At 64.2% G+C, this 115343-nt stretch carries 86 protein-coding genes (2 of these 86 cut by a window edge); 31 read left to right on the top strand and 55 right to left on the bottom strand.

Annotation, left to right across the window (positions count from 1 at the left end; genetic code table 11):
• Positions 1–510, bottom strand: the 5' portion of a protein-coding gene (gene htpX, locus HU752_RS24025) for a protease HtpX (RefSeq protein ID WP_186681364.1). The gene continues 378 nt to the left of window position 1, outside the view; 510 of the gene's 888 nt are visible here — the first part of the coding sequence; its start codon is at positions 508–510; its stop codon lies off the left edge, out of view.
• Between the two features lie 317 nt (positions 511–827).
• A complete protein-coding gene (locus HU752_RS24020) occupies positions 828–2039 on the bottom strand; it encodes a pyridoxal phosphate-dependent aminotransferase (protein ID WP_186681363.1) in 1212 nt (403 codons plus the stop codon).
• 228 nt (positions 2040–2267) lie between these two features.
• Between HU752_RS24020 and msrB the strand changes: the two genes are divergently transcribed.
• The 3 genes from msrB (at position 2268) to HU752_RS24005 (ending at position 3828) form a co-directional block, all read left to right on the top strand.
• The gene (msrB, locus tag HU752_RS24015) at positions 2268–2669 is read left to right on the top strand and encodes a peptide-methionine (R)-S-oxide reductase MsrB (protein WP_186681361.1); all 402 of its coding nucleotides are present in this window, start codon (positions 2268–2270) and stop codon (positions 2667–2669) included.
• 222 nt (positions 2670–2891) lie between these two features.
• Entirely contained in the window at positions 2892–3383 is a 492-nt protein-coding gene (locus tag HU752_RS24010; protein ID WP_186681359.1) for a glutathione peroxidase, read from the top strand.
• On the top strand, positions 3376–3828 hold the full coding sequence (locus HU752_RS24005; protein WP_186681357.1) for a MarR family winged helix-turn-helix transcriptional regulator: 453 nt from the start codon (positions 3376–3378) through the stop codon (positions 3826–3828). Before HU752_RS24010 ends, HU752_RS24005 begins: the two co-directional genes overlap by 8 nt.
• Here the strand turns inward: HU752_RS24005 and HU752_RS24000 are convergent.
• Positions 3821–6139, bottom strand: a complete 2319-nt coding sequence (locus HU752_RS24000; RefSeq protein WP_186681356.1) for a hybrid sensor histidine kinase/response regulator — start codon at positions 6137–6139, stop codon at positions 3821–3823. The genes HU752_RS24005 and HU752_RS24000 overlap by 8 nt on opposite strands.
• Positions 6140–6317: 178 nt before the next feature.
• Here HU752_RS24000 and HU752_RS23995 point away from each other — a divergent pair, with 178 nt between their 5' ends.
• Entirely contained in the window at positions 6318–7208 is an 891-nt protein-coding gene (locus HU752_RS23995) for an ATP-binding protein (RefSeq protein ID WP_186681354.1), read from the top strand.
• Positions 7205–7687: a GAF domain-containing protein gene (locus tag HU752_RS23990; protein ID WP_186681352.1), complete on the top strand. Its 483-nt coding sequence runs from the start codon at positions 7205–7207 to the stop codon at positions 7685–7687. Before HU752_RS23995 ends, HU752_RS23990 begins: the two co-directional genes overlap by 4 nt.
• Positions 7688–7694: 7 nt before the next feature.
• On the opposite strand, the gene HU752_RS23985 is transcribed toward HU752_RS23990, so the two are convergent.
• The 9 genes from HU752_RS23985 to HU752_RS23945 form a co-directional block, all read right to left on the bottom strand.
• Positions 7695–10646 (bottom strand): HD domain-containing phosphohydrolase, encoded by a 2952-nt coding sequence (locus HU752_RS23985; protein ID WP_186681350.1) that lies wholly within the window; start codon positions 10644–10646, stop codon positions 7695–7697.
• Positions 10647–10776: 130 nt separating this feature from the next.
• Positions 10777–14460 (bottom strand): transporter substrate-binding domain-containing protein, encoded by a 3684-nt coding sequence (locus tag HU752_RS23980; RefSeq protein ID WP_186681348.1) that lies wholly within the window; start codon positions 14458–14460, stop codon positions 10777–10779.
• Positions 14461–14469: 9 nt separating this feature from the next.
• The gene (locus tag HU752_RS23975) at positions 14470–15099 is read right to left on the bottom strand and encodes a response regulator transcription factor (RefSeq protein WP_186681347.1); all 630 of its coding nucleotides are present in this window, start codon (positions 15097–15099) and stop codon (positions 14470–14472) included.
• Positions 15100–15394: 295 nt separating this feature from the next.
• Positions 15395–15823 (bottom strand): response regulator, encoded by a 429-nt coding sequence (locus tag HU752_RS23970; RefSeq protein ID WP_186681345.1) that lies wholly within the window; start codon positions 15821–15823, stop codon positions 15395–15397.
• 258 nt (positions 15824–16081) lie between these two features.
• On the bottom strand, positions 16082–17413 hold the full coding sequence (locus HU752_RS23965) for a deoxyguanosinetriphosphate triphosphohydrolase (RefSeq protein ID WP_186681343.1): 1332 nt from the start codon (positions 17411–17413) through the stop codon (positions 16082–16084).
• Between the two features lie 89 nt (positions 17414–17502).
• On the bottom strand, positions 17503–18666 hold the full coding sequence (locus tag HU752_RS23960; RefSeq protein ID WP_186681341.1) for an EAL domain-containing protein: 1164 nt from the start codon (positions 18664–18666) through the stop codon (positions 17503–17505).
• Positions 18667–18796: 130 nt separating this feature from the next.
• Complete coding sequence (locus tag HU752_RS23955; RefSeq protein ID WP_186681339.1) at positions 18797–19138, bottom strand: hypothetical protein; 342 nt, start codon at positions 19136–19138, stop codon at positions 18797–18799.
• Positions 19135–19512, bottom strand: coding sequence for a phage holin family protein (locus HU752_RS23950; protein WP_186681337.1), 378 nt, complete (start codon positions 19510–19512; stop codon positions 19135–19137). The genes HU752_RS23955 and HU752_RS23950 overlap by 4 nt, the downstream gene beginning before the upstream one ends.
• A 2-nt stretch (positions 19513–19514) precedes the next feature.
• On the bottom strand, positions 19515–19829 hold the full coding sequence (locus HU752_RS23945; protein WP_186681336.1) for an ElaB/YgaM/YqjD family protein: 315 nt from the start codon (positions 19827–19829) through the stop codon (positions 19515–19517).
• A 326-nt stretch (positions 19830–20155) separates the two neighbouring features.
• Here HU752_RS23945 and HU752_RS23940 point away from each other — a divergent pair, with 326 nt between their 5' ends.
• Positions 20156–21364 carry an ammonium transporter gene (locus HU752_RS23940; RefSeq protein ID WP_186681334.1) on the top strand — a complete coding sequence of 403 codons (1209 nt, stop codon included), beginning with the start codon at positions 20156–20158 and terminating at the stop codon, positions 21362–21364.
• Positions 21365–21375: 11 nt separating this feature from the next.
• Here HU752_RS23940 and HU752_RS23935 read toward each other — a convergent pair whose 3' ends face one another.
• Positions 21376–23331, bottom strand: coding sequence for a monovalent cation:proton antiporter family protein (locus HU752_RS23935; protein ID WP_186681332.1), 1956 nt, complete (start codon positions 23329–23331; stop codon positions 21376–21378).
• Between the two features lie 174 nt (positions 23332–23505).
• On the opposite strand from HU752_RS23935, the gene HU752_RS23930 reads away from it, so the two are divergent.
• From HU752_RS23930 to HU752_RS23905, 6 genes are all read left to right on the top strand, one after another.
• Positions 23506–24612 (top strand): acyltransferase family protein, encoded by a 1107-nt coding sequence (locus HU752_RS23930; protein WP_186681330.1) that lies wholly within the window; start codon positions 23506–23508, stop codon positions 24610–24612.
• A gap of 6 nt (positions 24613–24618) precedes the next feature.
• Positions 24619–25590: an acyltransferase family protein gene (locus HU752_RS23925; RefSeq protein ID WP_186681329.1), complete on the top strand. Its 972-nt coding sequence runs from the start codon at positions 24619–24621 to the stop codon at positions 25588–25590.
• A gap of 76 nt (positions 25591–25666) precedes the next feature.
• Positions 25667–25903 (top strand): glutaredoxin family protein, encoded by a 237-nt coding sequence (locus HU752_RS23920; protein WP_186681327.1) that lies wholly within the window; start codon positions 25667–25669, stop codon positions 25901–25903.
• A 149-nt stretch (positions 25904–26052) separates the two neighbouring features.
• Positions 26053–26253, top strand: coding sequence for a hypothetical protein (locus HU752_RS23915; protein ID WP_026145429.1), 201 nt, complete (start codon positions 26053–26055; stop codon positions 26251–26253).
• 147 nt (positions 26254–26400) lie between these two features.
• On the top strand, positions 26401–26736 hold the full coding sequence (locus HU752_RS23910) for a transcriptional regulator (protein ID WP_186681325.1): 336 nt from the start codon (positions 26401–26403) through the stop codon (positions 26734–26736).
• An 80-nt stretch (positions 26737–26816) separates the two neighbouring features.
• Positions 26817–27707: a pseudouridine synthase gene (locus tag HU752_RS23905; protein WP_186681323.1), complete on the top strand. Its 891-nt coding sequence runs from the start codon at positions 26817–26819 to the stop codon at positions 27705–27707.
• Here the strand turns inward: HU752_RS23905 and HU752_RS23900 are convergent.
• The 3 genes from HU752_RS23900 to mobA form a co-directional block, all read right to left on the bottom strand.
• Positions 27691–28164: a type II 3-dehydroquinate dehydratase gene (locus HU752_RS23900; protein ID WP_186681322.1), complete on the bottom strand. Its 474-nt coding sequence runs from the start codon at positions 28162–28164 to the stop codon at positions 27691–27693. The two genes, HU752_RS23905 and HU752_RS23900, sit on opposite strands and share 17 nt — an antisense overlap.
• 150 nt (positions 28165–28314) lie before the next feature.
• A complete protein-coding gene (locus HU752_RS23895; protein WP_010447001.1) occupies positions 28315–28536 on the bottom strand; it encodes a YgdI/YgdR family lipoprotein in 222 nt (73 codons plus the stop codon).
• 64 nt (positions 28537–28600) lie between these two features.
• Positions 28601–29200: a molybdenum cofactor guanylyltransferase MobA gene (gene mobA, locus HU752_RS23890; RefSeq protein WP_186681576.1), complete on the bottom strand. Its 600-nt coding sequence runs from the start codon at positions 29198–29200 to the stop codon at positions 28601–28603.
• Positions 29201–29308: 108 nt separating this feature from the next.
• Here mobA and moaB point away from each other — a divergent pair, with 108 nt between their 5' ends.
• The 3 genes from moaB to HU752_RS23875 all read left to right on the top strand — a co-directional run bounded on the left by moaB (position 29309) and on the right by HU752_RS23875 (position 32547).
• The gene (moaB, locus tag HU752_RS23885; RefSeq protein ID WP_186681320.1) at positions 29309–29848 is read left to right on the top strand and encodes a molybdenum cofactor biosynthesis protein B; all 540 of its coding nucleotides are present in this window, start codon (positions 29309–29311) and stop codon (positions 29846–29848) included.
• 22 nt (positions 29849–29870) lie between these two features.
• On the top strand, positions 29871–31058 hold the full coding sequence (locus HU752_RS23880; RefSeq protein WP_186681574.1) for a molybdopterin molybdotransferase MoeA: 1188 nt from the start codon (positions 29871–29873) through the stop codon (positions 31056–31058).
• Between the two features lie 340 nt (positions 31059–31398).
• The gene (locus HU752_RS23875) at positions 31399–32547 is read left to right on the top strand and encodes an acyl-CoA dehydrogenase family protein (protein WP_186681318.1); all 1149 of its coding nucleotides are present in this window, start codon (positions 31399–31401) and stop codon (positions 32545–32547) included.
• Between the two features lie 12 nt (positions 32548–32559).
• On the opposite strand, the gene HU752_RS23870 is transcribed toward HU752_RS23875, so the two are convergent.
• Both HU752_RS23870 and fnr read right to left on the bottom strand, forming a co-directional pair.
• The gene (locus HU752_RS23870; protein WP_186681316.1) at positions 32560–33108 is read right to left on the bottom strand and encodes an adenine phosphoribosyltransferase; all 549 of its coding nucleotides are present in this window, start codon (positions 33106–33108) and stop codon (positions 32560–32562) included.
• A gap of 58 nt (positions 33109–33166) precedes the next feature.
• On the bottom strand, positions 33167–33901 hold the full coding sequence (gene fnr / locus HU752_RS23865; protein ID WP_186681314.1) for a fumarate/nitrate reduction transcriptional regulator Fnr: 735 nt from the start codon (positions 33899–33901) through the stop codon (positions 33167–33169).
• A gap of 155 nt (positions 33902–34056) precedes the next feature.
• Here fnr and HU752_RS23860 point away from each other — a divergent pair, with 155 nt between their 5' ends.
• Positions 34057–34596, top strand: a complete 540-nt coding sequence (locus HU752_RS23860; RefSeq protein WP_186681312.1) for a hypothetical protein — start codon at positions 34057–34059, stop codon at positions 34594–34596.
• Here HU752_RS23860 and hemN read toward each other — a convergent pair.
• The 15 genes from hemN to HU752_RS23785 all read right to left on the bottom strand — a co-directional run bounded on the left by hemN (position 34589) and on the right by HU752_RS23785 (position 56526).
• On the bottom strand, positions 34589–35971 hold the full coding sequence (hemN, locus tag HU752_RS23855; RefSeq protein WP_186681310.1) for an oxygen-independent coproporphyrinogen III oxidase: 1383 nt from the start codon (positions 35969–35971) through the stop codon (positions 34589–34591). The genes HU752_RS23860 and hemN overlap by 8 nt on opposite strands.
• Before the next feature lie 305 nt (positions 35972–36276).
• Entirely contained in the window at positions 36277–36960 is a 684-nt protein-coding gene (locus tag HU752_RS23850) for a sulfite exporter TauE/SafE family protein (RefSeq protein ID WP_186681308.1), read from the bottom strand.
• Positions 36953–37171, bottom strand: coding sequence for a cbb3-type cytochrome oxidase assembly protein CcoS (ccoS, locus tag HU752_RS23845; RefSeq protein ID WP_186681306.1), 219 nt, complete (start codon positions 37169–37171; stop codon positions 36953–36955). Before ccoS ends, HU752_RS23850 begins: the two co-directional genes overlap by 8 nt.
• Positions 37172–37193: 22 nt before the next feature.
• Entirely contained in the window at positions 37194–39644 is a 2451-nt protein-coding gene (locus HU752_RS23840; RefSeq protein ID WP_186681304.1) for a heavy metal translocating P-type ATPase, read from the bottom strand.
• 238 nt (positions 39645–39882) lie between these two features.
• A complete protein-coding gene (locus HU752_RS23835) occupies positions 39883–40422 on the bottom strand; it encodes a FixH family protein (RefSeq protein WP_186681303.1) in 540 nt (179 codons plus the stop codon).
• Between the two features lie 11 nt (positions 40423–40433).
• Positions 40434–41849 (bottom strand): cytochrome c oxidase accessory protein CcoG, encoded by a 1416-nt coding sequence (ccoG, locus tag HU752_RS23830; RefSeq protein WP_186681301.1) that lies wholly within the window; start codon positions 41847–41849, stop codon positions 40434–40436.
• 312 nt (positions 41850–42161) lie between these two features.
• Positions 42162–43136, bottom strand: a complete 975-nt coding sequence (ccoP, locus tag HU752_RS23825) for a cytochrome-c oxidase, cbb3-type subunit III (RefSeq protein WP_186681299.1) — start codon at positions 43134–43136, stop codon at positions 42162–42164.
• Positions 43133–43318: a CcoQ/FixQ family Cbb3-type cytochrome c oxidase assembly chaperone gene (locus HU752_RS23820; RefSeq protein ID WP_026145428.1), complete on the bottom strand. Its 186-nt coding sequence runs from the start codon at positions 43316–43318 to the stop codon at positions 43133–43135. Before HU752_RS23820 ends, ccoP (HU752_RS23825) begins: the two co-directional genes overlap by 4 nt.
• Positions 43319–43324: 6 nt before the next feature.
• Complete coding sequence (ccoO, locus tag HU752_RS23815; protein ID WP_186681297.1) at positions 43325–43933, bottom strand: cytochrome-c oxidase, cbb3-type subunit II; 609 nt, start codon at positions 43931–43933, stop codon at positions 43325–43327.
• Positions 43933–45375 (bottom strand): cytochrome-c oxidase, cbb3-type subunit I, encoded by a 1443-nt coding sequence (gene ccoN, locus HU752_RS23810; protein WP_186681296.1) that lies wholly within the window; start codon positions 45373–45375, stop codon positions 43933–43935. The genes ccoO (HU752_RS23815) and ccoN (HU752_RS23810) overlap by 1 nt, the downstream gene beginning before the upstream one ends.
• 334 nt (positions 45376–45709) lie before the next feature.
• The gene (ccoP, locus tag HU752_RS23805; protein WP_186681294.1) at positions 45710–46648 is read right to left on the bottom strand and encodes a cytochrome-c oxidase, cbb3-type subunit III; all 939 of its coding nucleotides are present in this window, start codon (positions 46646–46648) and stop codon (positions 45710–45712) included.
• Positions 46645–46839: a cbb3-type cytochrome oxidase subunit 3 gene (locus tag HU752_RS23800; RefSeq protein WP_275959756.1), complete on the bottom strand. Its 195-nt coding sequence runs from the start codon at positions 46837–46839 to the stop codon at positions 46645–46647. Before HU752_RS23800 ends, ccoP (HU752_RS23805) begins: the two co-directional genes overlap by 4 nt.
• 3 nt (positions 46840–46842) lie before the next feature.
• The gene (gene ccoO, locus HU752_RS23795; RefSeq protein ID WP_186681293.1) at positions 46843–47451 is read right to left on the bottom strand and encodes a cytochrome-c oxidase, cbb3-type subunit II; all 609 of its coding nucleotides are present in this window, start codon (positions 47449–47451) and stop codon (positions 46843–46845) included.
• Between the two features lie 10 nt (positions 47452–47461).
• A complete protein-coding gene (gene ccoN / locus HU752_RS23790; RefSeq protein ID WP_186681291.1) occupies positions 47462–48886 on the bottom strand; it encodes a cytochrome-c oxidase, cbb3-type subunit I in 1425 nt (474 codons plus the stop codon).
• Positions 48887–49098: 212 nt separating this feature from the next.
• The gene (locus tag HU752_RS23785; RefSeq protein WP_186681289.1) at positions 49099–56526 is read right to left on the bottom strand and encodes an Ig-like domain-containing protein; all 7428 of its coding nucleotides are present in this window, start codon (positions 56524–56526) and stop codon (positions 49099–49101) included.
• Between the two features lie 148 nt (positions 56527–56674).
• On the opposite strand from HU752_RS23785, the gene HU752_RS23780 reads away from it, so the two are divergent.
• The gene (locus HU752_RS23780; protein ID WP_186681287.1) at positions 56675–57334 is read left to right on the top strand and encodes an alpha/beta family hydrolase; all 660 of its coding nucleotides are present in this window, start codon (positions 56675–56677) and stop codon (positions 57332–57334) included.
• A gap of 39 nt (positions 57335–57373) precedes the next feature.
• Here HU752_RS23780 and HU752_RS23775 read toward each other — a convergent pair whose 3' ends face one another.
• The 3 genes from HU752_RS23775 to HU752_RS23765 all read right to left on the bottom strand — a co-directional run bounded on the left by HU752_RS23775 (position 57374) and on the right by HU752_RS23765 (position 61962).
• The gene (locus HU752_RS23775) at positions 57374–58105 is read right to left on the bottom strand and encodes a hypothetical protein (protein ID WP_186681285.1); all 732 of its coding nucleotides are present in this window, start codon (positions 58103–58105) and stop codon (positions 57374–57376) included.
• Positions 58106–58145: 40 nt separating this feature from the next.
• Complete coding sequence (locus HU752_RS23770; protein WP_186681283.1) at positions 58146–59933, bottom strand: addiction module component; 1788 nt, start codon at positions 59931–59933, stop codon at positions 58146–58148.
• Between the two features lie 103 nt (positions 59934–60036).
• Positions 60037–61962 carry a hypothetical protein gene (locus tag HU752_RS23765; RefSeq protein WP_186681281.1) on the bottom strand — a complete coding sequence of 642 codons (1926 nt, stop codon included), beginning with the start codon at positions 61960–61962 and terminating at the stop codon, positions 60037–60039.
• Positions 61963–62342: 380 nt separating this feature from the next.
• Here HU752_RS23765 and HU752_RS23760 point away from each other — a divergent pair, with 380 nt between their 5' ends.
• A complete protein-coding gene (locus HU752_RS23760; protein WP_186681570.1) occupies positions 62343–64538 on the top strand; it encodes an autotransporter outer membrane beta-barrel domain-containing protein in 2196 nt (731 codons plus the stop codon).
• A 67-nt stretch (positions 64539–64605) separates the two neighbouring features.
• Here HU752_RS23760 and HU752_RS23755 read toward each other — a convergent pair whose 3' ends face one another.
• The 4 genes from HU752_RS23755 to acnA form a co-directional block, all read right to left on the bottom strand.
• Entirely contained in the window at positions 64606–65964 is a 1359-nt protein-coding gene (locus HU752_RS23755) for a hypothetical protein (RefSeq protein ID WP_225920064.1), read from the bottom strand.
• Between the two features lie 828 nt (positions 65965–66792).
• Entirely contained in the window at positions 66793–68358 is a 1566-nt protein-coding gene (locus HU752_RS23750; RefSeq protein ID WP_186681278.1) for a methyl-accepting chemotaxis protein, read from the bottom strand.
• Positions 68359–68570: 212 nt separating this feature from the next.
• Positions 68571–69362, bottom strand: a complete 792-nt coding sequence (locus HU752_RS23745) for a CPBP family intramembrane glutamic endopeptidase (protein WP_186681276.1) — start codon at positions 69360–69362, stop codon at positions 68571–68573.
• 120 nt (positions 69363–69482) lie between these two features.
• Positions 69483–72224 carry an aconitate hydratase AcnA gene (gene acnA, locus HU752_RS23740; protein ID WP_186681274.1) on the bottom strand — a complete coding sequence of 914 codons (2742 nt, stop codon included), beginning with the start codon at positions 72222–72224 and terminating at the stop codon, positions 69483–69485.
• A gap of 189 nt (positions 72225–72413) precedes the next feature.
• Between acnA and rlmM the strand changes: the two genes are divergently transcribed.
• Complete coding sequence (gene rlmM / locus HU752_RS23735; RefSeq protein WP_186681272.1) at positions 72414–73481, top strand: 23S rRNA (cytidine(2498)-2'-O)-methyltransferase RlmM; 1068 nt, start codon at positions 72414–72416, stop codon at positions 73479–73481.
• A gap of 26 nt (positions 73482–73507) precedes the next feature.
• The gene (gene tusA, locus HU752_RS23730) at positions 73508–73759 is read left to right on the top strand and encodes a sulfurtransferase TusA (RefSeq protein WP_017905604.1); all 252 of its coding nucleotides are present in this window, start codon (positions 73508–73510) and stop codon (positions 73757–73759) included.
• A 15-nt stretch (positions 73760–73774) separates the two neighbouring features.
• Here tusA and HU752_RS23725 read toward each other — a convergent pair whose 3' ends face one another.
• The gene (locus HU752_RS23725; protein ID WP_186681271.1) at positions 73775–75178 is read right to left on the bottom strand and encodes an MATE family efflux transporter; all 1404 of its coding nucleotides are present in this window, start codon (positions 75176–75178) and stop codon (positions 73775–73777) included.
• A gap of 192 nt (positions 75179–75370) precedes the next feature.
• Between HU752_RS23725 and pdxB the strand changes: the two genes are divergently transcribed.
• Positions 75371–76513 (top strand): 4-phosphoerythronate dehydrogenase PdxB, encoded by a 1143-nt coding sequence (pdxB, locus tag HU752_RS23720; protein WP_186681269.1) that lies wholly within the window; start codon positions 75371–75373, stop codon positions 76511–76513.
• A 147-nt stretch (positions 76514–76660) separates the two neighbouring features.
• Here the strand turns inward: pdxB and HU752_RS23715 are convergent, their stop codons facing one another.
• Positions 76661–76837 carry a PA1571 family protein gene (locus tag HU752_RS23715; protein WP_054060385.1) on the bottom strand — a complete coding sequence of 59 codons (177 nt, stop codon included), beginning with the start codon at positions 76835–76837 and terminating at the stop codon, positions 76661–76663.
• Positions 76838–77086: 249 nt separating this feature from the next.
• On the opposite strand from HU752_RS23715, the gene HU752_RS23710 reads away from it, so the two are divergent.
• Positions 77087–78871: an ABC transporter transmembrane domain-containing protein gene (locus HU752_RS23710; RefSeq protein ID WP_186681267.1), complete on the top strand. Its 1785-nt coding sequence runs from the start codon at positions 77087–77089 to the stop codon at positions 78869–78871.
• A 58-nt stretch (positions 78872–78929) separates the two neighbouring features.
• Here the strand turns inward: HU752_RS23710 and ppnP are convergent, their stop codons facing one another.
• From ppnP to HU752_RS23670, 8 genes are all read right to left on the bottom strand, one after another.
• Positions 78930–79211 (bottom strand): pyrimidine/purine nucleoside phosphorylase, encoded by a 282-nt coding sequence (ppnP, locus tag HU752_RS23705; protein ID WP_017905599.1) that lies wholly within the window; start codon positions 79209–79211, stop codon positions 78930–78932.
• Between the two features lie 149 nt (positions 79212–79360).
• On the bottom strand, positions 79361–79903 hold the full coding sequence (locus tag HU752_RS23700) for a 3'-5' exonuclease (protein ID WP_186681265.1): 543 nt from the start codon (positions 79901–79903) through the stop codon (positions 79361–79363).
• A gap of 69 nt (positions 79904–79972) precedes the next feature.
• Complete coding sequence (locus HU752_RS23695; RefSeq protein ID WP_186681263.1) at positions 79973–81934, bottom strand: acetyl/propionyl/methylcrotonyl-CoA carboxylase subunit alpha; 1962 nt, start codon at positions 81932–81934, stop codon at positions 79973–79975.
• A 133-nt stretch (positions 81935–82067) separates the two neighbouring features.
• Positions 82068–82859, bottom strand: a complete 792-nt coding sequence (locus tag HU752_RS23690; RefSeq protein ID WP_186681262.1) for an enoyl-CoA hydratase/isomerase family protein — start codon at positions 82857–82859, stop codon at positions 82068–82070.
• Positions 82856–84013, bottom strand: a complete 1158-nt coding sequence (gene atuD / locus HU752_RS23685; RefSeq protein ID WP_186681260.1) for a citronellyl-CoA dehydrogenase — start codon at positions 84011–84013, stop codon at positions 82856–82858. The genes HU752_RS23690 and atuD overlap by 4 nt, the downstream gene beginning before the upstream one ends.
• 23 nt (positions 84014–84036) lie before the next feature.
• A complete protein-coding gene (gene atuC, locus HU752_RS23680) occupies positions 84037–85653 on the bottom strand; it encodes a geranyl-CoA carboxylase subunit beta (RefSeq protein ID WP_186681258.1) in 1617 nt (538 codons plus the stop codon).
• A 3-nt stretch (positions 85654–85656) separates the two neighbouring features.
• Positions 85657–86526, bottom strand: coding sequence for an SDR family oxidoreductase (locus tag HU752_RS23675; RefSeq protein WP_186681256.1), 870 nt, complete (start codon positions 86524–86526; stop codon positions 85657–85659).
• Between the two features lie 12 nt (positions 86527–86538).
• Positions 86539–88329, bottom strand: a complete 1791-nt coding sequence (locus HU752_RS23670; RefSeq protein WP_186681254.1) for an acyclic terpene utilization AtuA family protein — start codon at positions 88327–88329, stop codon at positions 86539–86541.
• A gap of 173 nt (positions 88330–88502) precedes the next feature.
• On the opposite strand from HU752_RS23670, the gene HU752_RS23665 reads away from it, so the two are divergent.
• Both HU752_RS23665 and HU752_RS23660 read left to right on the top strand, forming a co-directional pair.
• Positions 88503–89126, top strand: coding sequence for a TetR/AcrR family transcriptional regulator (locus HU752_RS23665; protein ID WP_186681252.1), 624 nt, complete (start codon positions 88503–88505; stop codon positions 89124–89126).
• A 164-nt stretch (positions 89127–89290) separates the two neighbouring features.
• A complete protein-coding gene (locus HU752_RS23660) occupies positions 89291–90043 on the top strand; it encodes a substrate-binding periplasmic protein (RefSeq protein WP_186681249.1) in 753 nt (250 codons plus the stop codon).
• A 34-nt stretch (positions 90044–90077) separates the two neighbouring features.
• On the opposite strand, the gene HU752_RS23655 is transcribed toward HU752_RS23660, so the two are convergent.
• Positions 90078–90626, bottom strand: coding sequence for an RNA polymerase factor sigma-70 (locus tag HU752_RS23655; protein WP_186681247.1), 549 nt, complete (start codon positions 90624–90626; stop codon positions 90078–90080).
• 305 nt (positions 90627–90931) lie between these two features.
• On the opposite strand from HU752_RS23655, the gene HU752_RS23650 reads away from it, so the two are divergent.
• Positions 90932–91690 carry a thioesterase II family protein gene (locus HU752_RS23650; RefSeq protein WP_186681245.1) on the top strand — a complete coding sequence of 253 codons (759 nt, stop codon included), beginning with the start codon at positions 90932–90934 and terminating at the stop codon, positions 91688–91690.
• A 216-nt stretch (positions 91691–91906) separates the two neighbouring features.
• Entirely contained in the window at positions 91907–104935 is a 13029-nt protein-coding gene (locus HU752_RS23645) for a non-ribosomal peptide synthetase (RefSeq protein WP_186681244.1), read from the top strand.
• 1236 nt (positions 104936–106171) lie between these two features.
• Here the strand turns inward: HU752_RS23645 and dsbG are convergent.
• Genes dsbG through dsbD form a run of 3 tightly spaced genes read right to left on the bottom strand, consistent with a single transcriptional unit; the run spans position 106172 to position 109554 of the window.
• Positions 106172–106951 (bottom strand): thiol:disulfide interchange protein DsbG, encoded by a 780-nt coding sequence (gene dsbG, locus HU752_RS23640; protein ID WP_186687596.1) that lies wholly within the window; start codon positions 106949–106951, stop codon positions 106172–106174.
• On the bottom strand, positions 106927–107796 hold the full coding sequence (locus HU752_RS23635; RefSeq protein ID WP_186687595.1) for a TlpA disulfide reductase family protein: 870 nt from the start codon (positions 107794–107796) through the stop codon (positions 106927–106929). The genes dsbG and HU752_RS23635 overlap by 25 nt, the downstream gene beginning before the upstream one ends.
• Positions 107797–109554, bottom strand: coding sequence for a protein-disulfide reductase DsbD (gene dsbD / locus HU752_RS23630; protein ID WP_186687593.1), 1758 nt, complete (start codon positions 109552–109554; stop codon positions 107797–107799). It lies immediately after the preceding gene.
• Between the two features lie 179 nt (positions 109555–109733).
• Between dsbD and HU752_RS23625 the strand changes: the two genes are divergently transcribed.
• The 5 genes from HU752_RS23625 to HU752_RS23605 all read left to right on the top strand — a co-directional run bounded on the left by HU752_RS23625 (position 109734) and on the right by HU752_RS23605 (position 114213).
• The gene (locus HU752_RS23625; RefSeq protein ID WP_017905453.1) at positions 109734–110408 is read left to right on the top strand and encodes a response regulator; all 675 of its coding nucleotides are present in this window, start codon (positions 109734–109736) and stop codon (positions 110406–110408) included.
• On the top strand, positions 110405–111736 hold the full coding sequence (locus tag HU752_RS23620; protein ID WP_186687591.1) for an ATP-binding protein: 1332 nt from the start codon (positions 110405–110407) through the stop codon (positions 111734–111736). Before HU752_RS23625 ends, HU752_RS23620 begins: the two co-directional genes overlap by 4 nt.
• A 90-nt stretch (positions 111737–111826) precedes the next feature.
• Positions 111827–112303: a GNAT family N-acetyltransferase gene (locus HU752_RS23615; RefSeq protein WP_186687590.1), complete on the top strand. Its 477-nt coding sequence runs from the start codon at positions 111827–111829 to the stop codon at positions 112301–112303.
• 195 nt (positions 112304–112498) lie between these two features.
• Positions 112499–113911, top strand: a complete 1413-nt coding sequence (locus HU752_RS23610) for an aspartate aminotransferase family protein (RefSeq protein ID WP_186687589.1) — start codon at positions 112499–112501, stop codon at positions 113909–113911.
• Positions 113912–113994: 83 nt separating this feature from the next.
• The gene (locus tag HU752_RS23605; protein ID WP_017905458.1) at positions 113995–114213 is read left to right on the top strand and encodes an MbtH family protein; all 219 of its coding nucleotides are present in this window, start codon (positions 113995–113997) and stop codon (positions 114211–114213) included.
• A 193-nt stretch (positions 114214–114406) separates the two neighbouring features.
• On the opposite strand, the gene HU752_RS23600 is transcribed toward HU752_RS23605, so the two are convergent.
• A protein-coding gene (locus HU752_RS23600; RefSeq protein WP_186687588.1) for a metal ABC transporter solute-binding protein, Zn/Mn family crosses the window boundary here: on the bottom strand, positions 114407–115343 show its 3' portion. 26 nt of this gene lie beyond the right edge of the window; 937 of the gene's 963 nt are visible here — the last part of the coding sequence; the start codon falls outside the window, past its right edge; the stop codon is at positions 114407–114409.

Raw genomic sequence — 115343 nt, 5'->3', positions numbered from 1 at the left:
GAAAGTGTTCACCACGCCCTGGACCAGTGCCAGGGTCACCATGTCGCCGTTGGCCACGTGGCCGATCTCGTGGGCCAGCACGGCCTTCACTTCATCGGGCGAGAAGCGTTCCAGCAGGCCCTGGCTGACCGCGACCAGTGCGTCGTTCCTGTTCCAGCCGGTGGCGAAGGCGTTCGCTTCGTAGGCCGGGAAGATCCCGACTTCCGGCATCTTGATCCCGGCTTCGCGCGACAGTTGTTCGACGGTTTGCAGCAGCCACTGTTCGTGACGGGTGCGTGGCTGGGTAATGATCTGGGTACCGGTGCTCATCTTCGCCATCCATTTGGAGATGAACAGCGAGAACAGCGAACCGGCAAAACCAAAGACCGCACAGAAGACCAGCAGCTGATTGAGGTTGAGGTCAACCCCATTGGCTGCCATGAACCCGTTGAAGCCGAAAAGGCTCAGGGTGATGCTGGCAATCAGCACGACCGCCAGGTTGGTAGCCAAGAACAGCAGGATGCGCATCATGGTTGAAAGTTTCTCCTCATCTAAAGATGTCGCTTTATGCGGGGTATATAAGGTGCCGCCAACGCCTATTCAACCGAGTGACTATTTCAAACTGTGTCCTACAGCTCGATTGTAGATTCCTGCCGGTCATTTCCGAATCGTACAGGGCGGTATTTTTCGGCCGGCAGCCGGTCGCAATCCCCGAAAACTGCGCTGCAGAGCCTTTGACAGCGTTGCGCAGGACAGTTCGGCGAATGACGTATGTGCATACAAAAAACAGCTGATGAGAGAGCGGCGCATAGCGACTCCCTTTCGGAGTCGCTATGGAGCGTAGGATATTACTGACGGTAGGATTTCAGGAAGTGACCGATGCGGCCGATCGCCTGCTCCAGGTCGTCGACCCGCGGCAGGGTGACGACGCGGAAATGATCCGGCCACGGCCAGTTGAAGGCGGTGCCCTGTACCACCAGCAGTTTTTCCGAGAGCAGCAGGTCGAGGACGAACTTCTCGTCGTTGTGGATCGGGCAGATCTTCGGGTCGATCCGCGGGAAGGCATACAGTGCACCCATCGGTTTCACGCAGGTGACGCCGGGGATGTCGTTGAGCAGTTCCCAGGTGCGGTTGCGCTGCTCCAGCAGGCGGCCCGGTGGCAGCACCAGGTCGTTGATGCTCTGGTAGCCGCCGAGGGCGGTCTGGATCGCGTGCTGGCTCGGCACGTTGGCACACAGGCGCATGTTGGCCAGCATGTCGATGCCCTCGATGTAGCTCTGGGCGTTGTGCTTGGGACCGGAGATGGCGATCCAGCCGGAGCGGAAGCCCGCGACCCGATAGGACTTGGACAGGCCGTTGAAGGTCAGGCACAGCAGGTCCGGGGCCAGCGAGGCGGTGCAGATGTGCACGGCATCGTCGTAGAGGATCTTGTCGTAGATCTCGTCGGAGAACACCACGAGGTTGTGCTGGCGGGCCAGTTCGAGCATGCCCAGCAGGACTTCCTTCGAGTACACCGCCCCGGTCGGGTTGTTCGGGTTGATGATCACCATGGCCTTGGTATTCGGGGTGATCTTGGCCTTGATGTCGGCCAGGTCAGGCCACCAGTTGGCCTGCTCGTCGCACAGGTAGTGCACGGCCTTGCCGCCGGACAGGCTCACGGCGGCGGTCCACAGCGGATAGTCCGGTGCCGGGACCAGCACTTCGTCGCCGTTGTTGAGCAGGGCCTGCATCGACATCACGATCAGCTCGGAAACGCCGTTGCCCAGGTAGATGTCCTCGATGCCGACACCTTCGACCTGCTTCTGCTGGTAGTACTGCATCACTGCCTTGCGCGCGCTGAACAGACCCTTGGAGTCGCTGTAGCCCTGGGCGGTCGGCAGGTTGCGGATCACGTCCTGGAGAATTTCGTCTGGCGCTTCGAAACCAAAGGGTGCCGGGTTGCCGATGTTCAGCTTGAGGATGCGATGGCCTTCCTCTTCCAGGCGTTTGGCGTGCTTGAGCACTGGGCCGCGAATGTCATAGCAGACGTTGGCGAGCTTGTTCGATTTGCTGACCTGCATGGTGATGTGATCCCGAAAATGGACGATCCAGGCGACCCGCCAGGGCCGCTGTGGCAATACGGCGTTTGCGGCGCGTCCCGTGGCCCCTTGCCACCGCTTCCGGAAAATCCGATTTGAATGCGGTTCAAGCGGGTGCCAGACTGGCGTTCAACGAGGCGCAATCATACGTGCCACCCGATCCGTGGAAAAGGTACAGATCGGGGTTTTATCTGCCGCCGAGGTGCATCGATGGAAAAGCTGGAGAAAACCCTGGACGAATGGCGTGCCATGCTCGATCCGGAGCAGTACAACGTCTGTCGCCTGAAAGGCACTGAGCGGCCGTTTTCGGGGAAATACAATGGCACCAAGACCGATGGTGTCTATCATTGCATCTGCTGCAACGAGCCGCTGTTCGACTCGAAGGCCAAGTTCGACTCCGGTTGCGGCTGGCCGAGCTTCTACGAGCCGATCGACGGCCATGCGATGGTCGAGATCCGCGATACCAGTCACGGCATGATCCGTACCGAGGTGGTCTGTGCGCGCTGCGATGCGCATCTGGGGCATGTGTTCCCCGATGGTCCGCCGCCGACCGGCCTGCGCTACTGCATCAACTCGGTGTGCCTGGATCTGGTGCCGCGGGTTCAGGACTGAATGCGAACCTGCAGGAGCAGGGTGTGCCCGCGAAGCGTCTGGTGGCCATGAGGGCCCCTTCGCAGGCAGGCCTTGCGCCTGCAGGTCTGGTGATGTTCTTGCAGGCTTCGTGGATATCCCGGGGGATTTGCAGGGTGTATGGCTGTACATAAGTCCGGGCAATTGAATTGTGTGCAATTCAATTGCCCGCTATCTTGATTGGCATTCAATGGAGGAACCGTCATGAGCGCAAACCTGCTGAACATTCCATGCACCACCATCAAGGGCGAACAGAAGACCCTCGCCGATTTTTCCGGCAAGGCCCTGTTGGTGGTCAATACCGCCAGCAAGTGCGGTTTCACCCCGCAGTACAAGGGGCTGGAAGAACTGTGGCAGCACTACAAGGACCAGGGGCTGGTGGTCCTGGGCTTTCCCTGCAACCAGTTCGGCAAGCAGGAGCCGGGCAACGAAGCGGCGATTTCCGAATTCTGCGAGCTGAACTATGGCGTCAGCTTCCCGCTGTTCAAGAAGGTCGAGGTCAATGGCGATGGCGCGCACCCACTGTTCGTGCAACTGAAGAAGGACGCTCCCGGATTGCTGGGCTCCCAGCGCATCAAGTGGAACTTCACCAAGTTCCTGGTCAGCCGGGACGGCAAGGTGGTCAAGCGTTTTGCCCCGCTGACCAAGCCCGATGACATGGTTCGCGAGATTGAAGACCTGCTCGAGCATGAATGACCGCCCCAGCGACTCGCTGCGACTCGACCGCCAGTTGTGCTTCAAGCTCTACGCGGCTTCCCGGGCGGTCATCCGTGGCTACAAGCCGATGCTCGACCGGTTGGGGCTGACTTATCCACAGTACCTGGCGATGCTGGTGCTGTGGGAGTGGCACGACAGCCCGCCGGAACAGCCCACGGTCAAGGCGCTGGGCGGGCGGTTGTTGCTCGACTCGGGAACGCTGACGCCACTGCTCAAGCGCCTGGAACAGATGGAGCTGGTGCAACGCCGGCGCTCGCCGGATGACGAACGCGAGGTGCACCTGAGCCTGACACGGGCCGGTTGGGCCCTGCGCGAGCAGGTGGCGCCGCTCAAGGCCCAGTTGCTTTGCGACAGTGGCATCGACCTGGCCAGGCTCGATGAACTGCGCGACGGCCTGGACCAGTTGTTGGCGTACGTCAGGTGATCCGGGGCGCGACCCAGAGTTCGAGCAGCGCCATCAGTTCCTCGCGCCGGAACGGCTTGGCCAGGTAGTCGCTCATGCCGGCGGCCCGGCAACGCTCGCGTTCCTCGGGCATGGCGTTGGCGGTCAGCGCCACGATCGGCAGGTTCGGCCAGCGCCCGCTGCGGCGTATCTGCCGGCTGGCTTCGTAGCCATCCATGACCGGCATGTTGCAGTCCATCAGCACCATGTCGAAGTCCTGCTGTTCCAGCTGGCTCAACGCTTCGCCGCCGTGGGCCGCGACGCTGACTTCGCAGCCCAGCTTGCCGAGCATGCCCTTGGCCACCAACTGGTTGACCGGGTTGTCCTCGACCAGCAGGATGCGGCTGCGCCGTTGTGGCGGGCTGTCCTGGGCCTGGACCGCCTGGTCCTCGGCATCGTCCCGTTGCAGCGTTCGCTGCAGGATCTGGTACAGCGCATTGCGGGCCAGTGGGCGTGCCTGTTGTTGCAGGGGCGCCAGGGCCGTGGCCTCCTCATTGGGCATGAAGTTGCCATAGGCGGTCACCAGCAGGATCGGTGCGGTGATGGCCGGGCGCAGGCCGAACAGGCATTCCGGGCAGTCGGTGATCAGCAGGTCGATCTGCAGGCCGGCCAGGCTTTCGTCGAGCCCGTAGCGCTTGTATTGCAGGCCCCATGCCGGCAGTTGGCTATCGAGTAATTCGCTCAGGCCGCTGCCTGACGAGCTGACCGCGATGATCCGGCCCTTGAGCGGTTTTGGCGTGGCGGCAGGGGTATGGCTGGGCAGTGGCAGCTCGGCACAGAACTGGCTGCCGAAACCGACTTCGGAACTGATGGTCAGGCGGCCCTTCATCGCTTCGCAGAGGTTGTAGGTCAAGGCCAGGCCGAGCCCGGTGCCGCCGTACTGGCGGGTGATCCCAGCTCCGGCCTGGGTGAACGGCTGGAAAATTTTCGCCTGGGCTTCCTGGGCAATGCCGATACCGGTGTCGCAGACTTCGATCCGTACGCCACCATCACGGGCGCCCAGGCGCACGTCGACGCGACCGAAACGGGTGAACTTGAGGGCGTTGGACAGCAGGTTGCTGACGATCTGCCGCACGCGGGTCGGATCACCGAGCACCAGCGCCGGAAACTGTGGCTCGATCAGGCAGGCCAGCTCGACCCCCGGCGCGGCATTCTGCGAGAGCAGGTTGGCGGTGTCCTCGACCAGCGCGCCGAGGTCGAACGGGATCTTCTCCAGCTCCAGTTGCCCGGCGTCGAACTTCGACAGGTCGAGGATATCGTTGAGCAGTTCGACCAGGACCTTGCCCGAGTCATGGGCAATCGACAGTTGTTGGCGTTGCTCGGCATTCAGCGAGCTGTCCAGCGACAGGGCGATCATCCCGAGCAGGCCGTTCAGCGGCGTACGGATTTCATGGCTCATGTTGGCGAGGAAGGCCGAGCGTGCCTGGGCCATGTTCAGTGCGGTGCTGCGGGCCACTTCCAGTTCCTGGTTGGACTGGCTCAGGCGGGCGTTGATCGCCTTGAGTTCGGTGGTGCGGGCCGAGACGATGTTCTCCAGTTGCCCGAGGTAGTCGGTCAGGCGGTTCTCGGCGTTGCGTCGCTGCTGGATCTCGGTGGCCATGGTATCGAACTGCTGGTTGGCGACCTTGACCAGCACACCGATCTCGTCCTTTTCATGCCCGGGCGGAAACTCCAGTCGCGCCTGCCTGGGGGAGCCCGGCTGGTTGCCGGCAAGCGCGTGGATGACCCTGACCAGTGGCTTGGTCAGCATGACGTAGAACAGGGCCAGGAGGATGCCGGTCAGGATCAGGCCGCGGACGAAACCGTTGAGCAGGGTGATTTCGGCGCGCTTGAGGAAGCGGATGCCGAAGGTGTAGGTGTCGACATCCAGGTGCAGGGTTCCCAGGGATTCGTTCGGCAGGTGGCTGAGGAACAGGCGATCCTCGAACTGCCGGTCGGCGCCGAACAGAAAGTCGCTGATCGTCCGGTAGCGGCCACTCTGGCGGGGACGCTCGACGCTGGCCAGTACCGAATTGTTATTGTCGATCAGTTGGGCGCGCAGCACCGCCGGTGAGCGCAGCAGCCCCATCGCCAGTTCCTGGGCCAGCTCGGCATCGATGTTGTAGGCGATGCGCGAGGCCGGATTGTGGCTGATTTCCAGCAGGGAAAGGATTTCGCGATTGATGGAGGCGTTTTCGCTGGCATAATCGAGACCGATCTGCAGCAGGCTGAGCAGCGTCCCCAGAATGAACCCGACTACCACGGTCAATCGGGCTTGCTTGTAGGACAAGCGCTGGGTGAATTTTATATCCATGGGATGATGTACCACATTCGTTTCCCTTCGCCGGGCAAGCATAGCTGATCAATCGACAGCACCGGCAGACAAGTGGTGGCGCCCTGATCGGGTGCTTGCCAAGACAGCCTGCTGGATTTTCAAGCGCCCTTTGGCGCCGACGCGACATCATGAGTGTGAACTTGCCCGAGGAAAAGTCGTGGATGCTCGATTGAATGCCTTTCTGGAACGCGCCGACGCGTTTCTCTCCCGTCTGGAACCGTTGTTGCCTGCCACCCGCCAAGTGATCGACTGGGATCGTTGCCTGGCCGCACGCTGGCAGCGCGAGGGCCGCACGGGGTTTCTACTGCCGCTCGAGGTCAGCCTGGACATGCGCCTGTCCGACCTGATTGGAGTGGACAAGCAACGTGAGCAACTGGCGCGCAACACCCGCCAGTTCATCGATGGCCTGCCGGCCAACCATGCGCTGCTCTGGGGTTCGCGTGGCACCGGCAAGTCGTCGCTGGTGCGGGCCCTGCTGGCCGAACATGCCGGCGCCGGCTTGCGCCTGATCGAGATCGAGCGCGATCACCTGGCGGACCTGCCGCGGGTGGTGGAGCAACTGACGAAGCTGCCGCAGCGTTTCGTCCTGTTCTGCGACGATCTGTCGTTCGAGTCCGGCGAGGGTGACTACCGGGTGCTCAAGAGCGTGCTCGACGGCTCGCTGGAGCAGGCGCCGGACAACGTGCTGCTGTACGCCACCTCGAACCGCCGGCACCTGGTGCCGGAGAAGGAGAGCGACAACGAGAACTGGAAGCGAGTGGATGGCGAGCTGCACCCCAGCGAGGCGGTGGAGGACAAGATCGCGCTGTCCGACCGTTTCGGCTTGTGGCTGTCGTTCTATCCGTTCACCCAGGAGCACTACCTCAGTGTGGTCGAGCACTGGATCGGCGAGTTGGCACGCAAGGCTGGCCTGGCGTGGCAGCGTGATGCCGAGCTGGATGTGCAGGCGGTGCGCTGGGCCACCGGGCGGGGCAATCGCAACGGTCGTTGCGCCTATCAGTTTGCGCGGTATTGGGTTGGATTGAAGTTGTTGGAGCAAGCACCATGATTGATTTGCAAACGGCGGGCGCAGGGCTTGAGGGCTACGGGCTGCTCTGTGCGCAACTGGAGTCGCTGTTGGCGGACGAGCGCGATTTCATCGCCAACTCGGCGCAGTTCTCGGCATTCCTGTTCAACCAGTTGGAGGACCTGAACTGGGCCGGTTTCTACCTCAACCGTGACGGCGAGCTGGTGCTCGGTCCGTTCCAGGGACAGATCGCCTGCGTGCGCATTCCCTTCGGTCGTGGGGTCTGCGGTGCGGCGGCGGCCAGCCTGCAGACCCAGCGGGTCGAGGACGTGCACGCGTTCCCCGGGCACATCGCCTGCGACAGTGCCTCGAACAGCGAACTGGTGGTGCCATTGGTCAAGGAAGGTCGCCTGATCGGCGTGCTTGACCTCGACAGCCCGCGCCTGGCGCGTTTCACCGTCGAGGACCAGGCAGGCATCGAGCAGTTGGCGGCGATCTTCCTGCGCCTGACCGACTGCTGATCGCGCGTCAGGTCTTCAACCCGGCCTTGGCCATCAGCCCCGGCACGTCGATCGCGTCGATCTGCTGGGGGTGCAGGTAGTTGTTGGCGTAGTGCAGGTAGATTTCCTCCTGCATGAACAACTCGAACAACTGCGGATCGATATGGGCGTCACGGCACATCGCGGCCATGATGCCCAGCGCCTCGCTCAGTGACTTGGCCTTCTTGTAGGGGCGATCGGCAGCCGTCAGCGCCTCGAAGATATCGGCGATCGCCATCATTCGCGCCGGCAGGCTCATCTGCTCGCGCTTGAGCCGTTTCGGATAACCGGTGCCGTCCATTTTCTCATGATGCCCGCCGGCTATTTCCGCGACCATCGACAGGTGGCCGGGGAAGGGCAGGCGGCTGAGCATGATGATGGTCTGCACCATGTGGTCGTTGATGATGTAGCGTTCCTCACGGGTCAGGGTGCCCCGGGTGATGCCCAGGTTGTACAGCTCGCCACGGTTGAACTTGTAGGCCGGCACGTCGAGCTGGAAACCCCACGGGTTGTTGGCCGGCATCCTTTCGCTGTCGCTGCGTTCGATCAGGTGCTCGGGCTTGTCGGCCAGCAGAGGCTCGGTGACCGGCAGACTTGGCGCCGGCGTGCGTGCCTGGCGCCGGCTCTCTTCCCAGGAGACGCCGAGACGATCATCCAGGGTTCGGCTCCAGGTACGTTGGGCAATGCCGCGCAGGCGATCGAGGTCGGTCTCGGCCATGGCTTCGCTGCCCAGGTTGCACTGGGCGACGAAGGCAAAGTCTTCGTCCAGGGCCTGCAGTCGAGTATCCCGTGTCGCGGCCAGCGCCTGTTCATCGCTGTCCGTCGTGGCCCGTGCCTGCCAGTAGTCGACCCAGGCATCACGCTTGAGCACTTCGAAACGGGTACGTATTTCGTGGATGCGATCGTGGATGGTTTCCAGCTTGGTCGCCTTGTCGACCACGTACTCCGGGGTCGTGACCTTGCCGCAGTCATGCAGCCAGGCTGCCACGTGCAGGGCCTCCCACTCGTCTTCCGAGGGGTTGTAGTCGCGAAAGGCCGGCTGCTCGCTGGCAGCCGCGGCCTTGGCCAGCATCTGCGTCAGCACCGGCACGCGCTGGCAGTGGCCTCCGGTGTAGGGACTCTTGGCGTCGATGGCACCGGCCAGCAGTTGGATGAAGGCATCGAGCAACTGTTTCTGCCGCACCTGCAGGTGCTGGCTCTCGATACAGGCTGCCGCCGTGCCGGAGACCGCGCTGATGAAGGCGATCCGGTCGGGCCTGAGGTTTTCCAGGTCGGCTTCGGTTCCGCTGTCGGGCAGCAGCAAGGCCAGCACTCCGACGGTCTCGCCGTGGCGGTTGTGCAGGCGGATACCAATCAGGTGAATCCTTGGAGTCTCCAGGGCGATCATCACCCTTTGCAGGTCATCGGCCTGCTCGAAGCCGAGGGTGTGGACCGTGCTGTTGTGCTGGTCGAGCTGGCTCAGCCAGTCCGCCCGCCGGCTGTCCGTGCTGGCGTCGCTGCGGATGTCGTATTGCTGCGGGTCGTGCTGGACACCGTCGATGATCAGTCCCTGGGGCTCCAGTCGCTGGCTTTCGCTGTTGACCAGGTAGAGCAGGCCGGCACGGGCCTGGCCGATCTTCATCGTCTCGTTGAGCACCAGTTGCAGCAGTTGTTCGAAGCGGGTTTCCGCCGACAGGCTGGCGGAAATCTCGAAGAAACTGGCGAGGGTGCCCTTCATGCGGCTCATCGACACGGTCAGTTGGTCGACCTCCAGCACCGGTGAATTCGGCGTGGCCGGGTAGTTGAAGTTGAAGCTGCGGATCGCGTCAGCCTCGCGAACCAGTGCATGCAGTGGCTTGACCAGGATTCTCGAAGTCAGCCAGCCCAGGGGCAGGCACAGCAGCAGGGTCGCCAGGGTCAGCAGCGCACCTTGCCAGCGCATCCGGTAGGCGTCGGCCAGCAGTTGGTCCTCCGGTACCAGCAAGGCCAGGTGCAGGCCCGTCGGGCCGCCTTCGGCGAGGTCGCTGCGGGCGACGATCCAGCGGCGGTCCCGGGTCTGCATGTGGCGGCCGGGCTTGTTGGTCGGGTCCATGAATTGCTGCAGGGCAGGGCTCAGGTCGCGGGCCGGGGTCAACCGGTCGCCGCCCTGGGCGGTCAGCCTGGCGTAGTCGGGGTAGGCCACGGCATTGCCCTGGTCGTCGAACAGGACGATCTCGGTGTCGGGCGTGACCTTGTGCTTGCCCAGGGTTGCCGACAGGTCCGCCAGGGTCAGGTCGGCGGCCACCACCACCGTCGGGGAACTGCGGCGGGCCAGTGTGGTACCGACATTGTGGGTCGAGAAGAAGACGTAGGGCGCGGTGGTGATCTGGCCGACCTCGCCCAGAGCCGTGCCGAACCAGGCGCGGGTGCGCGGGTCGTAGATTTCCTCGGGATTTTCCTGCCGGCTGATCAGGGCCAGGTTGGCGTCGTAGAACAGCGATTGCGACTGTACGCTGTCATTGGCGGCATCGCGCTCGATGCTCCAGACCTGGAAGGCCGCGTTCTCCGGCCCCTTGACGTAGGCCCGCAGCGCCGGGTCGCGCAGCGGGCGGACCATGAAGAAATCTCCATCGGTGTAGCCCAGGTACAGCGAAGCGAGGTTGGGATTGTCGTTGAGGGCCTGGGTAAACGGCTTGAGCAGGGCCAGGCGTTCCTGCAGGGTGGTTGCCGAGTTGCATTGATCGATGGCCAGCAGGCTCAGCAGGTGGCGAATTGGCTGGTAGGTGTGCTGCAGGTCCAGTTGGACATCTTCCTGGATCTTGCCGAAGAGCTTTTCGCTGCTGGAGAGGATGATGCGGGTGGTGTGCTGGTAGTTGAAGATGCCCAGCAGCGTGCCGGTCAGCAACAGCAGGCAGGTGAACAGGATGCTGATATGGATGTGCAGGGGAAACCGGCGCTTCTGGACGGGCGTCGAACTGGGCATCGCAGCTATCTCCTTGGTGATGCGGTGCACTGCTCAGCGTCCAGGGGCAGCCGATGGCTCGCTGAAGCGGCGACGGTGGCCCTGCCTGAGTTGGGGCTGCGCACGGGAAACTGCCCAGCCCAAGGCTGTTTTACTCCATTTCGGGGGGATTTGTCTGGTCGGTGATGGCGTTTTGGTTTGATTTTTTTTCGCCCATTTCGCCAAGGTACAGTCGCAAGGCTTGCTCCAGCGCCGACAAGGTCCGGATGATTGCTTCCCGGGCCTCTTCGATGGTGTTCACCGGAGCGTTCTGCTCGCAGGCGGTTTCCAGGTTCTCGCACTGCTCGACCAGCGTGCCGGCCTGGATGATACGGGCCGCGCCCTTGATCTTGTGCGCCAGGTCGATGAACGCGGTCATGCCCAGGCCCAGTGGCAGCACCTGCAAGGCCTGCCGGTCGGCCTCGCAACTGCTGAGCAGTTCATCCAGCAGCCGGCGGATCAACTGCGGTTCGCCGCCGGTCAGCGCGTTCAGGCCGTCGATGCTGAACGGCGGTTCGAGGGGCAGGGCATGCAACTCGGCCAGTTTTTCGTTCAATGCGGTCAGGCTGATCGGCTTGAACAGGCAATCATCCATTCCGGCCTGCAGGCAGCGGTTGCGCTCTTCCGGTTGGGCGTTGGCGGTGAAGCCGAACACCGTGCAGCGCGGTTGCCCCTGGGCCGTTTCATGGGCGCGCAGTTGGCGGGTCAGGTCATAACCGTTCATGACCGGCATGTTGCAATCGACGATCACCAGGTCGAAGCGCCCGTCCTTCCAGGCCTGCAAACCGATAGCGCCGTTTTGCGCGGTGCTGTAGCGATGGCCGAGGTAGCCCAGTTGCTGGCACATCAACAGGCGGTTGGCGGGGTGGTCGTCGACCACCAGCACGTTCAGCTCATGGCGTGCCGGGGTGAGTTCCGGTTCGCGTGCAACCGGTCCTTGCTGCGGCTCCAGGCTGTCCAGCCTGAGGGTCACGCTGGCCTGGGTACCCTGGCCGGGCGCACTGGTCAGGGTCAGCGTGCCGCCCATCATCTCGCAGAGGCTGCGGCAGATCACCAGCCCCAGTCCGGCGCCGGTACGCGCCAGTTGCCCGGAATCGTCGGCCTGGGCGAACGGCTGGAACAGGCGCATCTGGTCGGCCTCGCTGATGCCGATACCGGTGTCCTCGACGTTCAGCCGCACGTCGACCTGCTGCGCCACTTCGCCAGGCTGGATCAGCAAGTCGATGCTGACCTGGCCCTGCTCGGTGAACTTGATGGCATTGCTGACCAGGTTGGACAGGATCTGCTTGAAGCGCAGCGGGTCGACCAGGACATCACGACGACGCTCCCCACTGGTGGCCTTCACCACCAGGCCCAGGCCCTTCTGGCGCGCCAGGCCATCGAAGACGCGGACGACCGAATTCACCAGGTCCTCCAGGTTGACCCGTTCAGGAGAGAGGCTCAGGCGTCCGGATTCGATGCGGGCGATATCGAGGATGTCGCCGATCAACTCCAGCAGGTCCCGGGCCGAGCTGTAGGCGACCTCGATGGCCGGGCGATCGAGGTGGCCCTGGTCGGCACGCTTGAGGGTCAACTCCAGCATGCCGATCACGGCGTTCATCGGGGTGCGGATCTCGTGGCTCATGGTCGCGAGGAACGTGCTCTTGGCCCGGTTGGCATCATCGGCCTGTTCCTTGGCCGTGCGCAGATCCTCAAGTAGCTGGCGCCGCTCACTGACGTCGATCCAGCCGCCGATGATGCCCTGCACCTCGCCCAGCGAGTTCCGGTAGGGCAGGATCCAGTGGTAGAGGGTCAGTTCGCGGCCCCTGATATGCAGGGTGCGATCACAGACCAGCGGTTTGCCTTGCGCCATGACCTTCTGGTAGTCGGCCTGGTACTCGCGGGCCTCCTGTTCGTTGCCGAGCGCTCGCGCACCTTCCAGCGCACTTTTGCCGACCAGGTCCTCCAGCTTCGCCGAAAAGGCCTCCAGATAGCTGTCGTTGCAGGTCTGCAGCAGGCCCTGGCGGTCGCGCACGTAGATCGGGTGCGGGGTACCGTTGACCAGGGCACGCATGAATTCGAACTGGTCGCTCAGGGCCCGCTCCGCCAACTGGCGCTGTCGGATCTGCCGGCGCATGTAGGCATTCCAGGTCAACGACAGCAGCAACAGCACGCTGGCGCCGACGATGATCTGGATGATCAGGCGGTGATAGTTGCGCCAGTAGCTGTCGGAGGCTGGCGTGTAGCCGCGCCAGCGACTGTTGACGATGCCCAGCTCGTCCGGGGCGATGCTCAGCAGGGCCTTGTCGAGTATCGACGCGAGCTCGGTCGCCCCGCGGGCGGTGGCGAGGGCATAGACCGCCTGTTGGGTACCGATGGTGGCGCTGATCTGCAAGCGGTCATCGAACACCTGCGAGGCGATCAGGTAGTTGGCGATCACCAGCGAGCCGACCGCGCCCTCCACCTGGCCCTGGGCGAGCAGCTCGATCGCCTTGACGCTGTCATCGGCTTCCACCAGGCGGATCAGCGGGAACTCGCGCCGCAGGTAGTCGCTCAGCGGGTTGCCGCGGGTAATGGCCAGGCGCTTGTCCTGCATCTGTTCGAGGTTGGCCGGGCTGTCCTTGCCTTTCGCGGTGAGCAGGACGAAGGAGTTCTCCATGTAGGGCCGGCTGAAGTGCAGGCGGTCCTCGCGGGCATTGGTCGGGCTGATGGCGGCGATGACATCGGCCTTGCCGCTGCCGATCCGGTTGATCATGTCATCCAGGCTGCGCGAGCGCTGGATCTCGAAACGCAGGCCGGTACGCAGGCGGATCAGTTCCAGCAGGTCGGCCGTCACCCCGCGGAAATTGCCGTCGGCATCGAAGAAGGTGATGGGGGCCAGCGCCTCGTTGACCACCACGCGCACCTGCGGGTTGGCCTTGAGCCACTGCTCTTCGCGGGGGCTCAGTTGCAGCTTGTGGTCGGTCAGCAGGATATCGCTGCCGGCGCTCCAGCGCTGTGCGATGCTTTCGCGTTCGCCGGTGGGGATGGCCTTGAGCACGGCATTGACGATACCCAGCAGCAGGGGCTCGTCGCCGCGTACGGCAAAGCTGAAGCCATAGGCTTCATGCTTGCCGAAGTTGGCCATTTTCACATTGCGCAGGTAGCCCTTGTTGATCAGGTAGTGGGTCGAGATGGTATCGCCCAGGAACACGTCGGCCTGGTCGAAGGCCACGGCGTTGATGGCATTGAGGTAGGAGGGGTGGAACTGGATGATCGCCTCGGGGTACTGCGCCTTGATCTCGTCCAGCGGCAGGTAGTGATAGACCATGCTCAGGCGCATGCCGGCCAGGCCGTCGGTGAGCGAGCGGGTTTCGCCCTCGCGGGTGACCAGCACCGGCTGGTCGACGGCGTAGGGAGTCGACAGCGCGATGTTCTTGTTCACGGCCTCGAAACCGTTGGCGCTGCCCAGCAGGTCGATCTGCCCATCCTCGAGGGCCTGGATGGCCTCTTCCCGGCTGGCGAAGCTGCGCACCTTGATGGGCAGGCCGAGGACGCCGGAAAGAAGGCCCGCATAGTCGGCGGTGATGCCTTCGTAGTCACGCCCGCTGGCGGTGATGTCGAACGGTGGATAGTCCGGAGAGGAGGTGCCCAGAACCAGCAGGCGCCTGTCCTGCAGCCAGCGGCGCTGTTCCTTGTCGAGCTGTACCTCCATGTGTCCAGCATTCGAGCGGCTGAGCAGGGCGAGGTGTGTCACATCGCCGGGTGTTGCATGCGCTGACAGACACAGGAGTATTCCCGTAATGATTGTCAGATAATCCTTCAAGCGCGTGGGCATCCGTCTTTCTCACACTACCGCGTTGCGTTTGGCCATTTCGATCAGTTCGACGAGAGTCTTGGCTTTCAGTTTCTGCATCAGGCGTTTCTTGTAAGTACTGACGGTCTTGTTGCTGAGAAACATGCCCTTGGCGATTTCCTTGTTTGTCCTGCCCTGGGCGAACAGTTGCAATACCATCAGTTCCCGGTCGTTGACCAGTTTGAAGAGTTCCATTTCCGGATTGATCACGTCATCTTTGCGACCACTGATCAATGCCTGGCTGGGGAAGTAATTGTAGCCGGATAATACTGCCTTGACCGCACTCATCAATTCGCCCAGGTCTTCGGTCTTGCAAACATATCCGGCGGCGCCCGACTGCATGCAACGAATGGCGAACAATGAAGGTGATTGTCCGGTCAGTACCAGGGTTTTCAGCGACAGGTTCATTCCGTCCAGGCGGGCCAGTACTTCCAGGCCATCGAGCTTGGGGATGCTGACGTCGAGGATGACCAGGTCCGGCATGCACTCGCGGACCATCTGCATCGCGTCCACGCCATTATCCGTTTCACCGACTATTTCATAACAATCTTCCTGTTCCAGCAATATCCGGATGGCGAGACGGACGACGGGGTGGTCGTCGACGATAAAAACCGAGTTCATTATAAGTCCCCTGTGAGCTGCTTAGAAAGCGCGCACATTAGCTCACTTGTCTCCCGGGACGCATGAATAGAGAGGCCTACAGAAGCTGTATAGGAATATTCCTACTTTAATTGAGCTGTCGACTTACATTCTGAGGATGCTTGAGTGGGAGTATTTCCTGCTTTTATAATTTTTTGTTATTAACGGAGGTTGTTTGTTTGTGGGTGTTTAATAGTGTTTTGGATAATTCCTACACAGTATTTGTACTATTTTTGTAGTCCTGTATAGCGTCGTTTGAGATGTGGGTGACAGTGACCTAAGTGTTTTTCCGACAAGATGTACGGGTTCCCCCTGAGACTTGATTTGTACCCAATACGTTTTCCAGGACCAGGCCATTGAGCGGCTTGCTCAGGCAGGCCAGCAGGGGGATATGGCGCGACAGGGCGGTCTGGTTGAGTATTCGCAACTCCTCGAGGCTGAGGCTGCTGAGCAGGATCGCCTGCCTGATCTTGCCGCGCTGACTGGCTGCATGGATCAGTTCGAGCCCCGGGATGTCGGGCAGGCACTGGTCGCAGAGCAGCAGGTCGAAGGGGGTGTGCACGGCTTCCATCGCCCGCAGGGCTTCAGCTGCGTTCGCAGCCGGGGTGAGATGGTGAAAGCCGTAGCTGTTGAGCAGGCTCTGTGTAGCGACCATTTGAAAGGGATGGTCCTCCACCAGCAATACGCGCAGGTTTTCTTTGGGCATGTGATTTTCCAGGCGGGCTACCTGCTTCGAACAAGGCCTCAGGTGCAGGCCGTGAAATGTCGGACCTGAAGATCGGGCCTGTTGAGCGAGGAGATGGAATGAGTCCAGGCGGCAGACTAAGAGGGTAAGGGATTATTTCAGCGGGCTGAACGAACGCTCCATCAGTTGATTCCGCGGCCCATGTAGGCTTCCTCCGCGCGGCTCGCGAGGTGCCGCGCTTCGACAAGGGGGGATGCCATGCCGAGGCGCGGGGCGATGTCACTGCGGACTGGAGCGTCCAGTCATTTCCCGGGCCATTTCACTGGCGTAGCTGTCGGTCATGCCAGCGATGAAATCGATCATGCGCAGGAACGAGGCATGCAGCGGCCAGTCGGGGTGCGGGGCGTTGTTGCCGAGCAGGTCGAGAATCCGCCGGTTCTTGAACGAGGGCGTACGACCGCCATGCTGTTCCAGGGCGGCGCCGCAGAAGGCGTTGAGGAGGATTTCCAGGGTCGTATAGGCACCGATTTCGTGCAGTGTCTTGCGCTTGTCCTGGAAGATTTTCCTGCGGGCGATGTCCTTGGCGTTGAGCACGCAGCGCTTGGCCGGGCCGTGCATGTGCTCCACCAGGTCACCCGGCAGGGTGCCGGCCAGCAGCGCGTCCTGCTGCTCGACAAAGGCCCGCGCGGCGGCATTGGTCAGGTGCTCGATGGCCTTGCCGCGCAGGATCGCCAGCTTGCGTCGACGTGAGTCCTGTGGGCCCAGCAGCCGGTAGGTTTCCGGCAGGTCGTCGCCGACCAGGTCGAGCAACAGCGATTCGACCTGCTCATAGTCGAGCAGGTCCATCTCCAGGCCGTCCTCCAGGTCGATCAGGGCGTAGCAGATGTCGTCGGCGGCTTCCATCAGGTACACCAGCGGATGCCGGGCCCAGCGCTGTTCCTCCAGTTGTGGCAGGCCGAGCTTGTGAGCGATCTGCTCGAGAATCGGCAGCTCGCTCTGGTAGCAGCCGAACTTGTGCTTCTTGTAGCCCAGCGAGTCGGCGTGACGGGCGCTCCAGGGGTACTTGAGGTAGGTGCCCAGCGTCGCGTAGGTCAGGCGGGTACCGCCATCGAATTGATGGTATTCCAGCTGCGTCAGGACCCGGAAGCCCTGGGCATTGCCCTCGAAATTGAGGAAGTCGGCCCGTTCGGCAACGCTCATGGCGTCCAGCCAGCCACGCCCGGCGGCCTGCTGGAACCAGTGGCGGATCGCATCCTCGCCCGAGTGGCCGAACGGTGGATTGCCGATGTCATGGGCCAGGCAGGCCGATTGCACGACCATGCCCAGGTCGCTCGGCTCGCACCAGTCGGGCAGGGCACCGCGCAGGGTCTCGCCGACCCGCATGCCCAGCGAACGGCCGACGCAACTGACCTCCAGCGAGTGGGTCAGGCGGGTGTGGATGTGGTCGTTGCTCGAAACCGGATGCACCTGGGTCTTGCGGCCCAGTCGGCGGAACGCGCCGGAGAAGATGATACGGTCATGGTCCTTGTGGAACGGGCTGCGGCCCAGCTCTTGCGGGCTGTGCAAGGGCTTTCCCAGGCGTTCGCGGTTAAGCAGGGTTTGCCAGTCCAAGGCGGGTTCCCTCCGTCGAATGATCGAATCGCCAGCTTCCCGGTTAGCTGGCGCGCCTGCAAGCAAAAACTGGTGACGCGGGCAAATGGCTAGAGGACGGCGGCATCGATATCGATGAGCAGCAGGCGCCGGCCATCATCGAAGAATTGCCCGGCGGTCAGGCAGTACTGGTTGGTGGTGGCGTCGCGATAGGTACCGGACAGGGTCAGGCGTCGTCCATCCCAGCCTTCGGCGAGCAGGTGATAGAAGTACGGGCGCCATGACCAGTTGTGTCCCACGTAGCTGTTGTCGGCCTGCCAGGCCTGGTTGCGCCATTCCAGGTTCGGCGTGAGCTGCGTGCCGTGGCGGTCGCACTGGTAGAAGCGCAGCAGCCAGGGGTAGCTGTCCAGCTGTGGCAGCTGGCTGAGCGGTGCCTGTGCCTGGGCCCAGGCCTGGAGAATAGCCATCAGTTCGCCCAGCTGCAGGCGCAGTTTCATCAACTGTGCCCGTTCGGCGAGCTTGCGCTGCACGTAGCGTTCGCGCAGTTCGGCGAATTGCCCGACGAAGGCGTCGCTGGGGAAAAATGTCGGCTCGGCCCGGGCGAACAGGTAGCCCTGGACGTAGCGTGAACCGCATTCCAGGGCGAAATTCAATTCCTCCTCGGTTTCGACGCCCTCGGCAATGATCCAGCAGCCGGTCTTTTCCGCCATTTGCGCGAGCGCCTTGACCACCTCGCTGCTGGGGCCGCCGCGGGCCGCGGCCTGAAACAGGCGCATGTCGAGCTTGAGAATGTCCGGTTGCAGCGACAGGACCCGGTCCAGTTGCGAGTAGCCGGCACCGAAGTCGTCGATGGCGATGCGCGCCCCGGCCTGGCGATAGCGTTCGACCACCTGCGCCAGCTGCTGGCTGTCGCCGTCCAGCTCGGTGATCTCGAAGACGATGCGGGCCGGGTCCACGCCGTGCTGTTCCAGTTGTGCCAGGCTTGGCAGGGCCTGCCCGGGTTTCAGCAGGCTGATCCAGCGAGGGGAGATGTTGAGGCTCAGGAACCACTCGTCCGGGGCTTCATACAGGCGGCCCAGGGCGTTGTCGCGCAGTTGCCGGTCCAGGCGCAGCAGGGCGATCGCGGGGGTGTGCGGGTCGGCGAACAGCGGTCCGACGGAGGTCAGTTGCCCATCCGCCTGGCGCAGTCTGCCCAGGGCCTCGACGCCGGCGATTCGACCGGTCGCGGTATCGATGAATGGCTGAAAGCAGGCGAGCGGTTGCCCATCGATCACGGAGCCTCCTGGGGCGGTGTTGTCGGCTGGTTGCACGGAGGCCGGACCCTGAGTCGCCAACCGCCGAAAACAACCGGCGGTCATTGTTCGATCCGTTGCCATTGCAAGAATGTAGCCAGCTCCGCCGTTATCAACGTTTTCCGGATGAGCCCTGCATGACCAGCCTGATCAGCGGCAGCAGGCTGCTGCCCAGCCGCACCAGGCGAGACAGTCCACTCACGCCCGCCCCCTTGGCGCCCTTGCCGCCGAGAAAGCCCAGCAGCGTGACCACGGCGATCCCCCACAACGGGGCATGCCGGATGCCGAGATTATCCTGCCAGTTGCGACCCAGGCCGCGTACGCGCTGCAGCGGCTCCAGCAACTGCCGGGATTCATGGCGGATTTCCTGTCGATGCATTTCCATGCGCAGGCGGATCAGTGCCTTGCGCATTTCCCGGGGGGAGCGGCTCTGTGGCAGTTCTGGCAGGCTCATGGCAGCAGTCGCTTACGGTCGTTGGCCAGCTCTTCGAGCGTGGCATGGAAGGGTGAGGACTCATCGAAGACTGCCGCTTTCAGGCGCAGGCCACAAAACAGTGCGGCCAGGCTGTAGAAGACGCACAGGCCGATGATGCCGGCCAGGCGATAGCTGTCCCAGACCAGGATCAGCACCAGCGCCGACAGGCCGATCAGCAGCAGCAGGGCGAAGACCAGCGCCAGCCCGGCGAACAGCAGCAGGCTGACGGTACGCGCCTTCTGCTCCTGCAACTCGATGCCGAACAGTTCGACATGGCTGTGCAGCAGGCCGAGAACCGCCGCACCCAGTCGCCGGCTGGAGGAACCGGTGTTTTCCGCTTCGTCGATAGCCATGATCAGCGCCGTGTAGCCAGCAGGCCCAGGATAAAGCCGATACCGGCGGCGATACCCACCGATTGCCAGGGGTTGGCCTGGACGTAGTCCTCGGCGGCCACCACGGCCTCCTTGCCGCGTTCGCGCAGCGAGGCCTCGGTCAGTTGCAGGGTTTCCCGGGCTTTCGACAGGCTGTCGTGGATCTGTGCACGCAACTCGTCAGCCTGTTCGCCGGCCAGGCCCGCGGTGTGCTCCAGCAGGCGCTCCGTGTCGCTGACCAGGGCCTGAAAATCCTCCATCAGTATCTCCTGAGCAGTCTTTGCCGTTTTGCGGGCCATGGGGGCATATCTCCTTGGTGACGTGTGAAAGTTTCGAGTGCGGGTCCTGTTCGAAGGTTCACTGCAATCGACTGGTACAGCTTTTGCTGTGTGCTGGTGCGTGGTCGTGGGTTCATGCGCCGAATCTGGGCGTTTGCCGGCGCAAACCGCGAAAACCATACCCTAAATAATCGAAACACGCGGAAAAAACCAAAGCGGCCACCGGCCCGGTTTTTCGTGCTGCGCCAAAGCGGTTCGCCGTCTGTCTGGCGTGCGCCAATAGAGTGCGAAAAACCGATGCCCCTGACAGCAGCGGTGCTTTTCCCTGACTTCAGGTCTGCCGTCCCATGGAAAATTTGCAAAGTGCTGTGGATAGTCTGGTCCATGGTTCCAACACCCTGTTCATCCTGATCGGCGCGATCATGGTGCTGTTCATGCACGCCGGCTTCGCCTTCCTGGAAGTCGGTACCGTGCGCCAGAAGAACCAGGTGAACGCGCTGTCGAAGATTCTCAGCGATTTCGCCATTTCGACCCTGGCCTATTTCTTCATCGGCTACTGGATCGCCTACGGTGTGAGTTTCCTGCATCCGGCAGCGCAGATCAGCGGCGATCACGGCTACGGGTTGGTGAAGTTCTTCTTCCTGCTGACCTTCGCCGCCGCCATTCCCGCGATCATTTCCGGGGGCATCGCCGAGCGGGCCAGGTTTGCCCCGCAATTGTGCGCCACCGCGTTGATCGTCGCCTTCGTCTACCCGTTTTTCGAAGGCATGGTCTGGAATGGCAACCTTGGCCTGCAGGCCTGGCTGCTGGCGCGCTTCGGTGCCAGCTTCCACGACTTCGCCGGCTCCGTGGTGGTGCACGCCATGGGTGGCTGGCTGGCGCTGGCTGCAGTGCTGTTGCTGGGGCCGCGCCAGGGGCGCTACCGCGAGGGGCGGCTGGTGGCGTTCGCGCCGTCGAGCATTCCGTTCCTGGCCCTGGGGTCGTGGATCCTGATCGTCGGCTGGTTCGGCTTCAACGTGATGAGCGCCCAGACCCTGCAGGGCGTCAGTGGCCTGGTTGCGGTGAACTCGCTGATGGCCATGGTCGGTGGCACCGTCGCGGCGCTGGTCATCGGGCGCAATGACCCCGGCTTCCTGCACAACGGCCCGTTGGCCGGGCTGGTGGCGGTCTGCGCCGGCTCCGACCTGATGCACCCGGTGGGAGCCCTGGTGACCGGGGCGGTGGCGGGTGGCCTGTTCGTCTGGTGCTTCATTGCGGTCCAGAGCAAGTGGAAGATCGACGACGTTCTGGGGGTCTGGCCGCTGCACGGCTTGTGTGGCGTCTGGGGCGGGATCGCCTGTGGGATCTTCGGCCAGCAGGCACTGGGTGGCCTGGGTGGCGTCAGCCTGGTCAGCCAGCTGATCGGTACGGCGCTGGGCGTGGTCGTGGCGCTGGCCGGCGGATTTGCGGTGTATGGGCTGATCAAGGTCGTGCATGGCCTGCGGTTGAGCCAGGAGGAAGAGTACTACGGTGCCGACCTGTCGATTCACAAGATCGGCGCCGTGAGCCAGGACTGAGCCGCTGTTCATCAGCCTCCCAGCAACCGTGCTTCGCAGGCCTCGATGGCGGCCAGCGTTCCGGACATCCGCACGGTGTCCCCGGCATGCAGCGTGGTATCGGCGTCGACCTCGAGTTCGTTGCCGCCACGTTGCAGGCCCTGGATCTCGACCCCCAGTTGTTCGAGCGCCAGATCGGTGACCGAGCGGCCACAGGCATGGGCGTCGGCGCCCAGGTTCACCGCATGCATCAGCACCCTGGGCTGGCCCTGGGTGCCCAGCAGGTTGGTCTGGGCACCGTGATAGAAACCGCGCAGCAGCTTGTAGCGCGAGTGTCGCACTTCATTGACCCCGGCCCGCACCCGCTGTTCCTCGACCCCGAGCATGACCAGCGCATGGGAGGCGAGCATCAGGCTCGACTCCAGCAGCTCAGGTACCACCTCGCTGGCCCCCGCTTCCTTGAGTTCCGCGAGCAGGCTGTCATCGCGGGTCCGGACCAGGATCGGCACCGTGGCGCTGAGCCGGCGGGCCTCCTTGAGCACCTGCATGGCGATATCGGTCTTGTCCACCGCGACCACCAGCAGGCGCGCCCGCTCCAGCCCCACGGCGCTGAGCAGGTCGCCACGGCGTGAGTCGCCATAGTGCACGCAACTTTCCCCGGCGGCGGCTTCGGTGACCCGCACCGGGTCGTCGTCGAGGGCGACGAACGGCTGTTGCTCGCGACGCAGGAAGCGACCGATGGACTGGCCGACACGGCCGTAGCCGCAGATCACCACATGTCCATGCAGCTCGGCGTTCAGTGCGCTGATCTCTTCGAGGTGGGCTTCCTGGTTCGGTTTGCGGTGCAGACTGGCGGCGATACGGGGCGCGGCGCGCAGCAGCAGGGGCGTCATGACCATCGAGCAGAAGGTCGCGGCCAACAGCGGTCCACTGATCTCCGCGGGCATCAGCTGATTCTGTTGCATCTGCGCCATCAGCGCGAAACAGAACTCGCCGCCCTGGGCCAGGGCCAGGCCACTGCGCCAGGCGGTTTCCGCATCGCTGCCGCGAACCTTGACCAGCAGCGCCACCACCGATCCCTTGATCAGCAGCAGTGCCAGGGTCAGGCCGAGGATCAGCAGGCCGTGATGGGCGAACAGCTGCAGGTCGATCAGCATGCCGATGCTGACGAAGAACAGCCCCAGCAGGATATCGCGAAACGGGCGGATATCGGCCTCGATCTGGTGGCGATAATGGCTTTCCCCCAGCAACATGCCGGCAAGGAACGCGCCCAGGGCCGGTGACAGGCCCAACAGGTGGGTGAGCCAGGCGGTCAGCAGCACGATCACCAGGGCCAGCAGGACGAACAGCTCCGCCGAGTGCGACGCGGCGACTTCATGGAACAGTCGCGGCAGCAACCAGCGGCTGGCCAGCAGCAGGCCGACGAACAGCACGACGGTCTTGCCCAGGGTCAGCGGCAATGCCCAGTACCAGGCCTGGTCACTGCTGCCGGCGAACACCGGGACCAGGGTCAGCAGCAGGACCGCGATGACATCCTGGAACAGCAGCACGCCAATCGCGTTCTGGCCATGGCTGCTGAAGATTTCCCCGAGGCTGGTCAGTTCCTTGCTGACGATCGCCGTCGAGGACAGCGCCAGACCCGTGCCGAGCATCAGCGCCGCCGCCAGCGACATGCCGAAGAATGCCAGCAGGCCACCGAGCACGGCACCGGTGCAGAGCACCTGCAGGCTGCCCAGGCCGAAGACCACGCGCCTCAGGGCGAGCATTTTCGACAGGGAGAACTCCAGGCCCAGGGAGAACAGCAGGAACACCACGCCCAGCTCGGCCAGGTCCGGCAGCGCCTCGTTATCGTTGACCCAGTCGAAGGCGGTCGGTCCCACCAGCAGCCCGACGCACAGGTAGCCCAGCACCGGTGGCAGTTGCAGGCGCCGGAACAGCGCAATCACCACCAGCGACGAGGCGAGAATGATCAACAGGTTGGCAAACACGGGTATCTCCACACGGGTCCGGAAAAGGCGCCGGAAAAAAGCCGCCAGTCTCTCGCGGCAAGGCAAGACGTCGATTGATGGAAATCATCAATTGATGGCAATGTCTCATATCTCGCACGGTTCGCTATGCTCAATCTCGGAAGGCTGGGGCCAAGGCACGACAACGGAGGATGCATGGAGCGGCTGTATTCGCTGCAGGGCCTTAGGGGTGTGGCAGTGATTGGGGTGGTGCTGTTTCACATGGCGGCGGTGGAGCTCAAGTACTCTGGCGGCGATACGTTGCTGCCGGCGCTGGTGGATTTTTTCCAGCTGGGGGTCGACCTGTTCTTCGTGATCAGTGGTTTCGTCATGGTGATCGTCACCCGTGGCCGCTTCCAGGACAAGGTCCAGTTCCAGCGCTTCCTGTTCAACCGTGTGTCACGGATCTATCCCAACTACTGGCTGTATTTCTTCATCACCCTGTCGGTCTACCTGGTCTCGCCGGCGCTGGTCAACAGTTCCCATGGGGGCTCCAACCTGTTGATGTCGTTCCTGCTGCTGCCCAACGAGCGTGTGCTGCTGGTGATGGTGGCGTGGTCGCTGGTGTTCGAGTTGTGGTTCTACCTGGTGTTCAGCGTGCTGCTGGCCTTTCGCGAGCGCTGGCTGCCGCTCCTGCTGCTGGCCTGGGCGCTGGCGCTGGTGGCGTTCAACCTGCTCGGCTCCTGGCAGGACCATGGGCCGGCGCTGAAAATCATCCTGCACCCCTATGCGCTGGAGTTCATCGTCGGCAGCGCCCTGGCGCTGTTCTTCTATGCTCCGCACAGTGCCAAGGTGCCGACCCCCGCGGTCTGGCTGCTGCTGGCGGCGAGCCTGCTGGTGGGTATCCCGCTGATCCATCATTACCAGTTGTTCCAGCAGGAAGGGCTGCTGCGGATGCTCACGGTGGGCCTGGTATTCGGTGCCCTGGTGCTGTCGCTGGTGTTGCTCGAACGACGTCAATTGATCCGCTTTCCACAGCCGCTGGTGTTCACCGGCGATATGTCCTACACCCTCTATCTCTCGCACCTGCTGGTGCTGGGCGTGATCGGACGGGCCTGGCTGGTGATGGGCAACTGGCCCGGCAGCCTGCTGGACAACCTGCTGTTCCTGCTGCTGATGATGGCGGCGGTGCTGTGCTACGGCTGGGTCGGCTACTCGTTCTTCGAGAAGCCGGTGCTCGATCGGGCGACCGACTACTGCAACCGCCGGTTCCGCCGTGCCTCGTCGCGCAAGTCGCCCGATTCATTGCCGGAAAGCAGGTGAGTGCCGATGTCCAAAGTTCTCAACGGTAACCTGGATGCCCTGAAGGTCCTGCTGGCGGTGTTCGTGGTGGTGCTGCACTGCCACTTCATGGGCGGCAACTACACGACGGTGGGCTACCTGCTGTGCAACGGGCTGTTCCGGGTCGCGGTACCGACGTTCTTCGTGATCAATGGCTACTACTTGTGGAAGACCCTGGACGGCGGCCACTCGTTCGCGGTCTGGTTCAAGCGTGGGCTGCTGCTGTACCTGTTCTGGATGCTGGTCTACAGCCCGACCTACGTCAGCCTCGAGGCGCTGGGCAGCGTCGGTGGGGTGTTGTGGATCGTGAAGCAGTTCGTGATCGGCTACTTCCACCTCTGGTATCTGCTGGGCATGCTCGGTGGCGGGCTGATCCTGTTCCTGTTGCGTGGTCGCCCGACTGCGCTATTGGTGGTCCTGGCGCTGGCGGCGTTCACGATCGGCCTGGTGCTGCAGTACGCCCGGGTCTATTTCGAACTGCCCAACGCCTTTCTCCAGCACTTCAACCAGAACGACTACACGGCGCGCAACTTCCTGTTCATGGGCTTCCCGTTCATGGCGCTGGGCTTCCTGCTGGCCCGTCACCAGGTGCCGGAGCGGGTGACCCGCCCCCAGGTGTGTGCGGCCCTGGTGGTCAGCCTGGTGCTGGTGTTCGCCGAGGCCTGGCTGAACTACTCGCACCAGGCCGATGCCCGGCAGAACTTCGATTTCCTGCTGTCGCTGCCGCTGATCACCCCCGCGTTGTTCCTGCTGCCGTTCGTATTTTTCCGCGCGTCCACCAGCAGTCGCAACGCCAAGCTGTCCTCGGCGCTCTACTACGTGCACCCGCTGTTTCTCTATGGCGCGCTGTCGCTGGGTATTCCGTATGGGAACCTCATGACGGCGGTGGTGCTGCTCCTGGCACTTGCCGCGGCGCCGCTGTTGATCCTGCTCAGCCGCCGCCTGCGCTTCGTGCTCTGAGCGCCGCGTCGTTGGCTCGACGGGGGCGGGAGGCGAGCCTAGAATAAGGTTTTCCCCCGCCCAGGACCCCTTTGCCATGCTGCCTGAATGCCAACTCTTCGGCACCCTGGGTTGCCACCTCTGCGAAGTCGCCGAAGCGGTGTTGATGCCCCTGGTCGAGCATGGCCTGCTGGTGGAACTGGTGGACATCGCCGACGACGAATCCCTGTTCGAGCGCTATGGCCTGCTGATTCCGGTACTGCGGCGCGTGGACACCGGCGCCGAGCTCGGTTGGCCCTTCGATGCCGAGCAGGTCGTGGCCTTCGTGCGCTGAGCGCAGTGTCCTGGCGCCTTGCGGATACACACTTCCCGACCCTTCTGTTTCATCAGATTACCCTGGCTTGCACCTGCAAAACGGCTGTGCTTACGTCGAAGCATGACGTTTTGGCGCAGCACGTATCCGTGGTGCAGGGAGGAAGTGAAATGAAAGGGAGACAAGTGTTGCTGGTCAACCAACTGGGGGGACGCAAGTTTCTCGCGATGCTGGTGGTTGGTATGAGCACCGCGACCCTGACATGGTATGGAAAGATTGATGGCGCAACCTACGCCATGGTGATCCTGGGGACGGTGGGCTCGTTCATCGGCGGCAACGTCTATGGCAAGGTCCACCCCAGGGAGTCCTGACCGCACACGCGGCGGGTAATCCGTTGGCGAATTGCGTAAAATTCAGTTACTGTATATTTATACAGTTTTGTCCCGGTGTTGGTGACAGGATGTCCACCACGACATGCGCACCCAGGGACGAGACCAGGAAGATCAAGAGGGTAAAGCATGGTCAATGTCGAACAATTGAAATCCAGCGTGAATCGCATGTCCGCCGAGGTGGTGCGCGAAGCGGTGCTGGAATTGCGGCTCGATGGGCTGGTGACGGAAGGCAAGACACCGTTCAACAAGCTGCATTTCAACACCTGTTTCGCGGAAATCGAAGCGCTGTTCCAACGCGCGGGCTACCACCGCCAGCTGGATGTGGTGGGCTACCAGGGGTTGCTCTACGCGCTGTACGACCCTGGGCGTTGGGAAGCGGTGGATGTGCTGCGCTGGTTGAAGGACTACACCGAGGCGGCCAGTGGCTCGCCACTGCTCAAGAGCCAGCTGGCCGCCAGTTGAGCCCAGGCGGCACGATCGATTGACGGGACGGCGGGGTCTTGCCGGATAATATCGGCCCAGCCCGCCGCTCGAGCCCCGTCATGTCCGCTTCACCGTTCAATGCCGCTGAAAACCAGGCCAGCACCCTGTACCTGCCACCGGGCAACTGGCCGACTGTGCTGGATTGCCTGTGCGGGCACTTTCCGGCCATCGGGCGCGAGCAGTGGCTCGACCGGATCGCCCGCGGGCGGGTACTCGATGCCCAGGGGGCCCCGATCACCCCGCAACTGGCCTATCGCGAAGGGTTGAAGATCTATTACTTTCGCGAGGTGCCGAACGAGGTGCCGATTCCGGTCACGGAGACGATTCTGCATGCTGACGAACACCTGGTGGTGGCGGACAAGCCGCATTTCCTGCCGGTGACCCCGGCCGGCGAGTACGTCGAGCAGACCCTGCTGCGCCGGTTGATCCGCCGCCTGGACAATCCGCACCTGGTCCCGCTGCACCGCATCGACCGGCACACCGCCGGGCTGGTGCTGTTCTCGGCGAACCCCGCGACACGCTCGGCCTACCAGTCGCTGTTCCCGACCCGGCAGATCGACAAGTATTACGAGGCGATTGCCCCGGCCCTGCCCGAGCTGTCCTTCCCTCGAGTACACAAGAGCCGGCTGGTCGACGGCGAGCCGTTCTTCCGCATGTGCGAAGGCGAGGGGCCCAGCAATACCGAGACGTTGGTCGAGGTCGCCGAGAAGAACGGCGAGCTCTGGCGCTATGCCCTGTCTCCGGTGACCGGCAAGAAGCACCAGTTGCGGGTGCACATGGCCGCCCTGGGGGCCGCGATCTGCAATGACCCGTTTTATCCACAGGTGCTCAAGGACGCCGAGGATGACTACGCGAACCCGCTCAAGCTGCTGGCCAAGGGGCTGCGTTTCGTCGACCCGGTGACCGGGCAGGAGCGCCGGTTCCAGAGCGAGATCAGCCTGCGCTGGTAGCCCTTGGCATCCGGCTTGGCATGCGGTGTGCCGCGTTCACCACCGCGCGCAAGCCGAGCAGGTAGCTGTCGACCCCGAATCCACAGATCTGCCCCATGCTGACGTCGGCCAGTACCGAGGCCTGGTGCAGGGTTTCCCGGCCGTGGATGTTCGACATGTGCACTTCCACCACCGGGACCCTCAGGTCCGCCAGGGCATCGCGGATGTCGTAGCTGCTGTGGGTCCAGGCCCCCGGGTTGATCAGCACCGCGTCGACATGGTCGCGGGCAGCCTGCTGAATCCGTGCGCACATCGCTCCTTCATGGTTGGTCTGGTAGCTGGTGATATCGATCTCCAGCTCCCTGGCCAGTTTCAGCAAATGGGCATCGATCTGCCTGAGCGTGATACCGCCATGGCGGATCGGTGCGCGTTTGCCGAACAGGTCGTGATTGATGCCGTGGAGCATGAGCACTTTCATGGTTCGTCTTCCGCAAGCGAGCAGGCCCCGATAAGGGGGACACCTACAGAATAGGCTGGGTCGGCGCTACCTGCCCGGTGCCGGATTTTCTCGTCGTCGGAAACGACAAAGCCCGCGCGGGGCGGGCTTTGCGGGGGACTGCAAAAGGGCTTACAGCTCTTTGACGGTACGCACCTGATCCTTGTTGATACGGGTGTTCTTGCCGTCCAGTTGCTTGAACTCGTAGAAGCCCGACGATGAATCGTACTTCGGAGTGTCCACCGCCTGGATTTCACGCCCGTCGTTCAGGGTAATCACGGTCGGCGTCGAGCAACCGGCGAGGGTGGCCAGGCCTACAGTCAGCATGAGTGCGGCGAGGGTCCGTTGGGTCATGGTGCTTCTCCAGAAAAAATACGGATGGATTACTGGTAGGACGCCTGTATTTTCGGCAAGTTCCTTACGGCTGTCCATCGAGGCGGCTGTCGCAATGCTGAAGCAACTGCGGAGTGTTGAGGTTGGCCAACCTCGCGTCGCCTTCCGGGCACTGCAGGGCCTGGGCCTGTAACGGTAGCATGATCTGGCGCGGGCTGCGTTCGCCGGCTGCCCAGGCGCTTTCGAAGATCCCCGCCAGGGCGACGGGGATCACGCAGAACAGCGGCTCCCAGTGTTCACCCTGACGTACCATCAGCGGTTGTCCGGGGTGCGCGCCGGCTTGTTCGAGCATGTCCAGCAGCAGCGACCGGTCGACCTGCGGCGCATCGCAGGGTAGCACCAGCAGGTGGGGATGGCGTGCCACCGCGAGGCCGGCGCGAATCCCGGCCAGGGGGCCGGGGAAGTCCCTGCTGTCGTCGCCTACCAGGCGATCGGCATAGGCCGCATAGCGGGCCTGGTTGCGGTTGCAGGAAATGATCAGGTCGTCGGTCAGGGGGCGCACCGTGGCATGCAGGTGGGCGATCAGTGGCTGGCCGCGAAAGGGCAGCAGGCCCTTGTCCTGGCCACCCATGCGTTGGCCCCGGCCGCCGGCCAGGAGCAGGATGGAGAAGTCGGTCAGCGGCATGCAGGTCTCACAGGTGTCGGTCATGACCGCACTTATAACAAGCAACGCTGTGATATAACACCGGCCTGTTTCCCCTTCAACATTCTCCTGGAACATTGGACCGAGCCTATGAAAGCCAAGGCCGATACACCTTTCGTACCGCTGAACATCGCGGTCCTGACGGTCAGTGACACCCGTACCTTCGAAACCGACACTTCCGGGCAGGTCTTCGTCGACCGCCTGACCGCCGCCGGCCACCGCCTGGCCGAGCGCGTACTGCTCAAGGACGACCTGTATCGCATCCGTGCCCAGGTCGCCACCTGGATCGCCGAGGATATGGTCCAGGTCGTGCTGATCACCGGCGGCACTGGCTTCACCGGCCGTGACAGCACACCCGAGGCGGTCGCCTGCCTGCTGGACAAGCAGGTCGACGGTTTCGGCGAGTTGTTCCGGCAGATATCGGTGGCCGACATCGGCACCTCCACCGTGCAGTCGCGGGCCCTGGCCGGCCTGGCCAATGGCACGCTGGTCTGCTGCCTGCCCGGCTCGACCAACGCGGTACGTACCGGCTGGGACGGCATCCTCGCCGAACAACTGGACTCGCGTCATCGTCCATGCAACTTCGTCCCACACCTGAAACAGGCGGCGCCTTGTGAATCCCGCGGGTAAGCCGGGCAAGGGCGGGGCGCTGATGCCGGTCGAAGCGGCCTTGGCCCGGTTGCTGGAACTGGCCGGGAGCGCACCGATTCGCGAGGCCGAGCGCCTGCCGCTGGCGGCAACCGAAGGCCGGGTGCTGGCCGAGGACCTGGTGTCGAGTCTCGACCTGCCGCCGTGGCCCAACAGCGCCATGGATGGCTATGCGCTGCGCCTGGCCGACTGGCAGGGCGAGCCGTTGCCGGTCAGCCAGCGGATTTTCGCCGGGCAGGCTCCGCAGCCGTTACTGCCCGGAACCTGTGCGCGGATCTTCACCGGCGCGCCGGTACCGGCGGGTGCCGACTGCGTGGAAATGCAGGAAAACGCCGAGTTGCAGGACGACCAGCGCGTGCGTTTCACCCAGCCATTGAAGGCGCAGCAGAACATTCGGCCCCAGGGCCAGGAAACCACGGTCGGTGAGTTGGTGTTGCCGGCGGGAACGCGCCTGGGCTCGGTGGAACTGGGACTGGCCGCTTCGCTGGGTTGCGCCGAGCTGGCAGTGATCCGTCCGGTGCGGGTCGCGGTGCTGTCGACCGGTGACGAACTGGTCGAGCCGGGCCAACCGCTGGGGCCGGGGCAGATCTACAACAGCAACCGGGTCCTGCTCTGCAGCTGGCTCAAGCGCCTGGGCTGTGCGGTCGTCGACGCCGGCATCCTGCCGGATGACCTGCCGACCACTCGCCAGCGCCTGGCAGAGCTGGGCGATGTCGACCTGATCCTGTCCACCGGTGGTGTTTCGGTCGGCGAGGCGGACTTCCTTGGCATCGCCTTGCGCGAAGAGGGTGAGCTGGACCTGTGGAAGCTGGCGATCAAGCCGGGCAAGCCACTGACCTTCGGGCATTTCCGTGGTGTGCCGGTGATCGGACTGCCGGGTAACCCGGCGTCGACCCTGGTGACCTTTGCGCTGCTGGCGCGTCCCTACCTGCTGCGTCGCCAGGGCGTCCAGGACGTCGAGCCATTGCGCTTCCAGGTGCCGGCCGGCTTCGCCTGGCCCAAACCGGGCAACCGCCGCGAATACCTGCGGGCGCGGATGGAGAATGGCCGGGCGATCATCTATCGCAACCAGAGCTCTGGCGTGCTGCGCAGTGCGTCCTGGGCCGAAGGGCTGGTGGAAGTGCTGGAGGGCACGACGCTGGCCGAAGGCGACTGGCTGAATTTCATTCCCCTGAGTGAAGTGCTCGGCTAGGTGCCTCCAAGAGCTTCGTGGGCAAGCCACGCTCCTGCAAGGTGCGCATCTTCGTAGGAGCCGGCTTGCTGGCGATCCGCCAAAGGCGGCCATTCAAACAAATCCATGGTGTCTGCCACATCGCTATCGCCAGCAAGCGGAGCGCCGCCCGGCCGTCTCCCACCGTGACCGCGCCCCTCTGTAGGAGCGTGGCTTGCCCGCGAATAGGCCCTCAAGTCTTGCCCACAACCATGGAATCTCCCACGGGAGCGAGGGCGCTCTCAAGACGCCGCCCTGCAAGGGGCTTGAAAACCAAGCAAGCGCTAGGTAAGTTCTCTGGGTCTTCCCAGGGAGCTCGTCCATGTCTGCCTTTCAGGAATACTTCGATCCCAGTCACCAGTTGATACGTGACAGCGTCAGGCGTTTCGTCGAACGGGAGATCCTCCCGGACATCGAGCATTGGGAAGAAGCCGAAGGCTTTCCCCGCGAGCTCTATCTCAAGGCCGGCGCTGCCGGCATCCTCGGCATCGGCTATCCCGAGGCACTGGGGGGCAGCCATGAAGGTGACCTGTTCGCCAAGATCGCAGCCAGCGAGGAGCTGATGCGCTGTGGCTCCGGAGGCCTGGTGGCGGGCCTCGGCTCCCTGGATATCGGCCTGCCACCCATCGTCAAGTGGGCCCGCCCCGAGGTCCGCGAACGGGTGGTGCCGGCGGTGTTGGCCGGGGAGAAGATCAGCGCCCTGGCCGTGACCGAGCCGGGCGGCGGTTCGGATGTCGCCAACCTGCAGACCCGTGCCGTGCGCGAGGGTGACTGTTATCACGTCACTGGCAGCAAGACCTTCATCACCAGCGGCGTGCGTGCCGACTATTACACCGTGGCCGTGCGCACCGGGGCGCCGGGTTTCGGCGGCATCAGCCTGTTGCTGATCGAGAAGGGCACGCCGGGTTTCATCGTCGGCCGGCAACTGAAGAAAATGGGCTGGTGGGCATCGGACACCGCCGAGTTGTTTTTCGACGACTGCCGGGTTCCGCTGGGCAACCTGATCGGTGTCGAGAACATGGGTTTTGCCTGCATCATGGGCAACTTCCAGAACGAACGCCTGGCCCTGGCGATCATGGCCAACATGACTGCCCAACTGGCCCTGGAAGAAAGCCTGAAGTGGGCGCGAGCACGCGAGGCCTTCGGCAAACCGATCGGCAAGTTCCAGGTGATTCGACACCGGCTGGCCGAAATGGCGACGGCGCTGGAGGTGTCACGCGAGTTCACCTATCGCCAGGCGGCGAAGATGGCGGCGGGGCAGAGTGTGGTCAAGGAAGTGTCGATGGCGAAGAACTTCGCCACCGACACCGCCGAGCGGATCACCCACGATGCGGTGCAGATACTCGGCGGCCTTGGCTACATGCGCGAGAGCCTGGTGGAGCGCTTGTATCGCGACAATCGTATTCTCTCCATCGGCGGGGGGACCCGAGAGGTGATGAACGAGATCATCGGCAAGCAGATGGGGCTTTGATCCGCTGGCTGGTTACTTTTCCGACAGCGAGAACTGGGTCAGGCAGTAGGTCGGCACGTTCATGTCGTTCAGCCGCTGGGAGCCACCCAGTTCCGGCAGGTCGATGATCGCCCCGGCCTCGAAGACCTTGGCCCCCATGCGGCGGACCAGATTGGCTGCGGCGATCAGGGTGCCACCGGTGGCGATCAGGTCATCGAAGATCAGCACCGAGTCGCCTTCGCACAGGCTGTCGGCGTGCACTTCGAGGAACGCTTCGCCGTACTCGGTCTGGTAGCCCTCGGACAGCACGTCCGCCGGCAGCTTGCCCTGCTTGCGGAACAGGATCAGCGGCTTGTTCAGTTGGTGGGCGATGATCGAACCGATCAGGAAGCCACGGGCATCCATCGCACCGATGTGGCTGAAGTCGGCCTCGACATAGCGATGGATGAAACTGTCGGCCACCAGCCGGACTGCCCGTGGCGACTGGAACAGTGGCGTGATGTCGCGGAAGATCACTCCCGGTTTCGGAAAGTCGATAACCGGGCGGATCAGGGATTTGATGTCGAAGGTGTCGAAAGCCATCGTCGCGGGTTTCCTGGAAAGCTGTAGGCGCCCAGTATACCCGCGACGAGCCTCTGGATCAGCCTTCCAGCGAACCGCCGGCGAGGGCGCAGAGCTGGATCGGATCGAGAATGTGCACTTCCTTGCCCTCGGCGGCGATCAGCTCGCTGGCCTGGAAGCGGGTGAACACCCGCGAGACGGTTTCCACCGCCAGGCCCAGGTAGTTGCCGATCTCGTTGCGCGACATGCTCAGGCGGAACTGGTTGGCGGAGAAACCACGGGCACGGAAGCGCGCCGAGAGGTTGACCAGGAAGGTGGCGATCCGTTCGTCGGCGGTTTTCTTCGACAGCAGCAGCATCATCTGCTGGTCGTCGCGGATTTCCCGGCTCATCACCCGCATCAGCTGGCGGCGCAACTGTGGCAGTTGCAAGGCCAGCTCATCGAGGCGTTCGAAGGGAATCTCGCAGACCGAGGTGGTCTCCAGGGCCTGGGCTGAAACCGGATAGGTCTCGGTGTCCATGCCCGACAGCCCGACCAGTTCGCTGGGCAGGTGGAAGCCGGTGATCTGTTCTTCGCCACCGTCGCTCAGGCTGAAGGTCTTCAGCGCACCGGAGCGCACCGCGTAGACGGAGCCGAAGGTATCGCCCTGGCGGAAGAGGAACTCGCCTTTCTTCAGGGGGCGGCCGCGTTTGACGATTTCGTCCAGCGCATCCATGTCTTCCAGATTCAGTGAAAGTGGCAGGCAGAGAGGCGCCAGGCTGCAATCCTTGCAGTTGGCCTGGCTGTGGGCGCGCAGCTTCACGGGCTCGGACATTTCTTAAATCCTTGTGGGAAAACACACATAAGGCGTAAGGGTACCCCAGCAAGGGTCGTTCAGGCCAGTCTGCGCCAAAATGGCGCACCCCTACTTAAGTTGTGCGTATCAATGTCGATACAAAGTGAAATAATTCATTGCATGGAGCATTCGACATGACCGTGATCGGCAATTCCCCCTTGGCCTATGGCCTCGGCGACAGCGCTATGAGCCCGAACAGCCGTGCTGCCCTGGCAGCGGACAAGGCCGGCGCTGCGCAGCAGGACAACAACCAGGCCAAGGCAGCCGACCAGGACCAGGAAAAGGCCACGGCGCCGGAGGGCGTCAAGGTCAGCCTGTCCGAAGAGGGCAAGCAGAAGGCCGGTGATCCCGTCATGTTTGGCGTGAGCTCGGAAGAGTATGGCGACATCGAGGAAAGTGGTCTGCCGGGCAAGACCCAGTCGATGCTCAAGAACATCCGCGACCTGCAGCGCAAGATGGCGCAGTTGCGCGCCGAGCTGGAGAAGATCCGCAACGACAAGGACCTGGATCCGGAGATCGCCCAGATCAAGATCGCCAACGTCACCGCGGCCCTGAGTGGCCTCAGTGCCGCGCTGGTCAAGGCCAATGGCGCGCTGGAGAAGGTCATGGACCAGGACAACCTGCGTCCGGATGCACGCAGACTGGCGCAGCAACTGGCCAGCCCACCTAGATAACCCGCGAGAACCGCTGGCGGTTCTGCTGTTCCAGGTAGGCATCGAACACCATGCACACCGAGCGAACCAGCAGGCGCCCAGCGGGCAGGACGGTGAGCCGCTCGTTGTCCAGCTCGATCAGGCCATCGTCGGCCATGTCCACCAGGCGTGGCCAGAGTTCGGCGAAGTAGCCACGGAAGTCGATGGTGAACTGCTGCTCGATCCGCGCGAACTCCAGGCTGAAATTGCAGATGATCTGCTGGATCACCTCGCGGCGCAGCCGGTCGTCGGCGTTGCACAGCAGGCCGCGGCTGGTCGCCAGTTGCGCGCTGGCCAGGGTGTTCTGGTACTGGTTCAGGTCGCTGCTGTTCTGGCAGTACAGGTCGCCGATCTGGCTGATGGCCGAGACGCCGAGGCCGATCAGGTCGCAATGGCCATGGGTGGTGTAGCCCTGGAAGTTGCGTTGCAGGGTGGACTCCTCCTGGGCGATCGCCAGTTCGTCGTCGGGCAGGGCGAAGTGGTCCATGCCGATATAGCGGTAGCCGGCGGCGGTCAGTTGTTCGATGGTGCGATGGAGCATTTCCAGTTTGTCGGCCGGAGCCGGCAGCTCGTGGCTGTTGATCCGCCGCTGGGGCAGGAAGCGTTCCGGCAGGTGGGCGTAGTTGAAGACCGAGAGGCGGTCCGGCTGCAGGTTGATCACTTCGTCCACGGTCCGGGCGAAGTGTTCCGGAGTCTGTTTGGGCAGGCCGTAGATCAGGTCGATGTTGATCGAGCGGAACTGCAGGGTCCGCGCCGCCTCGATCACCGCGCGGGTTTCATCCAGGCTTTGCAGGCGATTGACCGCTCGCTGCACGTTCGGGTCCAGGTCCTGCAGGCCGATGCTGATCCGGTTGAAGCCCAGCTCGCGCAGCAGGCCCATGGTCGACCAGTCGGCTTCCCGCGGGTCGATCTCGATGCCATAGTCGCCGGAATCATCGTCCAGCAGGTTGAAGTGCTGGCGCAGCCGGGCCATCAGCTGGCGCAGCTCGTCATGGCTGAGAAAGGTCGGCGTGCCGCCGCCAAAGTGCAGTTGCTCGACTGTCTGGTTCGGGTCGAGGTGGCAGGCCACCAGCTGGATTTCCTGTTCCAGGCGCTGCAGGTAGGGCTGGGCGCGGCCGCGGTCCTTGGTGATGACCTTGTTGCAGGCGCAGTAGTAGCAGATGTTCGCGCAGAACGGCACGTGCACGTACAGCGACAGTGGCCGCGAAGCCTTGCGGCTGTCGCGCAGGGCGTGCAACAGGTCGAAGGTGCCGACCTGGCTGTTGAATTGTACGGCGGTGGGGTAGGAGGTGTAGCGCGGTCCCGCCAGGTCGTAGCGATGAATAAGATCAGAGTCCCAACGAATGGCGTCGAGCATGCGGGCATTCCCCCGGATTGGCTGCAATGCCTCGAGTCTAGGGGGATCGCGCAAGGGCCATGTTGATTTGTATCAACGGCGGCCCGGGCTGTTTCAGGGGTGAGGGCAACAGGCCCGCGGCAGGTTTTGGCGCGGGCTCCTGTGGCGAGCGGGCTTGCCCGCGCTGGGCTGCAAAGCAGCCCCAGGACCAGCCAGGGTGTTGTGTCAGGTAAAGAGCGGTAGCAGGTTTCAGGGGGCTGCGCGACCCAGCGCGGGCAAGCCCGCTCGCCACACAAGTATCCCAGCCTGTTTGGCCGAAAGCGGGCTCAGTGCCCCATCAGCCAATGCTGGTGCGGGCCAGGCAGGGTCCACAACCCGAACAGCATCACCAGCAGGCCGCCGCCCAGGCGCACGCTGCGTTTGCGCAGCAGGGCCGTGACCCGTTCCGCCGCCAGTCCGGTCGCCAACAGCACCGGCCAGGTGCCCAGACCGAAGGCGAGCATCAGCAGTGCGCTGTCGAGCGCATTGCCGCGGCTCGCCGCCCATAGCAGGGTGCTGTAGACCAGGCCGCAGGGCAGCCAGCCCCAGAGTGCGCCGAGCAGCAGTGCGCGGGGCAGCGTCGACACCGGCAGCAGGCGATTGGCGATCGGCTGGATCTGTCGCCAGAGGCCGCGTCCCAGGCTTTCAAGGCGGGTCAGGCCGCTCCACCAGCCGGCCAGGTACAGGCCCATGGTGATCAGCAGCAGGCCGGCCAGCACCCGCAACGCGGTCGCCGCCGGGCTGCTGGCCACTGCCCAGCCGGCCAGCCCGGTCAGCAGCCCGGCGGCCGCATAGCTGAGCACCCGCCCCAGGTTGTAGGCCAGCAGCAGGCGCAGGCGTCGTGCGCGCTGTTCCCTGGGGATCGCCAGGGTCAGGGCGCCCATCAGGCCGCCGCACATGCCCAGGCAATGGCCACCGCCGAGCAGGCCAAGGATCACCGCCGAAACCAGCAGTGGCGCCAGTTCAAGCATGAGGTGGCGTCCGCCGGTCGTGGTCGCTGGCGGTGCCGTCGGCTTCGTCGATGGCCGCCTTGTGGTTCGGATCCTGGTCGTCGAACAGGATGCTGTGGGCCGGGCCGTCGAGGTCGTCGTACTGGCCGCTGTCCACCGCCCAGAAGAAGATGTAGACGGCGATGGCGACGATCAGCAGCGCCGCCGGAATCATCACGTAGAGTGCTGGCATCTTTGCTCCAGGCCCACCCGGCTCAGGCCGGTTGCGGGCGGGTTTCGGTCAGGGCGTGGTCGGCCTTCGAGGCGGGCAGGCGAGTGAGCCGCAACGCATTCAGGACCACGGTCAACGAACTGATGGACATGCCGACAGCCGCCCACACCGGCGTGATCCAGCCGAGGGCCGCGAACGGCAACATGAGGCCATTGTACAGTGCCGCCCAGGCCAGGTTCTCGATGATTACCCGGCGGGTTCGGCGGGCCAGGTCGAAGGCCTGCACCAGGGCGTCCAGTCGGTTGGACAGCAGCACCGCATCGGCGCTGGTCTTGGCCAGGTCGGTGGCCGAACCCATGGCGACGCTGATGTCGGCGGCAGCCAGCACGGGCACATCGTTGACCCCGTCGCCGAGCATCAGCACCTTGCGGCCTTGCAGTTGCAACTGCTTGAGCACCTGCAACTTGTCGTCCGGGCCCAGGCCGCCGCGGGCTTCGTCGATTCCCAGTTGCCTGGCGACATCGGCGACCATCGGCGAGCTGTCGCCTGACAGCAGCAGGGTCCGCCAGCCACGCGCCCGGCAGGCCTCGAGCAGGTCCGGGGCATCGCTGCGCAGCCGGTCGTCGAGGACGAACCAGGCCAGCGCGCCCTGGCGATCACCCAGCAGCAGCCACTGTCCGGCAGCATCCGGCGAAGGCGGAATGGCGCAGCCACTGAGGGCGCAGACGAAGTCCGCGCGGCCGATCCGCAGGGTCAGCTCGCCGACCTGGCCTTCCAGGCCGCTGCCGGGTGTGCTCTGGACGTCCTCGGCAGCTTGCGGCGCACGGCCGAAGGCCTTGGCGATCGGGTGTTCGGAACGGTTCTCCAGGGCGGCGGCCAGGGCCAGGCAGCGTTCGCTGTCCAGTGTCCCCAGCGGGTGGATGGCGCGCAATGCGAGGCGGCCTTCGGTGAGGGTGCCGGTCTTGTCGAAGATCACCGTGTCGATCTGGTTCAGCCCTTCGAGCACATGGCCGCGGGTCAGCAGCAGGCCCAGCTTGTGCAGGGTGCCGGTGGCGGCGGTGAGTGCCGTTGGCGTCGCCAGTGACAACGCACAGGGACAGGTCGCCACCAGCATGGCGAGGACGATCCAGAATGCCCGCTGTGCGTCGACCTGCCACCAGAGCAGGCCGATGGCGGCGGCGGCGATCAGCGACAGCAGCAGAAACCATTGCGAGGCGCGGTCGGCGATTTCCGCCAGGCGCGGTTTCTCGCTCTGGGCGCGTTCCAGCAGGCGGACGATGGCCGACAGCCGGGTGTCCTGGCCGAGGGCGAGGATTTCGACCGTCAGCGCGCCTTCGACGTTCAGCGTGCCGGCAGTGACCGTATCGCCCGGGCCGCGCGGTTGTGGCAGGTACTCGCCGGTCAGCAGCGACTCGTCGATGCTCGACTGGCCTTGCAGGATCCGGCCGTCAGCTGGCAGCACCGCGCCGGGATGCACCAGCACCTGGTCGCCCAGGCGCAGTTCGTCGAGCAGGATGCGCTCGCTCTGGCCATCTGCCTGCAGGCGCAGGCAGGACGCCGGCAGCAGGTTGACCAGTTGCGCGGTGGCTGCTGCCGTGCGCTCGCGGGCGCGACGTTCGAGGTAGCGGCCAGCCAGCAGGAACAGCGCGAACATGCCCACCGCATCGAAGTACAGCTCGCCGACGCCGGTGATCGAGGTCCAGATCCCGGCGCAGTAGGCGCTGCCGATCGCCAGCGAGACCGAGACATCCATGGTCAGGTGGCGGGTGCGCAGGTCGCGCAGGGCACCCCGGAAGAACGGTGCACAGCTGTAGAACACGATCGGGGTGGTCAGGAACAGTGCGACCCAGCGCAGGATGACATGCAGCTCGGGGCTCAGGTCGATGTTGAATTCCGGCCAGGTCGCCATGGTCGCCATCATCGCCTGGAACCACAGCAGTCCGGCCACGCCCAGTTGGCGCAGGGACTTGCGGTTCTCGCTGGCCAACTGTTCGCTGGCGCGGTCGGGCTGGTAGGGGTGCGCGGCATAACCGATCTGCCGCAGCTCGGCCAGCAGGCTGCTCAGGGGCAGTTGGCTGTCGGACCAACTGACCTGCAGCCGGTGGTTGGACAGGTTCAGCCGCGCCTCGGCCACGGCCGGCAGGTTGCGCAGGTGCTTTTCGATCAGCCAGCCGCAGGCCGCGCAACTGATGCCCTCGATCAGCAGGGTGGTTTCGGCGAGCTCGCCGTCATGGCGGACGAAGGGTTGCTGCACATCGGCGCGGTCGTAGAGGGCCAGTTCATCCGGTAGCTGCACCGGTAGCGCGTCCGGGTTGGCGGAGGTTTCGCTGCGATGGCTGTAGTAGTGCTCCAGGCCGCCGGCAACGATGGCCTCGGCCACGGCCTGGCAGCCCGGACAGCAGAATTCGCGCGTCTCGCCCAGCACTGCGGCGGTGAAGCGGCTGCCCGAGGGAACGGGCAGGGCGCAGTGGTAACAGGGGAGTGGGGTGGTCATGTCGATGGGGAGATCGATTCCAGTGAAGCTTTGGTGGTGTTCAGCATCTCATTATGAGCGAGCTTTTGTGGTGAGCGGGCTTGCCCGCGCTGGGCTGCAGAGCAGCCCCAAAATCAGCTGCGCTTCGTGTCAGGCACAACGCGGTGGCAGGCTTCAGGGCCGCTGTGCGCCCCAGCGCGGGCAAGCCCGCTCGCCACAGAAGCATAACAGCCGTTGCAGGCTTACCGACTTGCTACTGTCAGTTGTCGAGGTCTTCGGCACCCTTGAGCGGTTCGTCGCCCAGCAGTACGTCGCGGTCCTGGCTGACCTGTTCTTCCTCGAACAGGCGCCAGGTCTTGTCGCCCTGGGTACCCAGCAGCTCGACGAAACGCCGGCCTTCGATCCTGTCGTTCAACTGGCCGATGTAGCGGCCCTGTTCGGTCTGGCTGCGGTTGAGGCTGACCTTGCGGTCCTTTTCCGGCTGGGTCGGCGAGATCAGGTTCAGTTCCAGCGTGGCCGGTTGGCTGTCGCCGCTCAGGCGCAGGTCGACTTCACCGGTCACTTCGTCGAAGTGCACGTTGGCGCGCATCTTCAGCGACTGGGCCAGCAGCTCGCGATCCAGCGAGCGGTTGATGCCCTTGCCGGCCTCGTAGTAGTTGTCGTTGACCAGGTTGTCCGGGTTCTTCACCGCGATGGTCACCATCGACAGGGTCAGGGTCACCGAACAGGCCAGGATGCCGATGATGATCCAGGGCCAGAGGTGCTTGTACCAGGGGCTGGTGGCGGTTGCGACGGACATGGTTGATTCCCTTAGCGGATTTGCGGGCCGATGAACCGGCTCTTGGCTTCGACGTGGACGCTGTCGTCATCGGCATCCTTGAGGATGAACTTCACCTCGTTGGTGCTCGACGGCAGTTGATCGGGAGAACTGGACAGCTCGACCGGCATGCTGAAGATCTCCCCGGCCGGCACGCGGATTTCGCGCCGCCCCTGCAGGCGCAGGTCCGGCAGGCCGGCGGCATCGAGCACGTAGGTGTGATCGCGCTGATCCTTGTTCATGATCTTCAGGCTGTAGACGTTCTCGATCCGGCCCTCGGCGTTCTCGCGATAGAGTACGCGGTCCTTGCTGACGTCGAAACCGACCAGCGGGCGCATGAGGAAGGCAGTGATCAGCAGGCTGATCATCGCCAGCAGCACTACCGCGTAGCCAATCAGCCGAGGGCGCAGCTTATGGGTCTTCTGCCCGGACAGATTGTGCTCGGTGGTGTAGCTGATCAGCCCGCGTGGGTACTCCATCTTGTCCATGATGCTGTCGCAGGCATCGATGCAGGCCGCGCAGCCGATGCATTCGATCTGCAGGCCGTCGCGGATGTCGATGCCGGTCGGGCAGACCTGCACGCACATCGTGCAGTCGATGCAGTCGCCCAGGCCCTGGGCCTTGTAGTCGGCGCCTTTCTTGCGCGGACCACGGCTCTCGCCACGGCGCGGGTCATAGGAGACGATCAGGGTGTCCTTGTCGAACATCACGCTCTGGAAGCGTGCATAGGGGCACATGTAGATGCACACCTGCTCGCGCAGCCAGCCGGCGTTGCCATAGGTGGCGAGGGTGAAGAAGCCGACCCAGAAGTACGACCAGCCATCGGCCTGGCCGGTGAAGAAGTCGATCACCAGCTGGCGGATCGGCGAGAAGTAGCCGACGAAGGTCATGCCGGTGACGAAGCCGATCAGCAGCCACAGGCTGTGCTTGCTGAACTTGCGCAGGAACTTGTTGGCGCTCATCGGCGCCTTGTCGAGCTTGATGCGCTGGTTGCGGTCACCCTCGGTGACCTTCTCGCACCACATGAAGATCCAGGTCCAGACGCTTTGCGGGCAGGTATAGCCGCACCAGATGCGCCCGGCGTATACGGTGATGAAAAACAGGCCGAAGGCGGCGATGATCAGCATGCCCGACAGCAGGATGAAGTCCTGCGGCCAGAAGGTCGCGCCGAAGATGAAGAACTTGCGTTCCGGCAGGTTCCACCAGACGGCCTGGTGCCCCCCCCAGTCGAGCCAGACCGTGCCGAAGTAGAGCAGGAACAGCAGGGCGCCGCCCGCCATCCGCAGGTTGCGGAACAGGCCGGTGAAAGCTCGGGTGTAGATTTTTTCGCGCGAGGCGTAGAGGTCGACGGTGTTGTTCGGTTTCTTGGCAGGTGGCGTAACGTCGTGTACCGGAATCTGATTGCTCATCATTGCATCCCACGGCAGGGGGAAAATGTCTCGGTCAGTACGTGCCGACCGTGATCGGGTAGCTGTCTGAAGCTTAGTGCAGTGGCTCAATGATACGCCTCTGACCCGGCCTGAAGGGTGCGACCTTTGGTCGCGTTGGGTGAAAGCCCGGGATGGTGTAGCGAATGTAACAAAGCATGACGCAGATCAATTGACTATAGGTCAAACCCGTGGCTGGAACGGTCCGATTTCGCCGCCCGTGGAGAGGCCGCACAATGAAAAGGCCCCGTCGGTCTGCACCGGCGGGGCCTTGTTCATTGCGCCAAGCCGGGCTTATTCGGCGGGCTTGTCGTTACCGTGGGACAGGCTGTAGACATAGGCGGCCAGCAGGTGGACCTTGTCATTGCCCTGGGTCTGTTCCTGGGCCGGCATCTGGCCCTGGCGACCGTAGCGGATGGTCTGTTGCAGTTGTGCGTAGCTCGAGCCGTAGATGAACGCGGCCGGGTGCGTCAGGTTCGGTGCCCCCATCGCTGGGGTGCCCTTGCCTTCAGGACCGTGGCAGGCCACGCAGTTGCCGGCGAACAGCTTCTGGCCGGCGACCGGGTCACCCTTGGCGCCTTCCGGCAGCTTGCGACCGTCGAGGTTGGTCAGCACGAAGGCGGCGACATCGGCCACGCCCTGCTCGCCGAGGATTTCACCCCAGGCCGGCATGGCCGCGTGACGGCCCTTCATGATGGTTTCCTTGATGGTCTGTGGCTCGCCGCCCCAGCGCCAGTCTTCATCGGTCAGGTTGGGGAAGCCGTAGGCACCCTTGGCGTCGGAACCGTGGCACACCGAGCAGTTGGAGGCGAACAGCCGTCCACCCATTTTCAGTGCCTGTGGGTCCTTGGCCACCTCTTCGATGGGCATGGCGGCATATTTGGCGAAGATGGGTCCGAAACGGGCATCCGAACGGGCCATTTCCTTCTCCCACTCGTGGACGCCGGTCCAGCCGGCCTGGCCGTTGGCGAAGGGGGTCTGCTTCTCGGTATCCAGGTAGTTGTAGCCTGGCAGCAGGCCTTTCCAGTTGCCCAGGCCCGGGTAGAGCACCAGGTAGCCCAGTGCGAAGACGATGGTGCCGACGAACAGCATGAACCACCACTTCGGCAGCGGGTTGTCGTATTCCTCGATCCCGTCGAAGGAATGGCCGACGGTCTCGTCGGTCTGCTCGGCGCGCTGGCCCTTGCGGGTCGACAGCAACAGCCAGGTCAGCGAGAAAATGGTACCCAGGCTCAGGACTGTGACGTACAGACTCCAGAACGTAGTCATTCTTTGTTACTCCTAGAAGCTTGCTCGACGTGCTTGATGGCTTCGGGATCGTCCGCGAAAGGCAGCAAGGTCGCGTCTTCAAACTCCGCCTTGCGCTTGGGGCTGAAGACCCACAAGGCCAGGCCGACAAAGGCCACCATCACCACGAGGGTGCCAAGGCCACGAATCATCCCGATATCCATGAAGAATCACCGTTTGCTTTTGATGATGGTGCCAAGGCCTTGCAGGTAGGCCACCAGCGCGTCCATTTCGGTCTTGCCCTTCACGGCATCCCTGGCACCGGCGATGTCTTCGTCGGTGTAGGGCACGCCGAGCGTGCGCAGGACTTCCATCTTCTTCGCGGTGTCCTTGCCGTCGAGCTTGTTTTCCACGAGGAACGGGTACGCCGGCATTTTCGACTCGGGCACCACGTTGCGCGGGTTGTACAGGTGCGCGCGGTGCCAGTCATCGGAGTAACGACCGCCGACACGGGCCAGGTCCGGACCGGTACGCTTGGAACCCCACAGGAACGGGTGGTCCCAAACGCTTTCACCGGCGACCGAATAGTGCCCGTAGCGTTCGGTTTCAGCGCGGAACGGCCGGATCATCTGCGAGTGGCAGCCGACACAACCGTTGGCGATGTAGATGTCACGGCCTTCCAGTTCCAGGGCGGTGCGCGGCTTCATGCCTTCGACCGGCTTGTTGGTGACGTCCTGGAAGAACAGCGGGACGATCTGGGTCAGGCCACCGACGCTCACGGCGATGACCATGAAGAAGGCCAGCAGGCCGATATTCTTCTCGACTACTTCGTGCTTCATCAGTGGGCTCCAACGACAGCGATCTGAGCAGCGGCTTCGGCTTCAGCCGGATTCGAGGCGCGAACGGTACGGAAGGTGTTGTACGCCATCAGCAGCATGCCGGTGGCGAAGAACGCCCCGCCCAGGGCGCGGACGATGTAGCCAGGGTGACTGGCCTGCAGCGCTTCGACGAAGGAGTAGGTCAGCGTGCCGTCGTCGTTGATCGCCCGCCACATCAGACCCTGGGTGATGCCGTTGACCCACATCGAGGCGATGTAGAGCACGGTACCGATGGTTGCCAGCCAGAAGTGTGCGTTGATCAGGCCAACGCTGTGCATCTGCTCGCGGCCGAACAGTTTCGGAATCATGTGGTACACCGCGCCGATGGAAATCATCGCCACCCAGCCGAGGGCGCCGGCGTGGACGTGGCCGATGGTCCAGTCGGTGTAGTGCGAGAGCGAGTTGACGGTCTTGATCGCCATCATCGGGCCTTCGAAGGTCGACATGCCGTAGAACGCCAGGGACACCACGAGGAAGCGCAGGATCGGGTCGGTACGCAGCTTATGCCAGGCACCCGAGAGGGTCATCATGCCGTTGATCATGCCGCCCCAGCTCGGTGCCAGCAGGATGATCGACATGGCCATGCCCAGCGACTGGGCCCAGTCCGGCAGGGCGGTGTAGTGCAGGTGGTGCGGGCCGGCCCAGATGTACAGGGTGATCAGTGCCCAGAAGTGGACGATGGACAGGCGATAGGAGTAGATCGGGCGTTCGGCCTGTTTCGGCACGAAGTAGTACATCATCCCGAGGAAACCGGTGGTGAGGAAGAAGCCTACGGCGTTATGGCCGTACCACCACTGGATCATCGCGTCGGTCGCGCCGGAGTAGGCCGAGTAGGACTTGAACAGGCTCACCGGCAGCGAGGCGTGGTTGACGATGTGCAGCATCGCGGTGACGACGATGAAGGCACCGTAGAACCAGTTGCCGACATAGATGTGCTTGGTCTTGCGCTTGACGATGGTGCCGAAGAACACCAGGGCGTAGACCACCCAGACGATGGCCAGCAGGATCGCCAGCGGCCATTCCAGCTCGGCGTATTCCTTGGTGGTGGTGTAGCCCAGTGGCAGGGTGACCAGGGCGCCGACGATCACGGCTTGCCAACCCCAGAAGTGGAAGGCCGCGAGGCTGTCGGAGATCAGTCGCACCTGGCAGGTACGCTGCACGACGTAGTAGGAGGTGGCGAACAGCGCACAACCGCCGAAGGCGAAGATCACCAGGTTGGTGTGCAGCGGGCGCAGGCGTCCAAAACTCGTCCACGGCAGACCGAAATTCAGCTCCGGCCAGACCAGTTGAGAGGCAATGAATACTCCGAGCCCCATGCCAAGGATCCCCCAGACCACCGTCATGATGGCGAACTGGCGGACTACCTTATAGTTATAAGCAGTCTGACTTATTGCTGTGCTCATTCTAAGGTTCCACGGTTTGGGTATAGTTATTAGGGGTGAAAATCGGCCGCAAGTATGGATAAAGAGTAGGGTCATTGCAACGCGCCATGACCTGGGTCAATACCTTGCGACGCTGATTCTGCGGCCTTTCCATGCTCGGTGTAAGGTCAAAACGCGGCCTCGCCAAAGCCGTAACCTTACGGTCGGCGTGGGATTGCGGATTGATCAAGGTTTGGAAAGCTTAGTACCGATTCCCGGGAGTGGGTAGGCGGACTGGAATCGAGGTGCGACACTCGGTCGCGCTGGGGCGGGGAACTGCCGCATCCTGATCGATGCGGCAGGAAATATCCGGTATTTATTGAGCTTTGTTTTCTCCTTGACTGCCGTGGGAGAGGCTGTACACGTAGGCGGCCAGCAACTGCACCTTGTCGTTGCCGAGCAGCTCGCTCTGGGCCGGCATGTGGCCCTGGCGACCATGGCGGATGGTCTGTTGCAGTTGCGCCAGGCTGGTGCCGTAGATGAAGGCGGCCGGCGTGGTCAGGTCCGGTGCGCCCATGGCCTGGGTACCCTGGCCGGTGGCGCCATGGCAGGCGACGCAGTTGGTGTTGAAGGTCTGCTGGCCGGCGGCCAGGTCCGCACCGTTGCCTTCCGGCAGGGGCAGCTTGCCCAGGCCGTGGCGCACATAGGCGGCGACGTTGCGCACGCCGTCTTCCCCGAGGATATCGCCCCAGGCCGGCATCGCCGCGATCCGGCCACCCATGATGGTGGTCTTGATCGTGTCGGCACTGCCGCCCCAGCGCCAGCTGTCATCGGCCAGGTTCGGGAAGCCGTAGGCACCCTTGGCGTCCGAACCGTGGCAGACCGCGCAGTTGGAGGCGAACAGGCGTCCGCCCATTTTCAGCGCCTGTGGGTCCTTGGCCACTTCTTCGACGGGCATGGCCGCGAACTTGGCGAAGATCGGGCCGAACTTGGCATCGGCCTTGTCCATTTCCTTTTCCCATTCGTGCACGCCCGTCCAGCCGTTCTCGTAGCCGGGCAGGATGCCTTTCCAGTTGCCCAGGCCCGGGTAGAGGATCAGGTAGCCGACGGAGAACACCAGGGTGCCGGCGAACAGCATGAACCACCACTGCGGCAGCGGGTTGTCGTACTCCTCGATGCCGTCGAAGCTGTGGCCCATGGTCTGGTCGACGCTGCCCTTGGTCTCGCCCTTGCGCGTACCGATCAGCAGCCAGGTCAGGCCGATCAGGCTGCCGATGGTCAGTACGCAGATGTACGTACTCCAGAAGGTGGTCATGGCCGGTTGCTCCTTGTTGCGGGGTCTTGTTCAGGTGTTTCGGGCAATGGATCGTCGGCGAACGGCAACATGCGCGCCTGGGCGAACTCCGGATTGCGCTTGGCGTTGAACACCCAGATGGCGAGGCCGACGAAGGCGATCATCACCACCAGGGTGCCGAGGCCGCGGATCATTCCGCTACTCATCTCCATGGCTCACCTCTTGCTCTTGATCGCGGTGCCGAGCACCTGCAGGTAGGCGACCAGCGCGTCCATCTCGCTCTTGCCCTTGAGGCTGGCCACGGCGCCGGCGATGTCATCGTCGGTGTAGGGCACGCCGAGGGTGCGCATGGCGCGCAGCTTGGTCTCGGTGTGGCTGCTGTCGAGGGCATTGGCGACCAGCCACGGATAGGCTGGCATCTTCGACTCGGGCACCACGTTGCGCGGGTTGTACAGGTGGGCGCGGTGCCAGTCGTCCGAGTAACGGCCGCCGACGCGGGCCAGGTCCGGGCCGGTACGCTTGGAACCCCACAGGAACGGATGGTCCCAGACGCTTTCACCGGCCACCGAGTAGTGCCCGTAGCGTTCGGTCTCGGCGCGGAACGGCCGGATCATCTGCGAGTGGCAACCGACGCAGCCTTCGCGGATGTAGATGTCGCGACCTTCCAGTTGCAGCGCGGTGTAGGGCTTCATGCCTTCGACCGGCTTGTTGGTGACGTCCTGGAAGAACAGCGGGACGATCTGGGTCAGGCCGCCGATGCTGACGGCGAACACCATCAGCAGCATCAGCAGGCCGACGTTCTTTTCGATCACTTCGTGTTTCATGGCGAACTCCTCAGGCCATCTGCGCGTTGGCGTTGACGGTGGCAGGCACTGCGCCGCGCACGGTGCGCCAGGTGTTGTAGGCCATCAGCAGCATGCCGCTGAGGAAGATGGCGCCGCCGATCAGCCGCACGATGAAGCCGGGGTGGCTGGCCACCAGGGTTTCGACGAAGGAGTAGGTCAGCGTGCCGTCCTCGTTGACCGCGCGCCACATCAGGCCCTGGGCGATGCCGTTGACCCACATCGAGGCGATGTAGAGCACGGTGCCGATGGTCGCCAGCCAGAAGTGCGCGTTGATCAGGCCGATGCTGTGCATCTGCTCGCGGCCAAAGACTTTCGGGATCATGTGGTACAGCGCGCCGATGGAGATCATCGCCACCCAGCCGAGGGCGCCGGCATGAACGTGGCCGATGGTCCAGTCGGTGTAGTGGGAGAGGGCGTTGACGGTCTTGATCGCCATCATCGGACCTTCGAAGGTCGACATGCCGTAGAACGCCAGGGATACCACGAGGAAGCGCAGGATCGGGTCGCTGCGCAGCTTATGCCAGGCGCCCGAGAGGGTCATCATGCCGTTGATCATGCCACCCCAGCTCGGTGCCAGCAGGATCAGCGACATCACCATGCCCAGCGACTGCGCCCAGTCCGGCAGGGCGGTGTAGTGCAGGTGGTGCGGGCCGGCCCAGATGTACAGGGTGATCAGTGCCCAGAAGTGGACGATCGACAGGCGGTAGGAATACACCGGACGCTCGGCCTGTTTCGGCACGAAGTAGTACATCATCCCGAGGAAGCCGGCGGTCAGGAAGAAGCCCACGGCGTTGTGGCCGTACCACCACTGCACCATGGCGTCGGTGGCGCCGGCGTAGAGCGAGTAGGACTTGGTCAGGCTGACCGGGATTTCCAGGTTGTTGACGATATGCAGGATCGCCACGGTGAGGATGAACCCGCCGAAGAACCAGTTACCGACATAGATATGCTTGGTGGTGCGCTTCATCACCGTGCCGAAGAACACGTAGGCGTAGGCGACCCAGACGATGGCGATCAGGATATCGATCGGCCACTCCAGCTCGGCGTACTCCTTGGAGCTGGTGTAGCCCAGCGGCAGGCTGATGGCCGCCAGCACGATCACCAGTTGCCAGCCCCAGAACGTGAAGGCGGCGACCTTCGGCGAAAACAGCTGGGTCTGGCAGGTGCGCTGCACCGAGTAGTAGGAGCTGGCGAACAGTGCGCAGCCGCCGAAGGCGAAGATCACCGCGTTGGTGTGCAACGGGCGCAGGCGGCCGAAGCTGGTCCACGGCAGGTTGAAGTTGAGTTCGGGCCAGACCAATTGGGCGGCGAGGAAAACCCCGAGCCCCATGCCGACGATGCCCCACACCACCGTCATAATGGCGAATTGGCGGACCACCCGGTAGTTGTAGGCGGTACTGATTGAAGTGTTCATGGTTCCCCATCCACGGTTCGGGCCAACGCGCAGACGGCCTGCCAGGCGGCCTGCATGTCCGGCCCGGAGTTATAGGCAGACTAAAGCAAGCCAAGCATGGGCAAATAGCCAGTTGCCGGTATTGACGGGGGTCAATGGGCTCCGCCATGGAGCCCTTGCCGGGGGGGCAGGGCGTCGTCGCAGCCAGCCTGCGCGACGCCCGGGTCAGGCGATCAGTTGCAAGGCAGCAGGCGGGTGCCCAGGCCAAGGCCCGAGGCATGGTGGGTCAGGGTCACCAGGCCCAGGTCTACGGTGAGCCCGGGGTGGGGAATCTCCGCCACGTCCGGCTTGCGCATGTCCAGCACCAGCAGGATCAGGCCCAGCGTGCCTTTCTTCGCGGTCATCGACCAGGTGAACTTCTCCGTGCTGTGCTGCAATGGCCAGCGATTGGCATAGAGCCTGCGGATGGCCTTGAGCTCGTCGATCTCGGGCAGCCTGAGGCCTTTTGCCGCAGCATTGGCGGCGGTTTCATCGCTGTTGCCGACGCCGAGGTCGTAGCACAGCATCACGCCGTACACGTTGACCGGGTACTTCTTGAACTGCCCGGCCTTGTCCCGCACCACGATATGGGTGCTGCCGTTGCTGCGTACCGTCACCCGGCCGTTCTGGTCGACCACCGCGACCTTCGGGTTTTCACTGCTGTAGGTATAGCCGGGAACCCCGCCGCTGGGCACCCGCTGGACCCAGGTACCCGGGCCGAATTCGGGCAGTACCTGTGGATGGCAGGGAAGCAGGAAGATCCGGCCGTGCAGGTTGGCCGCACTGGTATCGAGCACCAGTTCGGGCACGCGTATTTTCGCCCGCACCGTCAGGATCAGCCGTGGGAAGAGCACGGCGGTCGTTTCATCGGCGCTGCCATCGAAGCTCACCCTGAAGGTCAGCGTCAGGCCGCTCAGGTCGCGCAGGCTGTCGAGTCCGCTGCGTGGCAGCTTGCCGTGAATGACATCGGCGACACTCGTGACTTCCTCCGCCTTCCAGAGCGTGAAACGGTAGGGCGTGCCATCGGTGCGGGTGCCTTCGACCTGCAGCCAGACCCGTTGTCCGAGCTGGATATGCGGCCATTTGCCTATCTCTACGGTGGCATCGCCGCTGAAGGTGTTCAGGTCCAGCAGCCTGTCCCGGGCCTCGCGGACCTCGGGTGCCGGCAGGTTTCGCGGCAACAGCACCGACAGCGGCAGGGCTTCGGACGGAGACGCCACACTGCCACGGGTCACGGTGTAGCCCACGTCGACGTTTTTGCCGATATTGGCGCTGACCGCGCTGACGGGGGTGAAAAATGCCAGGCTGCCGGTTTCACTGCCCGGTTGCGCCGGCAGGGACGGCGTACCGTTGCCCGCCGTCCCGCGCCAGTAGGCCTGGACGGTATCGCTGACCTGCATGCCGTCATAGCGCACATCGATGGTCGCTCCGCGCAGTGCCTGTTCCGGCAGCAGGAACGTGTCCCCGGCCTCGCGGACCCGGGGCCTTGGCAGGTCGAGCGGGCCGGCACTGACCGGTATATGGCGTGGCAACGACGGGAACCTGTCCCCGGCGAGGATGATGACTTCGTAGTGCAGGGTGACGGACCCCCCGGCCAGCACGCTGACCTTGTCGTCGGGGATCAGGAACGGGATGTCCCGGTCGATCTCGTCCTCGCGCAGGGTGATCGTCCGGTCGTAGGACACCTCGCTGCCACTGGCCGTGCGGCCCAGCCAGAGCAGCCTGACCTGCTGGCCGGCGGCGATGAAGTCATAGGGCTCCACCAGGGCGATGACGTTGCGAAAAGCCGGGTCGAGTACGTTGCCGTTCTGCTCGGCGAGCGGCACCCGCGGCGGCTTGAGGGGCCGTGCCTGGCCGATGTTCCACAGTGGCCGGCTCTTGGAGCGGCGGCTGGGTTGATCGGTGATGTCGACGTAATAGTAGAAGCGGGCCAGGCCGCGGATGATGGCGATGAACTGCTCGTGGGGGACCAGGAACGAGACGAAGGGATCGCTGTCGTGTCCGGGCATGCTGTGGGTATAGGGCAGAAGCTGCTGGCCCTCGGCATCCTCACGCTCCACGATCAGGCGCACGGTATGGCTGCTGCTCATGCCTTCGTAGCGCAGCACCAGCACCTGGACATCGGCGCCGTCGAGCTCATCCAGGTTCAGCGTCATGCCCTGGGCCTTCGGTATGACCGGTGGCAGCAGGGACGGGTCGCCGATACCGACCTCGACGAGTGCCGGCCGTGACCATTGCGACCAGTTGCCGACCTCGTCGCGGACCTCGTAGCGCACGATGATCGAGTCGGAGTTGCCGGCGTCGTGGATGATCTGCGGGTCGATGGGTATCACCACTTCGTCACTCGCGTCCATCAGTTCGGGATGATGCACGTGGCGACCGTGCCACGACACCACGATACGGTCGCCCCGGGCCATGTTCGCGTAGCGCTTGACCACCACGCTGACGCCCTCGGGGTCCTCGATCACTCCGGGAGGCAGGACCTGGGGGAGCGCGAGCTTGTCGTTCTCGCAGAGCGTGGTGCCGCTTGCACGGGTGCACAGGCGTTCGGGAGCGCCTGGAGTCTCCAGCTTTACCCTGACCGTTTGCCGGCCTTCCTCGGGCTGTCCCCCGGGGAAGGGGGTCAGGACATAACGGACCGTCGTCGTCCCGGACGTGATCCAGCGGGTCTCGACTTTCAGGGTGACATGGCCGCTGCTGGGCGTGCTGCCCTGGACATGGGTATGGACGGGGGTGGGATGGTCGCCCCAATACAGCTCGATCCTGTCCTTGGGTTGCAGTTGCAGCGGCCCGACCAGTACCGGCAGGGCACGGTCTGGCTGGATGACATCGGTCGCTCCCACGCCGAGATCGTGGAAACTGTTGATGAACGGTGGGGGCAATGCCCGCGCGGCACGCGGCTGGCGGGTGACGCCGCTCGCCGCCGGTTTCCAGGTGCTCTCGACCGGGCCTGCCGGTTGCCATGGCGCGCTGCTGACCAGCACGCTCAGGTTGCCGGTGGCGGCGACTTTCTGCACGAAGGCGGCATCGGGCAGCTCGATCACCTGGTGGTCGCCCGAAGCACCGTTCTGTGCCGATGGATCCGGGTCGCACAGCCGGGTCTGGGCGTGGGAGCCTCGTGGGGTGTACTTGAGCAGTGCACCATCGACCGCGGAAAGATACAGCCCGCCGAGATAAGTTCCCTGCTGCTCCAGGGTCCGGGTGGCGAAGCAGATGAAACTGCTGGAAAAGAAATCCAGGACCGCCGGGCGTCCGTTGCCCAGGTAGGCCGGGCCGGTCGCGTGGGCGATGTGCAGGCTGTGCAGATCGTAGGTGTTGTCGAACGTCAGCGACAGCCGCTCCTGGTCCAGCTCCTGGGTCCGGGTGGCGATGATGGCGCGGGTGACCTTGACCCCTCGCGCGTTGCTGAACGGCTCGATGGCGGCATGGCTGCCGCTGGCCTGGCAACGATAGGTGGCACTGACCACCCATTGCTGGTGCCGGCGGCCGATCCGCTGGTGGCTGTAGCGTGCAGCGTCGTCGGGATGATTGAAGAGGGGGCCGACTTCATAGCGTTCCGGCAGCGTCGCCCGTTGTCGCGTCGGGTCCCAGCTGGCGTCGATCGGCCCGCGCGTCGACCAGAAGCTGCCGCCGCGCAGTACCTGCAGCTTGCCGCTGGCCGCGACCTGGCGCAGGTAGGCCAGCGGTGTCAGCTTGCCGTCCTCCAGCAGGCTCTGGGTCGGGATACCGTCGTCGGCGAATACCGCGCCCTCGGCGGTCTCGTCCTGCTCGGGGTACACCTCGACACGGTATTGCAGCAATGCACCGTCGGCGATCGGCAGGTAGAGATTGACGCTCGACTCCAGCCCGGGCGTCCGGGAGATGGGGCATACGCCACGGGCGGCGGCGATCAGGTGGGCGAAGTCGCGGGCACCGAGGAAATGGCGGTAGGTCGAGTCGGCCAGCAGCCCGCTCGCATCCGGCCGGGTGGGCGGTACGGCATAGACACCCTCGAAGTCGTAGCCCTGGGCGATCATCTTGAACAGGTCGACATGCTCCGGGAACACCCGGTAGCGATTGAAGCGGGAACCGGCGTCGGCGACGGCGGCGGTCGACACATATTCTTCGCGCCCGGCCTTCTTGAAGATGAAGCCGAACAGCGTGTCGTTGCGTTGACCTGCCTGGGCCAGGGCATGACGCAGGGCGTCCTGGGCATTGATATGCACCGGGCTCAGGTCCGGGAAGGCGGTGGCATGCCCGTGGTGATTCGCCAGTCGGCTGTTGCCGGCGCGGAAGCCGTCAGCGGTGGCGTTCAGGCTGGAGGCCACGCCCTTGTGGGTCCAGATGGCACCCGGTACCAGTACCAGCAGTTCTGCGGCCTGCATCAGGTCGCGGGCATAGGTGGCCACTATGCCCTTGTCTTCCGTCCTGGCGCTGCCGATCCGTCGTTGCAGGGCGTTGTCCTGCAGCTGTAGCGGCCGGTCTGCCGGTGGCGCCAGCTGGCTGGACAGCACCTGTTCATGGGCGGAGCCACTGGCCGTGTAGCGCAGCAGCGAGCCGTCGCTGCCGGAAAAGTAGCGGTAGGGGATAGAGGCACGCTCCTTGATCGCCTGGTGGATGCTCCAGGTGGGGAACAGATTGAGGTACAGCTCGGCCTCATCCTCGGGCAGGTGGAAATCGATGCTGCCCAGTCCCGAGTGGTAGATGCCGACCAGCTTGTGGTTCTCGGGGAAAAAGGCCGCCCTGACATCCGGGGGGAAAACCAGCTGGTGATCGAAAATCGCGGTGGGCGACAGCAGCGGCTCGGTGGCGACGAACAGGCCGTCCGCCCGCTGGAGCACCAGGCCGCCATGGACCTGGTCATGCCGTTGTGGAATCTGCCCGTGGGCATGCCGGGCCGCATCGTCGGCCCGGGAGAACACCGGTCCCAGTGGACGGCGCTGAAAATGCCGGTAGGGCTTCCAGATGTCGCTGACCGGACCTTCGCGGTCCCAGATTTCACTGGTCCTGAGCACGCTCAGATGGCCGGCAGCCGCCAGGCCGCGAACGAAGTAGCGGACCTCCAGATTGCCCAGGGTGACCTGTTCGCCCAGGCTCGGCTCACTGCCCTGGCGCTTGAGCAGCAGGTCCTCGGCCCGGGCGTCCTTCGACAGATACTTGAGCCAGGCCCCCTCGCGGGTGGTGAGGTACAGCGGCAAGGCCGCATCAACCGAGCCTGCCGCTCGCAGATGGGGCAGGGCGGCAGCCAGGTCGTCGGGGCTGAAGAAGTTGCGGTACTGCCAACTGTCCCCGGCCGGCAAGGGCGTCGGGTAAAGCGCGGCGCTGTAGCTGATGGCCGCCAGTTCGAGGTCGGCCGGCAGGTTTGGCTGGCCCATGGCGTTGCTGCCGAACAGCGTGGCCGGGGAGAACGGCGACGTGCCCGCCACCACGGGTTCGCAGGCGACATAACGCGACAGTTGTCGATGCTTCAGAACACAGCTGACGCGCCGCTGGCGGTGCTCCCCTGCGAGGCGTTGCAGGGCATGACGTGCGGCGGCCTCCAGGGTGTCGAACAGCGGCCCGAGGGCCGGCGCCGGTGGCGCGAGGGGCGACACGATGGGGTTGGGCGACCAGTTCGCCGGCAGCCTGCCGGGCCTGCCCCAGTAACGGTCGCCCCTGACCAGGTAGAGGCCCTGGGCCCTGGCCAGTTGCTTGATGAAGTCGCTGGGCAGCAGTTCGCCCTTTTCCAGCTGATCCTCGAGGGGGCTGTGCCCGGAACGGGCCTTGGGCAGCAGGCGGCTGACCAGTTCATCTTCCTCCTGACTGTCACTGGGCATGTACTTGATCAGGTTGAGGTCGCTCATCAGCACATAGAAGGCCTGCAGGCCCGTGGCGCGGCCAGCGATGGTGGCCAGCACTTCCTGGCCGGTGATGCTGCGATGGGCCAGGCGGAACTCATCCTCGGGCAGGTTCGACCACTGCCCGGAGCGCTCGATCTCCCTCAGGTTGATGTTGGAGCGATACACGGCATACAGCCGGTGCCCTTCCGGAAAGGCCGGCAACCCGGTTTCCGTGGTCGGATAGAGCTGGCTGGCGTTGAACTGCCGATCTTCGCTGAAGCGCGGTTGGGTGGCGACGAAGGTCTGGTCCTCGCGTTGAAAGATCAACCCGCCCATCTGCCGGGTACGCCCGCCCAGGGTGATCTCCTGGGCATAGCGGGCGGCATCGTCGGCCGAGAGAAACGCCTGGCCCAGTTCCGGTACCGCGAGGCCGGCGAACGGTTGCCAGGTATCGGCCCGTACTTCGCCGCTGCGGTTCCACAGGCGGCTGCCGGCCAGTACCCGCAGCGTTCCGGCTTCCGCCAGGCGGCGTACCCATTGCGAGGTCGACAGCTGGCCGTCGAGCAGTTCGCGGTTGAATCGCTCGGCGCGCTGTCGCCAGTCGGCACGCGCGGGGAACAGGGCCTGCTCCAGTTCGCTGTCGCGGGACTGGTAGGACAGCAGGGCGCCATCGGGGGTGCCCAGGCATAACGGTAACGGCATTGCTCCCTTGGGGCGCAGGCGTCGCGCCTGGTCGAGCCCGGCGAGCAGGTCGTGGGGACGCAGGGTATTTTCATACAGCCAGTTTTCCCGCCGGGGCGACTGTCCGGGCAGGCTGTCGCCCTGGGCGTACAGGCCGGCCAGCACCACTTGCGCCGGCAGGTCCTGCAGACCGATCGGTTCGAACAGCGCACCGGTGACGGTGACCGGCTCGGTGGCACGGAACTCGTCCCGGTGCGGGTGTTTCACGATCAGCGACTGCTGCCGGTGGCGGCCCTTGAGCCCCACCTGGCCGTGGATGTGTCGCACGGCCTCGTCGAAGCTGACGAAGGTCCGACTCAGGGCGGCCCCGGCTTTGTCCTTGCGTGGCTGGGCTGTCCGGACTCCGGCAGGGCTGGGCTTCCAGCTGGTGCTGATGCGTTGCGCAGGGCCCCAGAGGGTATCGTTCTCGACGATCGACAACTCGCCGGCCTCGGCGACCTGGTGAATCAGCGCCAGCGGCGTTACTGTCCGCTTGCCCAGGGCCGAGACCAGGGGGGCCGGCAGCTGGAGCAACTGCCCGAGTATCGCCGAGGGTGGTTCCAGGCCGGCCTTCAATTCCTGTTCGGCCTTCGAGCCGCTGGAGACGTAGCGCAACAGTACGCCGTCGTCGACGGCCAGGTAGCATGTCGTGAACCGCGAGCGCTGGCTGATGGCCTGGTGCAGGTAGCCGATCTTGTCGGCGAACCCCGCTGCCAGTGCGTGCTCGATCTGCTGGTCTTCGGACAGGCTCGCCGCGGGTGCGGTAGCGCTGTAGGACACATAGCCGCCCGCGAGGTGATGCCCCTCGGGCAACGGGCTGTCTTGCGATGGCGAAGGCCACAGGCTGGCCGTGCTACCCTGGCGAGTCGTGAACTCTTCCGGGGGGCTGGCATGGAACAGGCCCTGGGCATCGCGGGTGAGCAGTCCCCTGAAGCGGATATCGGTGGCGAATTCCGAGGCCTGGTAGGCGGCTCGCAGCTGGATGCACCGGCTCCGGGCGTCGAGCATGGCGGCATCGAGCGTGGGGAAGGCTGCGCCGTACGCCGACGAATTCGGGGCGGCAATGATGGAGCGGGAGTCGCTGGGCGACGGTTCTGAGGTCATGACATTACCCGTTGGCAAAAGGAGAGGCGGGCACCTGCGTGGGGCCCGGGGCTTCCGAGTCTTCAGAAGGTGTGCGGCCATTCTCGAAAGATCCCCCTTGCACGGGGCGTTACATATCTAGTGTGGGCAGTGAACGATGAGGAACGAGATGAGCGAACAGGCATGGCCAGGCAGGCACGGGTGGCTGCATGACGTGGCGACCACTGCAGACGCGGCGCCGACCCTGATCCTGGCCCACGGTGCCGGGGCACCGATGGACAGCGACTTCATGAACCATATGGCCACGCGCCTGGCGGCGCAGGGCATCCATGTATTGCGCTTCGAGTTTCCCTACATGGCGCAGCGACGCCTGGACGGCGGCAAGCGCCCGCCCAATCCGCAGCCCCGGTTGCTGGAGTGCTGGCGCGAGGTGGTCGAGGTCGTGCGGCAGCAGGTTCACGGGCCGCTGTTCATCGGTGGCAAATCCATGGGCGGGCGCATGGCCAGCCTGTTGGCCGATGAGCTCGGGGCCCAGGGGCTGGTCTGCCTGGGATATCCGTTCTACGCGGCGGGCAAGCCGGAGAAACCGCGGGTGGCGCACCTGGCCGATCTCGCCACGCCGACCCTGATCGTCCAGGGCGAACGCGATGCCTTGGGCAATCGCCAGGCTGTTTCAGAGTACGTGCTTTCACCCCGGATCGAAATCTGCTGGCTGGCCGCTGCCGACCATGACCTCAAGCCGCTCAAGTCCAGCGGTTTCAGCCACGAGCAGCATCTGGACAGCGCCGTGCAGCAGGTCCGCGACTTTATACTGCGCCAGCCAGCTTGAAGCCGGCAATCCCTGGCGGGACTGCCGGCAACACGGCCTTCAGGGCTCGAGGCTGACCACGACCCGGGTGGCAGGCGAATGCTTCGACCAGTTGCCGACCAGATCATGGATCTCGTAGCGCACTGGCAGGTTGGGAGAGCTGCCGACGGCTTCGACGATCTCCGCCGGGATGGCGATGAGCAGGTTGCGGTTCAGGTGTTCTTCGCGAAGGGGCGGATGATCGACCTTGCGATCATCCCAGGCCACGCTGACCTGGTCGCCCACGCTCATGTTCAGGTAGGGCGCCACGATCACGCTTACGCCCTGGGGCGAAGTGATCACCCCGACCGGCTGTACCTGCGGCGGTTGCAGGGCTTCGTTCTCGTAGGGCGTGGCAGGGTCGATGTCGACGCCGCCGGGGATTTCCAGTTTTACCCGGATGTGGGTGATGTCGGAGTCTTGCCAGGCACCGCCTGGAAACGGAGTGAAGCGATACCAGACGGGCACTGGCTCCGCGGCTGACTCGATATGCTCCACGTCCACTACCAGCGTGACGAAGTCGTTGATCGGCGGCTCGTCTTCCGGGTGTTCGTAGGTGCTGACGGGAGCGCTAGCGTCCCGCCAGTAGAGGTCGATACGATCCCTGGGCTTGAGGTCCAGCGGCCCGGCCAGCACTGGCAATGGTTTTGCCGGATCCTGTGTGTCGGCGGCACCGATACCGCCTGGATTGGCGCTGAGTACAAGCGGTTGAGGGAAGCTTTTCAGATTTTGCGGGTTGAGGTTCACGGACATGATCATGTCTCCGTAAGTGATGGAAAGATGAGGGCAGCGCTCAGGCACCTGTTGGACAAACACCGCTCACGCGCATGTCCACGTAGGCACCCTGGCGTTTCGAGTGGCCGGTTCCGCTGATGCTGTCGACGCTGAAGGTGGCTTCGGCGTGGCCGTAGCAATGGCTGTCCAGTACCGACCTTGGTATGCGCAGGTCATAACCGTTGCGGACCTGTTCCTCGTTCAGCGGGTTGGAGGTGTGCGGCCACTGGATCTTCCTGTTGCCACCTGCCAGGCGGTCGAAACCTTCGTAGAGGAAGTGGATGACATCGCCCAGCTTGATATTGAGGTAGGGGGCAATGTGCACCGGTGCGCCGTCACGACCGTTCACCGTATTGATGGCGCCGTGTTCGTTCAGGTCGGTGAATTGCGGTGCGTCGGGCCCCGGACGGCCACCGGGCAGTTCATCCCAGTTGCGCACGATGATGCCCTGCTCGGCCGACTTCGAGGTGTTCGGGTTGCCGGCCTGGGTGACGCTGTAGTGGATCCGGATATCGGTGCCGGTGCCCAAGGGGCGAAAGCGCTCGCCGGGTACTGTCAGGTTCAGGTCGCGACCGGCACTGACATCGCCGGCGGTGATGCGATAGGCGGGTTCGAACATTGCCTGTCCGCGCCAGTACAACTGTAGTGCCTGCCCTGCGATGAAGTCTTCGTTCCAGGTGATGATGGCCCTGGCGTCGCGCTCGAAATCGTCTGGTGAGATGAGGTTGTCCTCCCCATCGGGCGAGGCACCCCGGATCAGCGGTTTGTGCAGTTCGCCGGGAACCGGCAGCCGAACCTTGACCACGATGTCCTGCGGTAGCGAGTAGCCGATCACATGGCCCTCCCGGCTGAGTTCATACTCCAGGCGGACATCGCCGTCGCCAGCCTGCTCGATGTTCTCGAAAGGCACATCGATACGCAGGATGATCGGTTGTCCGAAGGTTTCGAGAGGGAACGGGCCCAGCGACACATTGCCCCAATGCAGGAGTATTCGGTCATCGGCCTGGACGGGGGCCGAGGTCGGAATCGCCACTTCGACACCCGCCTGCGCCTGTTCGCGATCGATGGGCTCGACGTAATCCTCGATGATGGGTGCTGGCAGGTCAGTCACCGGCTCGTTGAGCAGCAGCCGGACGTTGACCGCGACCGAGTCCTGGGAACTGTTGCCGGCCCGGTCGGTGACGTTGTAGTGCACCGGCCCGTTGAAGTCGTCCAACGATTCGAGAAACGCCCGGGAAAACTCGATGATGACCTGTCGAGGCTCCATGTCATCGTCGCCGACCAGTGCCTCGGGTCCCTCGGTGGCCCCCCAGAACGTTCTGACCCGGTCGCCGATGGCGAAGCCGGTGTAGCCGTGGACGACACCTGGGAGGACATCGCCCATCTCGGTCAGCTCCTCGGAGGTCAGGCCATCGCGGACCTCGGGCGGGAACGCCAGGGGGGCGAGGGAGGGGAGGCCGGGGGCGGTGGTGTCGATTTCCAATGCCCGAGGAAAGGACTCGCTGGATTGCTCGCTTTCGCTATCGGTCACCCGGAAAGCCAACTGATAGTGCCCTTCGACCAGTGCATTGACAGGAACATGCAGTTGCAGGGTGTCGCCTGGCTTGTCTCCGGGCTGGATGGAGAGGGATTCGCCAATGGGCTCATTGTTCCACAGCAATTGGTAGTGGTGGCGGGTCGAGGGATTGTTCCAGACAGGAAAGATCACCTGCAGTGGGGCGTTAAGCGCGCTGATGGGCAGTAAACCGTCCTCCAGGGCGGCGGGTACATCGGGGCGCGGGAAAATGGGAATGGAATGGGTACTCATGAGTGTTTCCTCGTGTTGGGGGTAGCCGCGGCCTTGCTGGAAAGGCCGCGGCGAGTTCCGCAGACGCTAGCTGTGATGACTGTCCAGGCCTACGGGCGATGGGTCAGGTTGCGGGCATTTCGGGACAGCCCGCACCAGGTCGGTCCATGCTGACCGGCGCTTCACCGGTTTCAGAGTTGGCAGGTTCCTGGTTGTGTTCGGGTATTGGCGTGACCCGATAGGTGATTTGTCCATAGCCCTTGCAGAGCCGGTACAGGTTGACCAGTGGTACCTGGATGGTCAGGCCGGTGCTGATGTTGGTGTCATTGACTGTTTCGGTCTTTTCGAAACGTGCTTCCGGGATGGGCCGGTAACTGAGGTCGAAGCCCTCGAAGACCAGGGTGACATCGTGGTTCAGCTTGATGTTTTGATAAGGCGGTATCCAGACTGGTGTGCCATCCGGATTCAGGCCTGGACTGATGTGGCCATTTTCGGCCAGTCGGGTGAATTGCGGCTTGGGCAGTCCATCCTCGCCACCTGGCTGTTCCATCTTCGAGCGCACAACCACGTTTTGTGGCTGACCCTGCGAAGGGTTGGGGTTGCTGTTGCGGCTGAGGCTGTAGGTCACCACGATGGCGTGGCCGGTGCCATGGTCCTTGAGCACCTGGTTGTCCACAGGAATGTCGATATCGACCCCGGCGTTGAACTCTTCCTGGCTGATTTCATGCCAGTCCGGCACCTCCTGGCTGCCCCAGTGCAGGTGAAGCCTGTCGCCGATACGCAGCCCATTGACCCAGCGGAAAATGGCTCGGGCATCCAGCTCGTAGTCGTCCGGATCAATGAGGTTGTCTTCTCGGTTGGGGTTGTCGCTGGTGCCCTGGATGGTCAGCGGTTGCAGGCGACCCTCTGGTAATGGCAGGGTCAGGTGGACCTGTACCGGCTGCTTCTCGGATGTGCCCTTGAGCTGCCCGTCGCTGCGACGGACCTCATAGTGGACATTGACCATGGCCTCGGGAAAACGGTTGATAATGTCGAACTGCAGCACTGGTGAAAGAATCGGGTTGTTGTTCTCTTCCCCTGCCTCGACTCGCACCGGCGGTAACGGGTTGTTGTCACCCCAGAAGAGGGTCACCATGTCGCCAGGCTGGCCGCCTCCCAGATAAAGTGGGATATCCACGGTGACACCGGCTTGTGCATCGTTGTAGTCGATCAATCCGCCCTGTTCCGGACTGGCCTGTTCGATGATCGGTGCATCCAGGTTGTCTGGGGCGTCGGCCAGCAGCAACTTGATGTGGCGCGCGACGGAGCGGTCCGAGATGTTTCCGGCCCGGTCGGTCACCAGGTAGGTCACCGGTTGGAGGCTATCGCCGACCTGGGCCTCGACGCTCTCTAGAAAGGAGCGACTGAAGATCAGGGGGACTTCCTCCAGCGCCATGTTGTCGTCACCCACAGTGGCAGTGGGGCCAGGGGTGGCGCCCCAGAACGACTGGATAAAATCGCCTACGGCCATGGTGCTGTAGCTGGTAACGACTACATCGAGTTGATCGCCCAGGTCGCTCAGTTCTGCGGAAGTCAGACCATCATCCACCTGCCGGGGGAAGTCCATTGGACCATGGCTGGGCAAACCGGGCTTGGTTGTGTCGATTTCGATCGGTTTGGGGAATGAAAAATTATCTTCACCGCTATCGTTGTCGACGACGCGGTATTCCAGTACGTACTGCTTGTTTTTGGGATTGGCTGGATCGTTTTTTTCGATCAGAAGTTCTTGGGGTAGATAGAGTTTTAGTTCGCGCTCTGGATTATCCAGATCCTCTTGTCTGATATCCACGGGAATACCTATGAGATCCCCGTCCCAACGCAGTTGATAGTTCTGTGCAGTCGAGGGTGCCGCCCAGAGCGGGAAGTTAACTTCCAACGGCGCATCGAGTGCGGTCAGGGGTAGCAGGCCATCTGCAAGAGCGTCCGGTACCGTGGGGATCGTCAGCAGTTTCTCGGCTGCTCGAGTGTAACCACTCTGGGTCAGAATAAGGCGGTTCTTGTGTTTGCACATGTTCTATATGTTCCTTTTTAGAGGCAGGAAGTATCAGCTTGCCGATGTTTTTCAGAAGCTCGCTCAATGCTGTTTCGTCTTTAAGTTATGGATAGGTATTTCTTCTATCTGGTTTCACGTAATCTTGTGAGTCTCTTGGTGTCAAGAGTGTTTTTGGTTTTTTTTCTGATTGTCTTTTTGGTGGCGTGTTTGTTGGCTTTTCTGTGAGCTGTTGCTCCAATTTTATTGGGAAAATTCCTACGGCTATTAGAGGTGGTTTGAATATTAAATTCAGGGGGTGGTTATCAGGCTATTACTTCTTGTTAGATGGAGAAGAAGTAATGCAGTACAGAAACTATCGGTTGCGTCCTTTCCGTGTCCGATACGAGGGCATTGGAAAAATGGCCTGGATCATCGGGGCAGTATTGGCCCCTCAGATGGGGTTGGCTCAAGGTAATGAGACTCAGGGTTTTGTGGAGGGCCGTTTGGAAACGGTGACCGCCGAGAGCGAGGTCACCTCATGGCATGTCGGTCGCAGCGGCGTGCTGGAGATCATCGAGGGTGGCGCAGCCACTCGCGTTACTGTCTCGGACTATGGCCAGGTGAGAGTCGATGGTGGTCGAATTACGGAAGGGTTGGCCCTGTCGTATGGCGCAAGAGCTGTTCTTGGCAATGCCGATATTCGCAACGACACCGGAACAGGTCTTGCTGTGGGGACCACTTTTCTACCGGGAGGGACGATTGCGCCTTCAAGAGCCGATGTTAGAAACAGCGTGGTTGCCGGTGCAGGATATGGAGCGCATGTATCGTTCAGGGCACGCCTGAGTCTTGATAACAGTCAGGTGATTGGTCGTGACCACGCTGGAGGGCCAGGTATCGGGGTGAAACTGAACGGTGGTTCGCTGAGCATGAGCAATGGCAGCCATGTGTTGGGTGACTCGCTTGGCCTGCAGATCAGCGGGCAATCGGGTGGGGTACCGGGAGACCCCGGTGACCCTCGGGAGTCGGATGTGATGATCGACAACTCGACCGTACAGGGGGTTGCCGGGCCGGCCATCGTCGCCCAGGACGCCATCACGGCGCGAATCACGGTGCAGAACAATGCCAGCCTTTTGGCGGGTAACGGGACCTTGCTGGATGTCGGTGGAAACAGTACGGTCGGCTTCACCGTCGATCATTCTGTCCTGAGCGGCGACCTGGTCGCCGATGACACCAGCACCCTGGACGTCACCCTGCAGAACAATGCCCAGCTCACCGGCAACCTGGTCAACACCAACAGTGTAGCCATCAACAGCGGCGCCAACTGGACCATGGTCGGCGATGCCGACGTCAAGTCATTGTCCCTCGCTGGCGGCAGCGTCACCCTGGGTTCGGCCGACCAGTTCCGCACCCTGTCGCTGGGCGAGTTGTCCGGTACCGGCCTGTTCAACATGCACGTCAACCTGCTGGACAACACCGGCGATCTGCTGAGTGTCAACGGCGAGGCCAACGGCGAGTTCCTGCTCAATATCGAGAACACCGGCCAGGAGCCCAACTCGCCGGACATCACGCCGTTGCACGTGGTGCATACCGAAGGTGGCGATGCCTGGTTCGATGTAGTGGGCGGTAGCGTCGACCTGGGAGCCTATTCCTACCTGCTGGAGAGGCAGGGTGACGACTGGTTCATCGTCGGCTCCGGCAAGACCATCAGTCCTTCCAGCCAGGCAGCCCTGGGGTTGTTCAGCGTCGGGCCGACGGTCTGGTACGGTGAACTCGCAACCTTGCGCAATCGCATGGGGGAAATCCGCACCAGCGGTGAAGGTGGGGGCTGGATACGTGGGTACGGCAATCAGTACAACGTTACCGCAGAGGCCGGATTCGGCTACAAGCAGCGCCAGACCGGCCTGTCCCTCGGGGTCGACCTGCCTGTACCGGTCAGCAATGGGCAATTGCTGGCCGGAGTCATGGCAGGCCACAGCGAGTCCGACCTCAGCCTGAGCCGTGGCAGTGCTGGCACAGTGGAGAGTGGTTACATCGGGGCCTATGGCACCTGGCTGATGGAGGAGGGGTACTACCTGGATGCTGTCGCCAAGTTGAACCGTTTTCGCAACAAGGCGGATGTGTCGATGACCAATGGCGTCAAGGCCAAGGGCAGCTACGACAACTTCGCCTATGGCGGTTCCCTGGAGTTCGGCAAGCATATCGGCTTGACGCCTGATGTGTTCGTGGAGCCTTACGCACAGTTGTCGGCAGTGACCGTCAGGGGAGGGCGCTACACCCTGGACAACGGTCTCAGTGCGCGGAACGACCATACCCAGTCTGTGCTCGGCAAGGCCGGGGCGACCTTGGGGCGCAACCTGCAATTGGCGGATGGCGGCTTGTTGCAGCCTTACCTCAGGGCGGCACTGGTTCATGAGTTTTCCCGCAGTGACAACACGGTGAAGATCAACGATATCTCGTTCGACAACAGCCTTTTTGGCAGTCGTGCCGAGCTGGGGGCGGGTGTTTCGGCAGCGCTGTCGAAGAGCACGCAGGTGCATGCCCATTTCGACTACATGAAGGGTGAACATATCGAGCAACCCTGGGGTGTGAACATCGGGCTGCGCTACGCTTTCTGACGGTTCTGCCAATCCCTCGACAAAACCCTCGACGATTCCTCGTCGAGGGTTTTTTCATGGGTGACGATCAGCGTACCTTGACCGGAGTCCGGGACGAGATATAGACGTCCGCTGGCAGCGAGGTGGAGCGTCCCAGGTTGTTGCTGACCTCGTAATGGGCCCGACCGCGTCCGTGCTCGACCGCCATCAGGCGGGCCAGTGGTACCCGGAAGCGGTAGCCGTAGCGCAGGTCGCGAGCAGTGACCACGTGCTCGCTGCTGTAGCTGGCCTTGTCGATCGGGTTGCCGCCCGTGAGGGCATCGAAGCCGCAGAAACGCAGGAGGATGCGGTCACCCTCTTTCATGTTGCGGTACGGGGCGATGTGTACCACCGTGCCTTCCGGGTCCTTGCGCGGGTCGACCACGTTGAGCACGCTGGCGCCACTGAACACCGGCTCCATCAGCCCTTCCTCGCCGCCTGGCAACTGGATCTGGAAGATCACCGCGACCAACTGCTTGGGGGAGTAGGACGTGTTGGGATTGTCTTCGCGGGTCACGGTGTACTGCACGCGGATATCCACCCCGCAGCCCTGCTCGACGATCAGGCTGTTCGGCACGTTGATCACCAGGTAGCAGCCGCTGTCGACGTCCTGCTGGTTGATCGGACGAACCAGGGGCTGCTGCGCCTTGCCCCAGAACAGGTTGATCCGGTCACCGGCCCGGAAGGCGTCGCGCCAGCCGATGACGACGTCGGCGGACAGGTGCGCGCTGTCTTCGTCCAGGTAGTTGTCCATGCTCTGGGCTGTCGGGTTCTTGCTCTTGACCACCGGTACGGCCAGGGCCTCGTTGACCAGGGTCTTTGGAGTCGGGTCCTGGGGGCCGGGCAGTTGCAAAAAAACGTCGAGTGCCAGGTCCGGGGAGACGAAGATCTCGCCGTTGCGGCAGACCTGGTAGTTGACCCGGGCTGGGCCATCGCCGTGGCGGGAGATGGACAGGTAGGTGACCATGACGTTGAGCAGCAATGGCTTGCCCAGTTCATGGGCACTGATCATCCGTTTGCCGCCGACCGGTTCACCGTTCCACAGCACGCGGATTTCGTCACCGATGGCAACGTGGTCGTAGGTGGGTACGGCGATCTTTACGCCCAGGCGTGCGTGCAGGTCATGCACCTGGCCATTCTCGATCTTCAGGGGCACGGGGGCTGCCAGGTTGGCCGGCAAGTGCTGCAGTTGCAGTTTGAGCGTCACCGGCTGCGAACGCACCGAGATATTGCCGGCCCGGTCTCGAACGCTGTAGCTGACGGCGAATTCGCCATGGCCCAGTTGTTCGAGGAAGTTGCGGTCGACGCTGAGCCGGACCTTGTCGGTGCCCACTTCATCGGCCTGGACCGTATGCGAGGGGCCCGCGTGTTCGCCCCAGTAACTTTGTATGACATCACCCCATTTCATGTCGAAGTAGCCTGGGATAATGGCGGTGAGTTGGTTTCCCAACTCGACCAACTCGCTGTTGGTCAGGCCGTCGAGGGCTATACTCGGAAGTATCACGGCGGCAAGTAGCTGACCTCCAGCAGGGGTGCGGTCGATAATCAATTGTGTAGGGTACGAGAGAGTCGATTCTGCATTGATGGTGTTGACGGCGATGTATTGCAGATTGTTTTTACCTTCTGTCGATAGTAACTGTTCCGGCAAGAGTAATGTAATTTGATCGCCAGTCTGGTAAGGCTCCATGGATACGGGCGTTCCTACCAGCTCGCCATTCCAGAGCAACTGACAGGTTTCTTCCGGTTGAAGGTAATTCCACAGGGTGATGGTGACTTCCAGAGGTTGGCTCAGTGCGGCAACCTGCAGCAGGCCATCCTCTGGAGCCGCTACTGCAACGACGGGGGCTTGTAGTGAAGTTTGCGGTTTTTGAATCTCCAAGTCCTTCATTAGGATAATCCTTTTATCTGATTGAGTGTTGTCAGGCATTTCCCACGATCAGACGCGTTACAGGTTTTTGAGAGTTATGCGCCGATGCGTGTGTTCTTGGCAAGTAAGGCATTCAAGTCTGAATGGGTGTTTGCTGACTGTGCGATATATTGCCAAGTACTCAACGAATATTAAGTCTCGGGTGTTGTCAAGAGCTTTGGGTTTTTTGTTTGTTGTTCTTGTTTTCTGTAAGTTTAAAGTTTTATTTTTTGCGGAAACTTCTTACTTTCAAGCAGGAAAAGTTTGTTTTTCAGGCAATAAAAAACCCGATGCCTGGCGGTCATCGGGTTTGTTCTACGCGCGTTGAACTCAGCGGTTGAAACGCTCCACCAGCGAGTATTGCGTATGCGCCGTGTGGGTCAGTTCCTCGCTCAGTTGCGCCGAGTTGTGCGCCTGCTCCGAGGTCTGGTCCGCCAGTTGCGCGATGGTGCTGATGTTGCGGCTGATCTCCTCGGCCACCGAGCTCTGCTCTTCAGTGGCGGCGGCGATCTGGGTGGTCATGTCGGTGATGTTGGCCACTGCCTCGCTGATACCCACCAGCGCCGCGTCGGCCTCCAGCACCCGTGCCACGCCTTCCTGGGCCTGGCGATGGCCAGCGTCCATGGTTTGCACGGCGTTGTTGGCGGTCTGCTGCAGCTTGGCGATCAGCGCATGGATCTGTCCGGTGGACTCGCTGGTGCGTTGCGCCAGTTGGCGCACCTCGTCGGCGACCACCGCGAAGCCACGGCCCATCTCCCCGGCGCGTGCCGCTTCGATGGCGGCGTTCAGCGCCAGCAGGTTGGTCTGGTCGGCGATACCCTTGATCACATCGACCACGCCACCGATCTCGTCGCTGTCCTTGGCCAGTTGGGTCACGGTACCGCCGGTTTCACCGACCACCACCGACAGTCGCTCGATGGCTTCGCGGGTTTCCCCGGCAATGTCGCGGCCGCGGCTGGTCAGGCGGTTGGCTTCCTGGGTGGCGTCGGCCGTGCGCTGGACATGGCTGGCGACTTCCTGGGTGGTGGCCGCCATCTGGTTGACGGCGGTCGCCACCTGTTCGGTTTCCTGGCGCTGGCGGTCGAGGCCGCTGGAGCTCTTCTGCGCCAGGTCGTCGGACTGCCGGGCCTGGGCGTTGAGGTGCTCGGCGGTATCCTGCAGACGGGTCAGGCAGGTTTTCAGGCGCGCTTCCTGGCTGAGGATCGACATCTCCAGGCGGGCCTGGGCACCGCGGCTGTCGGTGTACATCTGGGCGATCAGCGGGTCCGAGGTGGTCTGCTCGGCCAGGCGCAGCAGGCGCTTGAGGCCACGTTGCTGCCAGCTCAGGCCAAGCAGGCCGAGCGGTACCGACACCAGGGCGGCGAGGCCGAAGCCCCAGTGGGAATTGAGCCAGACGCCGATCAGGAAACTGACCTGGCTGACCAGGATGAACGGCAGCCAGTCCTGCACGATCGGCAGCCACTTGTCCCGGCGCGGAATCGCTGTCTTGCCCTGGTTGATGCGCTGGTACAGCGCCTCGGCCCGGCGGACCTGCTCGGCGGTCGGCTTGACCCGCACCGATTCGTAGCCAACCACCTGGCTGCCTTCAAAGACGGGGGTGACATAGGCGTTGACCCAGTAATGGTCACCGCTCTTGCAGCGATTCTTGACAATGCCCATCCATGGCAGGCCTTGTTTCAGAGTGTTCCACATGTGCGCAAACACCGCCGTCGGAACGTCCGGATGCCGCACCAGGTTGTGCGGGGAACCGATCAGTTCGTCACGGGAGAACCCACTGATTTCGACGAAGGCGTCGTTGCAGTAGGTGATCACGCCTTTGGCATTGGTAGTGGAAATCAACCGTTGCTGAGCGGGAAAGGTGCGTTCACGTTGGGTAATGGGTTGGTTATTACGCATGGTTTTTCAATCCGCAAGGCTTTGACAGGTTTTCGGCATGACAGGGGAAATGTTAAATATATTTTTCAACTTTCATGACCGTTTCATATTTGGCTCTTGCGTACTCGCACTCGTCCTTGAATACGAGTCGAACACGCCGGAAATTAACGAGTTCAGCCGCTCGCCCGGCTTTTATAGAACAAAAGTACCAGTTGGTACTTTCGTTCTTGTTATCACGGTTGCAACATCGGATAAGTAAAGAATACGAAGTGCACGGTATTAAGCGCGACATGGGCCAGGATGGCCGCGGCCAGTCCGCCGAAGCGATAGGCCAGACCATAGCCGACACCGGCCAGTGTCGCCAGCAGCACCCACTGCCAGCCCGCACCGACGTGCGCCAGCCCGAAGGTCAGCGAGGCGCCCAGCAAGGCCAGGGTTTGCCCCCGTGGCAATGACCGGAGGCAGCGGCTCAGGCCGCCCTGAATGTAACCCCGGAACAGCACCTCTTCGACCAGGCTCACCAGCAGCAGGTTGTTCAACAGCCACCACCCGCTCTGTTCGGGCCATTTCGGCGCCCAGTCGACGATGCCCAACAGGCAGGCGCTGCCCAGGGCGAGCAGCGCGGTCATGGCCCAGGCGCTGGTGGCGCTGACCAGCACGCGCCCCGGTGAGTGGCGGTTGACCAGCCAGGGACAGACCAGCAGCAGCCAGAAGCCGATCAGCGGCTTGTCCAGATTGAGGTACATCGTGAAGGGCACGGCATCGGCAGTCAGGCGCGTGGCGGCGATCACCCGGCCGTTCTGGAAGCCCGGCAGCCAGTGCAGGGCCAGGGCAATGGCCGTCAGCACGAACAGGCCGTGGCCCAGATAACGACCCACGCGGCTGCGGGGCTGCAGGGCGGCGGCGGCACTGACCAGCAGCAGGGCGAAGGCGAACAGGCTGGGCAGGCCCAGTTGGCCGACACTCAAGGCCAGCGCATAACCCAGGGAAAGCAGGGCCAGATAAGGCCAGGGCAGGGCGGACATGCAACTCCTTGTCTATACAGGCGGTCAGGGCGGTGCATGATAACCCGACCCCCAGTCTCCCTGACCAATGAAAAAACACTGGCCAGGCCAGTGTTTTTCCAGATGTTGCCGTCGCTGTCCTCAGGCGGCGATCAGTTGTCGCAGCACATAATGCAGGATGCCCCCCGACTTGAAGTACTCGACCTCATTGAGCGTATCGATGCGGCACAGCACCTCGACCTTGCGTGAGTTGCCCTGCTCATCCTTGATGACCAGGGTGAGCTTCATCCGCGGTTGCAGTTCGACGCCGCCCAGGCCCTCGATGTCCAGGGTCTCCTTGCCGGTCAGTTGCAGGCTCTTGCGGTTCTGTCCGGCCGGGAACTGCAGCGGCAGCACACCCATGCCCACCAGGTTGGAACGGTGGATACGCTCGAAACTCTCGGCGATCACGGCCCTGACCCCCAACAGGTTGGTGCCCTTGGCGGCCCAGTCGCGGCTGGAGCCGGTGCCGTACTCCTGGCCGGCGATCACCACCAGGGGCGTGCCTTCTGCCTGGTAGCGCATGGCAGCATCGTAGATCGCCAGCTTTTCCCCCGAGGGCACGTGCAGGGTATTGCCGCCTTCCTCGCCGCCAAGCATCTCGTTGCGGATACGGATGTTGGCGAAAGTGCCGCGCATCATCACTTCATGGTTGCCGCGACGTGAACCGTAGGAATTGAAATCCCTCGGCTCCACGCCCTGTTCGCGCAAGTAGCGTCCGGCCGGGCTGTCGACCTTGATGTTGCCGGCGGGGGAGATGTGGTCGGTGGTCACCGAATCGCCCAGCAGTGCCAGCACTCGCGTATCCCGGATATCCTCGATCACCGGCAGCGGGCCGGCGATGTCGTCGAAGAACGGCGGGTGCTGGATGTAGGTCGAGTCCGGCTGCCAGGCATAGGTGGCGGCCTGCGGCACCTTGATCGCCTGCCATTGGGCGTCACCGGCGAACACCTCGGCATACTCCTTGTGGAACATCGCGGTGTCGACCCGGGCCACGGCGTCGGCGATCTCCTTCTGGCTCGGCCAGATATCGCGCAGGTACACCGGCTGGCCATCGCTGCCGGTACCCAGTGGTTCCTGGCTCAGGTCGATACGGACGCTGCCGGCCAGGGCGTAGGCCACCACCAGCGGTGGCGAGGCCAGCCAGTTGGTCTTGACCAGTGGGTGCACCCGGCCCTCGAAGTTGCGGTTGCCCGAGAGCACCGAGGCCACGGTCAGGTCCGATTGCTGGATGGCTTTCTCGATCGGCTCCGGCAAAGGCCCCGAGTTGCCGATGCAGGTGGTGCAGCCATAACCGACCAGAGCGAAGCCCAGCTCGTCGAGGTAGCGGCTCAGGCCGGCCGCCTGATAGTAGTCGGTGACCACCTTGGAACCGGGGGCCAGCGAGCTCTTGACCCAAGGCTGGCGCTTGAGGCCCTTTTCCACGGCCTTTTTCGCCAGCAGCCCGGCGGCCATCATGACGCTGGGGTTGGAGGTGTTGGTGCAGGAGGTGATGGCGGCGATCACCACCGCGCCGTCCTTCAGGCGGTGAGTCTGGCCTTCGTAGCTGTAGTCCACCCCACCGACCAGGTCGGCATTGCCGACCGCCACGCCGCCGCCGCCCTCGCTTTCCAGGCGGCCTTCCTCCTTGCTGGCGGGTTTGAGCTGCAGGCCGACGAAGTCGCTGAAGGCCTGTGCGACCTTGGGCAGCGGCACCCGGTCCTGCGGACGTTTCGGCCCGGCCAGGCTGGCCTCGACACTGCCCATGTCCAGCTCCAGGCTATCGCTGAACAGCGGTTCCTGGCCCGGCAGGCGCCACAGGCCCTGGGCCTTGCTGTAGGCCTCCACCAGGTCCACGGTGGCGGCGGGACGGCCGGACAGGCGCAGGTATTGCAGGGTGACCTCGTCGACCGGAAAGAAACCACAGGTGGCGCCGTATTCCGGGGCCATGTTGGCGATGGTCGCGCGGTCCGCCAGCGGCAGTTCGGCCAGGCCGTCGCCGTAGAACTCGACGAACTTGCCGACCACGCCCTTCTTGCGCAGCATCTGGGTGACCGTCAGCACCAGGTCGGTGGCGGTGATGCCTTCCTTGAGCTTGCCGGTCAGCTTGAAGCCGATCACCTCGGGAATCAGCATCGACACCGGCTGGCCGAGCATCGCCGCTTCCGCCTCGATGCCGCCGACACCCCAGCCGAGTACGCCGAGGCCGTTGATCATGGTGGTGTGCGAGTCGGTGCCGACCAGGGTGTCGGGGAAGGCGTAGGTGCGGCCGTCCTCGTCGCGGGTCCAGACCGTGCGCCCCAGGTATTCGAGGTTGACCTGGTGGCAGATCCCGGTGCCCGGTGGCACCACGCTGAAGTTGTCGAAGGCGTTCTGGCCCCAGCGCAGGAAGGCGTAGCGCTCGCCGTTGCGTTGCATCTCGATGTCGACGTTCTCGCCGAAGGCTGCGGCGCTGGCGAACTTGTCGACCATCACCGAATGGTCGATCACCAGGTCCACCGGTGACAGCGGGTTGATGCGCTGCGGGTCACCGCCGGCCTTGGCCACGGCGGCGCGCATGGCGGCCAGGTCGACCACCGCCGGCACGCCGGTGAAGTCCTGCATCAGCACCCGGGCCGGGCGGTACTGGATTTCCCGGTCGGAACCGCGTGTCTGCAGCCAGGCGGCGAGGGCCTTGAGGTCGGCGTCGGTGACGGTCTTGCCGTCTTCCCAGCGCAGCAGGTTTTCCAGCAGCACCTTGAGCGACATCGGCAGCTTGTCGAGGTCGCCGAGCGTGCGTGCGGCTTCCGGCAAGCTGAAGTAGTGGTAGGTCTTGGCGCCTACTTGCAGGGTTCTAAGGGTTTTCAGGCTATCGAGAGATGACATGAAACGACTCCTTGAGGCCCGCACGGCACGGGCCGGGTGGTACAAGCAGAGCCTTGAATCTAGCCCTGTTCGAGTGATCTGGCTAATCACTGGACTCTATGGGGGAGTCCAAGGTTCCGAACTCGGCTATCATGCGCGGGTTTTTGACAGGCTCCTGCAGGGTAGCTGTCGACACCCAGGAGAATCGAATTGAACACCCTCTTCATGCATTGCCGGCCCGGCTTCGAAGGCGAAGTCTGCTCCGAGATCGCCGAGCACGCCGCGTACCTCGATGTGCCCGGCTATGCCAAGGCCAAGCCGAACAGCGCCTGCGCCGAATTCGTCTGTGGCGATGACGCCGGCGCGGCCCGGCTGATGGCCGGCCTGCGCTTTGCCGAACTGATCTTCCCGCGCCAGTGGGCCCGTGGCCGCTTCCTCGACCTGCCGGAAACCGACCGGATCAGCGTGATCCTGGAACACCTGGCGGAGTATCCGGTGTGCGGCAGCCTCTGGCTGGAAGTGCTCGACACCAACGATGGCAAGGAACTGTCGAATTTCTGCAAGAAGTTCGAGGCGCCGCTGCGCAAGGCCCTGACCAAGGCCGGCCGGCTGGTGGAGGACGCCGGCAAGCCACGCCTGCTGCTGACCTTCAAGAGCGGCCGGGAAGTGTTCCTCGGCATGGCCGACGCCGGTAACTCGGCAATGTGGCCGATGGGCATTCCACGGCTCAAGTTCCCCAAGGATGCCCCGAGCCGTTCGACCCTCAAGCTGGAAGAGGCCTGGCACCACTTCATCCCACGTGACCAGTGGGAAGAGCGCCTGAATGGCGACATGACCGGCGTCGATCTCGGCGCGGCGCCCGGTGGCTGGACCTGGCAACTGGTCAACCGCGGCATGCTGGTGACCGCCATCGACAACGGCCCGATGGCCGAAAGCCTGATGGACACCGGGCTGGTCCAGCACCTGATGGCCGACGGTTTCACCTACAAGCCGAAGCAGCCGGTGGACTGGATGGTCTGCGACATCGTCGAGAAGCCGGCACGCACCGCCGCCATGCTGGAAAGCTGGGTCGGCGAGGGGCATTGCCGGGAGGCGGTGGTCAACCTCAAGTTGCCGATGAAGCAGCGTTATGCCGAGGTCCGGCGCCTGCTGGATCGTATCGAGGAAGGTTTCAAGGCGCGGGGGATCAAGGTGGCGGTCGGCTGCAAGCAGCTGTATCACGACCGCGAGGAAGTGACCTGCCACCTGCGTCGACTGGACGTGAAAAAGCCGCGATAATGCCGAATCGGTTTCAGGAGTGAAGAATGACCCAGCCCTACGATCCCAACGTTGACGGCACCCTCGACGCCACCGGTCTCAACTGCCCGGAGCCGGTGATGATGTTGCACCAGCACATCCGCGACCTGCAGCCGGGCGGCCTGCTCAAGGTGATCGCCACCGACCCGTCGACCCGCCGTGACATCCCCAAGTTCTGCGTGTTCCTCGACCATGAACTGGTGGAGCAGCGGGAAGAGGCCGGTACCTACCTGTACTGGATTCGCAAGAAGGCCGAGTGATCGGCCTTTCACCCATTACCCCCGGCTCATCCTGATCCGCCTGCGCGAACTGCGCGCCAGGCGGATCGACAGCATCAGCGCCGCACACGACAGCCCGACGATCAGCCCTTGCCACAAGCCGCTCGGGCCGCTCGGCGCGCCGAACCAGTCGGTCAGCCCCAGGGCGTAGCCCACCGGCAGGCCGATGCCCCAGTAGGCGAACAGGGTCAGGATCATCGTCACCCGGGTGTCCTGGTAGCCGCGCAACGCGCCGGCGGCGGTCACCTGGATCACGTCCGAGAACTGGAACAGCGCCGAGTACACGATCAGCATGGTCGCCACCTGGATCACCACCGGATCGCGGGTGTAGATGCTCGCGATGTGTTCACGGAACAACAGCATCAGGCTCGCCGACAGGCAGCCGTAGGCCAGAGCCGTGGCGACGCCGACCCCGGCGGTGAAACGCGCCTCGCGCGGTTGCTCGCGGCCCAGGGCCTGGCCGACGCGGACGGTGATCGCCATGCCCAGGGAATAGGGCACCATGAATACCAGCGAACTGATGTTCAGGGCGATCTGGTGCCCGGCCACCACGTGGGCACCGAGGCTGCCGATCAGCAGGGCGATCACCGCGAAGATGCTCGACTCGGCGAACACCGCGATCCCGATCGGCAGTCCGATGCCCAGCAGGCGCTTGATCACCGACCACTGCGGCCAGTCGAAACGGCTGAACACCTGGCTGGGCTGGTAGACCTTGGCCCAGCGTACCCAGCCGGCCATGCCCAGCAGCATCACCCACATCACGATCGCCGTGGCCCAGCCGCAGCCGGGGCCACCCAGTGCCGGCACGCCGAGGTGGCCGTAGATGAACACGTAGTTCAGCGGAATGTTCAGCGCCAGCCCGCACAACCCCAGGACCATGCTCGGTCGGGTACGGCCCATGCCGTCGCTGCAGCAGCGCAGGACATGGTAGAGCGCCACCGTCGGCAGGCCGGTGCCGATCCCGCGCAGATAGTCCATGCACGGCCCGATCAGTTGCGGGTCGACCTTCATCAGGTGCAGGATCGGCTCGGCGTTGTACAGGATCACGCCCGCGCCGAGGCCGACTACCAGTGCCAGCCACAGGGCCTGGCGCACGATCGGGCCGATCTGCTCCGGGGTCCCGGCGCCGTAGCGCTGGGCGACCTTGGGCGTGGTGGCGAGCAGGATGCCGGTCATCAGCAGGAACACCGGCACCCAGATCGAGTTGCCCAGCGCTACCGCGGCCAGGTCCCGCGGGCCGACACGGCCGGCCATCACCGCATCGACGAAGCCCATGGCGGTGTGGGCCAGCTGGGCAATGATGATCGGCAGGGCCAGTCCCAGCAGGTTGCGCATTTCCAGCAGGACGCGCGCCGGGCGGCCGAGGGCAGGGGCGTCGGCAGGAGGGGTAACGGTGTTCACCAGTGATGTATCCAAGTATTGCGGGGAAAGCGACGGATCTTACGCCCTGACGCAACGGTCAGGAAATCTCCTCTGTAGCGCATTTGTAACGGCGCGGGCCGCGCGCCTGGATTTTCTTTGCCGATGATCGCTGGCCGACTGGTGGCGGCGGGCGATCTGCGCCAAACTGCCGGCCTGCCAAAGGAGCCCGCCATGCTGATTGTTGCCGACGAGAATATTCCCCTGATCGATGCGTTCTTTGCCGGTTTCGGCGAGATCCGCCGTTATCCGGGACGTGCCATCGACCGCGCGGCAGTGGCCGAGGCCGATGTGCTGCTGGTGCGTTCGGTGACCCCGGTCAGCCGCGAACTGCTCGAAGGCAGCCGGGTGCGCTTCGTCGGGACCTGCACCATCGGCACCGATCACCTGGACCTCGAGTACTTCGACGAAGCCGGCATCCAATGGTCCAGCGCCCCTGGCTGCAACGCCCGCGGCGTGGTCGACTACGTGCTGGGCTGCCTGCTGACCCTGGCGGAAATCGAGGGCGTCGAGCTGGCCCGGCGAACCTATGGCGTGATTGGCGCCGGCGAGGTCGGTGGGCGCCTGGTCAAGGTCCTGCGTGGCCTGGGCTGGAAGGTGCTGGTCTGCGACCCGCCGCGCCAGGCGGCCGAAGGTGGCGATTATGTCGACCTGGAGCAGATCCTCGAACAGTGCGACGTGATCAGCCTGCATACCCCGCTGACCCGTTCCGGCGACCTGGCGACCTGGCACTTGCTCGATCGCGAGCGACTGCAGCGGCTGCGTCCGGGGGCCTGGCTGATCAACGCCGCCCGGGGGCCAGTGGTGGACAATGTGGCCCTGCGCGAGGTGCTGCTGGACCGTGAGGACCTGCAGGCGGCACTCGACGTCTGGGAAGCCGAGCCGGAGGTCGATGTCGAGCTGGCCGCGCTCTGCGTGCTCGGTTCGCCGCATATCGGCGGCTACAGCCTGGACGGCAAGCAACGTGGCACGGCGCAGATCTACCAGGCCTACTGCGCCTTCAGCGGCCAGGAGCCGGTGGTCCGCCTGGAGGACCTGCTGCCCCCACCGGGCCTGGCGCAAGTCACCCTCGACGCCAGCAGCGATCCGGCCTGGGCCATGGCGATGATCTGCCGGGCGGTGTACGACCCACGCCGCGATGATGCGGACTTCCGCCGTAGCCTGGTCGGCAGCGTCGCCGAACAGCGGGCGGCATTCGACCAACTGCGCAAGCACTACCCGGAGCGCCGTGAGATCGAGGGGCTGGCGGTGAAGATCAACGGTGATTCCGAGCCATTGCGGCGGATGGTGCTGGCACTGGGCGCCGTGCTCGTCTGACCACCCCGTGGGAGCAGGATTTATCCGCGAAGCTTTTAGCGATCATCAGGGCCTCTTCGCGGATGAATCCTGCTCCCACAACCCATGCATCCCACAGGCAGAAAAAACCCGGCATCAGGGCCGGGTCGATAAAAAGAGTTCGGGCTCTCAGTCTTGCTGCGCAGGCTTGACCAATCGCTGTTCCAGTTCACGGCAAGCGTTCTGGATCATTTCCTCGGTGATCGGGACTTCGCGTCCTGCCGCGTCGATAATCGCACAGCCCAGTGCCTCGGGCTTGGGATGACGAATCACCGGGATCTGGTTAGTGCTGTGTTGCAAGTCCATGGCCTGTCTCCTCATCAGGTGCTTATCGAGTTTATATCCGCGGCATGACCAGGCTGTGACACAGTCGACAACAGCGGGCCGCGTGGTTTCAGTGCAACAGAAAGCACGCTTTCCTGCCAGTCATGCGTTAGACCGATAATCTCTAGGACCTAGTGTTACCGGTCATAATTAACCTGACTGATTGCGTTTCACGAAAGTTCACTCGGACTTGGGTGTAGGCTCTGTCCATCGCACAACGGATTCGACCCCATGCTTTCTGCTCGTCAACGCCGGGCCATGCGCCTGGCCAGCCAGTTCGTCGCTCCTTATCGCTGGCAGGCGGTCGCCGCGCTGCTGGCGCTGATCGTCACCGCCGGCATCACCCTGTCCATGGGCCAGGGTATCCGCCTGCTGGTGGACAAGGGCTTCATGACCCAGTCGCCACACCTGCTCAACCAGTCCATCGGGCTGTTCCTGCTGCTGGTGCTGGGCCTGGCGGTTGGCACCTTTACGCGCTTCTACCTGGTGTCGTGGATCGGCGAGCGGGTGGTGGCCGATATCCGTCGCCAGGTGTTCAACCACCTGATCTACCTGCATCCCGGTTTCTACGAGAACAACCGCAGTTCGGAAATCCAGTCGCGGCTGACCGCCGACACCACCCTGCTGCAATCGGTGATCGGTTCGTCGTTGTCGTTGTTCCTGCGCAATGCGTTGATGGTGCTCGGTGGCGTGGTGCTGCTGTTCATCACCAACCCCAAGCTGACCAGCATCGTGGTGATCGCCTTGCCGTTGGTGCTGGCGCCGATCCTGATCTTCGGTCGCCGGGTTCGCAGCCTGTCGCGGCAGAGCCAGGACCGCATTGCCGATGTCGGCAGCTATGTCTCCGAAACCCTGGGCCAGATCAAGACCGTGCAGGCCTATAACCACCAGGTACAGGACGAGCAGCGTTTCGCCACGACTGTCGAGCAAGCCTTCCAGACTGCCCGCCAGCGCATCGTCCAGCGTGCCTGGCTGATCACCCTGGTGATCGTGCTGGTGCTCGGCGCAGTGGGCGTTATGCTCTGGGTCGGTGGCATGGATGTGATCGCCGGAAGGATTTCCGGCGGCGAACTGGCGGCTTTCGTGTTCTACAGCCTGATCGTCGGCAGTGCCTTCGGTACCCTCAGCGAGGTCATCGGCGAGCTGCAGCGAGCGGCCGGCGCTGCCGAGCGGATTGGCGAACTGCTGCAGTCGAGCAATGCCATCACCGCCCCGGCCGACGGTGGCGTGCGCCTGGCCGCACGGGTCGCGGGCAACCTGGTGCTGGAGAACCTGCGCTTCAGCTATCCGTCGCGTCCGGACAGCCATGCCATCGACGGCCTCGACCTGAGTGTCAGAGCCGGCGAAACCCTGGCCCTGGTCGGCCCCTCGGGGGCGGGCAAGTCGACCCTGTTCGACCTGCTGCTGCGTTTCTACGACCCGCAGCAGGGGCGCCTGCTGCTCGACGGCCAGCCGCTGACCCAGCTCGACCCGCTGGACCTGCGCCGTTGCTTCGCCCTGGTTTCGCAGAGCCCGGCGCTGTTCTTTGGCAGCGTCGAGGAGAACATCCGCTACGGCAACCCGACGGCGAGCGACGAGCAGGTCCGTGAGGCGGCGCGGATCGCCCATGCCCACGACTTCATCATGCGCATGCCCCAGGGTTACCAGACCCACCTGGGCGATGCCGGCCTCGGCCTGTCCGGTGGCCAGCGCCAGCGCCTGGCGATTGCCCGGGCATTGCTGGTGGATGCGCCGATCCTGCTGCTGGACGAGGCCACCAGCGCCCTCGATGCGCAGAGCGAGCACCTGATCCAGCAGGCGCTACCGAGCCTGATGCAGGGCCGTACCACGCTGGTGATCGCCCATCGCCTGGCCACGGTGCAGAACGCCGACCGAATCGCGGTGATGGATCAGGGGCGGCTGGTGGCGATCGGCACGCATGCCGAGCTGATCGCCAGCAATCCGCTGTATGCGCGCCTGGCGGCGTTGCAATTCAATGCCCGGGGCATGGAGCCGGGCGTGATGGCGACGCCGTGATTCGAATCCCATGAAAAACGGCGCCCTTGGGCGCCGTTTCGGTACTGCTCGCCGGAACTCAGCGGTATTCGCACAGGTAGGCGGTTTCCACGGCGACTTTCAGCTGGAACTTGCTGTCGGCCGGCACGTTGAACTGGCTGCCGCTGGCGAAGGTTTCCCACTCGCTGCTGCCTGGCAGTTTGACGGTCAGGGCGCCGGAAACCACGTGCATGATTTCGCGCTGGGCGGTGCCGAACTCGTATTCGCCCGGAGCCATGACGCCGATGGTGGCCGCGCCTTCGGCTTGTGCGAAGGCAATCGACTTGACGGTGCCGTCGAAGTACTCGTTGACTTTAAACATGGGCGATTCCTCGAAATGAGCTGAAAAATTGGGCCGGCCAGTATGCCCAAGCCGCCTGCTGCCGTCACCTGCTGCCGATCCGATCGGAGCACATCGCGCTCCTGTAGGCGCCGGGCTTGCCGGCGAACCGGCAACGGCGGCCATTCTCCTCAAACCGGCAGAATCAATGGCAGCAGCCGCGCAGTATTACGCGCATCCTCCAGCGCCCGATGCTGTTGCCCGCTGAACTGCAGCCCCGCCAGTTGCAAGGCACCGTTGAGCCCCAGTGGTTTCTGCAACTTGCGCGCCTTGGCGAAGCGCTGCTTGAGGTTGGCATGCGGCACCCCGCTCAACAGGCTGGTCACTTGCAGTTGCCGCCAGTCCTGTTCCAGTTGCCGGCGATCGTAGTCGCCCCAGCTGGCCCAGCCCTCCAGCCGTGCCTGATGCTGGCCGAGCCAGCGCTCGAAGGCCTCCCAGACCTCGGCCAGGGGCGCAGCGGCGTCGATGTTGGCCTGGCTGATGTGCGTCAGCTCGCGGCAGAAGGTCGTCAGCAACGGTCGACGCAACGGTCGTACAAAACGCTGGAAGTGGTCCAGCTCCCGGCCCTCGCGATTGACCAGGGTGGCACCGATTTCGATGATTTCCATCTCCGCCAGCGGCCAGCCCCCATCATCCGTCGTGGCTTCCAGATCAATCACCAGCCAGTGGGGCATCTCAAGCTCCGAAGACAGCATCCTAGTCCGCGTCAAGCGTAGCCAATGCCGAGGAATCCGCCTAGTTGCTCATTCAACCACCAACAGAATCTGCCGGTTTTTAACCTGATCCCCGCGGTTGGCCTGGACCTTTCGGACCACGCCGTCAATACCGGCCTTCAGCGGGTGCTCCATCTTCATCGCCTCCAGCACCATCAACAGCTGGCCCTTGCGCACCTCGCTGCCTTCGCTGACCAGCACATCGACGATCGCCCCGTCCATGGGTGCCTTGACCGTGCCCGAGCTCACCGTGGCCTGGCCCTGTGTCGCCGCCAGGCTCAGGTCCCGCAGCAACAGGTTGCCCGGACGGGTGAACAGCCAGAGCTGTTCGCCGTCCAGCCGATAGGCATGGCGCCGGCGCACGCCGTCGATCTGCGCCGTGACCCAGCGGCCGTCGCACTCCAGCAATTGGACGTCGACCTGCTGTTCGCCGTGACTGACCCGCAGTGCTGCGTCGGGTTGGGCGAGCAATTGCAGGTCGATCGTATTTTCGCCCCATGCCAACCGATAGTGGCGGGGGACCGCGACGTTGTTGCGCCAGCCGGCGAGCCCGGTGTCGTGGCGGCTGGCGCCGGCCTGGTAGAACAGCGCGGCGGCCAGGGCCAGGTCGCCGCTTGTTGGCTGATAGGGTTGCAGGCTCGGGTCGGCGCTGAAGTGCTCGGCGATGAACGCAGTGCTGAAGGTGCCGGCAGCGAACAACGGATGACGCAGCAGGTTCGCCAGCAGGCGCTGGTTGCTTTCCAGGCCCAGCAACACGCCATCCTCCACCGTGCGCAACAACCGGCGTCGGGCTTCCTCGCGGGTAGCGCCATGGGCGATCAGCTTGCCCAGCAGCGGGTCGTAGAACGGGCTGACCGACTGCCCTTCGACCAGGCCGTGATCGATCCGTACACCTTCCGATAGTGCAGGTTCCCAGCCGAGTACCTGGCCGGTCTGTGGCAGGAAACCGTGAGTCGGGTCCTCGGCGTACAGGCGCACTTCGATGGCATGTCCCTGCAGCCTGACCTGTTCCTGGCGCAGAGGCAGCGGCAGGCCCGCCGCGACGTCGAGCTGCCAGGCCACCAGGTCCAGCCCGGTGATCAGCTCGGTGACCGGGTGCTCCACTTGCAGCCGGGTGTTCATTTCCAGGAAGTAGAAGCGGCCGCCGGCATCCAGCAGGAACTCGACGGTCCCGGCGCCGACGTAGCTCACCGCCCGCCCGGCCTGCAAGGCCGCCTCGCCCATGGCCTGGCGCAGCTCGGCGGTCATGACCGGGCAGGGGGCCTCCTCGACGATCTTCTGGTGGCGGCGCTGGATCGAGCAGTCGCGTTCGCCCAGGTACAGCAGGTTGCCATGGCTGTCGCCGAACAGCTGGATCTCCACATGGCGTGGTTCGATCAGCGCCTGTTCGAGGATCAGTTCGTCGCTGCCGAAGGCGTGCAGTGCCTCGGAGCGGGCGGTACGCAACTGCTCGGCCAGTTGTTCGGGCTCATGGACCAGGCGCATGCCGCGCCCGCCGCCGCCGGCGCTGGCCTTGATCATCAGCGGGTAGCCGATTCGCTGTGCCTCGTGAATGAGGGCGTCGTCGTCCTGCTCGGCACCCTGATAGCCGTCGATGCAGGGCACGCCGGCGGCGAGCATGGCGATCTTCGACTGGCGCTTGCTGCCCATCAGCTCGATGGCTTCGGGACTGGGACCGATGAAAGTGATTCCGGCATGCTGGCAGGCCCGCGCGAAGTCGGCATTCTCCGAGAGAAAACCGTAGCCGGGGTGGATCGCGTCGGCCCCGCAACGGCGGGCGGCGTCGAGCAGGGCCGGGCTGTTGAGGTAGGACTCGGCGACCTGCGGGGCACCGATGCACACGGCTTCGTCGGCCAGTTGCACGTGGCGGGCATCGGCATCGGCCTGGCTGTAGACGGCGACGGTTCGATAGCCCTGGGCGCGGGCGGTGCGGATGACCCGGCAGGCGATTTCACCGCGGTTGGCGATCAGGATCTTGTTGAAGGCGGGCATGGCGACGGTCCTTTTGTTCAGTGTTGAAAGTTCGGCCCTTTTCGCGGGCAAGCCACCTCCTGCAGGATCGGCGTCATATACGGCTCTGTGGTACGCCTGGGTCCTGTAGGAGCGGGGCTTGCCCGCGAAGACGTCAGCCGGCCCACCGCGGCTCGCGCTTCTGTACGAAGGCCAGCGTCCCCTCGACGCCCTCCGCCCCGGTCACCGCCTCGGCGAACCAGCGCGCCGCCTGATCGAGCAGTGGCCCCAGCGGTTGTTCATCCAACAGCAGGGCCTTGGTCACTGCGTTGGCTCCCGGCGCACAGCGCAGCACCTGGGCCAGCACTTCAGCAAGGCGCTCCTCCAACCCCTGGGCATCGCGTTCGACAAAATGCACCAGCCCCAAGCGCATCGCCTCGTCGCCATCGAATCGCGCCGCGGTCAAGGCCAGGCGCCGGGCCTGGGTCAAGCCGATACGCCGGACCACGAACGGCGCAATCTGCGCGGGCAGCAGGCCGAGGCTGGTCTCCGGCAGGCCGAACCGGGCGTCGTGGGCGGCCAGCGCGATATCGCTGACACAGGCCAGGCCAAACCCGCCGCCCAGCACCGCTCCCTCCAGTACCGCGATCACCACTTGCGGCTGGTGCTGGACCTCCTCCAGCAGGGATCCGAAGGCCCGGTTCAGCTCTTCATAGGCCTGTGTGCCCTGAGCACGGGCCTGGGCCATGTCCTTGATGTCGCCGCCGGCGCAGAAGTGGCCGCCGCTCCCGCGCAGCACCAGTGCGCGTATGGCGCGATCCTCGTGTACCGCGGCCAGTACGCGGCGCAGTTCGTCGACCATGTGCAGGCTCATCGCATTGCGGCTGTCCGGTCGGTCGAGGGTTATCCACAGGATGCCGTCGCGAGTTTCCAGGCGCAGTGTCTGGCAGTCGGGCACGGCGCTCATGACTTTTTCCCCGGCAGGATGCCCATCAGCTTGCAGATGATGCCCAGCATGATTTCGTCGGCACCGCCGCCGATCGACACCAGGCGTACGTCGCGATAGGCGCGCGACACCGGGTTGTCCCACATGAAGCCCATGCCGCCCCAGTATTGCAGGCAACTGTCGGTGACCTCACGGCCCAGCCGCCCGGCCTTGAGCTTGGCCATCGACGCCAGGCGGGTGACGTCACGTCCCTTGATGTACTGCTCGGTGGCCTGGTAGACCAGCGCCCGCAGGCACTCGATCTCGGTGGACAGTTCGGCGAGGCGGAAGTGGACCACCTGGTTGTCGATCAGCGGGCTGCCGAACGTCCGACGCTCGCGGCAGTAGGCGATGGTGCTGTCGACGCAGTACTCCAGGCCCTTGATCATGTTCGCCGCGCCGAACAGCCGTTCCTCCTGGAACTGCAGCATCTGCATCATGAACCCGGCACCTTCCTGGCCGATGCGGTTGCGTTGCGGCACGCGCACGTTGTCGAAGAATACCTGGGCGGTTTCCGAACTGCGCATGCCGAGCTTGTCCAGGTGCGGGCTGAGGCTGATGCCGGGGCTGTTCATCGGCACCATGATCAGCGACTTGTTCACATGCGGCTTGTCGTCCGAGGTGTTGGCCAGCAGGCAGATGAAGTCGGCGCTCGGCGAGTTGGTGATCCACATCTTGCTGCCATTGATCACGTAGTCGTCGCCGTCCTTGCGCGCATGGGTCTTGAGCCCGGCGACGTCGGAGCCGGCGCCGACCTCGGAGACGCCGATGCAGCCGACCTGTTCGCCGCTGATCGCCGGCCGGAGGAATTCCTCGCGCAGCTCATCGGAGCCGAAGCGGGCCAGGGCCGGGGTGCACATGTCGGTCTGCACGCCGATGGACATGGGGATCCCGCCGCAATGCACGGTACCGAACTCTTCGGCGGCGACGATCGAATAGCTGTAGTCCAGGCCCATGCCGCCGAACTGCTCCGGCTTGGAAATGCCCAGCAGGCCCAGTTCGCCGGCCTTGCGAAAGATCTCGTGGATCGGAAAGCGCCCGGCCTTTTCCCATTCCTCGACATGCGGGTTGATCTCATGCTCGACGAACTGGCGGACGGTACGGCGCAACGCTTCATGTTCCTGGGTGAAGATCATTGTTGTTGTTCTCCTGTGATCGTTTAGAAGCGTGCCACGCCAAAGCTGTTGGCCTGCAATGGCCGCACCTCGGCCTCGTGGCAGATATCCAGCAGATAGCCCAGCAGTGTGCGGCTGTCGCGTGGGTCGACCAGGCCGTCGTCCCACAGGTTGGCGGTGCCATAGAGGGCAGTGGACTGGCTGTCGAGTTTCTGCGCAGTCATCTGTTCGAGCATGTCGAGCATCTTTTCCTCGACGGCCTGGCCGTCCTTGATCTGTCGGGCTTCGGTGACGATCCGCAGCACCTTGCCGGCCTGGGCCCCGCCCATCACGGCGGTACGGCTGTTGGGCCAGGCGAAGATGAAGCGCGGGTCGAGGCCGCGACCGCACATGGCGTAGTTGCCAGCGCCGTAGGAACCGCCGACGACCAGGGTCAGCTTGGGCACCCGGGCGTTCGCTACCGCCTGGATCATCTTCGCGCCATGCTTGATCACCCCCTGCTGTTCGGATTCGGTGCCGACCATGAAGCCGGTGGTGTTGTGCAGGAACAGTAGCGGCGTCTGGCCCTGGTCGCACAATTGTATGAACTGCGCCGCCTTGCTTGCGCCGCGCGGGGTGATCGGGCCATTGTTGCCGATCACCCCGCAGGGGCGTCCCTGGATCTGCAGGTGGCCGCAGACGGTCTGCGGGTCGAACTCGCCCTTGAACTCCAGGAACCGCGAGCCATCGGCCAGGCGGGCGAGGATCTCGCGGACGTCATAGGGTTTTTTCGGGTCGTCGGGAACCAGCCCCAGCAGGTCGTCGATCGGGTAGAGCGGTTCGGCGAAGGCCGGCACGGACACCGGCGGCAGTCGGGCGTTCCAGGGCAGTGCGGCGACGATCTCGCGCGCCAGGCGAATGCCGTCGGCGTCATCCTCGGCCAGGTACTCGGCCGTCCCGGCCACCTGGGCATGCATCTCGGCACCACCGAGTTCCTCGTCGGTGGCGATCTCGCCGGTGGCGGCCTTGAGCAGCGGTGGCCCGGCGAGGAACAGCTTGGCCTTGCCTCGCACCACCACCACGTAGTCCGACAGCCCCGGCTGGTAGGCGCCGCCGGCGGTCGCCGAGCCGTGGACCACGGTGATCTGCGGCAGGCCCATGGCGGACATCCGGGCCTGGTTGGCGAAGCAGCGCGCGCCCTCGACGAAGATTTCCGCCGCATAGTTGAGGTTGGCGCCGCCGCTTTCGGCCAGGGTGATGATCGGCAGCCGGTTTTCCATGGCGATCTGTTGCAGGCGCAGGGTCTTCTTGAGGCCGCTGGGGGAAATGGTCCCGCCCTTGATCGCACTGTTGTTGGCCACCACCAGCAGGCGTACGCCGGACACATAGCCGATCCCGGCGATCAGCCCGCCGCCGGCCTGGCTGCCGTCCTTGTCGTCATGCAGCTTGTAGCCGGCCAGGCTGGCGAGTTCGAGGAACGGTGCGCCGGGGTCGAGCAGCAGGTTCAGGCGTTCACGCGGCAGCAGCTGTCCGCGGCGGGCGAACTTGTCATGGGCCTGCGCGGCCTTGTCCAGCAGGTTTTGCTCCAACTGGCGGATCTGTTCGAGACTGGCGAGCAGGGCGTCACGATGCCGGCTGAAGTCGGCACTGTGACGGTCGAGCTGGGATTCGATCACCGGCATGATTCACTCCTTGTCCTTGAGCACATCCGGCAGGTAGGCCCGATGGAAACCGTTGTATGACTCGCTGTTGCGTGCCGGCTGCAGGGGCCAGGCACGGCTGCCGAGGCTGGCCGCGCCGTCGATGCGCAGGGTGGTGCCGCTGATGAAGGCGGCAGCCGGGCTGAGCAGGAACACGATCGCCGCGCTGACTTCCGACTCGGTCCCGATGCGCTTGAGTGGCACGTACTCGCGCAAGGTCGGAATGACCTTCCTGAATGCACCTTCGTAGGTGTCCATGCCGCTGGAGGCGATCCAGCCCGGTGCCACGGCATTGACCCGCACCCCGGCGTGCCCCCACTCGAAGGCGGCGGTCTTGGTGAAATTGTCCATGCCGGCGCGGGCGGCACCGGAGTGGCCCATGCCGGGCATGCCGCCCCACATGTCGGCGAGCATGTTGACGATGCTGCCGCCATGGCGGCTCATGGACTGGTTGAAGACCTCCCGGGCCACCAGGAAACCGCCGACCAGATTGGTGCGCATGACGGTTTCGAAGCCTTTCTGGTTGATCGACGCCAGGGGAGCTGGATACTGGCCGCCGGCGTTGTTGACCAGTCCGTGGATGGGACCATGCTCGGCGAGCAGTTCGGCAACCAACGGTTTCACCGCGTCCTCGTCGCGAATGTCGCAGCAGCGCCAGGCCGCGCGGCCGCCGTCCTCGGCGATTTCGTCGGCGACCCGTTGCAGTTTCTCCGCCTTGCGTCCCACCAGCAGCACATGGGCGCCGAGGGCTGCCAGTTCATGGGCGGTGCAGCGGCCGATACCGCTGCCGCCACCGGTGACCAGGATCGTCTGGCCGTTGAACAGATCGGGTTTGAACACGGAAGCATAGGCCACGGTCACGGTCCCTCAGGCAAGTTGGTCGGCAAGCTGTTGTGGCAGGTCGATGGGAAATTCCAGCAGTTGCTGGGCGAAGGCCTTGCCCTGTGGATCGATGCGCAGGCTGGCGACACCGCCACCACCCAGGGCATTTTCCAGCAGGAAGTTCAGGCTGTGGCTGCCCGGCAGGTACCAGCGCTCGACGCGCCCCAGCTGTGGATCGAGCACATGGCCCATCCAGTCGGCGACGGCCGCCGGGGTCAGCGCTGCGGCGATCCATGGCAGGTATTCCGGGCGTCGGGCCATGACGCCGATGTTGCTGTGGTTGCCCTTGTCACCGGAGCGGGCCACCGCCAGTTTGACCAGTGGCACGCTGGTCTCGGGAGTGCCTTGTGGCAGGGGAGGTTGGGCGTCCTCGGCAATCCTCTCCGGGTCAAAGGCCGGCAGCACGGGCAGGGCGCAGGGGGAGGTCTGTTCGCCGAAACGTACGCCGAGCGCGCAGGCTTCCTTCTCGATCAGGAACGAAAACAGCCGGATCAGCGGGTACACCGTCGGCCGGCCGCCGACGATTCCGGTCAGGCCGGGGGCCATCCCCGTGGCGGCCTGGGCGATTTCCCGGGAGAACAGGATCAGTGCCTGTTTGCTGGGGTGGCGCACGGCGAGCTTGATCACCACTTCGCGGCTGTCCTGGCGTCGTCCGTGGGGCCCGTAGCTGGCTTCGCTACCCAGCAGTTCAATGTCCACTTCAGTGTAGGGTGCCCAACCACGTACGCGGAACATCTCCGAGGTCTTGTCGATGATCGCCTGGCTGACGCGCCGGGCCTTGTCCACGGCGTCGATGCCGGCGATCAGGCAACTGGCGGTACAGCGGAAACCGTCGGGCCAGGTGGCACTGACCTTGTATTGCCCGGTGGGGGGCAGGCCACGGGCACCCTCCACGGCGACGATATTTTCACCCTGCCGGACCAGGCTCACCCGGGTGAAGTCGCAGATCACGTCCGGCAGCCGATAGGCCCGTGGGTCGCCGATTTCGTACAGCAGTTGTTCGCCGACGCTCAGCGGTGAAACCAGCCCGCCGGAGCCTTCCGGCTTGCTCACGAGAAAACCGCCGTCGGCGCTGACCTCGACGATGGGAAAACCGATGTGTTCGTAGTCGGGCACGTCGCGCCAATCGGTGAAGTTGCCGCCGGTGCACTGTGCGCCGCATTCGATGATATGGCCGGCCAGCGCGGCCTGGGCCAGCTTGTCGTAGTCGTCCCAGGCCCAGCCGAACTCGTGTACCAGGGCAGCACTGACCACCGCACTGTCCACCACCCGCCCGGTGATCACGATATCGGCACCCAGGCGTAGCGCCTCGACGATACCCGGGGCACCCAGGTAGGCATTGATGGAGACACACATCGGCGGCAGGGGCGCGCCGCTGAACATTTCCCGGATGCCGTCGGCGGCCAGTTGCCGGGACTTGGGTTGCAAGTCGTCGCCTTGCAGCACGGCGATCTTCAGGGCTACCCCGGCCTTGTCGCAGGCCTGTTGCAGGGCGGCGGCGCAGGCCTGCGGATTGACCCCGCCGGCGTTGCTGATCACGCGGATTCCCTGTCGGGCGATGTCCCCAAGCAGGGGCTCGAGGACTTCGACGAAGTCCGTGGCGTAGCCGGCCTGGGGATCCTTCATGCGGGCCCCGGCCAGGATCGACAGGGTGATCTCGGCCAGGTAGTCGAACACCAGGTAATCCAGCCTGCCGCGCTCCACCAGCGGTCGGGCGGCGGTGGAGGTATCGCCCCAGAAGGCGCTGGCACAACCGACACGAACCGTTCTGTTCATCCGCACGATCTCCAAAAGGGGTAGGATGAGGCTACCAAGCAAGCGCTTGGTTTGTAAACCCTGTTCGTGAGTTTGCCCCAAGCGCTTGCTTGGGCGCGCGTGTCAGCTTAAATTTGCGCGCGCAACCTCCCGGTTTCCGGGCGTGTAACGGCACCAGCATTGAGGAGAATGCCGTGAACGAGCAACAAGCCCAGCAAGTCATGGGGGAACTGGTACAGGCGGGGCAACTGACCGATCCGGACAGTGCCCGCGGCAAGCTGCTGCAGACCGCCGCGCATCTGTTTCGCAACAAGGGCTACGAACGCACCACGGTGCGTGACCTGGCCAGCGCCATCGGTATCCAGTCCGGCAGCATCTTTCATCACTTCAAGAGCAAGGACGAGATCCTGCGGGCGGTGATGGAGGAGACCATCATCTACAACACCGCCCTGATGCGCGCCTCCCTGGCCGAGGCCGGCAGCGTGCGCGAGCGCGTGCTGGCGCTGATCCGCTGCGAGCTGCAATCGATCATGGGTGGCACGGGCGAGGCCATGGCGGTGCTGGTCTACGAGTGGCGTTCACTCTCGCCGCTGGCGCAGGCCAAGGTGCTGGCCCTGCGTGACATCTACGAGCAGATCTGGCTGCAGGTGCTCGGCGAGGCCCGCGAGGCGGGCTATATCAAGGGGGATGTGTTCATTGCCCGGCGCTTCCTGACGGGCGCGCTGTCCTGGACCACCACCTGGTTTCGTCCACAGGGCAGCCTGACATTGGATCAGTTGGCCGACGAGGCCCTGGCATTGATTCTCAAAGACAGCTAAGTGTGTGTTGTGCAAGTGATTAATTAGCGGGCGTCAAGTTGTCTAAGCGAACAAAAACGCCTAGCTTAGTGGTATCAACGATATTTATTCTGAGGTGTGTGGCCTTGAAGCTTTCGCCAGTGCGGACGGCATTCCGAGTTATAGGGTTGGCGCTGGGCGTGCTGATGGTTCAATCGGTTTCGGCGGCGCAGGAGGTCCGGATCGGTGCCGCACACTTCCCGCCCTACACCATTCGTCCCGAGCAGGGCGCCGACACCGGCGTGCTGCCGCAGTTGGCCGAAGCCCTCAACGCCCTGCAGGGTGACTATCACTTCGTGCTGGTGCCCACCTCGATTCCCCGGCGGTTTCGTGATTTCGAGGATGGCCGAACCGACATGGCGATCTTCGAGAACCCGGACTGGGGCTGGAAGGATATTGCTCATGTGAATGTCGACATGGGGCTGGAGGATGCCGAGGTATTCGTCGCCCAGAAAAAGCCGGACCGTAGCGAGGCCTATTTCGCTGACCTCAAGGGCAAGCGCCTGGCCTTGTTCAGTGGCTATCACTATGAGTTCGCACAATTCAATGCCGATCCCAAGTACCTGGCCGAGACCTACAACGCCACCTTGACCTATTCGCATGACAGCAACCTGCTGATGGTGCTGCGGGGCCGTGCCGACATTGCCCTGGTGACCCGTTCGTACCTGTTCGACTACCTGAATCGCAACCCGGGGACAGCCAAGGAATTGTTGATTTCCGAGCGGGTTGACCAGGTCTATCACCACTATGCGTTGTTGCGACCGAAGTCGCCGATCAGTGGCGAGGCGTTCAGCCAGCTGCTGGAACGCCTGCGCAACAAGGGTGAACTGCTGAAGATCTTCCAGCCTTATCGGATCGAAGTGATGCCGACGGCCAATGCGGTCAATCGTCACCTCTGACGAAAGCGGTGTTCGCGGGGCGTGAGGGTGCCGATCAGTGCCGGACGTGATTTTCGCTGCGGTGGGCCGAGACCTTGCGGCAATGCACCAGCGCGTCGCGAATCATGAAGTTCACCAGAGTCGGCGATACACCCAGTTCCTTGGCGATGTCCTTCTGTGGCACGCCGTGCAGGCGATACATCTCAAAGGCATAGCGGGTGCGCTGCGGCAGTTCGGTCAGCGCATCGGCGATGTGTTCCAGTGTCGAGAAGTTGATGTGCGAGGTTTCTGGCGAAGCGCCGTGGATGACCACATTCAAGCCTTCCTCTTCCGGGCCCGCATACTTCAGTTCCAGGGCCTGCTTGCGATAGTGGTCGATCGCCAGGTTGCGCACGATCTGGAACAGGTAGCTGAGCTGCGCCTTGAACGACGACGTGATCTGCGGTGCCGATTGCAGGCGAAAAAACGCGTCCTGCACCACGTCCTCGGCCCGCGACCGGCAGCCGGTGATGCGCGCGGCGATCTTGACCAGGATCAGGCGGTTGTCGACGAACGCCTGGAGTAACGGTGAATCACACCTGCTTGTGGATACTTGTTCCGTCATGGAAATCACCTTGTTCGAATAGGTCGTAGTCCGAGCGCTTGTAAGCGTCTGGCTACACATCGAGCGACAAATTATTCTTAATGATAATGATTGTCAATTGAGAAATAGAACTAATGATGCCTCATAGTGCGTTACTGAAAAATGACGCACCTTTTCAGGACTGCGGTACTCGTCGTCGGCGCGACGTCGGGGACTAATTATTTGCCATTGCCATCCGTTCTCAGTTGACAGGCCGGGCGAGCGCCCCGGCCAAGCATCGAGACCCGTGAGGAGGGCGCAATGGTTAATCGCAACGGTGGCTGGGCATGAGCACCTCCCTGAGCCTTCGCCTGTTCTGCCTGCCTTATTCCGGTGCCAGCGCCATGGTCTACAGCCGCTGGCGCCGCCATATGCCGGAGTGGCTGCAGGTGCGACCGCTGGAGTTGCCTGGTCGTGGCATGCGCATGAACGAGCCGCTGCAGAGCGACATCGTCCGCCTGGCCAACCAACTGGCCGATGAGATCGCAGCAGAGCTGGATCGTCCCTATGCACTGTTCGGCCATAGCCTGGGCGGCCTGTTGGCCTTCGAGCTGGCCCATGCGCTGCGTTCGCGCGGGCTGCCGGCGCCATTGGCGCTGTTCACCTCGGCGACGGCCGGGCCGTCGCGGCGCGATGTCAGTGAATACGCCGAGGCCAAGACCGACGAACAACTGATGGCGCGTCTGCGCGAGCTCAAGGGCACGACCGAGGAGACGCTGGCCAACCGCGACCTGATGCAACTGATGCTGCCGATCCTGCGTGCCGACTTCCTGCTTTGCGGCAGCTTCCAGTATGGCGAGCGCGAACCGTTGGCCATGCCGATCCACGTGTTTGGCGGCAAGCAGGACAGCGTGCGCACCGACGAACTGCTCGACTGGCAGGCCGAAACCTCGACCGGCTTCTCCCTGGACCTGTTCGAGGGACACCACTTCTACCTGATCGATCAGGAAGCCGCCCTGTTGCGTCACCTGCGCCGCTATGCCGATGGGCATCTGTCGCGCTGGCGCAACAGTGCGGCCCGGCAGTTGGCCCAGGCCGCCAGCTGACGCTCCTGCTGCGCCAAGGGGCGCAGCCTTTTTCACGAATCCAATTTGCTAGGGTCTGTACGAAATGTTTTCGGGCGAAGGCCAGGCAAGGCGAAAACCGGCGAGCAAGCGCAGTTGACGGGCGTCAATGAGCATTCCAAGCCGGTTTTCAACGCAGCCTGGGCGAGCGCAGATACAGTTCGTACAGACCCTGGCCGACTCCAGGCAGGAATCCCCATGATTGACGCGTTCGAACTCCCCAATACCCTGGCCCAGGCCCTTCAGCGTCGCGCACTGCAGACCCCGGACCGATTGGCGCTGCGGTTCCTCGCCGAAGACAAGGAGCAGGGCGCGGTGCTCAGTTACCGGGACCTGGACCTGCGGGCGCGAACCATCGCCGCTGCCCTGCAAGCCAATGCGCAGTTGGGGGATCGAGCGGTCCTGCTGTTTCCCAGCGGCCCGGACTACGTTGCGGCGTTCTTCGGCTGCCTGTACGCCGGAGTGATCGCGGTACCGGCCTATCCACCGGAGTCGAGCCGGCGTCATCACCAGGAGCGGTTGCTGTCGATCATCGCCGATGCCGAGCCACGACTGGTGCTGACCAGCGCCGACCTGCGCGAGCCGTTGCTGCAGATGGACGAGCTGTCGGCCGCCGATGCGCCGCAGTTGCTGTGCGTGGACACACTCGACAGTGCCCTGGCCGACCATTGGCGTGATGCCGGTGTGCAGCCCGACGACATCGCCTTCCTGCAATACACCTCCGGCTCCACCGCGATGCCCAAGGGCGTGCAGGTCAGCCATGGCAACCTGGTCGCCAACGAAGTGCTGATCCGCCACGGTTTTGGCATCGACCTCAACCCCGACGATGTGATTGTCAGTTGGTTGCCGCTGTACCACGACATGGGGCTGATCGGTGGCCTGCTGCAACCGATCTTCAGTGGCGTGCCATGCGTGCTGATGTCGCCGGCCTATTTCCTCGGCCGGCCACTGCGCTGGCTGGAGGCGATCAGCGAATACGGTGGCACCATCAGCGGTGGCCCGGACTTCGCCTACCGCCTGTGCAGCGAGCGGGTCAGCGAAACCGCGCTGGCGCGGCTCGACCTCAGCGGCTGGCGCGTGGCCTACTCCGGCTCCGAGCCGATCCGCCTGGACACCCTGGAACGTTTCGCCGAGAAGTTCGCATCCTGTGGTTTCAGCGAGCAGAGCTACTTCGCGTCCTATGGGCTGGCCGAGGCCACCCTGTTCGTCGCCGGTGGCCAGCGTGGCAAGGGCATTCCCGCGTTGCGCCTCGATGAAGCGGCACTGGCGCGCAATCGCGCCGAGCCCGGCGATGGCAGCCCGGTCATGAGTTGCGGCACCAGCCAGCCCGAACATGCGGTGCTGGTGGTCGAGCCGAGCAGCCTGCAAGTGCTCGGCGAAAACGTCGTTGGTGAAGTCTGGGCCGCCGGCCCGAGCATCGCCCATGGCTACTGGCGCAATCCCGAGGCATCGGCCAAGACCTTCGTCCAGCACGAGGGGCGGACTTGGCTGCGCACCGGCGACCTGGGTTTCATGCGCGACGGCGAGCTGTTCATCACCGGCCGCCTGAAGGACATGCTGATCGTGCGTGGGCACAACCTGTACCCGCAGGACATCGAACAGACCATCGAGCGTGAAGTGGATGTGGTGCGCAAGGGGCGCGTCGCTGCGTTCGCCGTGACCCGCGATGGCCAGGACGGCATCGGTATCGCCGCGGAAATCAGCCGCAGCGTGCAGAAGATCCTGCCGGCCGAGGCGCTGATCAAGCTCATCCGCCAGACGGTGGCCGAGGCCTATCAGGAAGCACCGAGCGTGGTGGTGCTGCTCAACCCGGGTGCGTTGCCGAAGACTTCCAGCGGCAAGCTGCAGCGTTCGGCCTGTCGCAACCGCCTGGTCGATGGCAGCCTCGACAGCTATGCGCTGTTCCCTGACCAGGCGACGGCTGCGGGCGAAGTCGCCGAGACGGTCGTCGATGAGTTGCAGGCGCTGGTCGCGCGGGTCTGGCGTGAACAGCTGCAAGTGGACAGTGTTGCCGCCGATGACCATTTCTTCCTGCTCGGTGGCAACTCGATTCTTGCCACCCAGGTGGTCGCCCGCCTGCGTGAAGAACTGGGTATCGAACTGAACCTGCGCCTGCTGTTCGAGGCGCCGACCCTGGGGGCGTTTGCCGCCCAGGTCGCCCGCCAGCAACAGGATGGTGGTGCGGCCCAGGGTGCCATCGTGCAGCTGTCGCGCAGCCAGGAGCTGCCGCAGTCCCTGGCCCAGAACCGCCTGTGGTTCCTCTGGCAACTGGACCCGCAGAGCAGCGCCTACACCATCCCCGGCGCCCTGCGCCTGCGTGGCGAGCTGGATGAGACGGCGCTGCGCAGCAGCTTCGAGCGGCTGATCGAGCGCCACGAATCCCTGCGCACCCGTTTCTACGAGCGTGATGGTCAGGCCATGCAGCGCATCGATGCCAATGCCGCCTTCGATCTGCAACTGATCGACCTTGGCGACCTGCCAACCGAACAGCGCGAAGCCCGCGCCCGGCAGATCCGCGAAGATGAGGCGCGTACCCAGTTCGACCTGGAGAAGGGCCCGCTGCTGTGGGTGACCCTGGTCCGCCTGGATGACCAGGAACACCAGTTGCTGGTGACGATGCACCACATCATCGCCGACGGTTGGTCGCTGAATATCCTGATCGACGAGTTTGCCCGCCTGTACGCGGCGGCGTCCCAGGGCCAGGTGGCTGAACTGGCGCCCCTGCCGTTGCAGTACGCCGACTACGGCAGCTGGCAGCGCCAATGGCTGGCCCAGGGCGAAAGCCAGCGCCAGCTGGCGTACTGGAAAGAACAACTGGGGGGTGAACAGCCGATTCTCGACCTGGCGACCGATCATCCACGTTCCACCCAGAAGCGCCACAGTGCCTCGCGCCTGAACCTGCGCCTGGATGCCGCGCTCAGTGCGGCGGTGCGCGAGACGGCCCAGAGCTGTGAGTCGACGCCATTCATGCTGCTGCTCTCGGCCTTCCAGAGCCTGCTGTTTCGCTACAGCGGTCAGCGCGACATCCGCATCGGCGTACCGAGTGCCAACCGCCCACGGCTGGAAACCCAGGGCCTGATCGGCTTCTTCATCAATACCCTGGTGCTGCGCGCCGGGCTCGACTCGCGCTTGCCGTTCGTCGAGCTGTTGGCTCAGACCCGCCAGGCCACCCTCGACGCCCAGGCCAACCAGGACCTGCCGTTCGAACAACTGCTCGAAGCCTTCCCCGAGGCCCGCGAGCAGGGCCTGTTCCAGGTCATGTTCAACCACCAGCAGCGCGACCTGTCCGCCCTGCGTCGCCTGCCCGGCCTGCTCGCCGACGAGCTGCCATGGCACAGCCGCGAAGCCAAGTTCGACCTGCAACTGCACAGCGAGGAAGATCGCAGTGGCCGCCTGAGCCTGGCCTTCGACTACGCCGACGAGCTGTTCGACGAGGCGACCATCGCTCGCCTGGCCGAGCATTTCGTCAGCCTGCTGCAACAGGTGACCCGGCAACCGGAACAGGCCCTTGGTGACTTGGCGCTGCTGACCGCCAGCGAGCGCGAGCAGCAGGCCGCGTGGGCCGTCGCGCCCTGCACGCCAGCCGGCGAGTGGCTGCCGGAACTGCTGAACCGCCAGGCGCAATCAACGCCGGAGCGCATCGCCCTGGTATGGGATGGCGGCAGCCTCGATTTCGCCGAGCTGCATACCCAGGCCAACCGCCTGGCTCATTACCTGCGGGACAAGGGCGTCGGCCCGGATGTCCGCGTGGCGATTGCCGCCGAGCGTTCGCCGCAATTGCTGGTCGGCCTGCTGGCGATCATCAAGGCCGGTGGCGCGTACGTGCCGCTGGACCCGGACTATCCGAGCGAACGCCTGGCCTACATGCTCGCCGACAGCGGCGTCGAACTGCTGCTGACCCAGAGTCACCTGCTCGACAGCCTGCCGGTGGCGGCGGGGGTCAGCGCGGTGGCGATGGACCTGCTCAAGCTCGACACCTGGCCAAGCCAGGCGCCGGGCCTGCACCTGCACGGCGACAACCTCGCCTACGTGATCTACACCTCCGGTTCCACCGGCCAGCCCAAGGGCGTCGGCAATACCCATGCGGCCCTGGCCGAGCGCCTGCAATGGATGCAGGCGACCTACGCCCTGGATGCCAGCGATGTGCTGATGCAGAAGGCTCCGATCAGTTTCGACGTGTCGGTCTGGGAATGCTTCTGGCCGCTGATCACCGGTTGCCAACTGGTCATCGCAGGTCCCGGCGAGCATCGCGATCCCTATCGCATCGCCCAGCTGGTACAGGCCTTCGGCGTGACCACCTTGCACTTCGTGCCGCCGCTGCTGCAGCTGTTCATCAACGAACCGCTGGTGGCCGGGTGCGCCAGCCTGCGGCGGCTGTTCTGCGGTGGCGAGGCGCTGCCGGCCGAACTGCGCAACCGGGTCCTGGAGCAGTTGCCACAGGTGCAATTGCACAACCGCTATGGCCCGACCGAAACCGCGATCAACGTCACCCACTGGCACTGCCAGGCGAGCGACGGCGAGCGCTCGCCAATCGGTCGCCCGCTGGGCAACGTGATCTGCCGGGTGCTCGATGCCGAACTGAATCCGCTGCCCAACGGCGTGCCGGGTGAACTGTGCATCGGTGGCATCGGCCTGGCCCGTGGCTACCTGGGACGCGCCGGGCTGACTGCCGAACGCTTCGTCGCCGACCCGCTGGGCGAAGTCGGCGAGCGCCTGTACCGCACCGGTGACCGTGCCCGTTGGGTCGCCGATGGCGTGCTGGAATACCTCGGCCGTCTCGACCAGCAGGTCAAGCTGCGCGGCTTCCGTGTTGAGCCCGAAGAAATCGAGGCACGCCTGCTGGCCCTCGAAGGGGTGGCCCAGGCCGTGGTGCTGGTGCGCGAGACCGTCGCCGGTGTACAGCTGATCGGCTACTACACCAGCCCGGGCAGCACCGCGACCGAGCAGGAGCAGAGCGTCGCCCTCAAGTCCGCTCTGGCCGCCGAGCTGCCGGAGTACATGGTCCCGGCGCAGCTGCTGCGCCTGGAGGAAATGCCGCTGAGCCCCAGTGGCAAGCTGGACCGCAAGGCGCTGCCGGAACCGCAATGGCAGGTGCGCGAACACATCGAGCCGGTGACCCCGCTGCAGCAGCAGATCGCCGCGATCTGGCGCGAGGTGCTGGGCCAGCCGCAGGTCGGTCTGGGCGACGACTTCTTTGCCCTGGGCGGCCATTCGCTGCTGGCGACCCAGATCATTTCCCGCACCCGTCAGGCCTGTGACGTCGAACTGCCGCTGCGAGTGCTGTTCGAGGCACCGGAGCTGGGCGCGTTTGCCGAGCAGGTGCAGCAGCTCCAGCTGACCGGTCAACGCAACCGGCAGGCGGCCATCGGCCAGGTCGACCGCAGCCAGCCGGTACCGTTGTCCTATTCCCAGCAGCGCATGTGGTTCCTCTGGCAGATGGAGCCGGACAGCCCGGCCTACAACGTCGGCGGCATGGCACGGTTTACCGGCGTACTCGATGTGGCCTGTTTCGAGGCCGCGTTGCAGGCGCTGATTCAGCGTCATGAAACCCTGCGTACCACGTTCCCGAGCCACAACGGCGTGGCACACCAGCAGGTTTCGGCTGAAACCGGCGTGCGCCTGGCCTGGAAGGACTTTTCCGCCCTCGATCGCGAGGCGCGCGAGCAACGCCTGCAACAGCTGGCCGACAGCGAGGCGCACCTGCCCTTCAACCTGGAAACCGGGCCGCTGCTGCGGGCCTGCCTGGTCAAGGCCGGGACACAGGAGCACTACTTCGTCCTGACCCTGCACCACATCGTCACCGAAGGCTGGGCGATGGACATCTTCGCCCGCGAACTGAGTGCACTCTACGAGGCGTTCATCGACAAGCGCCAGTCGCCGCTGCCGCCGTTGCCGGTACAGTACCTGGACTACAGCGTCTGGCAGCGCCAGTGGCTGGAATCCGGCGAGCGCCAGCGCCAGCTGGACTACTGGACGGCTCAGTTGGGCAATGAACATCCTCTGCTCGAACTGCCCAGCGACCGGCCACGCCCGCCGGTGCAGAGCCACCGTGGCGAGCTGTATCGCTTCGACCTCAGCGATGACCTGGCGGCCCGGGTCCGCGCCTTCAATACGCAGCATGGCCTGACCCTGTTCATGACCATGACCGCCGCGCTGTCGGTGCTGCTCTACCGCTACAGCGGCCAGACCGACCTGCGTATCGGTGCCCCGGTAGCCAACCGCATCCGCCCGGAAAGCGAAGGGCTGATCGGCGCCTTCCTCAATACCCAGGTGTTGCGTTGCCAGCTCGACGGGCAGATGAGCGTCGGCGAACTGTTCGAGCAGGTCCGGCACACCGTGATCGAGGGGCAGTCCCACCAGGACCTGCCGTTCGATCACCTGGTCGAAGCCTTGCAGCCGCCACGCAGTGCCGCCTACAACCCACTGTTCCAGGTGATGTGCAACGTCCAGCGCTGGGAATTCCAGCAGAGTCGTACCCTGGGCGAGATGCGCGTCGAGTACCTGGTCAACGATGCCCGGGCGACCAAGTTCGACCTCAACCTGGAAGTCACCGACCTCGACCATCGCCTGGGTTGCTGCCTGACCTACAGCACCGACCTGTTCGACGAGCCGCGGATCGCGCGCATGGCCGCGCATTGGCGCAACCTGCTGGAGGCGCTGATCGGCGACCCGCAACAGCGCCTGAGCGAGCTGCCGCTGTTGCAGGCCGACGAGCAGCAGGCGCTGTTCGCCAGTCTCGGCGCGCAAGCCGGCGAGCAGCGGCTCGACCAGTGCATCCATCAACTGTTCCGCCAGCAGGTCGAGGCCCGGCCTGATGCACCGGCCCTGACCTTCGCCGGCCAGACTCTCAGCTACGGCGAGCTGAACGCCCAGGCCAACCGCCTGGCCTGGCGCCTGCGTGAGCAGGGCGTGGGCCCGCAGGTGCGGGTCGGCCTGGCGCTGGAGCGGTCGCTGGAGATGGTGGTGGGCCTGCTGGCGATCCTCAAGGCCGGTGGTGCCTATGTGCCGTTGGACCCGGAATACCCGCTGGATCGACTGCACTACATGATCGAGGACAGTGGCGTCGGCCTGCTGTTGAGCCATCGTGCGCTGCTCGACGCCCTCGGCCCGCTGCCGGCCGGCGTCGCCCAGTGGTGCCTGGAACAGGATGGTCCGGCGTTGGCCGAATACCCGGCCGACGAGCTGCCGTTCATCAGCCTGCCGCAGCACCAGGCGTACCTGATCTACACCTCCGGCTCCACCGGCAAGCCCAAGGGGGTGGTGGTGTCCCATGGTGAAATCGCCATGCACTGCCAGGCGGTGATCCGTCGTTTCGACATGCAACCGGACGACTGCGAGCTGCACTTCTATTCGATCAACTTCGACGCCGCTACCGAGCGTCTGCTGGTCCCGCTGCTCAGCGGTGCCCGCGTGGTGCTGCGCGCCCAGGGTCAATGGGATGCCGAGGAAATCTGCCAACTCATCCGCGAGCAGCAGGTCAGCATCCTGGGTTTCACCCCGAGCTACGGCAGCCAATTGGCCCAATGGCTGGCGACCCAGCAGCAGACGCTCCCAGTGCGCATGTGCATCACCGGCGGCGAGGCGCTGACCGGCGAACACCTGCATCGCATTCGCGCGGCCTTTCAGCCGAGCCTGTTCTTCAACGCCTACGGCCCGACCGAGACCGTGGTCATGCCGCTGGCCAGCCTGGCGCCGCAAGTGTTGGAAGAAGGCGCGGGCAGTGTGCCGATCGGCACGGTGGTGGGCGCCCGGGTGGCGTACATCCTCGATGCCGACCTGGCGCTGTTGCCGCAAGGTGCCACCGGTGAACTGTATGTCGGCGGTGCCGGCCTGGCCGTGGGTTATCACCAGCGCCCGGGGATCACCGCCGAGCGCTTCGTCGCCGACCCGTTCGGGGCCGAGGGCGCGCGCCTGTATCGTACCGGTGACCTGGTCCGCCAGCGTGCCGATGGCCTGGTGGAATACATGGGCCGGATCGACCATCAGGTGAAGATCCGCGGTTTCCGCATCGAACTGGGGGAAATCGAGAACCGCCTGCTGGAACACGAGGCGATCCGCGAGGCCGTGGTGCTGGCCCTGGATGCGCCTGGCGGCAAGCAACTGGCGGCCTACCTGGTCAGCGATGTCGCGGCGCAGGATGACACGCTGCAGTTGCAACTGCGCGAAGCGCTCAAGGCGCACCTCAAGAGCCAGTTGCCGGACTACATGGTACCGGCCCATCTGGTGCTGCTGGAAAGCATGCCGCTGACCGCCAACGGCAAGCTCGACCGCCGTGCACTGCCGGCGCCGGACCCGGAGCTCAACCGCCAGCAATACGTGGCGCCGAGCAACGAACTGGAGCAGCACCTGGCCGGAATCTGGCGTGACGTGCTGAACGTCGGCCAGGTCGGCCTGAACGACAACTTCTTCGAACTCGGTGGCGACTCGATCCTGTCGATCCAGGTGGTCAGCCGCGCGCGGCAACTGGGAATCCACTTCAGCCCCCGCGACCTGTTCCAGCACCAGACCGTGCAGACCCTGGCGGCGGTGGCCACCCGCAGCGAGCGGATCACCGCCGAGCAGGGCCTGCTCACTGGCGAATCGAGCCTGACGCCGATCCAGCACTGGTTCCTGGGCAGCGACATCCCCGAGCGCCAGCACTGGAACCAGGCGTTGGTCCTGGAGCCGGTTCGCGCGCTCGACCCGCATGCCCTGGAGCAGGCCCTGGCGGCCCTGCTGGAGCATCATGATGCATTGCGCCTGGGCTTCACCACCGAGGCGGGCCAGTGGCGTGCCGAGTATCGTGCGCCGAATGAGGCGACCCTGTTGCAACAGGTTCAGGTCACGGCGATGAACCAGTGCACGGCGCTGTTCACCGAGGCGCAACGCAGTCTTGACCTGCAACACGGGCCGCTGCTGCGCGCCTTGCTGGTGGATGGCCCGCAAGGTGAGCAACGCCTGCTGCTGGCGATTCACCACCTGGTGGTCGACGGTGTGTCCTGGCGCGTACTGCTGGAAGACCTGCAGAACGTCTACCGCCAGGTACTGGCTGCCGAACCGGTACAACTGCCGGCGAAAACCAGCTCCCTGCGTGACTGGGCCAACCGCCTGCAGGCCTACGCCGGCAGCGAGTCGCTGCGCGAGGAACTGGCATTGTGGCAGGCGCAATTGGCCGGGCCTGACCTGGCCGGGCCTTATCACGAGTTGCCGTGCGAACGCCCCGAGGGCGGGCGGCAGAACCGCCATGCCGAAACCGTCAGCGTGCGTCTCGATGCGGCGCGCACCCGGGCCTTGCTGCAACAGGCGCCGAGTGCCTACCGCACCCAGGTCAACGACCTGCTGCTGACCGCCCTGGCACGGGTGATCTGCCGCTGGACCGGCCAGCCATCGGCCCTCGTGCAGTTGGAAGGCCACGGTCGCGAGACCCTGTTCGACGAAATCGACCTGACCCGCACCGTCGGCTGGTTCACCAGCGCCTACCCGGTACGCCTGACCCCGCTGAACATCGAGGAAGCGGCCGTGCAGGGCGATTCGATCAAGGCGATCAAGGAACAACTGCGCGCGGTACCGCACAAGGGCCTGGGCCATGGCGTGCTGCGCTACCTGGCCGAGCCGGCGCTACGCGAGGCGATGGCCAGCCTGCCGGTGGCCCCGGTCACCTTCAACTACCTGGGGCAGTTCGACCAGAGTTTCGGCGACGAGGCGCTGTTCCGCCCGCTGGAAGAGTCGGCGGGCGAAGTCCACGGCGCCGAGGCACCGCTGCCCAACGAACTGAGCATCGACAGCCAGGTCTATGGCGGCGAGCTGGTGCTGCGCTGGACCTTCAGCCGCGAGCGCTTCGACAACGCGACCATCGCCGAGCTGGCCGATGCCTACCTGGGCGAGCTGGGCAGCCTGGTCGAACACTGCCTGCGTGAGGACGCTGGCGGCCTGACACCTTCGGACTTCCCGCTGGCCCGCCTGAACCAGGCGCAGCTGGACGCACTGCCGGTGGCGGCCGCGCAGATCGAGGACGTCTACCCGCTGACACCGATGCAGGAGGGCCTGCTGCTGCACACCCTGTTGGAGCCGGGGACCGGCCTGTACTACATGCAGGACCGCTACCGGATCAACAGCGAACTCGATCCGCAGCGTTTCGCCCAGGCCTGGCAGGCGGTGATCGCTCGTCATGAAGCCTTGCGTGCGTCGTTCTGCTGGAACGTCGGCGAGGACATGCTGCAGGTTATCCACAAGCCGGGCAGCACGCCGTTCGAGTATCTGGACTGGAGCGCCGAAGCCGAGGAACAGCAGGAGCCACGCCTGCAGCAGCTGCTCAAGAGCGAACGCGAAGCCGGGTTCGACCTGTTGCGCGAGGCACCGTTCCACCTGCGCCTGATCAAGGTCGGCGAGGCCCGCTACTGGTTCATGATGAGCAACCACCACATCCTCATCGATGCCTGGTGCCGTTCGCTGCTGATGAACGACTTCTTCGAGATCTACACCGCCCTGGGCGAAGGCCGTGAAGCGCAACTGGCGGTGCCGCCGCGCTACCGCGACTACATCGGCTGGCTGCAACGTCGCGACCTGGCCGAAGCCCGGCGCTGGTGGAAGGACAACCTGCAGGGCTTCGAGCGCGCCACGCATATCCCGAGCGACCGGCCGTTCCTGCGTGAGCACGCCGGCGACAGCGGCGGCATGGTGGTGGGCGATCGTTACACCCGTCTCGATCCACGTGACGGAGCGCGCCTGCGTGAACTGGCGCAGCAGCATCAGTTGACCATCAACACCTTCGCCCAGGCGGCCTGGGCCCTGGTCCTGCGCCGGTTCAGTGGTGATCGCGACGTGCTGTTCGGGGTCACCGTGGCCGGACGGCCGGTGGAAATGCCGCAGATGCAACGCACCGTCGGCCTGTTCATCAACAGCATCGCGCTGCGGGTGAAACTGCCGGAAGACGGCGCTGGCTGCAGCGTGCGCGACTGGTTGGGTGGGCTGTTGGAACGCAACATGGAACTGCGCGAATACGAATACCTGCCGCTGGTGACCATCCAGGAGCAGAGCGAGCTGCCCAAGGGCCAGCCGTTGTTCGACAGCCTGTTCGTGTTCGAGAATGCGCCGGTGGAAGTCTCGGTACTGGATCGGGCACAAAGCCTCAATGCCACCTCGGACTCGGGCCGTACCCATACCAACTTCCCGTTGACCGCGGTCTGCTACCCAGGTGATGACCTGGGGCTGCACCTGTCCTACGACCAGCGCTACTTCGAAGCCGAAAGCGTCGAGCGCCTGCTGGGCGAGTTCAAGCGCCTGTTGCTGGCGCTGGTCGACGGTTTCCATGGCGACATGGACGCGCTGCCGCTGCTGGGCGCCGAGGAGCGTGACTTCCTGCTCGAGGGCTGCAACCAGAGTGCCCATGAATACCCTCTGGAACGGAGCTACGTGGCGCTGTTCGAGGAACAGGTCGCAGCGCATCCGCAGCGTATCGCCGCGAGCTGCCAGGACTTGCAACTGAGCTATGAGCAACTGAACCAGTCCGCCAACCGCCTGGGCCACGCCCTGGTGGCAGCCGGCGTCGCGGTCGACCAGCCGGTGGCGCTGCTGGCCGAGCGTAGCCTCGATCTGCTGGGCATGATCGTCGGCAGCTTCAAGGCCGGCGCCGGCTACCTGCCGCTGGACCCGGGCCTGCCGAACCAGCGCCTGAGCCGGATCATCGAATTGAGCCGTACGCCGTTGCTGGTCTGCACCGCCGCCTGCCGCGACCAGGCACAGGCGCTGCTCGACGAGTCGAGCGGCGAGCGGCCGCAACTGCTGGTCTGGGAAGACGTGCAGCAGGGCGCGTATCCGCTGGTCAATCCGGGGATCTACAGCGGGCCGGACAATCTGGCCTATGTGATCTATACCTCGGGCTCCACCGGCCTGCCCAAGGGGGTGATGGTCGAGCAGCGCGGCATGCTCAACAACCAGTTGAGCAAGGTGCCGTACCTGCAACTGGACGAGTCGGACGTGATTGCCCAGACCGCTTCGCAGAGCTTCGACATTTCGGTCTGGCAGTTCCTCGCCGCGCCGCTGTTCGGTGCGCGAGTGGATATCGTGCCCAATGCGATTGCCCATGATCCGCAGGGGCTGCTCGAACACGTCCGGCAACAACGGATCACCGTGCTGGAAAGCGTACCGTCGCTGATCCAGGGCATGCTGGCCCAGGAGCCTGTCAGTCTCGATGGCCTGCGCTGGATGCTGCCGACGGGCGAGGCGATGCCACCGGAGCTGGCGCACCAGTGGCTGTTGCGCTATCCACAGGTCGCGCTGGTCAACGCCTATGGTCCGGCGGAATGTTCGGACGACGTGGCGTTCTTCCGCGTCGACCTGGCCTCGACCCGTGGCAGCTACCTGCCGATCGGTACGCCGACCGACAACAACCGGCTGTACCTGCTCGACGGCGCCGATGAGCTGGTGCCGGTCGGTGCGGTGGGCGAGTTGTGCGTGGCCGGTACCGGGGTGGGGCGTGGTTATGTCAGCGATCCGCTGCGGACCGCCCAGGCTTTCGTACCGAACCCGTTCGGGGCGGCGGGTGAGCGGCTGTACCGTACCGGTGACCTGGCACGTCGACGCAGCGATGGCGTACTGGAGTACGTCGGCCGGATCGACCACCAGGTGAAGATTCGCGGTTACCGGATCGAACTTGGCGAAATCGAGGCCCGCCTGCACGAGCAACCGGAAGTCCGCGAGGCGGCAGTGGGCGTCCAGGAGGGCGTCAACGGCAAGCACCTGGTCGGTTACCTGGTGGCGACCGACTCGGCGCCGGGCCAGGCCGACAGCCTGGACCGGATCAAGCAACGCCTGCGCGCCGAGCTGCCGGAGTACATGGTACCGCTGCATTGGCTGTGGCTGGAGCGTCTGCCGCTCAACGCCAACGGCAAGCTTGATCGCAAGTTGCTGCCGGCGCTGGAAATCGGCCAGTTGCAGGGCCAGGACTACCTGGCGCCGCGCAACGAGCTGGAAGACACGCTGGCGGCCATCTGGGCCGAGGTGCTGAAGGTCGAGCGGGTCGGGGTACGGGACAACTTCTTCGAGCTGGGCGGGCATTCGTTGCTGGCTACGCAGATCGCCTCGCGGGTGCAAAAGGCCCTGCAACGCAACGTGCCGTTGCGGGCAATGTTCGAGTGCAGCACGGTGGAGGAACTGGCCGGCTACATCGAGGGACTGCAGGCCAGTGAAATCAGCGAGGAGAAGGTCGATCGCCTGAGCGACCTGATGGCGGAGCTGGAGGGACTGTAGGCCTGAACGCATGGGCCTGCCGCTGTTGGCGGGCCCATGGGATGGGTTGGAGATGTGGCAAGCACAATGTGATGTGGCGAGCGGGCTTGCCCGCGTTCGGCTGCACGGCAGCCGTAAAATCAGCGACCGCGCAGTGTCAGGCCGCACGCGATGGCCGCTTCCAGGGCCGCTTCGCGCCCCAGCGCGGGCAAGCCCGCTCGCCACGGTAGGTGTCCTACCGTGCCATTGCGGGCGATGTCCGAGTACAGCACGGGGAGGACCTGGGCGACCTGATGGCGGAGCTGGAGGGGCTGTAGGCCTTAACGCCTGAACGCATGGGCCTGCTGCTGTTGAGTGGGCCCATGGGATGGGTTGGAGATGTGGCAAGCGCAATGTGATGTGGCGAGCGGGCTTGCCCGCGCTCGGCTGCACGGCAGCCGTAAAATCAGCGACCGCGCAATGTCAGGCCGCACGCGATAGCCGCTTCCAGGGCCGCTTCGCGCCCCAGCGCGGGCAAGCCCGCTCGCCACAGTAGGTGTCCTATCGTGCCATTGCGGGCGATGTCCGAGTACAGCATGGGGAGGACCTGGGCGACCTGATGGCGGAGCTGGAGGGGCTGTAGGCCTTAACGCCTGAACGCATGGGCCTGCTGCTGTTGGGTGGGCCCATGGGATGGGTTGGAGATGTGGCAAGCGCAATGTGATGTGGCGAGCGGGCTTGCCCGCGTTCGGCTGCACGGCAGCCGTAAAATCAGCGACCGCGCAGTGTCAGGCCGCACGCGATGGCCGCTTCCAGGGCCGCTTCGCGCCCCAGCGCGGGCAAGCCCGCTCGCCACGGTAGGTGTCCCACCGTGCCATTGCGGGCGATGTCCGAGTACAGCACGGGGAGGACTTGGGCGACCTGATGGCGGAGCTGGAGGGGCTGTAGGCCTTAACGCCTGAACGCATGGGCCTGCTGCTGTTGAGTGGGCCCATGGGATGGGTTGGAGATGTGGCAAGCGCAATGTGATGTGGCGAGCGGGCTTGCCCGCGTTCGGCTGCACGGCAGCCGTAAAATCAGCGACCGCGCAGTGTCAAGCCGCACGCGATGGCCGCTTCCAGGGCCGCTTCGCGCCCCAGCGCGGGCAAGCCCGCTCGCCACGGTAGGTGTCCTACCGTGCCATTGCGGGCGATGTCCGAGTACAGCACGGGGAGGACCTGGGCGACCTGATTCGCCACACAAGCCTGTTCACCCACACCAGTCTGCTGTTTGCCGGGATCACTTCGGCCCGAGAATCTTCACCAGCTTGTCCGGCGACGGTGCGCCCTGCTGCTGTTGCAGGTCGCCGTTGTCGTCGAGGTAGAAGATCGCCGGGGTGGCCGCCAGTTCCAGGTCGTCCATCAGCTTGGTGTTGGCGTCGAGCTTGGCCTGGATGTCCGCCGGGATCTTCGCCAGCGGCTTGAGCGAACTGCCCTTGCCAGCCTTCTCATGGTCGTGCAGGGCCTGTTGCGGGTCCTTGGCGGCGAACAGTGCGGCAGCCTTGGCCGGGCTGTCCTCCCGGATGATCCCGACCATGATATGCCGCAACTGCACCTTGCCGGATTCCACCCAGGGTCGCGCCTGTTCCCAGAACATGTTGCAGTAGGGGCAGTTGGGGTCGCTGAACAGATAGACGATGCGCGGTGCATCCTTCTTGCCGTCCTCGATCCAGTTGCTCTTTTCCATCTGGCCCCAGACCTGCTTGGACATCGGCGCATAGACCAGTTTCTGCAAGGGGGCCTGGCTCAGGTCCTTGCCTTCGGCGTCGTACAGGTTGCCGGCGATCACATGCTTGCCATCCGGCGTCAGGTACAGGGCCATGCCACGGTTCTGGTACTGGGCGGCATAGCCACGCAGGCCGCCGGGTGCGTCGAAGCTGCCAACGATTCTGGCGCCCTTGGCTTCAATGCTCTTGATCGGCGCAGGCAGTTCCTCGGCCTGCGTCACAGGTGCCTGCAGCAGCCAGGCACCGATGGCGGTGCTCAGGCTCAGGTTCAGCAGGTGGCGGTTGAAGGGCATAGCGGTTTCCTTGCGGCGGCCACGGCGGCCTTGTTGGAGGGAGGGGGACCGAAATTTTCCAGGACGCGGGCCAGGCTGGCCTCGGACAGCTCACCCAGGTGGCTGTCGAGCAGGTGGCCTTCGGCGCTGTACAGCAGGGTGGTGGGCAGGGCCATGGAACCGACGCTCTGCGCCAGTTGACCGCGGCCGTCGAACAGTACGTTGTCGAGGTTCAGGCCCTGGGTCATCAGGAAGGTGGTCACGCTTTGCATGCTTTCGGCCTGGTTGACGAACAGGAAGGTCACGTCCTGGCGCTCGCGCTGGGCCTTCTGCAAGACCGGCATTTCCCGCCGGCAAGGCGGGCACCAGGTCGCCCAGAGGTTGATCACCAGCGGCCCGCCCTGATAGTCGCTCAATTGCACGGCCTTGCCCTCGGCATTGAGCAGGGTGATGGTCGGCAGCCGCGAACCCTGCTCGTAGAGCGCCATGGAGAAGGTCGCCAGCAGCCAGAAGGCGATCCCGCTACCGAGGCCGAAGCCCAGTGGCCTGCGCAGTGCCGGCCGGTGCCAGGCCCAGGCCAGGGCGCCGAGCAGTACCGCGAGCAGGCCCGGCCAGGGCAGGAAGCCGCCGTCGCGGATGTCGAGGATCTGCAGCGGATCGTTGCGAAAGTAGTTCCAATAGGCGATCACGAAGCTGCCGCGGGCTGCCAGCATGCCCAGGACGAACAGACTGAACAGCACCGACTCCGGGTTGTCGCCACCGCGCTTGGCCACCCACCAGCCAACCAGCGTGGCCAGGGCGAGCGCCAGCAGCAACAGCAGGTGGTTGATCGACAGGGCGAAGGTTCCGAGGGTCAGGGTCAGCATTTAGCGGGCATCCCGTGTGCTATTCCAGTTTTGCAGGAAACCGGCGGCGTCGATTTCGCCGGTGATGCGGCTGGCCCGGCGTTCGCTGCCTTCGGGGGTGATCCACAGCAGGGTCGGCGGACCGGGCACTTCGAAACGGCTGAGCAGCTCGTGGCTGGCTGCGTTGTCGTGGGTCACGTCCAGGCGCACCAGGTGCACGTCACGCAGGGCCGCCACCACTTCGGGCTTGGCGAACACCTGCTTTTCCATGACCTTGCACGACACGCACCAGTCCGCGTAGTAATCCACCAGCACCCACTGGCCAGCAGCCTTGGCCGCATCCAGCTCATGCTGCAGCGCGGCGGGCTCGTTGACGGTGACGAAGCTGGCGTGGCTTGTCGTGGCCGGGCCGTTGCCGCCGGTGTAGACCTGCAGCGGGCGCCACAGGTCGTTGCCACCGCCGGCGGCACCGATCACCAGCAGGCTGCCCCACAGGCCCAGCAGCAGGCTGACGCAGGCGGCTGCCAGTGCGGCGCGACCGGGTTGTCGGGCCAACACCCACAGCGAACGCGCCACTACCAGTGCCAGTGCGCCCCATAGGCCGACCCACAGCGATTCGTTGACCACCGGACGGATCATCACGATCGCGGTGCCGATGAACAGGAAGCCGAACAGCGCCTTGACCCGGTCCATCCACAGTCCCGGCTTGGGCAGGAAGCGGTTGCCGACGGTGACCAGCAACAACAGCGGCAGGCCCATGCCGATGCCGAGACTGAACAGCACCAGGCCACCGAGCAGCACATTGCCGCTCTGGGCGATATACAGCAGGGCACCGGCCAGCGGTGCGGTCATGCAGGGGCCAACCAGCAGCGCGGACAATGCACCGATGATCCCGGCTCCGAGCAGGCTGCCGCCACGGCGGCCTTCTCCGGCGCGTTCCAGGCGATCACGCAGGGCACTGGGCAGTTGCAGTTCGAAGAAACCGAACATCGGCAGGGCAAGCACCACGAACAGGGCGGCGAAACTGCCCAGCAGCCAGGGCTGCTGCAGGAAGGCCTGCAGGTTGCCGCCCAGGAGCGCGGCAATCACGCCAAGGCCGGCATAGACCAGTGCCATGCTCAGCACATAGCTGCCAGCCAGGGCGAAACCGCGCCGGGGACTGGCGCCGCTGCCGACCACGATGCCAGCGAGGATCGGCAGCATCGGCAGGGTGCAGGGGGTAAAGGCCAGCAACAAGCCGAGGCCGAAGAATGCCAGCAGGCTCCAACCCAGTGTCTGCTGGCTCAGGCTGCTGGCCAGGGACTGGTCCTGGGCCTGCGCCGGCTGACCGGATGTCGCCTGTGCCGGTTGCCGTGCCGTGGTTGCCTGTTCGCCGAGGTCGACCACCTGGGTCTGGGGTGGATAGCACAGCCCGGCATCGGCACAGCCTTGCCAGCCGACACTGACCTTGCCGCGGGCGTCTGCCGGAATCAGCACTTCCAGTTCGGTGCGATAGACCGGCTGGTCGCCGAAAAACTCATCGCTGTGTGCCAGGGCTTCGGGCAGGCTGGGGCGGTGCCCCGGATCCAGGCCGTCGAACTTCAGGCGCTTCTGATACAGGTAATAGCCGTCGCTGATCTGCCAGTACAGACGCGTCTGGCCCGAGGCCAGCTTCTCCGAACTGAAGACAAAGACCTGGTTGGCGGGCGGAAACTCGGTTTTTTTCACCGCGAACGGGTCGTTGCCGGCCTGTGCCAGGCTGGCGAAGATCAGGAAAAAAAAGGTCAACAACCAACGCATAGAAAGTCCTTGGTGCACAAGCTTGTCAGGCCAAGAGTGGCGGCCAGCGATTAACCGATCATTAACCCGCGCCAGCAGTCGCTGTCGCGGGCGCGAACGTTACTATCTTTATGGAGTCACGGCATAATCGCCGCTTAATCCGTCCGGGTTCCAATGGACATATTTGCACAGGTAATCCCATGCACGTACTGGTTTGCGAAGACGATGAGTTGATCGCCAGCGGCATCGTCGCCGGCCTCACCGCCCAGGGCATGACCGTGGAGCATGTCGCCACGGCGGCAGCGGCGCGGGCCATGCTGCGCGCGGCGCAATTCGACGTGATGGTGCTGGACCTCGGCCTGCCCGACGAAGACGGCCTGCGGCTGTTGACCCAGTTGCGCAGCAAGGGCCTGGAACTGCCGGTGCTGATCCTCACCGCCCGCGATTCGGTGACCGATCGGGTCGACGGCCTACAGGCCGGCGCCGACGACTACCTGCTCAAGCCGTTCGACCTGCGCGAACTGTTCGCCCGCCTGCAGACCCTGTTGCGCCGGGTCGCCGGGCGTAGCGTCAACCTGATCGAGCACGGTCCGCTGAGCTATGACCCGAGCAGCCGCGTCACCACCCTCAATGGCCAATCGGTCGATCTCTCGCGGCGCGAGCAGGCGCTGTTGCAGGCGCTGCTGCACAACCGTGGCCGGGTGCTCTCCAGCGAACAGCTCAAGGACAGCGTCTACGGTTTCAGCGACGAGCTGGAAAGCAACGCCCTCAACGTGCACATCCACCATCTGCGGCGCAAGCTGGGCAATGGCATCGTCGAGACGGTACGGGGCCTGGGCTATCGCCTGGGGCCGGCGGGTGACGGAGAAGCATGATGAGCCTGCGCCTGCGCCTGAGCCTGACCATCGGCTCGGCGTTCATCCTGATCTGGGCCCTGGCGGCGACCTGGATGCTCAGCGACCTGCGCCACCAGATGATGTTTTCCCTCGACCAGCGGCTGGTGGCTTCGGCACGGATGGTGGCCGGGTTGATGGAGCAGTCGCCGATGATGTCGGGCAGGGGCGAGGTCACGCATTTCAGCTCCGAACAACTCAATATCACCGGTGGCATGGCCTGCCAGGTCAGTTCCCTGCGTGGCGAGGTGCTGGCTCGCAGCCATAACAACCCCGAACAGGCCCTGGAGGCCCATAGCGTCGGCTTCCATGACCAGATGATCGATGGCGCGCCGTGGCGCACCTTTACCCTGGTGCGTGGCGACATTCATATCACCACCGCCGACCGCCAGGTCGAGCGCGAGGCGCTGAACCTCTCGGTGCTGCTGGCGGCCTCGGTACCGGTCGGGGTGGCGTTGCTGGTCTGCCTGTTCCTGCTCTGGCTGGGGCTTGGCCAGGGCCTGGCACCGCTCAAGCGCATGAGTGACGCGCTGAAGCGGCGCAGCCCGGATTCTCTCGAACCGCTGCAGATCCATCCGTTGCCCAGCGAATTGAAACCGTTGCTGGAAACCCAGAACCAGTTGCTGCAGCGCATCGGCAAGGCGATCGAGCGTGAACGGCGCCTGACCGGTGATGCCGCCCATGAGTTGCGCAGCCCGCTGACAGCGATCAAGACCCACCTGCAGGTGGCGCGGATGACCGACGGCGCCGCCCGTGACCAGTCCCTGGCCCATGCCGAGGCCGGTGCCGATCGCCTGCACCGGACCCTGGAGCAGTTGTTGTTGCTGGCCCGGGTGGAGGGCAGCCTGTCGTTCGACGATGGCGTTCAGTGCACGGCCGAACAGGTGGCGCGCCTGGCGATCCAGGATTCGGCCAACGGTGATCGGCAGCGTATCGTCCTGCACCTGCAGGAGCCTTGTTCCGCAGCGCCGTTGGAAATGCCTTCGACCCTGTCGATTGCCGCCTTGCGCAATCTGCTGGACAACGCCCTGCGCCATACGCCAGGGGATGCGCCGGTGGAGTTGAGCGTGGAAACCATCGGCAATCGCGTACGCTTCCTGGTCCGCGACCATGGGCCGGGTATCGCCGAGGATGACCTGCAGCACCTGACCCAGCGCTTCTGGCGCAATGGTAAGAGCACCGGCTGCGGCCTGGGCCTGGCGATCGTCCAGGCGATCGTCCAGCGCTGTGGCTGCGTGCTGCATTTCGACAGCCGGCCGGATGGCCTGCGGGTCGAGCTGACCATGCCCCTGCAGGCCACAGGCGCCTGAAAAATCCTGTCACCGCGCCCGGCTCGCCTGGGCGCATCGCCTGGCAGTATCGTCTGACGCCTGTCGCTTAACGGATTGAGGTCATGCGTCATGGACACTGCCATCGACATTCGCCCGGCTATCGCCGCTGATGCCGGGATCATCAGCCGGATACTCCAGCGCTCCATCCGGGTCGGCTGTTCGCGCGATCATCGCAACGAGCCCGCGCGGCTCGAGGCCTGGATCCGGACCCGCAGTATCGGGCATGTGCTGCCCTGGTTGGCCGATCCGCGGCTGTACCTGAACCTGGCGCACTGGCAGGGCAAGCCGGCGGGCGTGGGCATGGCGCGCGACGATGGGCGCATCCTGCTGTGCTACGTGCAGCCGGAGTGGTTCCGGCGAGGTATCGCGCGAGCGCTGGTGGCCGGACTGGAGCGCTGGTTGACGGCGGCAGGGCATGGCACGGTGCGGCTCAACAGCACCCTGACTGCCGAGGGTTTCTACCGGCACCTGGGTTACCGACAGACGGCGCAGTCCTTCAGGGTGGCGGGGTTTATCGCGATTCCGATGCATAAGCCACTGGTCTGAAAGGGGGCACGCAATCCCTGTCGGTTCGGGAGGGCTGCCAACCCCGCCCCAACGATCTAAAAAACATCCAACAATCCCCTGGAAGGTGTAAATCCCGACCCGGCTGGTGCGTTTCCAGAAGATGCAATTCGCGCGCACGTACCCGCGCGCGGATGAAGGTTTTGGCCACCCCACCCGCTATTGAGGGATCGAGAGATGTCAGTCGCTACCAGCCTTATCGAAAAACCGCCGATCCGCCCCAGCCAGTCCACGGCGCAAGAGCTCTACCAGTTCGACGAATCGCCGCTGCTGGCCAGGCAGAACCGCCAGGAGTCGAATGCCCGCAGCTACCCGCGGCGTATTCCGCTGGCGCTCAAGCGGGCCAAGGGCCTGTATGTCGAGGACGTCGAAGGTCGTCGTTTCATCGACTGCCTGGCCGGCGCCGGCACCTTGGCGCTGGGGCACAATCATCCGGTGGTGATCGAGGCGATCCAGCAGGTACTGGCTGATGAACTGCCGCTGCATACCCTCGATCTCACCACGCCGGTCAAGGACCAGTTCGTCCAGGACCTGTTCGGCCTGCTGCCCGAGGCCCTGGCCAAGGAAGCGAAGATCCAGTTCTGCGGCCCGACCGGTACCGATGCGGTGGAAGCCGCCCTCAAGCTGGTACGCACGGCCACCGGACGCAGCACCGTGCTGTCGTTCCAGGGCGCCTACCATGGCATGAGCCAGGGGGCCTTGAGCCTGATGGGCAACCTGGGGCCGAAGAAGCCGCTGGGCGCGCTGTTGGGCAATGGCGTGCAGTTCCTGCCGTATCCCCATGACTATCGTTGCCCGTTCGGTCTGGGGGGCGCCGAAGGGGTCAAGGTCAACCTGCATTACCTGGAGAACCTGCTGAACGATCCCGAAGGCGGTGTGCAACTGCCGGCGGCGATCATCGTCGAGGCGGTGCAGGGCGAAGGCGGCATGATCCCGGCGGACCTCGACTGGCTGCGTGGCCTGCGGCGGATCACCGAAAAGGCCGGCGTGGCACTGATCGTCGACGAGATCCAGAGTGGTTTCGGCCGTACCGGTAAAATGTTCGCCTTCGAGCACGCCGGAATCGTCCCGGATGTGGTGGTGATGTCCAAGGCCATCGGTGGCAGCCTGCCATTGGCGGTGATGGTCTATCGTGACTGGCTCGACACCTGGGCTCCGGGGGCACATGCCGGCACTTTCCGTGGCAACCAGATGGCCATGGCGACCGGTTCCGCGGTCATGCGCTACCTCAAGGAGCACGATCTGCCCGCCCATGCGCACGCCATGGGGGAGCGCCTGTGCGAACACCTGCGCCTGCTGCAGCGTGATTTCCCGCAGTTGGGTGATATTCGCGGACGCGGGCTGATGCTGGGGGTCGAGCTGGTCGATCCGGCCGGCGCCCCGGATGCCCAGGGCCACCCGCCAGCATTGCCACGACTGGCACCGCTGCTTCAGCGTGAGTGCCTCAAGCGCGGCCTGATCCTCGAACTGGGCGGGCGTCATGGCGGCGTGGTGCGTTTCCTGCCACCGCTGGTGATCACCGCCGCGCAGGTCGACGAAGTGGCCCGGATCTTCGGCCAGGCCCTGGAGGCTGCGCTGCCCCAGCTCTAATTTTTTGCCGGGGCCGAACGTTTTCAACTACACGAGTGCCACGCAAACGGCGTGGCCTCAACCCACTCTCATGGAGAACCGCAATGACTTCAGTATTCGATCGCGATGACATCGTCTTTCAGGTGGTGGTCAATCACGAGGAGCAGTATTCGATCTGGCCGGACTACAAGGCAATCCCCAATGGCTGGCGAGCCGTAGGCAAGAGCGGCTTCAAGAAGGAGTGCCTGGCCTACATCGAGGAGGTCTGGACCGACATGCGCCCCCTGAGCCTGCGCCAGAAGATGGACGCCCAGGTGGCCTGATTGTAGGGCTCGAAGAAAGGCACCTGTGAAGGTGCCTTTTTTGTTGGTGTCTGCAATGGCCTCTTCGCGGATAAATCCGGCTCCCACCGTTTTTGCGGCGCTCACAAGATGTGTGTCTTGCTCGGTCACTGTGGGAGCCGGATTTATCCGCGAAGAGGCCCGGAACTCCACCACAAGCCCCCCAGACTCCAACTTATGTCGGCGCCAGGATATCCAGCACCTGGGTGATCGAGGCTTCGAGCCCGGTCAATGGATCGACGCTCTCGGTTTCGAGTACCAGCAGCGTGCTGCCAGCCTGGGCAATCGCCGCCTTCACCGCTTCCGGCGGCTGGCGGTGATCCAGCACCAGCTTCACATCGGCGTCCTTGAGGGTTTCGCTCAGTTTTGCCAGGGCCTCGGGTGTCCACTGCTCATCGCTGCGCGCATCGACCTGGATCAGCTCCAGGTTGAGCCCGCCGACCAGGTAGCCGAAGCGCTCGGAGAGGCTGAATACGCTGAGGTTGTCGGCCTTGGCCAGGCGCGTTTCGCTGTCGGCGCTGAGCTTGAGCAGGCGCTGCTTGAGCGTCGCCAGGTTGCTCTCGATCTTCGGCTTGGCCGCAGGCGCCAGGCGCACCAGGTCGGCGGCGGTCACATCGGCCATGCGCCCCAGGTTGTTGCTCGACAGCCATGGCTGGCTGTTCAGGCCATCGGTGCCCTGGCCTGGTTGCACCGCGATGCCTGGCAAGGCGCCATCCACCGGGCGTGCGGCGTCGACCTCGACGATGCGCACGTTGCTGCGCCGGGCCATGATGTACAGCGGATCATCCGGCCACAACGAGCGCAGGCCGATCACTGCGTCGGCCTGGTTGGCCAGCTTCTGCAGGGCGGGAGCGCCACGGCCGCTGAAATAGGCGCTCTGGCGGCTGCCTGGCAGGTTGGCGTCAGCGGCGCGTTGCAGCTCGACGCCGCTGTCCTTGAGCAGGATTTCACCGAGACCGTAGGTGACGGGCAGGCTGGCGAGGATACGCACGCTCTGTTTCTCGCTGCTGGTGTGCAGGGCCGCAGTGCCCAGGCCGTGGTTGGCGGTGATTGGCATCGGTGCCTGGCTGGAGAACGATGCGCTGCTGTAGAGGCCGCTCAGCAGCAGGGCA

Origin of the sequence: Pseudomonas vanderleydeniana, from assembly GCF_014268755.2 — a bacterium.
Classification (GTDB): Bacteria; Pseudomonadota; Gammaproteobacteria; order Pseudomonadales; family Pseudomonadaceae; genus Aquipseudomonas; species Aquipseudomonas vanderleydeniana.
The sequence above is the reverse complement of the archived record's forward strand: the minus strand, read 5'-3'. Positions and strand labels throughout refer to the sequence as shown.

Bases quoted from the DNA above. Each gene is read 5' to 3' on its own strand.
- HU752_RS24020 (WP_186681363.1), bottom strand. From the start codon at position 2,039: ATGCAGGTCAGCAAATCGAACAAGCTCGCCAACGTCTGCTATGACATT.
- msrB (WP_186681361.1), top strand. From the start codon at position 2,268: ATGGAAAAGCTGGAGAAAACCCTGGACGAATGGCGTGCCATGCTCGAT.
- HU752_RS24010 (WP_186681359.1), top strand. From the start codon at position 2,892: ATGAGCGCAAACCTGCTGAACATTCCATGCACCACCATCAAGGGCGAA.
- HU752_RS24005 (WP_186681357.1), top strand. From the start codon at position 3,376: ATGAATGACCGCCCCAGCGACTCGCTGCGACTCGACCGCCAGTTGTGC.
- HU752_RS24000 (WP_186681356.1), bottom strand. From the start codon at position 6,139: ATGGATATAAAATTCACCCAGCGCTTGTCCTACAAGCAAGCCCGATTG.
- HU752_RS23990 (WP_186681352.1), top strand. From the start codon at position 7,205: ATGATTGATTTGCAAACGGCGGGCGCAGGGCTTGAGGGCTACGGGCTG.
- HU752_RS23985 (WP_186681350.1), bottom strand. From the start codon at position 10,646: ATGCCCAGTTCGACGCCCGTCCAGAAGCGCCGGTTTCCCCTGCACATC.
- HU752_RS23980 (WP_186681348.1), bottom strand. From the start codon at position 14,460: ATGCCCACGCGCTTGAAGGATTATCTGACAATCATTACGGGAATACTC.
- HU752_RS23975 (WP_186681347.1), bottom strand. From the start codon at position 15,099: ATGAACTCGGTTTTTATCGTCGACGACCACCCCGTCGTCCGTCTCGCC.
- HU752_RS23970 (WP_186681345.1), bottom strand. From the start codon at position 15,823: ATGCCCAAAGAAAACCTGCGCGTATTGCTGGTGGAGGACCATCCCTTT.
- HU752_RS23955 (WP_186681339.1), bottom strand. From the start codon at position 19,138: ATGAGCCTGCCAGAACTGCCACAGAGCCGCTCCCCCCGGGAAATGCGC.
- HU752_RS23950 (WP_186681337.1), bottom strand. From the start codon at position 19,512: ATGGCTATCGACGAAGCGGAAAACACCGGTTCCTCCAGCCGGCGACTG.
- HU752_RS23945 (WP_186681336.1), bottom strand. From the start codon at position 19,829: ATGGCCCGCAAAACGGCAAAGACTGCTCAGGAGATACTGATGGAGGAT.
- HU752_RS23940 (WP_186681334.1), top strand. From the start codon at position 20,156: ATGGAAAATTTGCAAAGTGCTGTGGATAGTCTGGTCCATGGTTCCAAC.
- HU752_RS23930 (WP_186681330.1), top strand. From the start codon at position 23,506: ATGGAGCGGCTGTATTCGCTGCAGGGCCTTAGGGGTGTGGCAGTGATT.
- HU752_RS23925 (WP_186681329.1), top strand. From the start codon at position 24,619: ATGTCCAAAGTTCTCAACGGTAACCTGGATGCCCTGAAGGTCCTGCTG.
- HU752_RS23920 (WP_186681327.1), top strand. From the start codon at position 25,667: ATGCTGCCTGAATGCCAACTCTTCGGCACCCTGGGTTGCCACCTCTGC.
- HU752_RS23915 (WP_026145429.1), top strand. From the start codon at position 26,053: ATGAAAGGGAGACAAGTGTTGCTGGTCAACCAACTGGGGGGACGCAAG.
- HU752_RS23910 (WP_186681325.1), top strand. From the start codon at position 26,401: ATGGTCAATGTCGAACAATTGAAATCCAGCGTGAATCGCATGTCCGCC.
- HU752_RS23905 (WP_186681323.1), top strand. From the start codon at position 26,817: ATGTCCGCTTCACCGTTCAATGCCGCTGAAAACCAGGCCAGCACCCTG.
- HU752_RS23900 (WP_186681322.1), bottom strand. From the start codon at position 28,164: ATGAAAGTGCTCATGCTCCACGGCATCAATCACGACCTGTTCGGCAAA.
- HU752_RS23895 (WP_010447001.1), bottom strand. From the start codon at position 28,536: ATGACCCAACGGACCCTCGCCGCACTCATGCTGACTGTAGGCCTGGCC.
- mobA (WP_186681576.1), bottom strand. From the start codon at position 29,200: ATGCCGCTGACCGACTTCTCCATCCTGCTCCTGGCCGGCGGCCGGGGC.
- moaB (WP_186681320.1), top strand. From the start codon at position 29,309: ATGAAAGCCAAGGCCGATACACCTTTCGTACCGCTGAACATCGCGGTC.
- HU752_RS23880 (WP_186681574.1), top strand. From the start codon at position 29,871: ATGCCGGTCGAAGCGGCCTTGGCCCGGTTGCTGGAACTGGCCGGGAGC.
- HU752_RS23875 (WP_186681318.1), top strand. From the start codon at position 31,399: ATGTCTGCCTTTCAGGAATACTTCGATCCCAGTCACCAGTTGATACGT.
- HU752_RS23870 (WP_186681316.1), bottom strand. From the start codon at position 33,108: ATGGCTTTCGACACCTTCGACATCAAATCCCTGATCCGCCCGGTTATC.
- fnr (WP_186681314.1), bottom strand. From the start codon at position 33,901: ATGTCCGAGCCCGTGAAGCTGCGCGCCCACAGCCAGGCCAACTGCAAG.
- HU752_RS23860 (WP_186681312.1), top strand. From the start codon at position 34,057: ATGACCGTGATCGGCAATTCCCCCTTGGCCTATGGCCTCGGCGACAGC.
- hemN (WP_186681310.1), bottom strand. From the start codon at position 35,971: ATGCTCGACGCCATTCGTTGGGACTCTGATCTTATTCATCGCTACGAC.
- HU752_RS23850 (WP_186681308.1), bottom strand. From the start codon at position 36,960: ATGCTTGAACTGGCGCCACTGCTGGTTTCGGCGGTGATCCTTGGCCTG.
- ccoS (WP_186681306.1), bottom strand. From the start codon at position 37,171: ATGCCAGCACTCTACGTGATGATTCCGGCGGCGCTGCTGATCGTCGCC.
- HU752_RS23840 (WP_186681304.1), bottom strand. From the start codon at position 39,644: ATGACCACCCCACTCCCCTGTTACCACTGCGCCCTGCCCGTTCCCTCG.
- HU752_RS23835 (WP_186681303.1), bottom strand. From the start codon at position 40,422: ATGTCCGTCGCAACCGCCACCAGCCCCTGGTACAAGCACCTCTGGCCC.
- ccoG (WP_186681301.1), bottom strand. From the start codon at position 41,849: ATGAGCAATCAGATTCCGGTACACGACGTTACGCCACCTGCCAAGAAA.
- ccoP (WP_186681299.1), bottom strand. From the start codon at position 43,136: ATGACTACGTTCTGGAGTCTGTACGTCACAGTCCTGAGCCTGGGTACC.
- HU752_RS23820 (WP_026145428.1), bottom strand. From the start codon at position 43,318: ATGGATATCGGGATGATTCGTGGCCTTGGCACCCTCGTGGTGATGGTG.
- ccoO (WP_186681297.1), bottom strand. From the start codon at position 43,933: ATGAAGCACGAAGTAGTCGAGAAGAATATCGGCCTGCTGGCCTTCTTC.
- ccoN (WP_186681296.1), bottom strand. From the start codon at position 45,375: ATGAGCACAGCAATAAGTCAGACTGCTTATAACTATAAGGTAGTCCGC.
- ccoP (WP_186681294.1), bottom strand. From the start codon at position 46,648: ATGACCACCTTCTGGAGTACGTACATCTGCGTACTGACCATCGGCAGC.
- HU752_RS23800 (WP_275959756.1), bottom strand. From the start codon at position 46,839: ATGGAGATGAGTAGCGGAATGATCCGCGGCCTCGGCACCCTGGTGGTG.
- ccoO (WP_186681293.1), bottom strand. From the start codon at position 47,451: ATGAAACACGAAGTGATCGAAAAGAACGTCGGCCTGCTGATGCTGCTG.
- ccoN (WP_186681291.1), bottom strand. From the start codon at position 48,886: ATGAACACTTCAATCAGTACCGCCTACAACTACCGGGTGGTCCGCCAA.
- HU752_RS23785 (WP_186681289.1), bottom strand. From the start codon at position 56,526: ATGACCTCAGAACCGTCGCCCAGCGACTCCCGCTCCATCATTGCCGCC.
- HU752_RS23780 (WP_186681287.1), top strand. From the start codon at position 56,675: ATGAGCGAACAGGCATGGCCAGGCAGGCACGGGTGGCTGCATGACGTG.
- HU752_RS23775 (WP_186681285.1), bottom strand. From the start codon at position 58,105: ATGTCCGTGAACCTCAACCCGCAAAATCTGAAAAGCTTCCCTCAACCG.
- HU752_RS23770 (WP_186681283.1), bottom strand. From the start codon at position 59,933: ATGAGTACCCATTCCATTCCCATTTTCCCGCGCCCCGATGTACCCGCC.
- HU752_RS23765 (WP_186681281.1), bottom strand. From the start codon at position 61,962: ATGTGCAAACACAAGAACCGCCTTATTCTGACCCAGAGTGGTTACACT.
- HU752_RS23760 (WP_186681570.1), top strand. From the start codon at position 62,343: ATGGCCTGGATCATCGGGGCAGTATTGGCCCCTCAGATGGGGTTGGCT.
- HU752_RS23755 (WP_225920064.1), bottom strand. From the start codon at position 65,964: ATGAAATGGGGTGATGTCATACAAAGTTACTGGGGCGAACACGCGGGC.
- HU752_RS23750 (WP_186681278.1), bottom strand. From the start codon at position 68,358: ATGCGTAATAACCAACCCATTACCCAACGTGAACGCACCTTTCCCGCT.
- HU752_RS23745 (WP_186681276.1), bottom strand. From the start codon at position 69,362: ATGTCCGCCCTGCCCTGGCCTTATCTGGCCCTGCTTTCCCTGGGTTAT.
- acnA (WP_186681274.1), bottom strand. From the start codon at position 72,224: ATGTCATCTCTCGATAGCCTGAAAACCCTTAGAACCCTGCAAGTAGGC.
- tusA (WP_017905604.1), top strand. From the start codon at position 73,508: ATGACCCAGCCCTACGATCCCAACGTTGACGGCACCCTCGACGCCACC.
- pdxB (WP_186681269.1), top strand. From the start codon at position 75,371: ATGCTGATTGTTGCCGACGAGAATATTCCCCTGATCGATGCGTTCTTT.
- HU752_RS23715 (WP_054060385.1), bottom strand. From the start codon at position 76,837: ATGGACTTGCAACACAGCACTAACCAGATCCCGGTGATTCGTCATCCC.
- HU752_RS23710 (WP_186681267.1), top strand. From the start codon at position 77,087: ATGCTTTCTGCTCGTCAACGCCGGGCCATGCGCCTGGCCAGCCAGTTC.
- ppnP (WP_017905599.1), bottom strand. From the start codon at position 79,211: ATGTTTAAAGTCAACGAGTACTTCGACGGCACCGTCAAGTCGATTGCC.
- HU752_RS23700 (WP_186681265.1), bottom strand. From the start codon at position 79,903: ATGCCCCACTGGCTGGTGATTGATCTGGAAGCCACGACGGATGATGGG.
- HU752_RS23695 (WP_186681263.1), bottom strand. From the start codon at position 81,934: ATGCCCGCCTTCAACAAGATCCTGATCGCCAACCGCGGTGAAATCGCC.
- HU752_RS23690 (WP_186681262.1), bottom strand. From the start codon at position 82,859: ATGAGCGCCGTGCCCGACTGCCAGACACTGCGCCTGGAAACTCGCGAC.
- atuD (WP_186681260.1), bottom strand. From the start codon at position 84,013: ATGATCTTCACCCAGGAACATGAAGCGTTGCGCCGTACCGTCCGCCAG.
- atuC (WP_186681258.1), bottom strand. From the start codon at position 85,653: ATGCCGGTGATCGAATCCCAGCTCGACCGTCACAGTGCCGACTTCAGC.
- HU752_RS23670 (WP_186681254.1), bottom strand. From the start codon at position 88,329: ATGAACAGAACGGTTCGTGTCGGTTGTGCCAGCGCCTTCTGGGGCGAT.
- HU752_RS23660 (WP_186681249.1), top strand. From the start codon at position 89,291: ATGGTTCAATCGGTTTCGGCGGCGCAGGAGGTCCGGATCGGTGCCGCA.
- HU752_RS23655 (WP_186681247.1), bottom strand. From the start codon at position 90,626: ATGACGGAACAAGTATCCACAAGCAGGTGTGATTCACCGTTACTCCAG.
- HU752_RS23650 (WP_186681245.1), top strand. From the start codon at position 90,932: ATGAGCACCTCCCTGAGCCTTCGCCTGTTCTGCCTGCCTTATTCCGGT.
- HU752_RS23645 (WP_186681244.1), top strand. From the start codon at position 91,907: ATGATTGACGCGTTCGAACTCCCCAATACCCTGGCCCAGGCCCTTCAG.
- dsbG (WP_186687596.1), bottom strand. From the start codon at position 106,951: ATGCCCTTCAACCGCCACCTGCTGAACCTGAGCCTGAGCACCGCCATC.
- HU752_RS23635 (WP_186687595.1), bottom strand. From the start codon at position 107,796: ATGCTGACCCTGACCCTCGGAACCTTCGCCCTGTCGATCAACCACCTG.
- dsbD (WP_186687593.1), bottom strand. From the start codon at position 109,554: ATGCGTTGGTTGTTGACCTTTTTTTTCCTGATCTTCGCCAGCCTGGCA.
- HU752_RS23625 (WP_017905453.1), top strand. From the start codon at position 109,734: ATGCACGTACTGGTTTGCGAAGACGATGAGTTGATCGCCAGCGGCATC.
- HU752_RS23620 (WP_186687591.1), top strand. From the start codon at position 110,405: ATGATGAGCCTGCGCCTGCGCCTGAGCCTGACCATCGGCTCGGCGTTC.
- HU752_RS23615 (WP_186687590.1), top strand. From the start codon at position 111,827: ATGGACACTGCCATCGACATTCGCCCGGCTATCGCCGCTGATGCCGGG.
- HU752_RS23610 (WP_186687589.1), top strand. From the start codon at position 112,499: ATGTCAGTCGCTACCAGCCTTATCGAAAAACCGCCGATCCGCCCCAGC.
- HU752_RS23605 (WP_017905458.1), top strand. From the start codon at position 113,995: ATGACTTCAGTATTCGATCGCGATGACATCGTCTTTCAGGTGGTGGTC.